Origin of the sequence: Rhodococcus sp. NPDC127593 (assembly GCF_042671975.1) — a bacterium.
Taxonomy (GTDB): domain Bacteria; phylum Actinomycetota; class Actinomycetes; order Mycobacteriales; family Mycobacteriaceae; genus Rhodococcus_F.
Genome location: NZ_JBHXWI010000039.1, coordinates 1 through 110,280, shown reverse-complemented (window position 1 = coordinate 110,280; position 110,280 = coordinate 1). Strand labels below are relative to the sequence as shown.

General features: G+C 63.8%; 104 protein-coding genes and 10 pseudogenes. 56 read left to right on the top strand and 58 right to left on the bottom strand.

All coding sequences use genetic code 11. The features are described from left to right. Positions 1-373 precede the first annotated feature (373 nt). From ACFVJ3_RS31915 to ACFVJ3_RS31900, 4 genes are all read left to right on the top strand, one after another. A complete protein-coding gene (locus tag ACFVJ3_RS31915) occupies positions 374-661 on the top strand; it encodes a MerR family transcriptional regulator (protein WP_378455872.1) in 288 nt (95 codons plus the stop codon). A 132-nt stretch (positions 662-793) separates the two neighbouring features. Then, positions 794-997, top strand: a complete 204-nt coding sequence (locus ACFVJ3_RS31910; protein ID WP_317823628.1) for a cold-shock protein — start codon at positions 794-796, stop codon at positions 995-997. A gap of 638 nt (positions 998-1,635) precedes the next feature. After that, positions 1,636-2,106, top strand: a complete 471-nt coding sequence (locus ACFVJ3_RS31905) for a hypothetical protein (protein WP_378455871.1) — start codon at positions 1,636-1,638, stop codon at positions 2,104-2,106. Then, positions 2,103-2,552: a DUF6308 family protein gene (locus ACFVJ3_RS31900; RefSeq protein ID WP_378455870.1), complete on the top strand. Its 450-nt coding sequence runs from the start codon at positions 2,103-2,105 to the stop codon at positions 2,550-2,552. The genes ACFVJ3_RS31905 and ACFVJ3_RS31900 overlap by 4 nt, the downstream gene beginning before the upstream one ends. Before the next feature lie 129 nt (positions 2,553-2,681). Here ACFVJ3_RS31900 and ACFVJ3_RS31895 read toward each other — a convergent pair. The 3 genes and pseudogenes from ACFVJ3_RS31895 to ACFVJ3_RS31885 all read right to left on the bottom strand — a co-directional run. Continuing rightward, positions 2,682-3,302 (bottom strand): annotated as a pseudogene (locus ACFVJ3_RS31895) (DUF998 domain-containing protein); the annotation flags it as partial. Positions 3,303-3,803: 501 nt separating this feature from the next. Then, positions 3,804-4,379: a hypothetical protein gene (locus ACFVJ3_RS31890; protein WP_378455869.1), complete on the bottom strand. Its 576-nt coding sequence runs from the start codon at positions 4,377-4,379 to the stop codon at positions 3,804-3,806. After that, positions 4,376-4,948 carry a hypothetical protein gene (locus ACFVJ3_RS31885; protein ID WP_378455868.1) on the bottom strand — a complete coding sequence of 191 codons (573 nt, stop codon included), beginning with the start codon at positions 4,946-4,948 and terminating at the stop codon, positions 4,376-4,378. The genes ACFVJ3_RS31890 and ACFVJ3_RS31885 overlap by 4 nt, the downstream gene beginning before the upstream one ends. A 329-nt stretch (positions 4,949-5,277) precedes the next feature. Here ACFVJ3_RS31885 and ACFVJ3_RS31880 point away from each other — a divergent pair, with 329 nt between their 5' ends. Then, positions 5,278-5,691, top strand: a complete 414-nt coding sequence (locus ACFVJ3_RS31880) for a PAS domain-containing protein (protein WP_378455867.1) — start codon at positions 5,278-5,280, stop codon at positions 5,689-5,691. A 5-nt stretch (positions 5,692-5,696) separates the two neighbouring features. Here ACFVJ3_RS31880 and ACFVJ3_RS31875 read toward each other — a convergent pair whose 3' ends face one another. After that, complete coding sequence (locus ACFVJ3_RS31875; RefSeq protein WP_378455866.1) at positions 5,697-6,440, bottom strand: hypothetical protein; 744 nt, start codon at positions 6,438-6,440, stop codon at positions 5,697-5,699. A 37-nt stretch (positions 6,441-6,477) separates the two neighbouring features. On the opposite strand from ACFVJ3_RS31875, the gene ACFVJ3_RS31870 reads away from it, so the two are divergent. From ACFVJ3_RS31870 to ACFVJ3_RS31820, 11 genes and pseudogenes are all read left to right on the top strand, one after another. Continuing rightward, a complete protein-coding gene (locus ACFVJ3_RS31870; protein ID WP_378455865.1) occupies positions 6,478-6,801 on the top strand; it encodes a hypothetical protein in 324 nt (107 codons plus the stop codon). A gap of 399 nt (positions 6,802-7,200) precedes the next feature. Then, positions 7,201-7,884, top strand: a complete 684-nt coding sequence (locus tag ACFVJ3_RS31865) for a hypothetical protein (RefSeq protein WP_378455864.1) — start codon at positions 7,201-7,203, stop codon at positions 7,882-7,884. A gap of 5 nt (positions 7,885-7,889) precedes the next feature. Next, positions 7,890-9,320 (top strand): SRPBCC family protein, encoded by a 1,431-nt coding sequence (locus ACFVJ3_RS31860; RefSeq protein WP_378455863.1) that lies wholly within the window; start codon positions 7,890-7,892, stop codon positions 9,318-9,320. Further along, positions 9,317-9,694, top strand: a complete 378-nt coding sequence (gene gvpJ / locus ACFVJ3_RS31855) for a gas vesicle protein GvpJ (protein WP_378455862.1) — start codon at positions 9,317-9,319, stop codon at positions 9,692-9,694. The genes ACFVJ3_RS31860 and gvpJ overlap by 4 nt, the downstream gene beginning before the upstream one ends. Then, positions 9,694-10,482 (top strand): GvpL/GvpF family gas vesicle protein, encoded by a 789-nt coding sequence (locus ACFVJ3_RS31850; RefSeq protein WP_378455861.1) that lies wholly within the window; start codon positions 9,694-9,696, stop codon positions 10,480-10,482. The genes gvpJ and ACFVJ3_RS31850 overlap by 1 nt, the downstream gene beginning before the upstream one ends. A 70-nt stretch (positions 10,483-10,552) precedes the next feature. Beyond that, positions 10,553-10,842 (top strand): annotated as a pseudogene (gene gvpO / locus ACFVJ3_RS31845) (gas vesicle protein GvpO). Further along, on the top strand, positions 10,839-11,249 hold the full coding sequence (locus ACFVJ3_RS31840; RefSeq protein WP_378455860.1) for a gas vesicle protein: 411 nt from the start codon (positions 10,839-10,841) through the stop codon (positions 11,247-11,249). The pseudogene gvpO and the gene ACFVJ3_RS31840 overlap by 4 nt, the downstream one beginning before the upstream one ends. Further along, positions 11,239-11,379 carry a hypothetical protein gene (locus ACFVJ3_RS31835; protein ID WP_378455859.1) on the top strand — a complete coding sequence of 47 codons (141 nt, stop codon included), beginning with the start codon at positions 11,239-11,241 and terminating at the stop codon, positions 11,377-11,379. Before ACFVJ3_RS31840 ends, ACFVJ3_RS31835 begins: the two co-directional genes overlap by 11 nt. Before the next feature lie 5 nt (positions 11,380-11,384). Beyond that, positions 11,385-11,594 (top strand): gas vesicle protein, encoded by a 210-nt coding sequence (locus ACFVJ3_RS31830; protein WP_378455875.1) that lies wholly within the window; start codon positions 11,385-11,387, stop codon positions 11,592-11,594. After that, positions 11,587-11,871 (top strand): annotated as a pseudogene (locus tag ACFVJ3_RS31825) (gas vesicle protein K). The gene ACFVJ3_RS31830 and the pseudogene ACFVJ3_RS31825 overlap by 8 nt, the downstream one beginning before the upstream one ends. Positions 11,872-12,373: 502 nt before the next feature. After that, positions 12,374-13,045, top strand: a complete 672-nt coding sequence (locus ACFVJ3_RS31820; protein ID WP_378455858.1) for a PAS and ANTAR domain-containing protein — start codon at positions 12,374-12,376, stop codon at positions 13,043-13,045. Positions 13,046-13,122: 77 nt separating this feature from the next. Here the strand turns inward: ACFVJ3_RS31820 and ACFVJ3_RS31815 are convergent, their stop codons facing one another. Beyond that, positions 13,123-13,665 carry a hypothetical protein gene (locus ACFVJ3_RS31815; protein WP_378455857.1) on the bottom strand — a complete coding sequence of 181 codons (543 nt, stop codon included), beginning with the start codon at positions 13,663-13,665 and terminating at the stop codon, positions 13,123-13,125. 112 nt (positions 13,666-13,777) lie between these two features. Further along, entirely contained in the window at positions 13,778-14,512 is a 735-nt protein-coding gene (locus ACFVJ3_RS31810; RefSeq protein ID WP_378455856.1) for a TetR/AcrR family transcriptional regulator C-terminal domain-containing protein, read from the bottom strand. A gap of 230 nt (positions 14,513-14,742) precedes the next feature. On the opposite strand from ACFVJ3_RS31810, the gene ACFVJ3_RS31805 reads away from it, so the two are divergent. The 7 genes from ACFVJ3_RS31805 (at position 14,743) to ACFVJ3_RS31775 (ending at position 18,372) form a co-directional block, all read left to right on the top strand. Next, positions 14,743-15,066, top strand: coding sequence for a hypothetical protein (locus ACFVJ3_RS31805; protein ID WP_378455855.1), 324 nt, complete (start codon positions 14,743-14,745; stop codon positions 15,064-15,066). Between the two features lie 134 nt (positions 15,067-15,200). Further along, on the top strand, positions 15,201-15,461 hold the full coding sequence (locus ACFVJ3_RS31800; protein ID WP_378455854.1) for a hypothetical protein: 261 nt from the start codon (positions 15,201-15,203) through the stop codon (positions 15,459-15,461). Between the two features lie 130 nt (positions 15,462-15,591). Next, positions 15,592-16,149 (top strand): CsbD family protein, encoded by a 558-nt coding sequence (locus ACFVJ3_RS31795; RefSeq protein ID WP_378455853.1) that lies wholly within the window; start codon positions 15,592-15,594, stop codon positions 16,147-16,149. A 29-nt stretch (positions 16,150-16,178) separates the two neighbouring features. Next, on the top strand, positions 16,179-16,862 hold the full coding sequence (locus tag ACFVJ3_RS31790) for an IF2 family translation initiation factor (protein ID WP_378455852.1): 684 nt from the start codon (positions 16,179-16,181) through the stop codon (positions 16,860-16,862). 300 nt (positions 16,863-17,162) lie between these two features. Further along, complete coding sequence (locus ACFVJ3_RS31785; RefSeq protein WP_378455851.1) at positions 17,163-17,468, top strand: ANTAR domain-containing protein; 306 nt, start codon at positions 17,163-17,165, stop codon at positions 17,466-17,468. After that, positions 17,465-17,644: a hypothetical protein gene (locus tag ACFVJ3_RS31780; RefSeq protein WP_378455850.1), complete on the top strand. Its 180-nt coding sequence runs from the start codon at positions 17,465-17,467 to the stop codon at positions 17,642-17,644. Before ACFVJ3_RS31785 ends, ACFVJ3_RS31780 begins: the two co-directional genes overlap by 4 nt. An 80-nt stretch (positions 17,645-17,724) precedes the next feature. Next, positions 17,725-18,372, top strand: coding sequence for a PAS and ANTAR domain-containing protein (locus ACFVJ3_RS31775; RefSeq protein ID WP_378455849.1), 648 nt, complete (start codon positions 17,725-17,727; stop codon positions 18,370-18,372). Between the two features lie 227 nt (positions 18,373-18,599). On the opposite strand, the gene ACFVJ3_RS31770 is transcribed toward ACFVJ3_RS31775, so the two are convergent. From ACFVJ3_RS31770 to ACFVJ3_RS31720, 11 genes and pseudogenes are all read right to left on the bottom strand, one after another. Further along, positions 18,600-18,860 carry a hypothetical protein gene (locus ACFVJ3_RS31770; protein WP_378455848.1) on the bottom strand — a complete coding sequence of 87 codons (261 nt, stop codon included), beginning with the start codon at positions 18,858-18,860 and terminating at the stop codon, positions 18,600-18,602. Between the two features lie 172 nt (positions 18,861-19,032). Then, entirely contained in the window at positions 19,033-19,173 is a 141-nt protein-coding gene (locus tag ACFVJ3_RS31765; RefSeq protein WP_378455877.1) for a hypothetical protein, read from the bottom strand. A 67-nt stretch (positions 19,174-19,240) separates the two neighbouring features. Beyond that, a pseudogene (locus tag ACFVJ3_RS31760) lies at positions 19,241-19,606 on the bottom strand (transposase); the annotation flags it as partial. After that, positions 19,585-20,112: a winged helix-turn-helix domain-containing protein gene (locus tag ACFVJ3_RS31755; RefSeq protein ID WP_378455847.1), complete on the bottom strand. Its 528-nt coding sequence runs from the start codon at positions 20,110-20,112 to the stop codon at positions 19,585-19,587. The pseudogene ACFVJ3_RS31760 and the gene ACFVJ3_RS31755, both read right to left, overlap by 22 nt. 249 nt (positions 20,113-20,361) lie before the next feature. Continuing rightward, entirely contained in the window at positions 20,362-20,715 is a 354-nt protein-coding gene (locus tag ACFVJ3_RS31750) for a YybH family protein (protein ID WP_378455846.1), read from the bottom strand. 189 nt (positions 20,716-20,904) lie between these two features. After that, entirely contained in the window at positions 20,905-22,395 is a 1,491-nt protein-coding gene (locus tag ACFVJ3_RS31745; RefSeq protein ID WP_378455845.1) for an MFS transporter, read from the bottom strand. Between the two features lie 612 nt (positions 22,396-23,007). Then, the gene (locus tag ACFVJ3_RS31740; protein ID WP_378455844.1) at positions 23,008-24,561 is read right to left on the bottom strand and encodes an AMP-binding protein; all 1,554 of its coding nucleotides are present in this window, start codon (positions 24,559-24,561) and stop codon (positions 23,008-23,010) included. Between the two features lies 1 nt (position 24,562). Further along, on the bottom strand, positions 24,563-24,949 hold the full coding sequence (locus tag ACFVJ3_RS31735; RefSeq protein WP_378455874.1) for a Zn-ribbon domain-containing OB-fold protein: 387 nt from the start codon (positions 24,947-24,949) through the stop codon (positions 24,563-24,565). Between the two features lie 14 nt (positions 24,950-24,963). Beyond that, on the bottom strand, positions 24,964-26,124 hold the full coding sequence (locus ACFVJ3_RS31730; protein ID WP_378455843.1) for a thiolase family protein: 1,161 nt from the start codon (positions 26,122-26,124) through the stop codon (positions 24,964-24,966). A 509-nt stretch (positions 26,125-26,633) separates the two neighbouring features. Beyond that, positions 26,634-27,296, bottom strand: a complete 663-nt coding sequence (locus ACFVJ3_RS31725) for a TetR/AcrR family transcriptional regulator C-terminal domain-containing protein (protein ID WP_378455842.1) — start codon at positions 27,294-27,296, stop codon at positions 26,634-26,636. Between the two features lie 76 nt (positions 27,297-27,372). Then, positions 27,373-28,719, bottom strand: coding sequence for an acyl-CoA dehydrogenase family protein (locus tag ACFVJ3_RS31720; protein WP_378455841.1), 1,347 nt, complete (start codon positions 28,717-28,719; stop codon positions 27,373-27,375). A gap of 239 nt (positions 28,720-28,958) precedes the next feature. On the opposite strand from ACFVJ3_RS31720, the gene ACFVJ3_RS31715 reads away from it, so the two are divergent. The 3 genes from ACFVJ3_RS31715 to ACFVJ3_RS31705 all read left to right on the top strand — a co-directional run bounded on the left by ACFVJ3_RS31715 (position 28,959) and on the right by ACFVJ3_RS31705 (position 31,776). Then, the gene (locus ACFVJ3_RS31715; RefSeq protein WP_378455840.1) at positions 28,959-29,876 is read left to right on the top strand and encodes an NmrA family NAD(P)-binding protein; all 918 of its coding nucleotides are present in this window, start codon (positions 28,959-28,961) and stop codon (positions 29,874-29,876) included. Positions 29,877-30,003: 127 nt separating this feature from the next. Next, entirely contained in the window at positions 30,004-30,903 is a 900-nt protein-coding gene (locus ACFVJ3_RS31710; RefSeq protein ID WP_378455839.1) for an SDR family NAD(P)-dependent oxidoreductase, read from the top strand. A gap of 132 nt (positions 30,904-31,035) precedes the next feature. After that, positions 31,036-31,776, top strand: coding sequence for an SDR family NAD(P)-dependent oxidoreductase (locus tag ACFVJ3_RS31705; protein WP_378455838.1), 741 nt, complete (start codon positions 31,036-31,038; stop codon positions 31,774-31,776). 148 nt (positions 31,777-31,924) lie between these two features. Here the strand turns inward: ACFVJ3_RS31705 and ACFVJ3_RS31700 are convergent, their stop codons facing one another. After that, positions 31,925-32,896, bottom strand: coding sequence for an IS481 family transposase (locus ACFVJ3_RS31700; protein WP_378455837.1), 972 nt, complete (start codon positions 32,894-32,896; stop codon positions 31,925-31,927). Positions 32,897-34,029: 1,133 nt separating this feature from the next. Between ACFVJ3_RS31700 and ACFVJ3_RS31695 the strand changes: the two genes are divergently transcribed. Both ACFVJ3_RS31695 and ACFVJ3_RS31690 read left to right on the top strand, forming a co-directional pair. Next, on the top strand, positions 34,030-35,382 hold the full coding sequence (locus ACFVJ3_RS31695) for a phenylacetate--CoA ligase family protein (RefSeq protein WP_378455836.1): 1,353 nt from the start codon (positions 34,030-34,032) through the stop codon (positions 35,380-35,382). Between the two features lie 11 nt (positions 35,383-35,393). Next, positions 35,394-36,071 carry a hypothetical protein gene (locus ACFVJ3_RS31690; protein ID WP_378455876.1) on the top strand — a complete coding sequence of 226 codons (678 nt, stop codon included), beginning with the start codon at positions 35,394-35,396 and terminating at the stop codon, positions 36,069-36,071. A gap of 417 nt (positions 36,072-36,488) precedes the next feature. Here the strand turns inward: ACFVJ3_RS31690 and ACFVJ3_RS31685 are convergent. Next, positions 36,489-36,611: pseudogene (locus tag ACFVJ3_RS31685) on the bottom strand (hypothetical protein); the annotation flags it as partial. A 222-nt stretch (positions 36,612-36,833) separates the two neighbouring features. On the opposite strand from ACFVJ3_RS31685, the gene ACFVJ3_RS31680 reads away from it, so the two are divergent. The 3 genes and pseudogenes from ACFVJ3_RS31680 to ACFVJ3_RS31670 all read left to right on the top strand — a co-directional run bounded on the left by ACFVJ3_RS31680 (position 36,834) and on the right by ACFVJ3_RS31670 (position 40,041). Then, positions 36,834-37,148, top strand: coding sequence for a hypothetical protein (locus tag ACFVJ3_RS31680; RefSeq protein ID WP_378455835.1), 315 nt, complete (start codon positions 36,834-36,836; stop codon positions 37,146-37,148). A gap of 319 nt (positions 37,149-37,467) precedes the next feature. Further along, the gene (locus ACFVJ3_RS31675; RefSeq protein WP_378455834.1) at positions 37,468-38,136 is read left to right on the top strand and encodes a transposase; all 669 of its coding nucleotides are present in this window, start codon (positions 37,468-37,470) and stop codon (positions 38,134-38,136) included. A 473-nt stretch (positions 38,137-38,609) separates the two neighbouring features. Then, positions 38,610-40,041: pseudogene (locus tag ACFVJ3_RS31670) on the top strand (IS1380 family transposase). 301 nt (positions 40,042-40,342) lie between these two features. Here ACFVJ3_RS31670 and ACFVJ3_RS31665 read toward each other — a convergent pair. The 5 genes from ACFVJ3_RS31665 to ACFVJ3_RS31645 form a co-directional block, all read right to left on the bottom strand. After that, positions 40,343-42,724, bottom strand: a complete 2,382-nt coding sequence (locus ACFVJ3_RS31665) for an AMP-binding protein (RefSeq protein WP_378455833.1) — start codon at positions 42,722-42,724, stop codon at positions 40,343-40,345. A gap of 480 nt (positions 42,725-43,204) precedes the next feature. Continuing rightward, entirely contained in the window at positions 43,205-43,540 is a 336-nt protein-coding gene (locus ACFVJ3_RS31660; RefSeq protein ID WP_378455832.1) for a hypothetical protein, read from the bottom strand. A gap of 456 nt (positions 43,541-43,996) precedes the next feature. Beyond that, positions 43,997-45,313 (bottom strand): acyl-CoA dehydrogenase family protein, encoded by a 1,317-nt coding sequence (locus ACFVJ3_RS31655; RefSeq protein WP_378455831.1) that lies wholly within the window; start codon positions 45,311-45,313, stop codon positions 43,997-43,999. 17 nt (positions 45,314-45,330) lie between these two features. Beyond that, the gene (locus ACFVJ3_RS31650) at positions 45,331-46,086 is read right to left on the bottom strand and encodes an SDR family NAD(P)-dependent oxidoreductase (protein WP_378455830.1); all 756 of its coding nucleotides are present in this window, start codon (positions 46,084-46,086) and stop codon (positions 45,331-45,333) included. 1 nt (position 46,087) lies between these two features. Next, entirely contained in the window at positions 46,088-47,116 is a 1,029-nt protein-coding gene (locus tag ACFVJ3_RS31645) for a phosphotransferase family protein (RefSeq protein WP_378455829.1), read from the bottom strand. A 228-nt stretch (positions 47,117-47,344) separates the two neighbouring features. On the opposite strand from ACFVJ3_RS31645, the gene ACFVJ3_RS31640 reads away from it, so the two are divergent. Further along, entirely contained in the window at positions 47,345-48,001 is a 657-nt protein-coding gene (locus ACFVJ3_RS31640; RefSeq protein ID WP_378455828.1) for a TetR family transcriptional regulator, read from the top strand. A 78-nt stretch (positions 48,002-48,079) separates the two neighbouring features. On the opposite strand, the gene ACFVJ3_RS31635 is transcribed toward ACFVJ3_RS31640, so the two are convergent. Further along, entirely contained in the window at positions 48,080-48,688 is a 609-nt protein-coding gene (locus ACFVJ3_RS31635; protein WP_378455827.1) for a TetR/AcrR family transcriptional regulator, read from the bottom strand. A 33-nt stretch (positions 48,689-48,721) separates the two neighbouring features. Further along, positions 48,722-49,750, bottom strand: coding sequence for a 2Fe-2S iron-sulfur cluster-binding protein (locus tag ACFVJ3_RS31630; RefSeq protein WP_378455826.1), 1,029 nt, complete (start codon positions 49,748-49,750; stop codon positions 48,722-48,724). 418 nt (positions 49,751-50,168) lie between these two features. On the opposite strand from ACFVJ3_RS31630, the gene ACFVJ3_RS31625 reads away from it, so the two are divergent. Next, positions 50,169-51,104, top strand: a complete 936-nt coding sequence (locus ACFVJ3_RS31625) for an alpha/beta fold hydrolase (protein ID WP_378455825.1) — start codon at positions 50,169-50,171, stop codon at positions 51,102-51,104. Positions 51,105-51,130: 26 nt separating this feature from the next. Here the strand turns inward: ACFVJ3_RS31625 and ACFVJ3_RS31620 are convergent, their stop codons facing one another. Next, positions 51,131-51,802, bottom strand: a complete 672-nt coding sequence (locus ACFVJ3_RS31620) for a TetR/AcrR family transcriptional regulator (protein ID WP_378455824.1) — start codon at positions 51,800-51,802, stop codon at positions 51,131-51,133. 49 nt (positions 51,803-51,851) lie between these two features. Continuing rightward, positions 51,852-52,997 (bottom strand): CaiB/BaiF CoA transferase family protein, encoded by a 1,146-nt coding sequence (locus tag ACFVJ3_RS31615; RefSeq protein WP_378455823.1) that lies wholly within the window; start codon positions 52,995-52,997, stop codon positions 51,852-51,854. A gap of 229 nt (positions 52,998-53,226) precedes the next feature. On the opposite strand from ACFVJ3_RS31615, the gene ACFVJ3_RS31610 reads away from it, so the two are divergent. From ACFVJ3_RS31610 to ACFVJ3_RS31550, 13 genes are all read left to right on the top strand, one after another. Then, the gene (locus tag ACFVJ3_RS31610) at positions 53,227-54,624 is read left to right on the top strand and encodes an MFS transporter (RefSeq protein ID WP_378455822.1); all 1,398 of its coding nucleotides are present in this window, start codon (positions 53,227-53,229) and stop codon (positions 54,622-54,624) included. A gap of 42 nt (positions 54,625-54,666) precedes the next feature. Continuing rightward, a complete protein-coding gene (locus ACFVJ3_RS31605) occupies positions 54,667-56,313 on the top strand; it encodes a class I adenylate-forming enzyme family protein (protein WP_378455821.1) in 1,647 nt (548 codons plus the stop codon). Between the two features lie 121 nt (positions 56,314-56,434). Further along, on the top strand, positions 56,435-57,538 hold the full coding sequence (locus ACFVJ3_RS31600; protein WP_378455820.1) for a Rieske 2Fe-2S domain-containing protein: 1,104 nt from the start codon (positions 56,435-56,437) through the stop codon (positions 57,536-57,538). 120 nt (positions 57,539-57,658) lie between these two features. Next, positions 57,659-58,552: an SDR family oxidoreductase gene (locus tag ACFVJ3_RS31595; protein ID WP_378455819.1), complete on the top strand. Its 894-nt coding sequence runs from the start codon at positions 57,659-57,661 to the stop codon at positions 58,550-58,552. 396 nt (positions 58,553-58,948) lie between these two features. Next, positions 58,949-59,167, top strand: coding sequence for a hypothetical protein (locus ACFVJ3_RS31590; protein WP_378455818.1), 219 nt, complete (start codon positions 58,949-58,951; stop codon positions 59,165-59,167). 98 nt (positions 59,168-59,265) lie between these two features. Continuing rightward, on the top strand, positions 59,266-60,021 hold the full coding sequence (locus tag ACFVJ3_RS31585) for an SDR family NAD(P)-dependent oxidoreductase (RefSeq protein ID WP_378455817.1): 756 nt from the start codon (positions 59,266-59,268) through the stop codon (positions 60,019-60,021). A 265-nt stretch (positions 60,022-60,286) separates the two neighbouring features. Further along, positions 60,287-61,057 carry an SDR family NAD(P)-dependent oxidoreductase gene (locus tag ACFVJ3_RS31580; RefSeq protein ID WP_378455873.1) on the top strand — a complete coding sequence of 257 codons (771 nt, stop codon included), beginning with the start codon at positions 60,287-60,289 and terminating at the stop codon, positions 61,055-61,057. Positions 61,058-61,132: 75 nt separating this feature from the next. After that, a complete protein-coding gene (locus ACFVJ3_RS31575; RefSeq protein ID WP_378455816.1) occupies positions 61,133-61,936 on the top strand; it encodes an SDR family NAD(P)-dependent oxidoreductase in 804 nt (267 codons plus the stop codon). Continuing rightward, positions 61,936-62,658, top strand: a complete 723-nt coding sequence (locus ACFVJ3_RS31570; RefSeq protein ID WP_378455815.1) for an enoyl-CoA hydratase-related protein — start codon at positions 61,936-61,938, stop codon at positions 62,656-62,658. Before ACFVJ3_RS31575 ends, ACFVJ3_RS31570 begins: the two co-directional genes overlap by 1 nt. Beyond that, positions 62,655-63,935 carry a cytochrome P450 gene (locus ACFVJ3_RS31565; RefSeq protein ID WP_378455814.1) on the top strand — a complete coding sequence of 427 codons (1,281 nt, stop codon included), beginning with the start codon at positions 62,655-62,657 and terminating at the stop codon, positions 63,933-63,935. The genes ACFVJ3_RS31570 and ACFVJ3_RS31565 overlap by 4 nt, the downstream gene beginning before the upstream one ends. 3 nt (positions 63,936-63,938) lie before the next feature. After that, complete coding sequence (locus ACFVJ3_RS31560; protein ID WP_378455813.1) at positions 63,939-64,697, top strand: enoyl-CoA hydratase/isomerase family protein; 759 nt, start codon at positions 63,939-63,941, stop codon at positions 64,695-64,697. Between the two features lie 37 nt (positions 64,698-64,734). After that, entirely contained in the window at positions 64,735-65,727 is a 993-nt protein-coding gene (locus ACFVJ3_RS31555; RefSeq protein ID WP_378455812.1) for an NAD(P)H-dependent flavin oxidoreductase, read from the top strand. 580 nt (positions 65,728-66,307) lie between these two features. Then, a complete protein-coding gene (locus ACFVJ3_RS31550; RefSeq protein WP_378455811.1) occupies positions 66,308-67,273 on the top strand; it encodes a PDR/VanB family oxidoreductase in 966 nt (321 codons plus the stop codon). A gap of 124 nt (positions 67,274-67,397) precedes the next feature. Here the strand turns inward: ACFVJ3_RS31550 and ACFVJ3_RS31545 are convergent, their stop codons facing one another. The 11 genes from ACFVJ3_RS31545 to ACFVJ3_RS31495 all read right to left on the bottom strand — a co-directional run bounded on the left by ACFVJ3_RS31545 (position 67,398) and on the right by ACFVJ3_RS31495 (position 78,452). Further along, positions 67,398-68,243: an enoyl-CoA hydratase-related protein gene (locus ACFVJ3_RS31545; protein WP_378455810.1), complete on the bottom strand. Its 846-nt coding sequence runs from the start codon at positions 68,241-68,243 to the stop codon at positions 67,398-67,400. Between the two features lie 2 nt (positions 68,244-68,245). Beyond that, positions 68,246-69,145 (bottom strand): SDR family oxidoreductase, encoded by a 900-nt coding sequence (locus ACFVJ3_RS31540; RefSeq protein ID WP_378455809.1) that lies wholly within the window; start codon positions 69,143-69,145, stop codon positions 68,246-68,248. A gap of 303 nt (positions 69,146-69,448) precedes the next feature. Then, positions 69,449-70,198: a FadR/GntR family transcriptional regulator gene (locus tag ACFVJ3_RS31535; RefSeq protein WP_378455808.1), complete on the bottom strand. Its 750-nt coding sequence runs from the start codon at positions 70,196-70,198 to the stop codon at positions 69,449-69,451. Positions 70,199-70,458: 260 nt separating this feature from the next. Next, positions 70,459-71,718, bottom strand: a complete 1,260-nt coding sequence (locus tag ACFVJ3_RS31530; RefSeq protein ID WP_378455807.1) for an acetyl-CoA C-acetyltransferase — start codon at positions 71,716-71,718, stop codon at positions 70,459-70,461. Positions 71,719-71,757: 39 nt separating this feature from the next. Further along, positions 71,758-72,522: an SDR family NAD(P)-dependent oxidoreductase gene (locus ACFVJ3_RS31525; protein ID WP_378455806.1), complete on the bottom strand. Its 765-nt coding sequence runs from the start codon at positions 72,520-72,522 to the stop codon at positions 71,758-71,760. A 167-nt stretch (positions 72,523-72,689) separates the two neighbouring features. Further along, positions 72,690-74,297 (bottom strand): class I adenylate-forming enzyme family protein, encoded by a 1,608-nt coding sequence (locus ACFVJ3_RS31520; protein ID WP_378455805.1) that lies wholly within the window; start codon positions 74,295-74,297, stop codon positions 72,690-72,692. 60 nt (positions 74,298-74,357) lie between these two features. Continuing rightward, the gene (locus tag ACFVJ3_RS31515) at positions 74,358-74,534 is read right to left on the bottom strand and encodes a hypothetical protein (RefSeq protein WP_378455804.1); all 177 of its coding nucleotides are present in this window, start codon (positions 74,532-74,534) and stop codon (positions 74,358-74,360) included. Beyond that, positions 74,531-75,331 (bottom strand): enoyl-CoA hydratase/isomerase family protein, encoded by an 801-nt coding sequence (locus ACFVJ3_RS31510; protein WP_378455803.1) that lies wholly within the window; start codon positions 75,329-75,331, stop codon positions 74,531-74,533. The genes ACFVJ3_RS31515 and ACFVJ3_RS31510 overlap by 4 nt, the downstream gene beginning before the upstream one ends. 129 nt (positions 75,332-75,460) lie before the next feature. After that, complete coding sequence (locus tag ACFVJ3_RS31505; protein WP_378455802.1) at positions 75,461-76,648, bottom strand: acyl-CoA dehydrogenase family protein; 1,188 nt, start codon at positions 76,646-76,648, stop codon at positions 75,461-75,463. Between the two features lie 37 nt (positions 76,649-76,685). Next, positions 76,686-77,573 carry an amidohydrolase family protein gene (locus ACFVJ3_RS31500; RefSeq protein ID WP_271213560.1) on the bottom strand — a complete coding sequence of 296 codons (888 nt, stop codon included), beginning with the start codon at positions 77,571-77,573 and terminating at the stop codon, positions 76,686-76,688. 87 nt (positions 77,574-77,660) lie between these two features. After that, positions 77,661-78,452, bottom strand: coding sequence for an enoyl-CoA hydratase/isomerase family protein (locus tag ACFVJ3_RS31495; protein WP_378455801.1), 792 nt, complete (start codon positions 78,450-78,452; stop codon positions 77,661-77,663). Between the two features lie 105 nt (positions 78,453-78,557). Here ACFVJ3_RS31495 and ACFVJ3_RS31490 point away from each other — a divergent pair, with 105 nt between their 5' ends. The 5 genes from ACFVJ3_RS31490 (at position 78,558) to ACFVJ3_RS31470 (ending at position 84,229) form a co-directional block, all read left to right on the top strand. Next, on the top strand, positions 78,558-79,799 hold the full coding sequence (locus ACFVJ3_RS31490) for an acyl-CoA dehydrogenase family protein (protein ID WP_378455800.1): 1,242 nt from the start codon (positions 78,558-78,560) through the stop codon (positions 79,797-79,799). Further along, positions 79,796-81,028 carry a CaiB/BaiF CoA transferase family protein gene (locus ACFVJ3_RS31485; RefSeq protein WP_378455799.1) on the top strand — a complete coding sequence of 411 codons (1,233 nt, stop codon included), beginning with the start codon at positions 79,796-79,798 and terminating at the stop codon, positions 81,026-81,028. The genes ACFVJ3_RS31490 and ACFVJ3_RS31485 overlap by 4 nt, the downstream gene beginning before the upstream one ends. Positions 81,029-81,178: 150 nt before the next feature. Next, a complete protein-coding gene (locus tag ACFVJ3_RS31480) occupies positions 81,179-82,075 on the top strand; it encodes an enoyl-CoA hydratase (RefSeq protein ID WP_159923481.1) in 897 nt (298 codons plus the stop codon). Beyond that, entirely contained in the window at positions 82,072-83,538 is a 1,467-nt protein-coding gene (locus ACFVJ3_RS31475) for a class I adenylate-forming enzyme family protein (RefSeq protein ID WP_378455798.1), read from the top strand. The genes ACFVJ3_RS31480 and ACFVJ3_RS31475 overlap by 4 nt, the downstream gene beginning before the upstream one ends. A gap of 94 nt (positions 83,539-83,632) precedes the next feature. After that, positions 83,633-84,229: a TetR family transcriptional regulator gene (locus tag ACFVJ3_RS31470; protein ID WP_378455797.1), complete on the top strand. Its 597-nt coding sequence runs from the start codon at positions 83,633-83,635 to the stop codon at positions 84,227-84,229. A 27-nt stretch (positions 84,230-84,256) separates the two neighbouring features. On the opposite strand, the gene ACFVJ3_RS31465 is transcribed toward ACFVJ3_RS31470, so the two are convergent. Then, complete coding sequence (locus tag ACFVJ3_RS31465) at positions 84,257-84,478, bottom strand: hypothetical protein (protein ID WP_378455796.1); 222 nt, start codon at positions 84,476-84,478, stop codon at positions 84,257-84,259. A 292-nt stretch (positions 84,479-84,770) separates the two neighbouring features. On the opposite strand from ACFVJ3_RS31465, the gene ACFVJ3_RS31460 reads away from it, so the two are divergent. From ACFVJ3_RS31460 to ACFVJ3_RS31440, 5 genes are all read left to right on the top strand, one after another. Continuing rightward, a complete protein-coding gene (locus ACFVJ3_RS31460; protein ID WP_378455795.1) occupies positions 84,771-85,979 on the top strand; it encodes an amidohydrolase family protein in 1,209 nt (402 codons plus the stop codon). A gap of 86 nt (positions 85,980-86,065) precedes the next feature. Next, positions 86,066-87,220, top strand: a complete 1,155-nt coding sequence (locus ACFVJ3_RS31455; protein ID WP_378455794.1) for an acyl-CoA dehydrogenase family protein — start codon at positions 86,066-86,068, stop codon at positions 87,218-87,220. Beyond that, positions 87,217-88,275, top strand: a complete 1,059-nt coding sequence (locus ACFVJ3_RS31450; RefSeq protein WP_378455793.1) for an acyl-CoA dehydrogenase family protein — start codon at positions 87,217-87,219, stop codon at positions 88,273-88,275. Before ACFVJ3_RS31455 ends, ACFVJ3_RS31450 begins: the two co-directional genes overlap by 4 nt. 105 nt (positions 88,276-88,380) lie before the next feature. Continuing rightward, positions 88,381-89,529: an acyl-CoA dehydrogenase family protein gene (locus tag ACFVJ3_RS31445; protein ID WP_378455792.1), complete on the top strand. Its 1,149-nt coding sequence runs from the start codon at positions 88,381-88,383 to the stop codon at positions 89,527-89,529. Positions 89,530-89,610: 81 nt separating this feature from the next. Continuing rightward, entirely contained in the window at positions 89,611-90,474 is an 864-nt protein-coding gene (locus ACFVJ3_RS31440; RefSeq protein WP_378455791.1) for an acyl-CoA thioesterase, read from the top strand. 259 nt (positions 90,475-90,733) lie between these two features. Here ACFVJ3_RS31440 and ACFVJ3_RS31435 read toward each other — a convergent pair. The 18 genes and pseudogenes from ACFVJ3_RS31435 to ACFVJ3_RS31350 form a co-directional block, all read right to left on the bottom strand. Then, a pseudogene (locus ACFVJ3_RS31435) lies at positions 90,734-91,225 on the bottom strand (transposase); the annotation flags it as partial. Between the two features lie 84 nt (positions 91,226-91,309). After that, a complete protein-coding gene (locus tag ACFVJ3_RS31430) occupies positions 91,310-91,717 on the bottom strand; it encodes a nuclear transport factor 2 family protein (protein WP_378455790.1) in 408 nt (135 codons plus the stop codon). Positions 91,718-91,821: 104 nt separating this feature from the next. Then, complete coding sequence (locus tag ACFVJ3_RS31425; protein WP_378455789.1) at positions 91,822-92,727, bottom strand: SDR family NAD(P)-dependent oxidoreductase; 906 nt, start codon at positions 92,725-92,727, stop codon at positions 91,822-91,824. 387 nt (positions 92,728-93,114) lie between these two features. Continuing rightward, positions 93,115-93,804, bottom strand: coding sequence for an SDR family NAD(P)-dependent oxidoreductase (locus ACFVJ3_RS31420; RefSeq protein WP_378455788.1), 690 nt, complete (start codon positions 93,802-93,804; stop codon positions 93,115-93,117). 34 nt (positions 93,805-93,838) lie between these two features. Then, complete coding sequence (locus ACFVJ3_RS31415; RefSeq protein ID WP_271209818.1) at positions 93,839-94,297, bottom strand: MaoC family dehydratase; 459 nt, start codon at positions 94,295-94,297, stop codon at positions 93,839-93,841. Positions 94,298-94,302: 5 nt separating this feature from the next. Then, the gene (locus ACFVJ3_RS31410; protein ID WP_378455787.1) at positions 94,303-95,427 is read right to left on the bottom strand and encodes an acyl-CoA dehydrogenase family protein; all 1,125 of its coding nucleotides are present in this window, start codon (positions 95,425-95,427) and stop codon (positions 94,303-94,305) included. A gap of 253 nt (positions 95,428-95,680) precedes the next feature. Beyond that, positions 95,681-96,826, bottom strand: coding sequence for a thiolase family protein (locus ACFVJ3_RS31405; protein ID WP_378455786.1), 1,146 nt, complete (start codon positions 96,824-96,826; stop codon positions 95,681-95,683). Next, positions 96,826-97,221, bottom strand: a complete 396-nt coding sequence (locus ACFVJ3_RS31400; RefSeq protein ID WP_378455785.1) for a Zn-ribbon domain-containing OB-fold protein — start codon at positions 97,219-97,221, stop codon at positions 96,826-96,828. Before ACFVJ3_RS31400 ends, ACFVJ3_RS31405 begins: the two co-directional genes overlap by 1 nt. A gap of 28 nt (positions 97,222-97,249) precedes the next feature. Next, complete coding sequence (locus ACFVJ3_RS31395; protein WP_378455784.1) at positions 97,250-97,867, bottom strand: PaaI family thioesterase; 618 nt, start codon at positions 97,865-97,867, stop codon at positions 97,250-97,252. A 337-nt stretch (positions 97,868-98,204) separates the two neighbouring features. Next, positions 98,205-99,377, bottom strand: coding sequence for a thiolase family protein (locus ACFVJ3_RS31390; RefSeq protein WP_378455783.1), 1,173 nt, complete (start codon positions 99,375-99,377; stop codon positions 98,205-98,207). A 329-nt stretch (positions 99,378-99,706) separates the two neighbouring features. Next, positions 99,707-100,771: pseudogene (locus ACFVJ3_RS31385) on the bottom strand (ATP-binding protein); the annotation flags it as partial. A gap of 877 nt (positions 100,772-101,648) precedes the next feature. Next, positions 101,649-101,843: a hypothetical protein gene (locus tag ACFVJ3_RS31380; RefSeq protein ID WP_378455782.1), complete on the bottom strand. Its 195-nt coding sequence runs from the start codon at positions 101,841-101,843 to the stop codon at positions 101,649-101,651. 14 nt (positions 101,844-101,857) lie between these two features. After that, positions 101,858-102,985, bottom strand: coding sequence for an amidohydrolase family protein (locus ACFVJ3_RS31375; RefSeq protein WP_378455781.1), 1,128 nt, complete (start codon positions 102,983-102,985; stop codon positions 101,858-101,860). 983 nt (positions 102,986-103,968) lie between these two features. Beyond that, a complete protein-coding gene (locus ACFVJ3_RS31370) occupies positions 103,969-107,256 on the bottom strand; it encodes a protein kinase (protein WP_378455780.1) in 3,288 nt (1,095 codons plus the stop codon). 1,041 nt (positions 107,257-108,297) lie between these two features. Continuing rightward, positions 108,298-108,519, bottom strand: a complete 222-nt coding sequence (locus ACFVJ3_RS31365; RefSeq protein WP_378455779.1) for a hypothetical protein — start codon at positions 108,517-108,519, stop codon at positions 108,298-108,300. Beyond that, a complete protein-coding gene (locus ACFVJ3_RS31360) occupies positions 108,500-109,738 on the bottom strand; it encodes an MFS transporter (RefSeq protein ID WP_378455778.1) in 1,239 nt (412 codons plus the stop codon). The genes ACFVJ3_RS31365 and ACFVJ3_RS31360 overlap by 20 nt, the downstream gene beginning before the upstream one ends. Positions 109,739-109,940: 202 nt before the next feature. After that, a pseudogene (locus ACFVJ3_RS31355) lies at positions 109,941-110,069 on the bottom strand (GTP cyclohydrolase I); the annotation flags it as partial. Then, positions 110,024-110,280 (bottom strand): annotated as a pseudogene (locus ACFVJ3_RS31350) (hypothetical protein); the annotation flags it as partial. The pseudogenes ACFVJ3_RS31355 and ACFVJ3_RS31350, both read right to left, overlap by 46 nt.

Sequence of the window (110,280 nt, the reverse complement as noted above, 5' to 3'; positions counted from 1 at the left end):
AACGAGCTCAGGCTCAAGGGAAAGTCGGCGTCGGCAGGCGACCCGACCCCATTTTCGCGCCTGCGAGGCGTCCCCGGGAGGGATAGGTGGCTAATAGGCGGCTGCCGGACGTCACCACGAGTCCGGAAGCTCGCAAGAGTGCAGTTATGTAAGGCAAGAGTGCAGTTGTGTAAGTGAGTTCAACATCCGGTCCCCGGCGCAGCCACCGCCCGTTGCGCCGGGGGCCCGCCCCTTCCCGTTCCTTGCCGTCTTTCACGCCTCGGGGGCCAGTCCAGTAACCGAAAGAGGACACCCCATTCAGGCAGAAACACCCGACAGCGCGATCAATGCTCTGTCCGGCAAATTCGACGACGAAGACTACCCGGCGTACAGCATGGGCCAGGCCGCCGACATTCTCGGTGTGCGGCAAGCTTTCCTGCGCAGTCTCGACGCCGCGAAACTCCTCACCCCGCAGCGATCCGAGGGCGGACATCGCCGCTACTCCCGCTACCAACTGCGCATCGCTGCCCGCACCCACGAACTCGTCGCGGGCGGCACCCCCCTCGACTCCGCGTGCCGCATCATCATCCTCGAGGACCAACTCACCGAAGCCCGACGCATCAACGCCGAACTTCGACACACCCAGCAGCGGGACAGCGAACCCGCCGCGGCGCCCGAATAACCCCGATCCCGAGCGCCGGACCCCGCCGTATTCGTACTCCGCAGGGAGGGTGATTCCCACGGCGTGGGAGGATAGAGGCATCGAGATCGGGACTTCGATGTGAAACCCGGATCGAGTTTGTAGGGAGTTTGTATGGCGCAGGGCATCGTGAAGTGGTTCAACGGCGAAAAGGGCTTTGGTTTCATCGCTCCCGACGACGGAACACCGGATGTGTTCGTTCACTTCTCTGAGATCTCGGGCAGCGGCTACAAGTCGCTCGACGAGAACCAGCGTGTGGAGTTCGAGGTTGGCCAGGGCCAGAAGGGCCCTCAGGCCACCGATGTGCGCACTGTCTAGTTAAAGACCACACGAAGAGGGTCGCACCCGCAAGGGGTGCGGCCCTCTTCTGCATCGCGGCGCTCCTTCGGGCCATCAACCAGCGCTTCGACAGCGCGGAGATGAGTTGACGATCCGGGGCTGTCCTTGTCTGTGCGGTCAGGTTCACCTGGCCGCACTCGTGAACCGGCTCATTGACCAGTGAGTCAACGAGCGGTCTCTCAACGTCCCGGCGTCGCGTACCGGTGCCGCTCGAGGGTCTCGCTGTCGGCGATCGGTGTGGCGTTTTTCAGCACGTCGTCTGCGTCGTCGGTGACGCCAAAGGCAACAGGTTCGCCGTCCCCGGCGGCAGGCCCGTGACGGCTGCACCAGCTAGTGATTTTGAACTGGTGCAGCTAAACCGCTCTGGTGCTCCGGAACATCGAAGCGTCTGCTGTGCGGGTACCCCGCGCCGCGCGTGGAAAACGAGGGACCGGGTGACTCGACCCGGCGGGCACCAGGGTCGATGTGCGTAGGTGTTGAGTTTTGGCGATCACCAGGAACGTTGCCCGTCGCCAGCGGCATCTCGCCGGAATTTAAGGTTATCCGGCGACGACTGCCGGATGCGGCGGACAATCGTGGTACCGAACGATTCGGATCTGCGCGAGAAGGGGACAGCCGTGTCGGAGTATCCCTCGGCAAAACAAGGCTTCGCGGGCGGCACCTCGATGGCGGCCGCGATCATCATGGTCACCGTCGGCATCATCCAGTTCTGCCAGGGCATCGCCGCCGTCGCCAAGAACGAAGTGTTCGTGGTCGGGGTGGAATATGTCTACAAGTTCGACCTCACCACCTGGGGCTGGATCCACATCGTGCTGGGCGCGCTCGTCGCGATCGTGGGCCTGGCCCTGTTCACCGGCGCCGGATGGGCCCGGGTGTCGGCGATCATCGTTGCCGCGGTCTCGATTCTGGCGAACTTCCTGTGGCTGCCGTATTACCCGGTGTGGTCGCTGGTGATCATCGCACTCGACGTCGTCGTCATCTGGGCCGTCTCGACCTGGAACCCGGCCGTGTACGACGGTCCGGTGCGTCGCACCTATGGGGGCACTGATCCGGGTCAGGTACCGACAGGTGACACGCGAGGTCGGTGACGACTACCCACGTCAGCCGGCCGCCCGATCCCGCCGACCGCGCCTCGATTTTGCTGATCACCGGTCCGGCCAGGCATGCGGCGGCGGGAAAGGCATGCAGCGGCGGGAAACTCGCGTTCGCAACCCGCTCCGGCGGGTGGGTTACCGGGCCAGACGCGCGGCGTCCGCCCGGGCCTGTGGGGCGGCCTGTTGTTTCGAGGCGTTGCGGGGTCCGTGCGAGGTGCAGGCGCAGGGCGTTGCAGGCGCCGGTCGCCCACCGAGCGCGCGCACTTGAACCCGGTCCGGAGGCGCTACTGGCCGACGACGCAGCGTTGCATCACCGGTTGCTATTCCTCCGGGAGGCCGACGTCCCGGAGGAGATTTCGGCACTACGCGTGTTCGATGTGATCGGGTGGATGGACGGCAAGAACCGCGGCCTGAGTGAACGCTCCGACCTGAAAAGATGACACGTCCTGGGGTTGACCCGAGGTCGACACCGCCGATGATGAATGGTGTGGGCGAGGTGACCTTCGGCGTGGCACCGCTGATGCTGTCAAGCCAGCGACCTGCGTGATCGCCGAGGGTGCGTCTGTGGTCGGGGCCGTCCAGACCCGCGGCCATACCCCCGGGTGGAATGCGCGCAGCGAGAACTCGACATTGCGGAACACCGTGCGGCGTGCCAGCGCCATCAGTACCGCCATCCCGGTCACGGCCATCCACATCGGTAACGGGTAGAGAGCGAGGCGCTCCCCCAGGCCGAAATGCAGCGCCCGTCCCAGCATGAGGCCGGCGCCGACCAGGCCCACGAGTGCGCACAGTGCGGACCACAGGGCGACCAGCCGCTTCTCGTGCCACAGATGCCAGGCGATGAGCACGAGCACCGCGTGGCGCGCCACGAAGCCCGGCAACACGGCCGACCAGTGGATGATCGTTCCATGATTCGCCGGAAACAGTCCGGTGGCGGCGGTGCTGACCGCGATGATCACGGCAAGCGAGAGTATCCACTTCTTCTCCCGGCCACTTCGTATGTGCCGATGAAGAAACAGTGCACCGAGGAGGGTGAGCACCCCGAGCGCGACAAACGTCGAATTCATGACGTCATGCATCGGTGAGCAGGATCCGGCCTCGCAGGTCGTCACGCCCAGGGAGCTGATCGAGTCCTGCGCGAAACTGTAAGGCGTGCTCCACGCCGCCGCGGTGAACACCTCCGCCAACAAGTAGGCGAACGAAAGTACCCAGGCCGTACCAGCAGCTGCGTGGCGCAGATTATGGGCTCTCGGGGATGTTCCCGCGCGGTGTGGATAACTGATAGTGCATTCTCTCTGTCGAACGAGATGGGTCGAGCGAGCCCGGAAAGAGCCGGCCCCGATGATCTGCGTGACCCTACGACCCGAACCTGAGAATGCTGTCCGAAATGTCTGCATGGTCAGCCTCCACTGTGTATCAGGTCGTACTTGCCGGGGATCGTGCTCTGAGTCCGGCGTCGTCGGTACATTGGTGGTGATTCAAACACACTGGCGCGCAATCACTTCAACGCTATAGTTGACATAATCTCCTTATCGGCGGTTTCTTCGGACGAGGCGGCCGGGGTCCTTCGGCGTCCCCGCCCCCGCACGCCGGCGGACACGACCAGCCCAAGCAAACGCAGTTGAACAGACCGCGGCAGGTGCAGTGGTCGCGAGGTAACTCCGCAGCTCGTTGTTCCGGCTCTGTGCTCCTCAGAGCGCGAGCAGCCGCTGGAAGAATTCGCGGTAGCGCTTGAGTGCGAGACGAAGATCCTCCGTAGAGCCCTCTTCGCCCCGAGCCCACTGCTCCTCGAGCCGCGAACGCGCCTCCGAGAAGCCGGTCGTGAGCCGGTCGACGACGTCCGACACGAGACCATCGGCTTTCTGAACGCACTCTCTGGGATCATCGACGAAGCCCGCCTGAACCTCGTCCCAACGCGAGCGGAGGACCGACAGCTCGTCGTCAGCGAAAAGTGATTGCCGGGAAGATGATTCGGTTGCCTCGGTCGATGAGTGGGTCCCCTCAACCGGCGGGGCAGTCCCCGTCGACGAGCCAGTTGCCTCAGCCGACGGGACGGTCCCCGCAGTCGACGAGCCGGTTCCCTCAGCCGACGGGACGGTCCCCGCAGTCGACGAGCCGGTTCCCTCAGCCGACGGGCCGGTCCCCGCAGTCGACGAGCCGGTTGTCCCGGTCGAGGACACGGTCTCGCCCGAGCCGGCGGTCTCGGTCGACGATTCGACCCCCCGGGTCGAGCCGATGCCCTCGGGTTGCTGATCCTGGGTGGTCATGCGCGCGCCTCCTTTGGCTTGTCTTTGTTCTCATCCGTCTCGAGCAATTTCTCGAAGAGCGCCCGGTAGTGCACAAAAGCCTCGCGCTGGTCCTCGGTACCGACGTCGCCCTGCTCCTGCGCGAGGTAGATGCCGTGCGCAGTTCGGTAGTTTTCGACGACCTTCGGATGGTCGACCGAAATGTCGGCCGCCCGCTGATCGAAGTCGTCGATCGGGTAGCCGCGCTCGCGCATGACCTGGATCACGAGCCGGTCCGCAGCGCCCACCGCGCTCGACGGATTGTCGACGAACTCGATCTGCACCGTCCGCCACGAGTCGGCGTACTTCGCACGCGCCTCGGGCGTCAACGGGACGATATCGAGCTTCTCCCGCTTTCGTTCGCGCGCGGCGAGCTCGTCCTCCGCGGCGTCTAGGTTGCCGACCTCTCCCACAGTTCGCTCGTACTCGGGACCAAACCGTCCCCTCAGCCGTTCCGTCCGCTGACGACTGCTCACCGAGCGTGCAACGACGACCGCCACCACGGCGATCACGACGATGACCGCGATCAGGATCCATCCCCACACAGGCATCTTGTTCAGACCTCCTCATCCTTCGGAACGGAATACCCGAACGGCTCTTTCGGAAACGGCGATTGCGCTGTGCACCCCGCCGGTCGGCGAGAATCAGTGCGGCGATCACCGGCAAGCCCGATGTTCGAATCTTGGCGTCCTGAGACGCGAAGGGTCGCTACGAAGGGCCAGCGCTGCCGACCCTCCTGATGTGCGCGAAATGAATCGCTCCGCCCACCGGATGGATGGTCGACCCCCTTCGAAAACGCAGGCCGGCCTTGCGGTGGCCCGGCGTCGGTGGCGGTACGTCGGTCGTTGTCAGGCACACCACGGAGGTCGATGATCGAGGGATGGACGAGAGACGACGCCCGGACCCGGACACCGCGCTGGGTTACCTCGGGCGGCTACCCGCTCTCGTGCTGCTCGAGCGGTTGCCGGTGCCCGTCCTCGCGGTGCAACACGACGGTGTCGTCGTGTACGCGAACCGGGCGTTCGAGCGGATGCTCGACTATCCGCCGAACCAGGTCGATAGCCTCTTGATCGGTGATCTGATGCAGACGGCGTCCCCGGGCCCGTCGGCCGTGGCCGAGCTACGGGAGAGCGCCGGGAAACTCGTCGCGTTGACGCACCGAGACGGTTCCACCGTTCGCGCCTTCGTCAGCGAGTCGGTGCTCGAGCGTCACGACGACCCGGTCACGCTCGTCTGCTTCCACGACGTCACCGAACTGCTGTGGGATGGCGCTCCCACAACGGATTTCGGCTGACGCTCCTAGAGGAGCCTGTTCCGTAGGACTTCCGCACGGGGACACACACCTGTCGGGTTCGGGAACCCTCCCTGAGCTGAGAAGCCGAACAGCGTGTGGGCGAGGGAGGCACCCCACTGCGGGAGCCCGTGGAACCGGGCACCGCCGGTATACAGGTGGTCGAATAGCGACGGCGAGGCCGCCGTGCAGTTCAGGCGCTGAATCCGGTTTCCGAGATCGACCCGGGGGTACTTGCGGTGTATGGGTGCACGAGCGAGAACGGACGGCCGGACACCGGTCACATCGCACCGTGGCGGCACGGTCAGCAATAGCAAGACCACCGGCGGTGACAGCCCGGCTGTGACCGCCACCACCAAGCCGGCGGCCCGGACATCGGCGAAAAGGTTCGCGGCGATCGCCACAACCGAGGCGGGGCGGCTGCCGCGCAGGCGGCCGGCCGCGACATCGACCGGAGCCACCTCGCGGCGGGCGGAGCCGACGCCGCGGCCGAGGCGAACGGACGCCACCGCCGAATCATCCTCGGGCGCAAGTCGGCGCACCGACAGCGCCGCGTCCTCCGGGCGTGCTACCACCGCGAAGCCGGCGGCACGCACACATCCCCGAGATGAGGAATCCCGCACGGCCGCGCACCCGCGGTCCACCGCACCGAATCGCACCCCCCGACCGGACTCGTCAGCGAACGACACCGACCGCGGCGGGCCTGCCGACACCGCCCGGGGCCGGGTGTCGCGGTCGGTCGAGGCCGCCATCGAATGGTTGAAAACCCACCTTCACCGACTCCAGGAGATGGTGCGCGACCGCGGCGCCGCGGTGACGGAAAAGGTTAAGCAGAAAATCGAGGAGTGGATGGATCCCCTCGTCGGCGAGGTCGCGCACGGCGGGGTGGGCATGACAGCCGGACTCGAGGGTGTTCGGGCCGCCCTGACGGGTAAGAATCCGGTGTGGGCCGCGATCAAAGGTCTGGTGTCCGGGTTGAGCGGCCAGGCCAAGGTTGCCCTGATTCTCCTCCTGGTCCTCGGGCTCCTCCTCGGACCGGTACTGCTCGTGGTCCTGTTGCTGGCCCTTCTTGTCATGGCGATCGTCGCGGCGGTGCGGGCCGCCGCAGGCTGATCTGATCGACGGGCGGGCAGGGCCGATTTGCGTGAGCGGTCGGCGCACGACGCTCCACAAGAAAAGAATTCATCGCGACATTGCGCGTAATATCCTGCACGGCAACATCTCCGAGAGGTTCCTCCGCGCGAGGCCGTCTCGGCTCTTCACGGTCGTGCGCGGGAAACGCCGGATCATCGACGGCCGGACTTTTTGCCCGACCAGACGGAGGAAAGGGCGTCCGTGAGGTCGGCCGAAATGGTGTTTGTGCTGGTGATTGAGCGTCGCCGGGTTGGGGTAGTCGACAATGCGCACCCCTACCACGCACGGTCTTGCGACCCATCTCCGACAACGGTCCTGCGACACATCGCCGAGGTTGGCGAGAGGTGCGTGTGACTACTCGGCAAAAGGGGTTCGACGATGAAAACCAAAGGTCAAATGGCTGTGGCCGTCGGCGCGGGATACATGCTCGGCCGTACACACAGAATGAAGATGGCACTGATGCTCGCGGCCGCGGGCGCAACCGGAAAATTCCCCGGCGGACCGCGCGACTTATTACAACGCGGCACAAAAATGCTGGCGAGCTCCCCGGAGTTCGCGAAAATCGGCGACACGGTCCGGGGAGAATTGGTCAACGCAGCGAAGGCAGCAGCGGTCACCGCTGCCAGCCAGCGGATCAATTCGCTCAACAACCGACTCCAGTCAGGCGGTGAAGAAGTCGCCGGCGAGGTGGGCGACACCGTGGGCGGTGTCGGCAACTCGGTAAGCAAACTCAGCCGGCTCGGTCGCAAGCGACCCGGCCGGTCCACGGACGATGACAACGAAGACGAAGATCCCGAAGGCCAGTCCGCCGACGAGGAAGACGCGTCCGAGGAGCCGGACGACGACGAGGCCGATGAGGAGCCGGCCCCACGTAAACGCCCCACGCCGCGCCGCCGGGTCTCGAGCACCGGCAGCACCCGGCCCACCAGCAGGTCGCGGACCGCGAAGTCCGACAAAGACAACGATAACGATAACGATAACGAAGAGACTCCTGTCCGCACACGCAGGACACGGGCCAAGGCCACGACGGACTCTGCGCCCGTCCGACGGGCACGGAGGTGATGGCGATGACGAACGCCGCAAAGAAACTACAAGAGGCCGTACCGGGCGACGGGCACGGTGCGTCGAGTGTGCTGCAGGACGCGGTCCAGCAGCTGATCGGGACGGTCGCCGATAAGGCACTGTCGTCGGTCTCGGACAAGGTGTCGAACGCCTCCGGGCGGCTCACCGAGTACGCCGAGGGCGGCGGCGAAGGGGGGCTGCTCGCCGCGCTCACCGGTTCCGAGAAATCGGATGACGATGAGTCGCCGCGCAAGTCCGACAAGTCCGACAGCGGTGGCGGCTGGTGGGAGGGCGCCAAGCAGACGGTCAAGGACAAGGCGTCCGACGTCAAGGAGGCGGTCACCGGTGGCGGTGGCGGTGGCGGAAAAGGCAAGAAACTGAAGCTCACCAACATCGTCGAAACGATCGATGTCGGGGTCCCGGTTGAGCTGGCCTACAACCAATGGACCCAATTCGCCGACTTTCCGTCGTTCATGAAGAAGGTCGAACGGGTCGAGCAGGAATCGGACGAGAAGCTCGAGTGGAAGGCGCAGATCTTCTTGTCGCACCGAACCTGGGAAGCGACGATCCTCGAGCAGGTTCCCGATGAGCGGATCGTGTGGCGCTCGAAGGGCGCCAAAGGTTTCATCGACGGTGCGGTGACGTTTCACGAGGTGACCCCCAATCTCACCCGCATCGTTCTGATCCTCGAGTATCACTCGAAGGGGTTGTTCGAGAAGACGGGAAACCTCTGGCGCGCACAGGGACGACGAGCTCGGCTGGAGTTGAAGCACTTTGGACGCCACGTCATGACGCAGACAATCCTGCATCCTGACGAGTTGGAGGGCTGGCGCGGAGAAATCCGGGACGGCAAGGTAGTCGAGCCCGACGAAGCGGAACCGGAAGACGAGCAGGACGAAGCGCAGCAGGACGAGGGCGACGAGGAGGAGGCCGAGGAGCCCGCCGAGACAGACGAGGACGAGTACGAGGAGCCGGAGGAAACGGACGAGGACGAGGAGCCCGCCGAAACAGACGAGGACGAGCCCGAGGAGCCGGAGGAAACGGACGAGGACGAGGAGCCCGCCGAAACAGACGAGGACGAGTACGAGGAGCCGGAGGAAACGGACAAGGACGAGGAGCCCGCCGAAACAGACGAGGACGAGCCCGAGGAGGAGGCTGAGGAGCCCGAGGAGGAGGCTGAAGAGGAGGCATCGCCGCCGCCGGCACGCCGTGGCCGTCCACGCAAGACCGCGGCCGCGAGTGAGGACAAGCCGCCGGCACGCCGTGGCCGTCCGCGCAAGACCGCGGCCGCGAGTGAGGACAAGCCGCCGGCACGCCGTGGCCGTCCACGCAAGACCGCGGCCGCGAGTGAAGACACGGCACCGGCACGCCGTGGCCGTCCGCGCAAGACCGCGGCCACAAAGTCCGCCGGCTCGAAGCGAGGAGCCCGCCGATGACCACCGGCGGGCCCAGCTCGAGCAGCCTCGCCGACGTCATCGACACCATCCTCGACAAGGGCCTGGTCATCGACGCCTACGTGCGTGTCTCGCTGGTCGGCATCGAACTGCTGACGATCGACGCGCGCGTCGTCGTCGCCAGTGTCGACACCTACCTGCGGTTCGCGGAGGCCGTGAACCGGCTCGAGATCGGCAGTGGCGAGCCGAAGGGCCTGACGGATCTGGTGGGTGACGTCACCGAGGGCGGTGCCAAATCGAAGACCAAGGGCGCGCTCGAGTCCGCGGGTGAGAAACTCGGCGACATCCTCGGCGGCGGGCAGGAAGAACCTGAGCGCGAACGTGTTTCGCGCAAGTCCACACGAGGTGACAAGTGATGTCTACGTCGAAGAAGAGCACCGACTCAGCCGACGAGCCGCGCACCAGCGGTGTCTATGTGTACGGCATCGTGCCTGCGGACGTGCAAGCCGAAGAGGACGCGGTCGGCGTGTGTGACGGACCGGTCAGCATCGTCAAGCACGGCGACATCGCAGCGCTCGTGAGCGAGATCTCGGTGGACAGGCCGCTCGGCAAGCCCGAGGACCTTCGAACCCACGCGCACGTGCTGGACGGCACGTCGCGGGTGGCACCGGTGCTCCCGCTTCGTTTCGGGGCGGTCATGACCGATGAAGAAGCCGTCGAGGAGGAGTTGCTCGCAGCACACGCCGACGAGTTCGCCGCTGCGTTGGAGGAACTCGAAGGTCGAGCACAGTACGTCGTGAAGGGGCGATACGTCGAGCAGGCGATCCTCAAAGAAATCATCGAAGAGAATGAACGGGCGGGCAAGCTGCTCGCCACTATCCGCGATCAGCCCGAGGAGACCACCCGCGACGCCCGGATGGCCCTTGGCGAGATCGTGAGTAACGCCATCGAGGCCAAGCGGGACGAAGACACCCGGAAGGTGGTCGAGGCACTCGACTCGCTGTCCGATTCGGTCAACGTCCGGGAACCCACGCATGAGGAGGAGGCCGCGCAAGTAGCCGCCCTCGTCGAGGTCGCCCGGCAGGAAGAACTCGAGAAGGCAGTGGGAGAACTGGCCGAGCAGTGGGACGGCCGGGTCGACATGCGCCTGCTCGGACCGCTCGCCGCTTACGACTTCGTGGTGACGCAGAAGCCGGAGGGCTGAGGCAATGGGTCTGCCGTCGTTTCTCGCCACGCTGGCACTGGTCCCCGGTCCGGAGCAGGAGTGACCGGGTATGGCGAAGGAGCAGCCACCTCCGTTGCCGGCACCGGAGATCGCCGAGATCGCAACGCGTGACATTGCGCAGTTGACCGGCAAGAAGCCGCAGGGTGCGACATCGGTCATGCCGACCGACGACGGCTGGGCGGTGGAGGTGGAGGTAGTCGAGGATCGGCGCACCCGTCGTCGACGGACATGCTCGCGTTGTACGAGGTGGTGTTGGATCTGGACGGAGAGCTGTTGTCCTACCGCAGAACCCGCCGCTACAGCCGCGGCGCCGGTGACGGCGCGGGCGGGCGGTCATGACCATCGCCGGCGGCGGTACGAGCAACCTTCCGCAGAGCTTGGGTGGCGGAATGGGCGGTGGGCATCAGTCGACGAATCTCGGGGAAATCCTCGAGCGGGTGCTCGACAAGGGGCTGGTGATTGCCGGGGACATCCAGGTCAACCTCGTCGACATCGAGCTGCTGACGATCAAGGTGCGCCTGGTGATCGCCTCGCTGGAGACGGCGAGGGAGGTGGGGATCAACTGGTGGGAGAACGATCCCTGGCTGACCGGCAAGAGCAGCGACCTCGAGCTCGAGAATCGAAAGCTCAAGAAGCGGATTGCCGCACTCGAGTCCGACCGGTCGGTGCGTCCCCAGGTGGAGGCGGGTACGCCGATCGAGGTGGAGGGCAGGCGGCGACGCGACAACGATGACGATGACGAATAACGACCGGGGTGTAGCTGTACGGGATCACCTCCGGGAGGGCAACGACACCGAACATCAGGGTGTGACACTGGAGATGACCGGACTGTGGCCCCCGTACTCCTTCGCGGGGATCGATCAGGCGACCCCGTGAGCGACATGGTCCCCGCGGTCCCCGCGGACGACACTCGCCGCATCGCCCTCGTCGACCTGCTCGACCGGGTGCTCGGCGGCGGCGTCGTCATCACCGGCGAGATCACGCTGTCGCTAGCCGACGTGGACATGGTGCGGATCTCGCTGCGCACCCTCATCGCCTCGGTCAGCGCCCTGGAGCCGGCCCCGGATCCGACGGACACACCCGATGACTGATCTGGGCAGTCGGCGCGACCCGGCCGAGCTGGCCGGTGAGGACCGCCGTGTTCTGCCGCAACGCATCGACGCCGACCCGAATCGGTCGAAACGCGGCCTGGTCACCCTGGTCCTCACCCTCGTCCGGAGATCTCAGCGACGAGCAAGTCGAGCGGATCGGGACGACACTGATGCTCCTCGAGGACCGCACGGCAGAACTGCGGATCATTTCGGGTTGACCCCCGAGGACCTCAACATCGACCTCGGACCGCTGGGGCCGCTGCTGTCCAACGAATAACCGAGATGACCGCAGTATGGGCATCCCGGAAATTCCTACGGCAACCTGCACCCTCGTCAGGTGGGCACAAGCAGACCGCCGACCACACCGCTACCGTTGATGGTGTTGCCGCGCCATCGCGCGGTGGCCCGGTACCCCGCCGGAAACGAACCCCCCGGCGGGGTCAAGGAAGCCCCGGCAACCCACCAACACACGTGCGAGCCCGGCGTCGCTGTCACCCCCAGGACAATGGCACCAACCATATTGCGTTGCACATAGCAACAAATTTGAAAAGTGGCGGACGGGAGGGTGTTTCCCCGTCGGGGTTCGGGTACCCGTCCTGCCGGGGAGTGCGCGCGGCGACCGTGGCCGTCACCGAGGGAAACCCTGCTCTTCCGGCGTACTGACATCGTCGGATGCAGCGGTGTGGACAATTTCTGCGCACTCCGATCGAGTGCTCGGCATACTGTGGCGGTGGGATCCGAGGCGAGGTGGGTGAGCCGCGAGGGCGGCGGGTGCAGCTGTGGACAGTGATGAGCTCCTCGGTTCGAATGCGCCCCCACAGGGCGGAAGTTTCCGGTTCTACCTCGACGGCCAGCGCTGGGAATGGTCCGACCCCGTCGCCCGCATGCACGGCTACCAACCAGGCGAGGTCACCCCCACCACCGAACTTCTGCTGTCCCACAAACATCCAGACGACCAAGCACCGGTCGCTGCACTCTTCGACAAGATGATCCACGCCGGTGAGCCGTTCAGCAGCAAGCACCGCATCATCGACACCGACCGCCGCATCCACCACGTCATCGTGGTCGGCGATCGCATGCTCGACGAGAACGACAAGGTCATCGGCACATCCGGGTATTACATCGACGTCACCGAAGCGTTGGAGACCGACCTCCGCGAATTCAACGCGGCGCTCACCGAGGCGGTCGCCGGACTCGAACAATCGCGGGCGGTGATCGAGCAGGCCAAGGGTGCACTCATGCTCGTCTACGGCATCTCCTCGGAACGGGCCTTCGGCATCCTCACCTGGCGCTCACAGGAGACCAACATCAAACTTCACACCCTCGCCGAACGCTTCATTAGCGCCCTTACCGCCGCGGCGACTCTCCCCGAGTCGTTTCGCGCCCGGTTCGACCACCTGCTCCTGACCGCACACGAGCACCCCGACACCCAGCCCGGGGCGCAGGACTGACCGGCGGCCCCACGCAATAAAGACTCAACCTGGACCGAGACCCCCGCAGGAACCGCTTCCCGACCAGGAAACCCTCCTTATGCGGTGCTGACGTCGGGTGGGTCGGGAAGGTCGACATCGAGAACGAAGTCGAGCCAGATGATCGCGTCGGCCAGGGTTTCCGCCCGCATGGTGAGGTCGAATTGCTGTTCGGCGGCGGTGAGCGACCACTCCACCTCGGCGTGATCCTCGGCGAAAAAGGCCGACACCGTCCGCAGCACCCACCGCGCCGATGCCGGCAAGTTGTCGACGTCGACGTACCGCCCGTCCGTGAAGCGGAGGTCGAGGATGAACCTCTCCCCCGGACCCGCGGCGCCCAGGCGCGCGATGATCACGCCGACAATCGCATCGACGACCCACGCGAGCACATCGCCGAATTCCGGCCGGCCTCCGACGGGGTGCCGTTCGGTGCACAGCTGGGATACCTCGCACGAGAACCGGGCGGCGTCGCGGTCATCAACCAATTGCACCAGCCGACCGCCGAGAGCTGCGGCCGACGAGCTGGTGGGGCCGACGAGCTGGTGGGGCGGCCTGCGTTCGATCCCATACTCCGAGAGTGCCCGGCCCCCGGGCACCACCACACAGCCCAGACGACGCCGCGCAGCGACACGGTGAGGATGGCCCGGCTTGTCCGCGCTCGCTCCGATCGTTACCTGGGATGCGGGCGAGCATGGACGGACCGCAAGCGCGCGTTCATGTGCCGGTTGCGGAGGCAGCGGTCTGGTAGAGGGTCTCGAGGCCGCCGATGGTGATGTCGAGGCCCTCGTCGAGAAGTTGCGCACCGTCGTAGTCGGCGAGTTCGGAAGCGAGGGAGCGTAACCGGGGGAACTTGCTGCGCGGCAGGCGGTGCAGTCCGAGGCGGAGAACATCCTCCGACTCGTCGGGGTCCTCGATCAGTTCCTGGAGCTCGTCGAGAATGTGCCCCTGCAGGAACCCGAAGAACAGCCGGTAGGAGCGCAACGCATTCGGCGCGGAGAAGCCGGCCCGAATGAGCAGTTCGAGGAAGTCCTCGAGCGGGCGCAGCGTGCCCGGGGGTCGTAGGCCCAGCGGTGTCGCGCGGGGGCGGGTCACCAGCAGCGGAACGACATTGGGGTGCGCGAGTGCGAGGCCTCGGTAGCGGTGCGCCAGTAGCCGCAGTTCCTGTGTCCAGTCCTGCGCGTCCGGGTCGATGACGAGTTCCCGGAGCACCAGGTCGACGACACCGTCGAGGAGCGCCGCCTTGTTCGCCGCGTACCGGTACAGGCTCATCGCGTCCCGCTCGAGTGCCTGCGCCAATTTGCGCATCGACAGGGCGTCGACGCCCTCGCGGTCGACGATCTCGAGGGCGGTGACCAGCACCTGCTCGGTGGTCAAACGGGTCAGGCGGGTCCTCGTCCGGGTACGGCCCGTGGTGGTGGTCGACTCGGCGGGGTCCGTGCGCGCACTCATCGCTGCCTCCTTGAGGTGGGACGGACCATAGGAGCCGCGTCCACGCCGGGTCGCGGCTTATGCAGCCCTAACTACACCGTACACTTGCACTGTAGTTACTAATGGGTATACTTGCGGGGTATGGGTTCGCTCCAGCAGAGGGTCGCGCTCACCAACGTTCACCTCATTCGAGGAGACGTACCTGGTGACCCGAATCTGCAAGGTCGGGCACCCCATTGAAGGAGTCATCCATGACCTCCACTAATCCTGCCGCCCACACCACCACCGGAGCCGTCACTCCCGGCCCGCGCGCGCAGCTCGATCCGCGCCGCAGCACCGAGACGAAGGCCGCGTTCAAGACCACCGAGTTCTTCGTCTACATCGCCGCCGTCATCGGAGTCCTCATCGCCTCGTATCTGGTGCAGACGACCGACGGGCACGAGGACTATTTCCGGGCGGACCGCGCCTGGTTCTACATCGTCATTCTGACGATCGCCTACATCGTCAGCCGGGGCATTGCGAAGTCCGGCAGCCGCGAGCACTACACGGACACCGATCGGCATACCGGCGTCTAACTCTTCTCGCCAGCGCGGGGGGTTCCGGCGGCGTGTTTGCCGGATCCCCGCGTCACGTTCGTTGTCGATCGAATCTGTGACACGTCTCCGCACCCGATCCGCGGGATCGGTGTCGCCGATAGTTGGGCCAAATCTTGTCAGACACATTCTCCCTCAACCATATTGACCACTCAGGTCCACCGCCGAGCAGCGTCGATACCCGTCCACCCGTCCCGGCCGGGGCGCACCCGCCCCTGGTCGAGCTACCCGGCGTCCGGCGTGTCCTCGACCTCGCGGCGCTCACCGTGTTGTCGGGTGCCGTGGCCGCCACTACCTCGCTCACGGTTGCGACCGTCGGGCTGCTCACCGCGATCGGCGCCCGGGTTGCGCTGCGCCGCAGCCTGACTGCCCGATAAGAAGGGTTCTTCCTATCGGCAGCGCAGACCCGCCTCGCCGCCTTCGCGCAAGAAGTCGTCGGCATCAACTAGTCACCGCACATGCGGGTGGCGGTACCGTCGCCCGCCCGAATACCAGGAGAACATTCTCATGAATGAGCAGGACACGTCCGGACAAGCACGCAAGGGCCTCCTCGACTCGGTCAAGGGGAAGGTGAAGGAAGTGGCCGGGGCCGTGACCGGCAACGACTCACTGGCCACCGAAGGACAGCTGCAACAGGCGCAGGCGCAACAACGTAAAGAGGCGAACAGTGCCGAGGCGGTGGCCAGGGCGGAAACCTCGCAGGCCGCAGAGGAACTCAGCCAGGTGCGCCGCGCCAGTGCCGAGGAACGCGCCGCGATCGGCGCCGAGACCGCGGCCGCCGAAGAAGCAGCCCGCAACCGGCAGCACGCCGAGCACCAGGCAGCGGAGCAGCACCAGCACCGCCAGGTCGCGCAGGAGCAGTCCCGCGCGGCGGCCGACGCCCGCGACGAAGCGGCCCGAGCGGAGACCGCCGAACGAGCGAAGACGGCCGCCGCCGCCGACGAAGCCGTCGACGCCACCGACGAACACCGGCGGGCTGTCCGGGACGCGAACGCCGCCCGCGACGAGGCGGAACGAGCCCGGCGCGCCGCCGAGGGTCTCACCGGCGACGCCGGCCTGTCCTGATCCACTCCCCACGAATCATCGGAGAATCCATGAACATCCTCACCGTCCCCGTCACCATCTTGCGGTTGCAGTACACGATCCTGCGTATTCCTCTGCAACTCGTCGAAGACCAGGTGATGTCCCGGCTGGCCGCCGAATCACCGGCCCGGCTGATGTACGAACGCACCCTCGGGGTGCTCGACGGCGCCGTCGGCAGTGCACTCGGCGACCGTGACACCGAGCGGCGCGGCGACGCACTCACCGAGCGCAGCGACGCACTGGCCCGGGCGGCGGAACTCGAGCAGGAGGCGGCACGCACCGAGGCCGCGGCGGACACCGAGCTGGAAACCAAGCGCAAACAGGTCCACCAGGAGCAGGTAGCAGCGCGGGAGACGAAGCAACGCGACGTCGAACAGGCCCGCCGGCGTGAGGACGAGCGCAAACACGCCGCCGAACGGGACGCCGAGCAACGCACACAGGTCGCGAAGAAGAACGCCGATCAAGTTGCCGCGCAACGCACCCAGGCCGCGGAGGCCGAGCACCGTGCCGAGCAGACCAAACTCCGGGAAGCGGAGAAGGCGGCGGCAGCACCGGCCAAGGCCCAACTGAAGGACGCCGCGGACAAGCAGGACGAGGCGGCGGGCAAACGCGCCCGCGCCGACCGCGTGGAGAAACTCGCCGACACGGAAAAGGCCAAGCGCCGCACCGACCTGACAGCCAACGGGAAACGCTGACCGACAGCCGGTTCGGTCCTGCTGCAGTTGCGCAGGACTGTTCCGGTCGCGGCCGGGTACCTCGGATACACACATCGTCAGGGGCGCCGGGACGCGGTGCCGGCCAGGCTCCCCCGTTCAGCCAGACACCTCGACCGACCGTTGCATCGGAATGGCAGTACTTGTGAATGTGAACATCGTCCCGCTCATCCTTCTGCCGCGGCGTGGGGGCGGGATCAGTGCACGACTTACCCCGAAAGGCTTCGTCAGCAGGTTTTCTGCCGGTCACCACACGTCGTGGTCTCGGTTCTGATGACGGCCATGCCGGCCGGCTCATCGCGGCCCGGGTCGGGTTTCCGCGCCCGGCTCGAGGCGGCGCAACACCTCGTGATGCAGGCCCGCCACTGCACCGAGGATCAGGCGTTCGACGAACTCCTCGACGTCGCGACCCGGCACCATCTCGATCTCCTCCACTTCGTCGAAGCGTTCAGCGAAATCCCCGACCACGGGACCTGGTTATCGCCGACCGACGACCTCGTCGGTGCGCGGGCCGTCGCCATCGAGCACTGGCATCGCCTGGCCTCCCTACGCCCCGACCCGGAACACAAAGGACGGACCACCTCATGATCGATTCCGGCAATGGAATCACCACACCCGAGACGATGCGGCCCCCGGTGAACACCACCGAATGGATCAAGGCACATCTCGAGCGGATGGACCATTCCGAAACGCGGCAGGTGGACCGCGCGCGGGCGGAATCCGCTGAGTCCCTTGTGGTCACCGGACCCGAAACGGGCCTGTAGGGGCGCGCCGTCGCCGGTCGGTGCGCCACGGCCGCACCACCCCTGCAACTCTCCGGTTACCGATGCGCTAGAAATGGGGCGTGAATTCAGAGCAGGTGTTCGGTGGCGGCGAGCCGCAGCGGGTGGGCAGCTTCCGGTTCCTCCTGGACGGGCAGCGGTGGGAGTGGTCCGACGCCGTCGCCCGGATGCACGGGTATTCGCCCGGCGAGGTGACGCCGACCACCGAAATGTTGCTCTCCCATAAACATCCCGAGGACCACCCGCGCGTGGCCGGGGTCTTCGATCGGATGATCAACGCTGCCGAACCGTTCAGCAGCAAGCACCGCATCATCGACACCGCCGGCAAGGTCCACCAGGTGGTGGTCGCCGGCGACCGTCTGCACGATGACACCGGTGCCGTGATCGGGACGACCGGGTTCTACATCGACATCACCGACTCGTACCGCAGTGATGTGAAGGAGTCGGTCGACGAGGCGGTCGCCGCACTCGCGCAGTCCCCGGCGGTGATCGAGCAGGCCAAGGGTGCGCTGATGCTGGTCTACGGCATTCCCGCCGACCGCGCGTTCGACGTCCTGACCTGGCGCTCGCAGGAGACCAACACCCGGCTCCGCACGCTCGCCGAACAGCTCGTCATCGGCCTCTCCGAGTGCGAACCCGACACCGGGCTGCGCGCCTGGTTCGATCATCTGCTGCTCACCGCCCATCAACAAGTCCAACGACCGGAGTAGGGGACGGTTCCGCGGGCTGGGTTCTCAACCCGCAGAACCTGGATCGGATGTCCCGACCGGTCGAGCACCGACCCTGGCCCTCCGCTTTCCCCGAATTCCCAACAGCGAATCCATCACTGGCCCGGCAGGGAGGAATCGACGACTGTGCACAGTTCCGATCACCTGTGCTCGGCGACCCCCGAAATCCCAGTCGCAGTGCACATCGAAGCGCCGAGGACGACTGGGGATCAGGCGTTGTGCCGTGCCAACCGCCATCCGCGGTGCGCGACGACGAAACCCGAGGCTGCCCCGAGGACCGCGCTGAGAATCAGGCCGGCCGCGAGAAACGGGATGGGGTTCACCGATCCCATGCGCCCGGCGCCGAACGGTTCACCCACGTACCCCACGGAGAAGCGCACCGGGTACGACAACCACCAGGCGAACAGGCCGGTACACACCAGGCCCGCACCGAGTCCGAGGGCCGTTCCGATCAGTATCAGTATCCGCACAAGATCAACTTCGTGATCAACGGTTGCACTGTTACCGCGACCCGCCCAGAACGTCGCCGGCGTCACCTCGTCACTGCCGTTTCCCTCCCGCCCGCACGCAAGCGCAGAGTCGAGGCACGTCGACAGCACTCGCCCGGCATTAAGGATGTTTCGGTAATTGAGTGAGAACTGGTCATAAGGAAAGTCCGGTGTGGTCGAGGAAGCTGTGACACAGGTCGTAGCTCGAGCCTATCCGAGTCAGGTCGGACTCGGTCGCGATGCGGACCTCGTCGAGGGTATCGGGGCAGAGGTTGGCGAGTTCGGTGGATTTCATGTTGCCCCAGACTTGTTCGATGGGATTGAGCTGGGGGGCATACGCAGGGGCGTTCGACGTGGAGCCAGTCGCGTTGGGTGGCCAGCCACGCGGTCATCGCCTTGGATCGGTGGGCCATGAGCCCGTCCCAGATCACGATGACCTTCGCGCCGGCGAAATGGGCGCGTAGTTCGGTGAGGAACTCGATGAGCTTGTCGGTGTTGTAGGCGCCATCGGTCATGGAGAACACGAATGCGCTGCGACTGCGGTCGTGTCGATAGGCCAGGACTCCGGCCATGGACATGCGTTTCCAGGAGAATCGGTGATGCAGCACAGGTGTCACGCCTTTCGGCGCCCAGGTTGCTCGGACCACCGGGAGCAGCGACACACCGCTTTCGTCCTGGAAGCAGATCCATGCACCTTGGCGCCGCGCTATTTTTTTATCCGCGGCCACTCGTTCTCGCGCCAGGCGACGATGGCGTCCTCGTCGCGTTCGACTGCCCGCCGTGCGGGACGTTGCCGGCTCCAGCCCAGCCTGGTCCGCAGGATCGTCCAGGTCTGGGTGGGTCCGTAGGTCACGTTGGTGAGCCGCTCGATCACGATCGCGACCCTGCCCAGGGTCCACACTCCGGTCGCGAAGCCGTGAGCCTGGGGTCCTTTGAGTAATTCCTCTCGGATCGCGGCGATCTGGGCGTCATCGAGCCGGGGCCGGCGTCCCGCGCGACCGGCACCTTCCAATGCCTCGTTGCCTCCTTCGATCCACTGTCGATGCCAGCGTGAGGCGGTCTGCTGGGAGACTTCCAACTCGACCGCGACATCGATCTGTCGTTGTCCTGCGGCGAACATCTCCGCGGCCTGCATCCGCCGGTCACGCAACGCGTCGAGATCACGGCGACCGCCGCGCTGCTTGACTTTCCGGGCGTCGGACTCCTCGCCGGAACCGGTTTCCTTCCCTGCCATTCATCAATGATCAAGCAGCACGGTGCGAATCATGCGCAACGACACACCCTATTACCGAAACATCTGTAAAAGTTCAGCAACCGCTGTATCGCTCCGGTCAGTCCGTCCCTTCGGCCGGTGTTTCTCGGTTCAGCGCTCGTCCGTACTCAACAGTCCGCGCTCACCAACCGCCACCACTCCATCGCAAAGCCGGTTCGCAGACCGCGCACGGGACACAGCACGCCCGACCACTCCGGTGGAAGGCGCCGGCTATCGCCCTGTCTCCCGCGTGTACACGACGAAACGTTTGACCAAACCGTCGCCGTCGAGCGTCGCGTGGTCGATGGCACTCAAAAAGTACTCGGTCTCGTCGTTGATCTGCGCATCCAACTCGTAGACGCACATGTCGCCCTGCTCGACGAAGCTGGCGAGTCGGAGTCTGGACTTGATGGAGGGCAGGAAATCCTCGTAAAACGAGCTAATCTGTTCCCGTCCTCGCAGCTCGCGCCCCTTCGGAGCGAGAAAGACTGCATCTTCTGCGAACAAGGATGCGAGCCGGTTGTATTGGCCAGCATTGGTGAACTCCACATATCGCTCGGCGAACGCGCGGGTAGGGGTCGTCATGTTCAGTAAATCCTTCCAGTGTGATCTATATCGGCTGGTTCATCTTTGAATTGGGCCATCTTCCAAGCATCGGGCTCCATGGCTCGTGCCGGTGCGTAAGTATCCGCCGGGATATGACCAGCACCTTCAAGATAGAGATCCTCACCGATTCGGTCAGCAGGTGTTGCGTCCAGAGAATATGGTGCGGCCCTAGTTGAGCGGCTTGCCGCTCCCAGCGACAGTTGAAAGCGTATCGATATCTTGCTGTTTCGACGCGCGCCGTTGCGCTGCGATGTGGCGAGCCCTCAGCGCGGACACCACGGCCAGAATTCCGACCCACAGGCCGACAAGGAACGACCCGAGCACAAACAGTCCCGAATTGAGGACCATAGCAAGCCAGAAAGGAGCGACAGCATTTGATACTCGGGTCGTCGAGTGAGCGAAGCCCATTCCACTCGCTCGCACAGGGGTCGGGAACTCCTCGCCGGCTGTCACGTTGGTCAGTGGCGAATAACCACCACTCACCGCCATAACAACGAATGCAGAAACGATTACGACAGACGTCGCATCTGACGCAAAGAAGACTACGATACTGATGCAGGCCAGCGCGGCCATTGCAAACATCATCGTCCACCGCGAAACAAAACGACTGGACAGGTACACAATTGCGCAGCCCAGTGGCGCTCCGTACAACGACGCGGCGGTTACTGTGAGCGCCAAAGAAGAGTCGAATCCCCGAGCATCAAGAATCGTGGGAAGCCACATGGAGAACGACTGCCCCGCGGTCGAATAGAACATCAGCATCATCGACACCAGAACAAGAGAGACCAGTAGGGGTCCGCGTGTCAGTCGAACCGGTTCCCCACCAGTTATATCTACGGTGTCAGGTTCTGCATTCACCGATTCCGTGGCAGTCGAACCCGCAGCGTCCGAGGTGCGAACCTCTTCACAGGTAGCGATTGCAGGCGATTGGGTTGAGGAAACACCCGAGTTTCGTTCCAGCGAAGTCATTGCCGCTTCCGCATCGTCCAGGCGCCCCCGCGTAACTAACCACAGTGGGGACTCTGGGAGCAGTCGCAATGGAATGTACAAGAAGATCGCCAGGGCGCTGATACAAAACACGAGACGCCAGCCCTCGGGCCCCACTGGAATGATGAGTCGAGCCAATGTTGCGAAAACCGCCGAGCCTCCCACACCAATGCCTGCCACAATCGCTGTGCGCGCAGTCCTTCGAGAGGGTGGGCTCATCTCAACTAGATAGATCAACGCGACAACGAATAGCGATCCGATTCCGATGCCCGCAAGGAAGCGAAGAACGACCAGTTCAACCGGCGTTTGGATGACAGATTGCGCCAGAGTGAAGAGCGTCGTGATCGCCAATGCCAGACGGAAGAAACGAATTCGACCAAATCTGTCCGACAAATAGCCACCGATAGAAGCGCCAAGGAAGGACCCGATAAAGGTTGCCGACATCGTGAGAGCGAACATGGTGGTGGTCAGCCCAATAGCATGCCGCAACGTCGGAGCGACAAGCCCAAGCGAGGCACCGTCACCAATATCAAAGAATACGGCTAGGGCAGCGACCACAATCACCATCCTCGATCTACCGCGGGCCGGCAGATTTTCGAGACGCTCGGCGATGTTATCGTGAACCCGGGTACGCTGCGATGAGTGCACCGGCCCTCCGTCTGATTGCTTCATTCGTTCGCTCCTGTCCTGGACATCAGCAGTCGTCTGAGACGATCCGCAACGGAGGTGAAAAGAATTTTCGCCACGCGCATGCGGGCCTGTGATGTGAATCTCAAATTATTCAACTATATGAACACGGGTACGTCAAGCAATTCATTGGGCACGTGACACTTTGGCATACGGTGTTGAATTTTTTGCGGCCAGCTCGAGACACACGCAACGGGGTACATCGCGAATCGCGGAATCCGCGCCGAACAAGTCAATCGGTTTGATCGGCCGACGCGAACCGCCTACGCAAGAGATGGTCGGGGAGTATACGAATTGCGTTGCATCGCATGAACATATGATTCCTGACGCAGCACAGCACAGCACAGCACAAAGTTTCCTATGCCGCTGGGAATCCCGTGGATTCTCCGACAGGGTGTTCCCGCCCACGAACTAGCCAAGTTTGGCATAAGTGCTATACGGAGCTCATCCACAACCGAATTCGGAGACACCCTTCATCCCCATTCTTGACCTCGCTAAATAGTAGTTAGCTAACCGCAATACTTCGGTACCAGATAGGCAGAATTTGAAGCACGCCAACAAATATCCGAAAAATGGATCCAATACGAGCGCCGCAGATCAGACCTTGACCTTCGTAATGTCGGACTCGCCCGGGTAACCGCCGCCCCCAAATGCGGTATCGAGCGCGTCGTAGTCGATGGCACCGCCGACCGTCGGGATCGACTCGACAAACTCCACAAACTTGGGTTTCTTGTAGGAGGCTATGCGTGTCCTGCAGTACTCCCGCAGCTCGCCTTCAGATACCGACTCACCGTTTTCCAAGACGACGATTGCCTTGACGGACTGAACGAAAACGGGGTCAGGTACGCCAATGATTGCGGCTGTCTTCACGGCGGGATGGGTTTTCAGACAACCCTCGACCTCCGGTGGGTAGATGTTCTCGGCCGCGGACTTGATTACCCGGACCATCGTGCCCAGAAAGGACACGGATCCGTCGGATTCCCGCCGGCCGGCATCTGTCGTTCGCCACCATCCGCCGTCGAGGAACCGTGCAGCATTCGTCTCCGGGCGGTCCCAGTACCCACTGTGGACGGTGTCCCCACGAATCGCGATCTCCCCAATCTCGCCGTCCGGTACCACCGCCCCTGCAGGGTCCACAATTTTCACTTGTGTCCCCGGGAAGGGTCTACCCGCGTTGCCGATGCAATCCGGTCCGATTGCTTTCAGGAGGGCCAAACCGGTCAGCTCTGTCTGGCCGTAGCCGCCAGGGCGCTGTCCCCATCGTGAGGTGTCGGCAGGCAGGTCGTCGCCCCACATCGCTCCGAACGCACCGGCTCTCAGATTGGAGATGTCGCGTTGCGCCTCTTTGTTGAGTTGTTTTATCTCCGCGATGGTGGGGGGCATGAGGAAGGCGGAGGTCACGTTTTCGTCGGCGAGAATTCGCAGGATACTGTCGGCGTCGACCCGGGGGGTGTAGACGTTGGTCCCCCCCCGTATGTATACCGGCAGCGATTCGAGTTGGAAGTTGGCGGTGTGGAACAGCGGACCCGAGTTCAGAAATATCGAATCGTGTTCGGCACCCGTGACCTCACCGGTCAGCAGTGCCATTGTAATGAGGTTGCGGTGACTGAGTATTGAACCGCGCGGGCGCTCAGTGGTTGCGGCGGTGTAGATCACCAGCAGTGCATCGTCGGGGGTAACATTTGCACGCGGAGCTGGAATAGACGGCGCTGCAGCGACTCTCGCCTCATAGCCATCCGGTCCGGTGCCGTCGTGTTGAATCCAGGTCGCGTCGAACTGCGCAGTCTGCCAAGCGGCCTTTACTGCCTCGCCGATCTCTTCCTCTTGCCAAACGACAACCGACGGCTTGAGGTCGTTGATGACGAACGCCATCTCTTCAGCCGGCTGACGCCAGTTGACGGGGCAGATCATTGCTCCTAGCCGCCCCGCAGCGGTCAACAACTCGAGGAAACGGAACGACCCCTGCGCCAACCAGAGAATGCGGTCGCCGTGCGAGACACCCGACTGCGCCAGCACGTGTGCCACACGATCGACCCGTAGATCGAACTGCTGCCAGGTGAATCTGGTGGCCCCGTCGACAACAGCCTCGGTCGCGGGGTAGCTGCGACCGTTCTCCCGGCAGATGTCGGAGATCGTCGGTTGATAGACCATGTCACTCTCCTATGGGCTCGACGGGCGTGAACATCGGAAGCGACGCGCCCTCGACGTCGTGGAAGACAACTCGCACCTGCGTGCCAATACTGATGGCTTCTGGTGGGCACCCGACGATATTGGTGAGGTACGTCCAGCCTTCGGCGCCTGTGACGACGCCAAGGACATATGGCGTCTCAAAGTCGGCGGAAAGGGGTCTGTGCACCACGGTGAACGTGGTGACCGTCCCAGTACCACGGCATTCGGCGTAGGACCAGTCCGTCGAGTCTGTTCCAGGTACACATCGTTCGGGCGGGAAGAAGTACCGACCGGTCCGGTTGCATCGTGGAGTCACGAAGCGGTGGTCCCGCGCGGCTTCCCAGAACTCCGCCGACCAAGCGGTAGGCACTGCAGCAAGGCTTCTCAACGCGGTCCCTTTCCGAGGATGGCGAGCTCGTAGTGACCGGCAGCTGAACCAGCGTTCGCTGCCAGTGCGGTCTCGACGCCCTGAACTTGATGCACCGCGGTACCCCTGATCTGCCGCACACACTCGATCACTTTGAGTGTCATCTGTTGAGTGCCATTCCAAGCGTACGAGAGGCATCCCCCGTCGGGATTTACCGGACGAGGTCCGACGATTCCGATCGACTCGGAGGTTACGTAGCGGCCGCCCTCGCCCTCAGGGCAGTACCCCAGCACCTCGAGCTGCCGAATGATCTCAAACGAATTTGGGTCGTAGAGACTCAGGACGTCGACGTCATCACGGCTCCGGTCGGCGATGGCGAAGGCACGCTCGGCGGCGGCGGCGCCCAGCCTGCCTACCGCACCGTAGGAGGGAGGCGTGAAATACGGTCCCCCGATGGCTTCCATGGACCCACCAAGTACAGACACCGGTATGTGTGGAAGATCCCGCGCACGTGCCATCGATGTCAGCACGACTGCGGCACCTCCTTCGCCGGAGAGGCACACGTCGAGCCGGTGCAAGGGCGAAGCCACCATGGGCGAGGCCAGAACATCGTCAACGGTGTACGGTCCCCGTCCGAACATGATCGCCTCCGGGTTCGTGTGACCATTGTTCCGGATTGTCGCGGACACACTAGCGAGCTGCTCGGGCGTGGTTCCGAAACGATGCATGTGCTCGGCCGCAACCAGGGCGAAGAGAGGGACGACGTAGGCCCCCCAGACGTCGGTGAACTCCCCCGGCTCGACTCCTGCGCTGACGGTTGCGCCCGGCCCGAACATCCCCGCCATGCCTCCGCCGACCACCGCGACGTCACACAGGCCGGCGTTGATCGCTGCGGCCGCCTTGAGGACACCCCGCACGCCGGACGTGTCGAGCAGCGAATCGGCAATCCACCGAACGGAGCCACCGAGGGCGCGAGCCCACGAAGAGCCCTCCCCCGGGCGCCCCCCCGCACCCGGCCATTCCGCGGCGACTCCGTCGACGTCTGATGGCTTCAGGCCCGCGTCCGCGATCGCACCAAAGACAGCTTCTTGTGCAAGTTCCAGCGACGTGCGGTGCGGGAGTGCCCGAGACTGCTCAGTGGCATAGATCCCCACCACGGCGACGTCTTGTAGCGGCATCAGCGTTCCTCCAGATCTCGGCGAAGGTGATGACTGACCTTCACCAACTGGGCCAACCGGCATTCCAAGCCGGTCGGACCGCATATAGATAGATACTTTATCTGATAGTAGTGTGCACCACGTCACGTTACAGTGTAAAGTAGAAACCGAGTTTTCGCAGCTCACAAAGCCGGAGACCCAAGATGACTTCCCCGCGGGCCGGACCCACCGGTAGCCGACAGCCGATGTCGATCAAGCTGCCGGGAGCCAGGCGTGACCGCAGCGGTACCTCCCACCAGCCGCGCCGAGTACCGTATCCGGCAAGGGGCACGGTGGGCACGGCAAACCTTTTAGGACATCGCGCTCGGCTTCGTCTCCCTGCGTCAAGGTCATCGCAGTCCTGGGATCAGGAAGGCCTCGGTTCACACATGCCAGCCCATCAGGTGCTGGTGGCATTCACTCGATTGCCGCCTCGCATCGGAAAGGGCGAGGCGTTTGGGAGGATCCTTCTGCGCAGCCGGTCTCCGCTTTCAGCTGGGCTTAGCAGCGCGGGCTCGGATTCCGTCAATCAAGGTATCGATACCGAAACTGAAGTAGTCGGCGCCCCGCAACTCGTCGAGGTACGGCATGATCTGCGCCACCGTCGGCGGTACCCCCACCTGGTCTTCGGGTTGTGGCACGACGTCCAACGCCACCTGGTAACGCCCGAACAGATAGGTGTGGATCATCGCGTACGTCAGAACGACCTGCCTCTTTTCCAGCCCCGCCTCCAGCAGGATCGCCATCAGCGCGTCGACCAACCTCCAATCGGAGTACAACATGCGCTGGAGTAAAAGGCTGGCGATCCCAGGATGTCGGCGCAGCTGCGCATCGCTCCTCTCGATCAGCAGCCGGAGCCGAGTGTCCCACGGCCCATCGTCCGCAGTGGGGATGCGAACCTCCTCGAGGGTTCGCCGAGCGACGAGGTCAAGAAGCTCCTGCTTGTCGGTAACATGAGAGTAAGCAGCCATTTGGGAGCGTCCGAGCTCGCGAGACAGGCGCCGCATCGAGAGCGCATCGAGCCCGTCCGCTCGAATAATCGTCAGGGCTGCATCGACGATCTGATCCTCGGTCAATGACGGCGGGCGTCCTTTGCCGCGCCGAACCGCGTCCTTCGTAGCGCGCGAGGAAGATGAACGCTCGTTCGAATTCACAGCGATAGTGTACTCACCGCCCCGCCCGCACCCCGGAGACGACGAGTACAGGCCCGTGCCGCCATCACCACACGCATTAGCTTCCGAGGCGTTCAAGGAGCCTCTCGTGCGCCGCGGTCGGGCCCCCGAGAAGCAGGTCTGTCGTCTGAACGCGCAGGCCGATTGCTTGGGCGACCGCCGGGTCGAACTCGCTGGAGCCGGCCGTCTGAAGCCGCCGGAACATACTACGAGCCGCCGAAGAACATCCGATGTGCGCCATCGCGGAAGCAACCGAGCTCTCGGCGATCCTGTTGTCTCCCTGGAGCTTAATCGCTCGGAGCAACAGAGCAGTTGCACTCCATCGCAGAACTTCCATCGCAGCAATCTCGCGGGTGTACCGGCGCCACGCTTCGCTGTCACCACACGACGGAGGCAACTGCGACAACGTCATCAGGCCACGATCCACCAGTCCCACCTGCTCGGCAGCCAGGGCGGTTGTCGCCCGGTCCACAATGCTGTTCATGACCTGTCCGACGGCACCTTCCCTGCCGATCATCACCGCGGGCGTTTCGTCGAAGCCGACCCGGGCCAAAGGCCGACCAGCATCAAGTGTTGCGAGCGAATTGATGCTCACTCCCGGGGCTGAGGCTTCGACGAGGTACAGAGACGGGCCACCAACCGTGCGTGCGATCGTGAGAATCGTGTCTGCCCCCAGGGCGCTGGGGACAAACCACTTCTCGCCGGAGATCCTCCAGGAGTCGCCATCTGAAGACGCGCGGGCGCGAACGAGCGCCGGATCCCACGACCCGGACTCCTCGGCAACAGCCAGAGTTGCCTTTCTGAGGTCGGCACAATCGCCGTTGGATGCGGACACCAAGGAGTACGCCTGGGCGGCAAGCCCTGCCGAAGCGAAGTAGTCGGTCGACGACAGTGTGAAGCCAGCCGAGTATGCGACCTGCGCGAGCCCCCTTGCCGACGAAGAATTCTCAGCCCAGGCGGTTTCGGGCAGGATGGTCGACAGAGACTCGTTGCGCTCGATCACATGACCTGTGACTTCAACAGAGATCGCGTTCAGCGCCTGCTCTGCCTGATAGACCAGTCCACCCGTCGCCGACACCAGCGGCAAGAACGGACCACGAAAGGGGTTCCCGGTATCTGCAAGCAGGCGAGGACCGAGGACCTCGGCGATGAACTCGCCAGCGGTTGCCAGTACACCGCACTCTGCGGCTTCGATCACGGAGGCCGGGCCGTCGACGATTCCAGTGCGTAGTTCGCGTACCGCAGCGAGACCGACCAGGATCTTGCTGAGCTGTCGCCGCAGAGCGCGATCGTCCCAGGTCCACGTGGAGCGCATCAGCGCTGGCAATGTCTCGCCGTCGAGTCGATCGAGGTAGTCGGCGCGCTGTTCAGATGTCATCTCCGCGGTGGCGGTCGTGTGCGTCATCAGTTCTCCATGAGGGGTCTCGAACGGTACCTTCACAGGATGAACCCTTTACGTTACGCTGTAAAGTATCTAGGTTCACGTCAAACCTGCGGCCGTCACCCGCGCGAGGAAACATCTGCCCCAGGAGGACTCACCTGTCCCGCGCGACGAACTACTGTTGGGGCACACGGGTCGAGTCAGAAATCATGGCTCACTCAGACGCCAAGATTGCGGCACAGCCAAATTACGAAGGAGTCATTGTGACAGTAGATCTTAGTGAACTTAAGAATCGGTCGGTCCTTGTGACCGGCGCAACCGGGATGCAGGGCGGGTCCGTTGCTCGTAATCTCAGCCGCGAGGGCGCGTCCGTGTCAGCTCTTGTCCGCGACCCTGGTTTTGAAGCTGCCGTGGAACTCGAGAAGTCCGGAGTACGTCTGATTAAGGGCGACCTCGAGGACAGCTCCTCGCTTCGGGCAGCATGTGCGGGACACGACGCCGTCTTCTCAGTGCAGCTCGCCCCGAGTCCAGCCAACCCCACCTCCGAGCGAGACCAAGCGAACAACTTGATCATGGCTGCGAGAGACACGAGGGTCGCGCACTTCGTGCACAGTTCAGTATCCGGAACGGGCTGGCGAAGGTCTCATCCGGAAGCAAATTCTGGCGGGACAGATGCCTATTGGGACAGTAAGGAGGCGGTCGAGGACGCCGTGCGCAGCGCCGGGTTCCCAGTCTGGACCATTCTGAAGCCAGCATTCTTCATGGAGAACTTCGTGGCGCCCAAGGTCGCTCACATGTTTCCCTTCCTGAGCAATGGCGAGATCGTCGTAGCCTGTGGAATTACCACGACCCTGGCGATGGTCTCGGGTGACGACTTCGGCAAAGCAGCTGCCACTGTTGTCGCCGACCCCGCCCGCTTTGCGAAGGCGGAAATCGAGCTTTCCTCCACCGCACTGAGCTTTGCTGAGATTGCCAACACCTGCGGCGACGTCACAGGGGTTCGGACTAAGTCCTATTCGGCGTCACCAGAAAAAATCGAGGAGCGGTTGGGCCACAGGTACTGGTCCGGCATGCAAATTTGGCTCGACGCTGTCGGCTACCCAGCTCGACCTGAACACGCCGCCGCATTCGGGATCGATATCGGCACAAGCTTCCGAGATTGGCTTTCTTCACACCAGTGACCGCCCTCGAAAGTCTGTAAACCGCGGGGAACCAAAAATATTCCGTTATTGCACGCCGGCGAGTCGAATGGTTCACTCCCGGGCGATTCTATCTTGACTACCTGCAGAACCTCCTAGGGAGAGACCGTTGCGAAACATCAATTTCAGCGGCCGCGTCGCGATCGTTACCGGCGCCGGCCGAGGACTGGGACGATCCTATGCGGAAATCCTGGCCGCACGCGGTGCGATTGTGGTCGTCAATGACGTGACGAACTCCGGCGAAGCTGCAGACTCCATTCGAGACGCCGGCGGATTATCTATCGCGAGCGACCACGATATCTCGACACCAACCGGAGCCAAAGGCCTGGTCGATTTCACCGAAGAGCAATGCGGAGGCGTCGACATCCTTGTCAACAATGCCGCTATTGGTCGGTATTCCAGCTTTCTGGATGTAGAAATCGAAGAGTACGAGTTGGTACGCAAAGTCGGACTGGACGGCACATTCTACGTGACACGAGCGGCGTGGCCAATAATGGCCGCCCAGGAGTATGGGCGAATCGTAATGACCACTTCAGGCCACGGTTTGCTAGGCGGGAACAACTCCATCAGCTACTCGGCCACTAAAGGCGGGATATTCGGCATGATGCGTTCGGCCGCACTCGACGGCAAGCCCTTCGGGATCATGGTTAATTCCATTAGTCCAGCCGCGTTTACGCCAATGGCCGAGTCTTACGTGAGCGAAGAATGGGCGGAAAAGATGCGAATGGAGTCACCCACCAGTCTGGTGTCCCCTCTCGTTGCCCTACTGTGCAGCGAGCAGTGCCCCACAACGGGCGCCAATTTTGATGTCGGGTCGGGTCGGGTTGGCATGGTGACTCCTTTCACAAACGCGGGATATTACGACCGCAACCAGACACCCGAGTCGATTCTTGAACATTGGCCTGAGGTAACTGACACGGCGGCACAGAGCGCGTATTCCAGTTCGCGAGAATCTACCGAAGCAGTAGGAATAGCTCGAAGGAGAACGGAGGCAGACGCGACTCGCTGATCTGTGAGTCGACGAATCCTGCTCCGGCATCAACTCCAGTCGACAGACTGTCGAACCGCTTCGGCAGGTCATCGCCGTTAGGCGTCCACAACTATCAATCCAGACGCCACCTGAAAATGAAGGGAGCTCAACATGGGAGGCCGACTCGCAGGAAAGTCTGCGATCGTTACCGGTGCCGGTTCTGGTATCGGACGCGCCATCGCGTTGCGATTCGCGGCAGAAGGCGCTGAAGTTCTCGCGGCTGACATTAGCGATGGTGTCAAAGAAACCGCATCTCAGTCGGACGCGATCAGTCCCATCTTCTGCGATGTAAGCGACCAGGAACAGGTTCAGCGCCTGGAGGAGGCGGCCCGAGAGCGATTCGGGGGCCTCGACATCTTGGCGAACAACGCCGGCATCGGTGGCTTGAGCGGAGTGCCGCTTCACGAGTACCCGATCGAGGCATTCGATAGAGCACACGCTGTAAACGTCCGCGGTGCTTTCATGGTGCTTCAGTCCGGAATCCGCCTCATGCTCGATAGCGGCGGTGGAACGGTCGTAAACACCGCATCAACCGCCGGATTTCGAGCCACCCCGGGGTCCTCCGGATACGTCATCGCGAAGGGCGGTGTGGTGATGATGACGAGGCAAGCCGGGTACGAGTACGCAGACAAGGGAATCCGCGTGAACGCGATCGCCCCTGGGACCATCCAGACCCCCATACTCGACGGCATCTCAGACGAGCTTATGGAGGAGCTTCAATCCCGTTCACCGGAGAAGCGACTGGGTCGGCCGGAGGAAGTCGCCTCGCTGGCACTCTTTCTCGCATCGGATGAATCGACCCACATCATTGGGCAGTGCTATTTGATCGACGGCGGTCGTACCGCCGGCTAGATGCCCAACGTTTCGGAACGGTGTTTGTGCGGTGGAAGTGGGCTCACTAGACCGCTCGGGCCGCTGTTGTCAGCTGCATGCCTTCGACCGCCGCAGCATTCTGCTTCGGATCAGTCCGACACAGTTGAATACTCGCTTCGGGAGCGCCCTAGGTGTAATTCCTAGGGACGTTGTGAACGCGGACGCGGTCGATGGGTGACTGTCCGCCGATCCCGGCGTGGGGTCGGTGATGATTGTAGTGATGCAACCAGGCTTGGTAGGTCGCCGAGCGGGCCGCATCGCTGAGATAGGTGTCCGCGTACGCCCACTCGGCGGCGAGGGTCCGATTGAAGCGTTCGACCTTGCCGTTGGTCTGTGGCCGGTATGGCCTGGTTCGTTTGTGGGTGACCGCCGGCCCGAGTGCATCCGCGAAAACCCTTGAGCGGTAGCAGGAGCCATTGTCCGTCAACACCCGCGTCACCGTGATGTGGTGGGCTGCGAAGAACTCCCTCGCCCGTTCCCAGAACGCGGCGGCGGTCTCCTTCTTCTCGTCGCCGAGGATCTCCGAATACGCGAGCCGGGAATGATCGTCGACCGCGTGGTGTAGGTACGAGTAGCCCACTCCGGAGCGGTTGCGGCGCCCGGCGGCGCGGCCCAGTGTGCGGTGCCCGCCCCCGTCGGGGATCCGACCGAGTTTCTTGATGTCGACGTGGACGAGGTCACCAGGCCTTGTGTGCTCATATCGCACTGCCGGTGGGCGGCGGACCGGTAGTCCGGTGGCCCGGTCGAGGTGGGCGAGCCGAGGCATCCGGTAGCGGTGCAGGACCGCCTCGACGGTGGACCTGGCCAGGTGCAGGTGGTAGGCGATGCGGTGGGGTCCCCATCGGCGAGTGAACCGCAGGCCGATGATCCGTCGTTCGGTCCGCGGCGGGGTGCGGTGTGGGCAGGTGTGTGGGCGGGACGAATGATCCGCCATCGCGGCCTCACCGCCGGCCCGGTAGCGATCGGCCCACTTCTTCGCCGTCGCCGGGGAGCAGTGGAATCGTTCGGCGGCTCTGCGTAGTGGCCATCCGTCGTCGACGACGGTGCGGGCGAGGGCCGATCGACCTCGTCGGGACAGGTAAGCATTAGCGTGTGTCATGAGGACCTCTGGTGGTCGGTGCGTGTGTGGTAACCACACCGATACCGGAGGTCCTCGCCTACTTCACGCTGCCACGCCGTTCACAACCTCCCTGGGAACTACACCTAGGGCTCGCCAATGACCGGCAGCTGTGCCGCAAGCACAGTGAGGTCGGGTGGTGCGTTCCCATAACTAGCAGATCTATTCGTCTTATGGGTTGTCGCCAGCTCGGCGCATATACATGGTGGCGAATGCCAAGCCACGCTTCACGACAACTCGCCGCACACCAACAGCACCATCGCGGCGTTGCAGGACTTAGTACTACTTCTCCGGTGCGGATGTCCCCGGGCGAGCGCCGGTTGAGTCGGCAACGAACAACATCGTGCACGGTCGAGGACGGCATCGACACCATAACGCCGCCGAGAACCCCGGTCGCGACGAAAGCCCGTGCACGTCCGGTCCCACGCCCATACGCTGAGTGCACACCGGGCCTGCAACCTATGCCGGAAGGACCGAGCAGGGGACGTTCCCGGTCGGCAACTACAAACATGACATGGGTGAGTAGGGACCTGCCCGCTCCCCCGCTCAACGCGCTAACCCATACCGTCTGGCTAGTCATGAACTAGATCTGTTCTCAACGTCCTGCTGCCAGACACTCGACAGACGCTCACGCGACTCGCCGAAGCACATACCCCGGAGTTGGCTCACGTCACGGACGCGGAGGCTGTACCCAGATCCTCCAGTTGGGGATTATGGGCGCGCGATCGCTCCTCCGAGGCCGGCACCCGAGGGATCTGAACAGATTCTGATCGCCGTAGATGTTCAGAGTTCCGATAGGTCACCACGGACCGGCGGCCCGATTCGCAGTGGCCTGGCAACTGACTCTCACTGATCAGTTATGAAACTGACTCTGCCTGCCCAACAGTAGCTCTCGGGTCCACTACACGAGATCTCATTGGGGGCTACAAGACCCATGGGACCGGTTTCTAGCCCTTCGAACAACCTTCGACGGGGGGCCGCCCGAACGCGTTATCCGATAGATACTTAAGCTTATTGAATCGTTGCTTGCGTCACACTACGCTACGTTTGGGTCGCCGCTCCGCGTGCGTTGGACGAAGCGCGCGACCTTTAAGCACCCACGGACGGAGTTAATCTTGACAGCACAACCTAGCCCACTCATCGAAGGCAGGGTGAGCGCTCGGCGGCATGAAGGCGGCGCACTGCTGGAGCCAGCGGTAGAGCTGGCGTCGCGTGCTGCGATTGAATCGAACCAGGAACAGAAGATCCTGGAGTTGGTCCAGTATGCCTGGGATCGTTCAGCCTTCTACCGCGAGTTTTGGGGAGCTAGCGGCATCACGCCGGATGACATCAAATCCGTTCGCGACTTCGTCGAGAAGCTGCCCCTGATGACGAAAGACGACATTCGCGCGTTTCGCGCACGAACTGGTGATCCGTTCGGCGGGCTCCTGTGCGTCGATCCGTCTGAACTTACCTCTGTCATCACAACTTCGGGTACTACGGGCGAGCCTGAGCCGGTGGCGGAGATCTGGGACGAGATTCCACCCATCCCGGCTGCGTGCCTTCGTGACCAGTGGGAGTGGGGTTTGCGACCCAGCGATCGCATTATCGTCCCGGCCGGGACATTCAAGAACTACTGGGACACGCTCTACAACGCCATGGGTCTGGTTCCGATCTTTGTGGACACGTGGATCGGGAACGGTGAACGGGTCCTGAACGTGATCAAGCGTCACAACGTGGCGTACATGCTGCTGCCGATGCCTCTGATTCTCGAGTTCGAGGCTCTTGAGGATCGCTACGACCTACGGGAGATGCTCTCGTCGCTCAAGTACGTGTCCTTCTCCGGTCAGCCACTCGGCGCAGTACTCCGGCGGAAGATCACTGAGGACTGGGGTGTCGAGATCGCCACGTTCACGAGCGCCGGCGACTGCGGTCTGGCGTGGGAAGGCACGGATCAGGACGGGTTCTACCTCTGGGAGGACACGATTCTTCCTGAGGTGATCGACCCTGTGACTCATCATGAAGTCGGGGACGACGAAATTGGTGAACTGGTGACGACTGATTTCGACAATCGAGTCGCGCCATACATCAGATTTCGGTCAGGTGATCTCGTCCGCAGAACCAAGAAGGAATCGTCGCTCGGCCGGCACCAGGCTCGGATGTGGGTAATCGGGCGAATGGGCGACCAGACTATGATTGACGGACGAGCCGTTGTTGTCAGCGACATCTGGGCAGTCATCGAGACCCTGAGCGAAACCAGCGACGGGATGTTCCAGATCGTGCAGTATGCATCGAAGATGGATCGACTCAAGCTGCGCGTCGGTTATGCGCCGGAGCGAACCGCCGATATTGACGACCTGGGTGCGCGGGTTATATCCCTTCTCGAGCAGAGACTCCGGGTTGGAGTGGACGTCACTTTGATGACCGTCGACGAGATTCTCAAGTTCAGTTCAAGTGTGGCCAAGTTCCCGAGAGTGGTGAAGCAATGAGTCGGCGTTCAATGGTTGAGGCGATCCGCAAAATCCCCGCAGCCCCCATTTACGGCATAGTCGTTACTGACTTCAGCGGTGAGGCATACGAGTACGAGGTGGGCTGGGATGACGCTGAACGAGACTTCCAGTGGGCTCTGCGACTTCTAAGGCGCGCGGGCGTCACCTCCGATGACTACATCCTGTGCACAACGCCCAACCACGAACTCCCTTGGACCAGCCCGTTCATCCGCGCCTTTCGCGAGATCGGCGCGACGTACGTTCCAGCGGAGCAGCATAGTTGGGACTCCCGCCGTTTCCTTGCGATGCTCGACAGGCTTCCCATCACGGTCGTGTTCGGACTGTGGCCAGAGACCCTGACTGCGATCGCGGACAGTAGGCCCAACCTTCACGAGGTCTTCTCCGACACCCGGCTGATTTGGGCTAGACCCGAGGCCAATCGGCAGCTGTTAGCCGCGGGAGTTCAGTCTTTGCCGTTCGCACTGCTGGGTCCTGCTGTGGGGATCGGGTTACCCAACAACGATGGCTTGCAGGTCAACGGGAACGAGTGGGAGTTTTGCTCCCAGGACGGAGATCTGATCGTCTCCGCCACGACGCAGCGGAGGGCCAGCCTGGTGGATGTGCCGACAGGGGTCCGCGCTACGGTCACCGCGACCAAGGAAGGCGAAACCCTGGTTCAGCTGTCCTGACCTCGACTCCGGAACCGTGAGTGGGCGCGGCAGCACCCACGTCGGGTTCTCCGCCCACCGGCGCGGTGGATTGACGGACAGATCGATGACCGTTCGAGGCCGTTGCGACCGACGGTTCGACCTCGCTCGATGTCGTGGTGGAGGTCCCAGCGGTGGTTCCGGTGGTGGTGCGGCGCAATGCGTCCGCGGCGGCGATCGCCTCGGGTCCGGGTGGGATCCGTTCCTTCCGGCGGTGTGGGCGCCCGGCGTTGCCGACGGCCGCCATTGGCTACCTGCTCGAGCGCGTAGACATGACCGTGATCGCGGACGATCACCCCGGCGCCGTCCGGGGCCAGGCGGGGCGGTCGATGATGACGATGAACTGCGCCGTTGCCAGCTCCGTGGCACCGAGTACCGATTGCCGCGGTAGGACACCAGCGTCTGCCGCCATGCCGTCCGAGGTTCGGTTTGAATCGCCGGATACGGAGTGGCCGGCAGCGCGGTCAGTATTTCGGTGGCCGCCCAGGTCGCCACGAGGCCTTGCCCTCGGTGGCCCCGCATCCGGGTGTCGCCCGGCGCCGACAGAATTCGTCCACTCGTTGCTGGGCCTGTTCGATGGTGACGTCGTCGGACAGGGTGCGCCACCACCGCCCAGGCAGAAATATGGATTGGTCTTCTCGACCACCCCATTGCGGTTCCCAGCTTTGGGTGGGCAGATCGCCACCGAAACGCCGTAGTGCTTTCACGTTGCCGACGAAGCTCGCGGTTACCCGCCCGACTCGGATGGCAGACGGTGGCCATCCGGAGTCGGGCCGCCACATCCTCCTTACACCGCCGAGTGGCCGGCTGACCCGGCCGGGGCCGTCGACCAGATACGGCTGGGGCATCACCGGTGCCAGGGAGCCGACCAGACAGCCGGTACCCGAGCTCCTCGAGCTCGTCGACCAGGGTGCGGGCGCACAGGCGCGGATCCTCGGCCAGCCCGGTGACGTAGTCGACGAACGGTTCGAATGGGTCTTCACGGGGGGGTGTCCAGCCCTACTTGTGCAGTGCGTGCACTTCCACGCCTTCCTAATCGGATACCAGGGAACGCAGTGAACGTCGCGATGCACCCCGTTCCTCGAGTGCCCACACCGCAAGGTGACGCCCGACATCTCTTGACGTTCGACATCTGAGGGGAGACCGACGCGCCTGGCGGCTGGGCACGCCAACCAGTGATGGGATGCGGTTGCTCGAGTCCCCCCGCAGGATGCACCTCCCACCGACGTTCCCGAGCTTTGAGCTCTACGGCAGCATGAGGTCCTGCGACGCGGTGGAGTCACCGGCTAGTGAGATGACGGACCTTGAGTCCCGCGATTAGGGACTGCGTGACCCCACACCAGGCTCGTGCGCACATCACCGACAGAAGGGAGTACAAGTGCGACAGTACTGCGGAATCGACTGGGCCACCAATCATCACAACATCGCGATTGTCGACGCAGACGGACGCGTCACAGCGCGACGCCGTGTCGACAACGACGCGGCCGGCTTCACCCAACTGCTGGCCCTGCTCGCCGAGGCCGGAGACACCGCCACCGACACGATCCCAGTCGCCAGCGAAACCGATCGCGGGGTGTGGGTCGCGGCGCTGCACGCGACCGGCCGGAAGGTCTACCCGATCAACCCGCTGGCCGCCTCCCGGTACCGCACCCGGCACGCGGTGTCCGGCGCGAAAGCCGACGCAACCGATGCAGCCCTGCTCGCCAACATTCTGCGCACCGACATCGAGGCGCACCGACCACTACCCCGACGACAGCGAACTCGCCCAAGCAAATCGCCTACTCGCTCGCGCGCAACAAGACGCCGTCTGGCCGCGCCGTACAACTCGGCAATCAGATCCGCGACCTGCTCAATGATTACTACCCCGCCGCACTCGTTACGTTCGCCGACCTGCCCAGCGGCGGTTTGGCCCGGTGCGACGCGGCCGAACGGTCCTGTCCGCCGTACCCACCCCGACGCTCGCAGCGCGGCTCACGCGCGCCCAATGCGCCGCCTGCTCATCAAGGCCGGACGCAACGCTGCATCGACCGTGACGTCGACCGGCTGATCGACGTCTTTCGCAACGCCAGCCTGCACCAACCGCAGCCGGTCGAAACGGCGACGGGCACCCAGCTCACCGCCCTACTGATCCAGTTCGACGCCGCCTGCACCACGTCCGCCGACCTGGCCGAAGCCACCACCACACAGTTCGAACGGCATCCCGAAGCCGCGACCATCACCAGCTTTCCCGGACTCGGACAACTGACCGGTGCCCGCATACTCTCCGAAATCGGCGACGACCGCGCGATTCACCGATGCGCGTGACCGACAGGTCAGTCTCTGGTCTCGGATGCTAGAACCATCGCGTCGGCGACAGTTTGGCAGACAAATAGTTGATACACGCATCTGCCGGGGCTTTAACCTGGAAACACCGATTCGGATGAGCGCCTGAGAGTGTCATAAGGGCGAAATGCCCTGCCGTAGTGGAAGAATAAGACTTCTCTAGGGTCAGATTCAGCCACACAGAAGGACATCTCGCGGATGCAACTATCTCACACCCTGCCCGTCGCTGCCGCCAGGTTCGACGACCCGAATCTCGTGGCGACCGCCGGCCTGGTCCCGATGATGGCATTGGCCCAGGCCAGCGGCCTGCTCACCCTCGCCGATCAGCACCTGAGCGTGCCGACCGACAAAGGCGCCAACGCCGGCCGCAAGATCGGGTCCCTCGTCGGCGGGATGGTCGCCGGCGCCGACAGCATCGCCGACCTGGCGTTGCTTCGGCACGGGGCGATGGGCACGATCTTCGACCGCCCCTACGCCCCGTCGACGCTGGGATCGTTCCTCCGCGAGTTCACCTTCGGGCACGTCCGCCAGCTCGACGCCGTCGCCTCCCGATTCCTGCTCGGGCTCGCTGCTCGCACCCCGGTGGTGGCGGGGATCGACACCGGACGGGTGCTGGTCGATATCGACTTTTGCGGTCATCGAGGTCCACGGTCACGGCAAGCAGGGCTCCGGATACGGGTACTCCGGGGTCCGCGGGCTGAACGCGCTGCTCGCGACGGTCACCACCGACACCGCGGCGCCGGTGATCGTGGGGCAGCGGCTGCGCCGGGGTGCGTGCGGCTCCCCGCGGGGTGCCGCCCGGATCGTCGCCGACGCCCTGGCCACCGTCGACCGACTCCGCACGCACAGCACCGAATCAGCTGCCGAGTCCACACCGAAAGTGCTGGTGCGACTCGATTCTGCCTTCTACGGTCATCCCACCCTCGGTGCCGCGATCGCAGCCGGAGCCGATGTCTCGGTGACCGTGCGCCTGACCTCGACCATCAAGCGAGCGATCGAATCGATCGACGACGACGATGCCTGGACGCCGATCGAGTACACCGACGCGACCTACGACGAGGACACCGATACCTGGATCTCGCGTGCGGAGGTCGCCGAAATCGACTTCACCGCGTTCGCCTCCCAGCGCAAGGCGCACCGGATTCCGGGGCGGTTGGTGGTGCGGCGTATCCCCGACCTGCGGCCGAAGAAGGACCAGGACCAAGGCACGTTGTTCGATATCTGGCGGTTCCACGCGTTCTTCACCACCACCGACACCACGGATCTCGATACCGTCACCGCCGACAAGCTGCACCGTCAGCACGCGATCGTCGAGCAGGTGAACGCGGACCTGAAGAACTCCGCCCTGGCGCACCTGCCCTCGGGTCGGTTCACCGCGAACGCCGCCTGGCTCGTCTGCGCGGTGATGGCGTTCAACCTCACCCGCGCCGCCGGCACCTTCACCGACGACCCGAAGCTTGCCAGAGCGACCACCGGCACCATCCGGCGGACCGTGGTCTCGGTGCCCGCACGGATCGCCTCCTCCGCACGCCGGTTGACGCTGCACCTACCACAACGCTGGCCGTGGGAAACCGCGTGGAACACCCTGTTCGACTGCATGTTCGGCCGAAACCAGCCGATCATCGCCTAACGCCCGCGACAACTGCCCACCCTCGACGCGAAAGAGCCAGTGGAACAACCCGGCACGAGCGGTCGGACGATCAACCATGCCCGCACCCCACCCGCTGCCGCACAACCACATTCACACCGACCTCATCAGTTGATCGGTGCATCTGGGTTTAAGCAGGGAACGGCGCCACTACGGCGGTGTCGAATTCACGCCGCCTACCCGGGCGGGTTACTGACGTCTGGGCCGCGCACCACCACGGGTGGCCTACGCGGCGCCACGCTTTCACCTCGCGGCAGATAGTGTCCAAACCAGATTTCTCGAACTACTCCGAAGAGTCCGACGGGCCCACCTGCGGCAACGGGCGGTTGAGGCTCCCAGTCCAGCGCGGCGCACGCTTCTCGAGGAACGCGTCCACCCCTTCCGTCGCATCTGGTTCGAGCGCGAGGGCGACGAACAGGTCGGACTCTCGTGCGAACGACGGCCCATACGAGGTCTCCAGACTATCGAGCATGAGTCGCTTGGTGAGCCCGACGGCACGAGGTGCTGTGTGGTTCGCTATGTCCCTGGCCGTTTCCAGAGCCCTCTTGAGCACCTCGCCCCTGGGTACCGCGTGACTGCATACTCCCAGGCGTTCGGCCTCCGCGCCGGAAAAGCGTCTGCCCGTCAGGAGTAGATCTGAGGCGACTGCTAGGCCCGCGATCCGTGGAAGAGTCCAGTGGGAGCCCAGTTCCGGAATGACCCCGAGACGGGTCATCGGGATTGCCAGGCGCGCATCGATGGCGACGATGCGGATGTCGCACAGGAGGCTGAGCGTGACTCCCATACCGATCGCATCGCCGTTGATCGCTGCAATGACGGGCTTGTCGAGATCACGTGGTGTGAAAAGGTTCTGGAGTACATCTGACGGGTTCGTCGCCGTTTCAGAAGGGGGTCCTAATCCTGCCGCAAGGTCAGCGCCTACGGAGAACGAGTCGCCAGCCCCGGTGAGAACCACGACTCGAATTTCATCGTCGTGAGCACAGCGGCGGAGGGCATCACTGAAAGCTCGGACCATGGGAATGGTCCAGGCGTTGCGGTGCTTTTCGCGGTCCAGTGTCAGTGTGGCGACACGGTCGGTGACGTCTACTCGGATTCCGTCGAAGGTCCTGGGCCACTGGGTCAGCACGGTGCCGTCAGCGAGTTCAGGGGCGATGACTTGGTCCCTCAACTCATGCTTGCGTAGCTTCCCAGTTGGTGTCCGTGGCAGTTCGTCGACGATCCGAAACTCGCGGGGGACCTTGAACCCGGCCAACCGTTCCTTGGCGTAGGCACGAAGATCCTCGGCTAACCCCTCGACATCGTCCTTCGAGACCGGTTGAACGACCGCGACCAAACGTTCACCCATCTCCTGGTCGGGAAGGCCGATGACGCCGACATCGAGAATCCGCGGATGCAGGACGAGTGCGTCCTCGATCTCTTGTGGATAGATGTTCACACCACCGGAGATGATCAGATGCGGGCGACGATCGCTGAGAAACAGATAACCATCCTCATCCAGATATCCGAGGTCGCCTACCGTGACACCACCACTCGAGTCGCGACTGGCCGCAGTCTTCAACGGGTCTCCGTGGTACTCGAACTGCTCACAACCGGTGAACCAGATCGTGCCGACTTCACCCGCTGGGAGCGTATTGCCGTCCTCGTCCTTGATGTAGGGCGTTCCCATCACTGGGAGCCCGACGGACCCGGGCTTAAGCAGCCACTGTTCAGAAGTGATCGCGGTTGCACCCATGCCCTCCGTGCTGGAGTAGAACTCGTAGAGGATCGGGCCGAGCCACTCGATCATTCGGTGTTTCACCTCGACCGGGCACGGCGCTGCTCCGTGGATCACATGGCGCAGGCTGGAGTGGTCATAACCTGAGCGCACCGTTTCGGGCAGCTTGAGCATGCGGACAAACATGGTCGGCACCCATTGGCCATGGGTCACCTGGTGCTTCTCTAAGGTCCGGAGCGAGAGCTCTGGATCGAACTTGCGCAAAATTACTGCCGTGCCTCCGCTGCGATGGGTCGACATCGACCATGCCAGCGGCGCAGCGTGATAGAGCGGTGCGGGAGAAAGGTAGACGTCGCCAGGATTGAATCCGAGCGTTTCCCGCAGCCACCGGCCGGGCAGATCGGGATAGGTGCCCATCGGTCCACCTGGTAGCGGGCGTTTGATCCCCTTGGGTTGTCCGGTCGTGCCCGAGGAGTACAGCAGGAAGTCACCCTCGCACTCGTCATCGATCGGTGTCGTCGGGTAGCTAGTCAGTATGTCCGCATAGCACTCCCAGTCCTCGCAGCGGTCACCGATAACGATCCGGCGTGGCTGCAGGCTTGGGGCGGTGAGGACATTCTCAGCCAGGTCCACGAAGCGATCAGACACAAAAAGCACGTGCACACCGCTGTCGCCGACCAGGTAGGACACCTCTGGGGCGGTCAGATGGGTGTTGATCCCGACGTAGTAGAGCCCCGCACGCTGGGCTCCCCACGCGATCTCAAGGTACTCAGCCGAGTTCTCGGACATGATGCCAATGCGATCGCCCGGACGTAGACCTGCTTCGCGGAGGTAGTGCGCAATCTGGTTCGACCGTGCCTCCAGCTCGGCGAACGTCACCACGTGCAAGTCCGGTTCGACGATGATCGCTGCCCGGTTGCCGTCGAAACGGGTCAGGACTTCGGTGTCCACCAAGATTCCGCTCCTTCCTTGATATGGGTGCGGGGATCCGTGGCAGCCTGGTCTCGAAGCGGGCCGGCACCCGGGCCAGCCACTGCAGCAAGGGGTGCCGGAGCCCGCTGTGCTCCTAGTGCGGAGTGGGGTAAGGCATTTAACGGTCGAGTTGTCACCGACGAGCCGGTCACCTCTTGTGGTGCGTTGCGGAATCTTGTGCGCGCACTGTATGTGCCGACGGCCCATAGATGTGCTGCGGAGAAGCGGTCCATTTTCGAAGGTGGGCTAACTGGAGCCTCGCAGCACCTCGGAGTCGCTGGTTGCACTCGCTCATCTCTATGGAGAACGTAATTGCATTGTCGTCCGGGGCTGGCCCGCCAAGCGGATCCCAGAGGAGCGCAAAGTCGAGAATGTCATTGTCGATACGGTTGTGCCACACGTCTTCCTACCTGATTTTTCTTATTCTGATGCAAGTTCGCGGGACCTGTCGGATGTCAGCTATTTTGTTAGCCCATGAAAGAGATCGCCGACTGCTGAGGGAACGGAGGAGGAACCTTGCTTGTCGGTAGGGTACGCGCGCGCCAAACGGCTCATTTCGTCTTCGACACAGTTCGACTCAGGGATAGCCTGCCACAATCGCTCAATAAATCGGCGCCGCGTCATTCCGAACTGCACAAGAATTTCCTCCTCGGTCGCGCCCCCGTACGGCGCCCACCTGATGGCGAACTCGATGAGGCGCTCCGCTTCGATGTCACGGTGATTGCGTTTGCGGTTGGCCGCGAGCAAAGCGGCTCGACGCCTCTGACGCAATTGGCGATACTCACGAGAGTTCATGGGATTTCACCCCTCTGATCGTGACTGAAGAAGCCTGCTGACTCGTGGAGGTCCTGCCCTGGCGAGGGCTATGCCGGGGGACGCCTGTCGTTCTCACCGTGGCAGCCTAGGTACTCATCCCACGACGCACTAGATGCTCGGCAATCACGGCGAGGATCCCCAGTCTCGGCTCGCGCTAGTTGATGCGGAGAGTTTCCGGCACGGCCTTCTCGACGATGGACCGCCGCTTAGTTCGGCGCCTGGCATCCGATGCTACTCGCAAATCGTCATCTGCCGAACCCACGCCCACGCACATTGGGCGACATTGTCTGCGCGCGTCAATGCTGACATCGGAGGAGCCCTCGTAACTGAAAACACTCCAATGTTGTCGGGCCAACAGGCTTTCGGGCGGTGGCCCGACAACACTTACCCTTACTGGGTCCGGTGTCGACATGGGTGAATTGCTCTTCGAGAGCCTTACGCGTGTGCCTTGGCCTCGGTGGCAGCTTGCGCCGCGAGTGCTGTGGCGTGCTTGGCACGCGCGGCCTCGACCCGTGCAGGCAACCACTCGGTCGGGTAGTCGCCCGGCGCCGGCTCATGGTCCTGAAGAATCAGGCGAGCCGCTGTGATCGTGTGCACCTCGGTGGGGCCGTCCCAGATTCCGTACGCAGCTGCCAGAGCCCACAACTCACCGAACGGCATTTCGTTGGAGACCCCCAACGCACCGTGCAGGTGCATCGCACGCTCGACTACATCGCGCACCACACGGGCAGACAGCACCTTTGCGACGGCGATGTCGCGTCGGATGTCCTTGCTGTAGCCATGCCCCTGGTCGATCATCCATGCGGTCCGAAGGACGAACAGCCGGAACTGTTCGATTTGGGCGTAGCTTTCCATGATCGCCTGCTGCACCAGTTGGAAGTCCCCCAGTTGGGAGCCACGGCTGATCCGGCTCAGCACTCGCTCGCAGCCCATGTCGAAGGCGTAGCGTGCCTGGCCGACACCACGCATGGCGTGGTGGATGCGACCACCTGAGAGCCGGGTCTGTGCAATCTCGAAGCCCTGGCCGGGCTCACCGAGTAGACCCTCAGCGGGAACCCGGACGTTCGTGTAGCGAACCAGTGCGTGATCCATCGCGTCTTCGGCTTCACCCATGAACTGTGTGCGGCGAACCGTCTCGATTCCCGGGGTATCCCGCGGGACGAGGAACATCGACATGCGCTTGTAGGTCGATGCCTCGGGATCCGTCACGGCCAGCAGCACGAGGAAGGCGGCTTCCTCGGAGTTCGAGGTGAAGAACTTCTCGCCGTTGATTACCCAGCCGTCGCCATCTCGCTCTGCCCGGCAGCGGAATCCTGTGGGATCCGAACCGCCCTGGGGCTCGGTCATCGAGAAGGCGGAGAACAGCTCACCATCGAGGAGCGGCTGGAGGTACTGGTCCTTCTGCTCCTGGGTGCCGTAGTGCGCGATGACTTCAGCATTGCCGGTGTCCGGCCCCTGCACCCCGAAAATGGTCGGTGCCCACTGGTAGGGGGCGAGGATCTCGTTCATCAGGCTGAGCTTCACCTGACCAAAGCCCTGGCCGCCGAGCTCCGGGCCCAGGTGACAGGCCCACAGCCCACGCTTGCGGACCTCGTCCTTGAGCGGGTCGATGACCTCCTTGAGCCACTTTGGAGGCGTCCGATGGTGATCGTGCGGCCACAGCAGGTCGAGAGGGGCGACCTCCTCAACCACGAAACGCCGCATCCACTCCAGCTGCTCTTCGAACTCAGGTTCCGTGCTGAAATTCCACATACTTGCACTACTCCTTGTCAGGGGTTCTGTCGGTAGAGGCCGCCGTCGACCCGAATCAGGGTCCCGGTAACGAAGGCCGATGCCGGTGTGGCCAGCCAGAGGGCCGGTCCTACGAAGTCCTCCGGGGTGCCCATCCGAGCCAGGGGCATCCCCTCTACCGCGCGGGCGCGAAGCTCCTCGCTCCACCCGGCCGAAATGTCGGTGGCGACCGGCCCCGGTAGCAGGGCATTGACTCGGACTGTGGGCCCGTATGCACCCGAGAGACCGACGGTCAGCGCGTTGAGTCCGGCCTTCGCACAGGCATAGACCAGCTCGTCGGTTCCGGGCCGGAGCGTTCCAATAGTGCTGATATTGATGATCGAGCCACCGCCGCCTGCCTTCATTTGCTCGGCCAGCAGAACCGACAGCCGGAACGGACCCTTGAGGTTCACCCCGGCGACCTTGTCGTAGTAGGACTCGTCGATGGACAGAAGATCCGGATAGCGCGGGGTCATGCCCGCGTTGTTGACGAGCACGTCACATCGGCCGAACTCGCGGTCGATCGTCTCGGCGAGGTGGTCGGATTCCTCCCAATTCGCGGCTTGATAAGCGACCGGAAGTGTGCGGACCCCGAATTTGTCGGCGATCTGCTCAGCCGCGATTGCGCATGCGTCGAGCTTGCGACTGGCGATCACGACATCCGCGCCTGCGGCGGCGAACCCCTCGACGATCGCACGGCCGATCCCCCGGCTGCCGCCGGTGACAATCGCAACCTTTCCCGCCAACTCATTCATCTCAGATCCTTTCTTCGCGGGCGAACTCCGCAGCGGCAACCATGAGGCGCTCCACCAGCGGCGCCATGGTGTTGTCCTTGTCGGGAACCCCGTTCGCCGCCGCCCGGGCGACGCGACCCTCGAGGATGACCGCGAGCTTGAACAGCGCCAGGCACTGGTAGTACGGCAGAGCCGACAGATCTCGGCCGGAGCGCTCCGCGTACCGGGCCGCCAACTCGGCGCGAGTGGGGTAGTGATCGACACCGCCGGCCTGCAAAGTGAGGACCGGCTCCTCGCCGGGGTTTGTCCAGCGAGCCAGAAGGTGACCGATGTCGAGCAACGGGTCGCCGATGGTGCCCGTGTCCCAGTCGATGATCGCCGCCAGCCGGGCAGGCGGTTCCGGCGCGACCATGACGTTGAACGGACTGTAGTCGCCGTGCAGGATCGCGGCGGGACTCATCGTCGGCCGATTGTGCTCGAGCCAGTCCGTGACGAAGTCCAGTTCAGGCAGGTCTCGGGTCCGGTACCGATCCAGCTGCGCGAGCCAGCGTGACACCTGCCGCTCCAGAAATCCTTCCGGCTTTCCGAGCCCGTCGAGCCCGCGGGCTTGCCAGTCGACCGCGGCCAGCTCGACCAGACCGTCGACGTATCCCTCGGCGAGACCACGCCGCAAGCTCGGATCCGAATGGAACGGCTCGGCCAGCTCGTAGCCGGGCGTGAAGCCGTCGACCTTGTCCATGACCAGGAACGGGGCTCCGATGACTCCAGCATCCTCGCAGAGCAGCCGCGGCGTGGGGTGCGGCACCGGCGTGCCCTCCAGCGCCTGGAGGATTCGCCACTCCCGGACCATGTCGCCCGCGCTCTTGTCATTCAGCACCGCGGGCGGACGACGGAGAACAAAGACATCGCCGCCGCGCCGCAACTCGTACAGCGCATTGGCGATACCGGTCGCCGCGCCAATCCGCGTCGCACTGATGGGCTCGGACGCAACGCCCAGCGCATCGCCCGCCCAGGCGGACAGGGCCGCCAGATCGAGTTGGGGATCATCCATCACGACCGCGTCCTCAGTGGTTCCACTCGAAGCCGACACCGGACCTCCAGAAAGATTTCATTTGACAGTGACTGCCAGCCGCTGACAGTGACTGACACAAGTTGACAGAGGCTGACATTATTGTGTGTATGACATCGAGTCAAGTGATTCGCCGGTCCTCCCCACCGACGATCAATGACAGACTTGCGACTTGCCGCCAAGCAACCGCGAAGGGAAGTGACGAGGACAATGCAGCGCGATGACCTGACGTCCGATCTGCAGTCCGCCGCCGGCGATCGACCCGACGGCTCGCAGACCGATCAGTCAATGCCGCAAAACTTGCGCGCGCTCCGCCGACAGTGGGTACAGGATGACCTGGCCCGGATCGCCCTGCACCTCTTCCTCGACCGCGGTTACGACGCGGTGTCCGTCGAAGAGGTGGCCGCCGCCGCTGGGATGTCAGAGCGGTCGTTCTTTCGATACTTCCCGTCCAAAGAGGCAGTACTACGTCGATATCGCCACTCGCTCTCAGCGAGGTTTATGCGGTTGTTCGAGGCGCGGCCGAGCGACGAATCCCCACTCGTTGCCCTGCGCGGCGCCTACCTTGAGAGCTCGCACGTTCCCGAGAGCGAACGGCCCAAGGTTCACGCACTCGAACGGCTCCTGGCGACCACGACCGCCGTCTGGGCCAAGGACCTCGGCGAGACGATCACCGATACCTCGGTGGTCGCTGAGCTGGCCCGACGAATGGATGTCGCTGCCTCAGACCTGCGGCCAACCGTTCTGGCTGCGGCCGTGTCCGCCGCGGCCGCAACTGGGTGGAATTGCTGGGCGCGCTCCACCGGCGAGGATGACCCCAGCGCGATCGTGGCTGCCGCCATCGATCTGCTCGGTTTGACCGATTGAGCGCGCCCCGCGCGTGATGGCCCCGCCTCGGGCGGATCTGACCGCTGGACGCCTAACTCGCCCGGCGCGTAATCCGGCTCAGCGCTGCACCATCCGAAGCATCCGGTCGATCAGCGTTCGTCGCGCCTGCGGACCCGGCGGCCTGCGTTTCGGCGAGGCCATTGTCCGTATGTACACAATCCCGACCAGGCTGTCCGCTAAGAGTGCCTGATCGACGTCGGCCGCGAGTTCACCACGGTCGACCGCCGCCTGAAGGACCTCCGCGAACCGCCGCGCAGTGGGGTGCAGCAACCGCTCCTGGAAACGAGCCAGCAATCCGGGGTTCGAGCTCGCATCAGCCATCACCCGCATCTGCAGGTCCATTGTCTCGGTCCCCATCTGATCGGCGATAACGCCTAGCAGCACCAGCAGGTCCCCCCGGAGGGTGCCGGGCAAGTCCGGAATCTCCGGCAGGACGATCGCGTCGATCGCGTCGACGATCAGCGCCTCCGCCTCGGTCCAGCGCAACAGCAGACTCGATCGCGCCACGCCGGCCCGTTTTGCCACGCTGCGCATGCTGAAGCCGTCGACACCTCGGTCCGTCAACTCCGCGCGAGCCGCCCGCAGCAGTCGCTCCTCCAGCGAGGAATCACGCGGCCGTCCCACCCGAGGGTGCGCGGCGTCCCGCAGCCCCGCTTCGCCCGTCATTGCACCTCCGACTCGAGTCCCTCCAGCGCCGCGTCAGAATACAACCTTGACGGGTCTATCCCCGGCGCATACCAACTGGCAGGCCAGCACATCACCGTTCGCAACGTCCTCCGGCTCCAGCAGATTGTTACCGACCATCGTCACCTGCCCCGACGAACAGGTTGCCAGACAGGTTCCGCACTCGCCGTCGCGGCAGAGGTAGGGAACGTCGATACCCCGTGCCAGCAGGAAGTCGACCAGCGTGACGCCCTTCGGCCACTGCAGGTCGTGGGTCTCGCCGTCGACGCTCACTTCGAGCGGCACCGTCTCGCCACCCTCGATCTCCTCGACGACCGCCAGCTCCTCGAAGGGGTCGCCGCTGAGGGAGGTGAACACCTCCAAATGCAGAGCGGACCGGTCGCGTCCCGCCGCAGTCCAGGCCGCACGGACTGCCTCCATGAAGGGGCCCGGGCCACAGGTGTACGCCTCCCGATCCGGGAACGACTGGGCGATCCGGGCCAGCGCGTGCGACCGAGGAAGCCCCTGAACGGACTCCAGCCAGTGGTGCACCACGAGGCGTTCGGGAAACTCGGCCTCGAGCGCTCGTAACTCGGCGGCCGCAATAACCGACGACTCGTCCCTGTTCGCATAGAAGAGTTCGACGGCGCCGCCGCCCTCGCTGAGCACGGACTTCGCGATCGACAGGATCGGAGTGATGCCGCTGCCCGCCGCGAACAACAGCAGGTTTGCATCCAGCGAACTCGGGGTGAACACACCAGACGGAAGAAGCACGTCCAACTCGTCTCCGCTGGCTATGTTGTCGCACAACCAGTTCGACGCATAGCCGTCGGGCGTGCGCTTGACGATCACCCGGGCGGGCTCGCCACGGTGGGGCGAGCTGGCGAGCGAGTAGCACCTGGCAACCGAGCCCGTCCGCGCACTCGGCACCCGCAGCACCAGGAACTGACCGGGAAGATAGTCGAGGGCCTGACGACCTTCCTCGAACAGGATCGACACGGCCTCCGGCGTCTCGTGCACGACGTCTGCGACCCGCAACCGCTGGGACCTTGCTGTCACGCTCATGGCCATCTCCTAGTGGTTCTCCGTACCAGTCTCGGTCTCGGGGTAAAATGTACCAGAGTGGTCTAGTAATTCGAAGAGATATCGGCGACGAGTCACCGTTGCCACACAAGAGAATTGGCGAATCCGTGTCCGTAGACCCGGCGGCTCCGAACTCCACCCTTGCGCGCAGCATGCTCGGGCGAGCCGCCGGCCTGATGCCACTGGCCGCGCCGGTGACGACCGCGACGTCGTTGGCGCGCAGATGTTTCCCAACGCTCCTCCCGTCGAGCGCGGACAGCCGACCAGCCGGTCCGGTTCGCCGAGCACCACATCACGGAAGCGATTGGACCCAAATAGCTTTGATGTCCTATTATATATAGGTCCACAGTGGTACGGTAACTAGCGTGTCGTCCTTTACCGACCCTGCAGTGGGCGCCCCGTGACCATTAACCTCACCCCCTCGGGCCGCGTCGGCGACCCTCCACAACCGATTCGCATCGACACCGAGTACGGCACACTGTCCGGCATCTCCGCCGAGCCGGCGGGCTCATCCAACGGGCTGCTCGTCGCCCTGCACGGCGGCGGATCCGGTGCGGCGTACTTCGACTCGCCGGTGTGCCCGGAGTCCTCTCTCCTCGCGCTCGCCGCCGCTACCGGTTGGCGCGCGGTCTCGCTGGATCGCCCCGGGTATGGGGCATCGACCAGCCTCCAGACGCGCCGACTGGACCTTGCTGCGCAGGCCGGGCTGCTGCGAGACGTGGTAGCTCGGCTCGCCGCCGGCGCCCCCATGCTCCTCGTCGGTCACTCGTTGGGAGCCATCACCGCACTTCAACTCGCCCGTCAGATCGAGCGGGAACCCGGGGACATCCGACTGCTCGGCGTCGCCGTCGGCGGCGCGCCACTGGTGTACACCGCGGAGCAGCGCGCCCTGCATGCCACCGTCGACGCCAGCGGAATGACCATCCGGCGGCCACCGGGCGCCCTGCGCGACCCGGGTGACTGGCTCGGACCGGAGGGGAGTTATCCGCCGCAGCTGCGCGAGCAGCTCCATGAGGTCGTCTCCCGGGTGCCGTCCGGCGAGATGGCGGATGCGGCGAACGCGCCCGAATTGCTGGCGGAGCTACTCTCGGAAGCGCATGTTCCGGTGCAGTTCGCGGTGGCCGAACTGGAATCTACAATGGCATCCGCCGCAGCGGTTTTCACGCGGGCCGCAGAGATCCTACGGCGTCCCGGATCGGAGCTGTTCATGGTTCCGGGCTCGGGACACAATCTTTCCCTGGGGTTCCGCGCGCGCTCGTACCATTTGCGCGTGCTGTCCTTCGCGGAACAGCTGCTTGCCGGATCCACGAATGAGCGGTCGGTGCGAAAACGATGATTCTCGTGCCGACCGCTCGCCCTTCGTTACGCGTCGTCGACGGGCCTCGTCCGCCCGAGAATCCGCTCAAGTCGGTCCAGTTCGGATCGGACCGCCGTCGCTGCCCGTTGCGCCGAACCGAGCACCGCCGACGTCGCGGCCGACGGAGCGAGCAACCCGGCCACCGCGATCGAAGCGATCTGTTCGGCGACCTGCTCCGCGCTGAGTCGGCCGTCGGCGTCGAACCAGATTGCCAGCGAACGTGTCACCGAGGCCATCGTCTGCGCCGCCACGCCGGGATCGACGTCTCGGAAGACCCCGGTCTCGATTCCGACTACGATGACGCCGCGCAGCGAGGCGAAGAACGACCGGTTGAAGTCTCGCACGATCGTCTGGGCGGCCTCCGGAAGCACTGGCCAGATGGTGTCGACCATCCGCGTCGTCTGTGGGTGCTCTATCGCGAAGGATGCGAGGCTCCGGACCAGGTCGTGCAGCCGCACCTCGGGCGAGCTGTCAGGAATGGTCTCGGCCATGATCTTCGCCGCCCGCTCGGCGTGCTCGGCGACAATCTCACTTACCAAGGCGTCGCGGCTCGGAAAGTAGCGGTACAGGGCGGATCTGCTGATCCCCATCCTGTCCGCGACGTCCTGCAGCCCGGTCGCGTCGGACCCGCGGGTGGCGAACACCTCCGCGGCGACCCGCCGGACCTCGGCCCTCATCAGCTCCGTGCGCGCTGACGAACGGCCGAGGTCTCGGGGCTCGGCGGGCTCAGCCGAGCCAGTCACGGCGGACCGCATCTGCGTGCACATTGAAGTCCGGCGGGGGGGTCAGGCTGTCGCCGGCCCGTGTTCCGGTGTGATGCCATCGGATCGCGGTGGCCACGGTGGGCCACTCCCCCTCCGGACCGGACATGATCTCGCGGGCGGCGAAGTGGTCGCTTGCCATGAAGCCCTGGACATCGAGCACTGGTCCGCCCGGCACGTCCCAGGTTCGGAAGCGCTCCATCCAGGTCGCCGCGTCCTCCTTTGCGAACACGGTCTCGAGCTCTGCTTCGAGGGCCGTATCCGCGTCGCCGTATTCGAGTTCGCCGCCCTCGTGGTGGGACACCAGGTCTTCCCGGTCGATGCCCGCACAGAAACGCTTCCAGAACTTATGCTCGAGCGCGCCGATGAGGATCGGCACTCCGTCCGAGGACAGGTAGGTGGTGTAGAGCGCTTGCCGCGGAGTGTCCCGATAGGAGAATGCCTTGCCGGTGCGGTGCGTCATCGCGATCTCGGTGCGATGGGTCTCGACCAGGGCATCCCAGCAGGATACGTCGACCCAGGCACCCTCGCCACCGGCCCGGACGGACGCGATCGCCGCACACGTACCGGCCACCGCCGACAGTGCACCGAGCTCGTTGCCCCAAGAGGTGAAGGCCCAGCCGCGGTGCGGCCTGCCGTCCTCCCAGACGAGGTTGATCCCGTCCGCGAGGGCGTCGACATTGAGGCCGTGTGCGGGCAGGCCCGCCCAGGGGCCGGTTTGCCCGAACCCGGAGATCGAGCAGATCACCAACTCCGGTCGCTCCTTCCGGAGCTCGGCGAAGTCGACTCCCGCCTCCAGCCAGAAACCGGCGAGCTGGTTCTCGACGACGACATCCGCTGCCCGCACCAGGGCGATGAGGGTCTCCCGGTCCGTCTGGTCCCGGACGTCCAGCGCGATCGACCGCTTACCCCAGTTCTGGCTCATGTGCTGGGGGCTGCCGCCGTCGGGAGCGAACGGGGGGATTTTGCGGATGCGGTCGCCGGCGGGCGGCTGCTCAACCTTCACCACATCGGCGCCGAGGGCAGCGAGCTTTCCGGAGGTCAATGCCGCAGGAATGAGAATCCCCAGATCGAGGACCTTGATGCCTGCCAGTGGTTGGTATTCAGTCATGGTGACAACCATGTTGCACTTGCGACATAGCTGTCAAGTCAGTAGCGTAGATCACATCGCTTGGAGTGATGTGACTAGATCCGGTTCGTGGATTCGACCGAATCCACCCGGCCTCCGCCACTTCGAGTCGATGCAGACACCGCTCGAGGACGCGCGTTTTGTCACGAGAACGTGCGCCCTTTTTGGCAACCCCTGCACTCTTCGGTTACCTCACCCACTGGAGCGATCAATGTCGAGTACCCCCACCAGCGAGACCGTTCCAGCCTCGCTGGATGCAGCCTCCATTGCCGCACGCCTGTCCCGGCTCCCCGCCAAGGGCATTGCGCTGCGCATCATGGTCGCTACCGCGGCCGCCTACTTCTTCGACCTCTATGACCAGTCGGCCTTCGGAATCGTGGCCCCAGCGATGCGAGCCGCGGAGGGCTTCTCGCTCAACAACATCGCGACCCTGGTCTCCGTGACCTTCACCGGCATGCTGATCGGCGCGCTGATCGGTGGCCGAGTGGCCGACCGGCACGGCCGGCTGCCCATCCTGCGAGTGGGCCTCGTCCTGGCGTCTCTGGGCTCGCTCGCCCACGTCTTCGCCAGCGGCCTGATCGCCTTCGGCGTCCTCCGCCTGGTGACCGCGATCGGTATGGGCATCATCTTCGTCGTGGCGATGACCTACCTGGTTGAGGTCTCGCCCGTCCACCGCCGCGGCTCACGTGTCGCCCTGACCGCCTTCTTCGGCGGTATCGGCGGCGCCGCGGTGGCGATCCTGGGCCGGACCATCATTCCGCTGGACCCCCACGCCTGGCGTTGGCTGTTCGCCATCGGTGGCCTTGGCCTGCTCGCCCTCGGCCTGCTGTTCCGCCTCCCCGAGTCGCCGCTGTGGTTGCTCTCCCGAGGCCGTCCTGAGGATGCCGAGCGAGAGCTTCAACGGCTCGAGCGCGGTGTCGAGCAGGCCGTCGGCACCGCCCTCCCCCCAGCGGTGGTCAAGCACAGTTTGGCCGAGGTCGCCGCGGAGGAGGAATCGGTCCAGGGCAGTGGCTGGCGCGCAGCCTTCCGTGGAAAGTTGCTCCGGCCAACCATCATCCTGATGGCGATCTGGATCGTGTATTCGACTGTTACCCAAGTGTTCTCGGTCTGGCTGGCGACCATCCTGCAAATGCGGGGATTCGACAGCGAGACGCTACTCACCATCACCATGGTCGCCATCGTCGGTGCCCCGGTGGGCATGCTCCTCGCCTTCGCGTTCGCCGACCGGCTGCCTCGTAAGGCCCAGTTCTTCGGCGTCGCAGTGGTCGCGGGCATCGTTGGCCTGCTCTTCGGCATCGTGCCGGCGGCCGGAGTCATCGCGGTGATGGCCTTCGTCCACTTCGTGTTGATCGCCTGGTTCTCGCCAGTGTTGAATGCTGCAATGATGGACGAGTACCCCTCGGCACTACGCTCGACCGGTGCCGGCGTGGCGTATTCCTCCGGCCGACTGTGGAGCATCGTCTTCCCCTTCACCGTCGCGGCCGCGCTCCACGCATACGGCGCTGGCATCATCGGCTGGGTCCTGTTGGCCGCGTGGGTAATCATCGCGTTCCTCGGCCTCGGACTGCGCGGCAGCATCAGCTCCCGATCGGCTGAGCCACGTTCCTAACCTCCCACCTTCAAGATCCTTCCCTGCGAGAGGCTCGCCCCCATGCACCTTGTCAACCTCACCGACCCAGACGAGCGGGTAGTCACCACCGTCCTGCGCCGACAAGCGGAGGCCGTACCGGACCAGATCTTCCTGGCCGGAGAACACGGCACCCACAGTTACAGCGAGGTGTGGGAACGATCCCGGCGTTACGCAGGAGCGCTGTCCGACCTCGGGGTCGGTCGGGGTGACACAGTCGCCATGTTCATGGACAACTCGCCCGAGATGGCGATCACCGCCTTCGGAGCCAACCAGGCCGGCGCGATCTGGTCGCCGGTCAGCACCGAATACCGCGGCGAGTGGCTGCAAGAGCTGTTGCAGGACATCCGATCCCGCGTTCTGGTCGTCGACGCCCACCTGCTGCCCACGATCACGAGCCTGGCCGCGACGAATTTCGATCATCTGGTCGTGAACGGCGATCTTCCGGCCGACCTCGACACCCGACTCTCGGGTGTCACCGTGCACCGGCTGGTCGATTTCGCTGAGCATGCCGGGATCGCGACCACCCCGGACTGGTCCTACGGTGACACCAACTCGATCCTGTGGACCTCCGGGACCACGGGCCGCTCCAAGGGCGTCGAGCAGCCGCACAACGCCTGGATCGCCCATGCCCTGCACCACAATGACATTCGTGGCGGCGTGCGCGAAGGCGAGAATTTCTACGGTTGCGTCCCGATGTACAACTCCAGCGGCTGGTCGATGAACGTCTACGCGGCGCTGGTCACCGGAGCGAAGGCGGGCATCGACAAGCGCTTCTCGGTGCGCGACTACTGGAATCGCATCAAGTTCTACGACGCGCACCACACCATGATGCTGGGCACGATGCATGTGTTCCTGTCCCAGCAGGAGCCGAGTGCGATGGAACGCGATAACACCCTCCGCAGCCTGGTGATGAATCCGCCGGTGCCGGATCTGATCGAGGTGGCGAAGAAACGCTGGGGTATCGAGACCGTCTTCTCCGGCTACGGGCAGAGCGAGGTCCTGGGCGCGGTCATGTACCGGGACGACTGGGGCCTGAAGTCCGGTGCCTGCGGCGCCCCGAAGCCGGACGATCTGGTCGAGACGGCGCTCCTCGATGCACACGATCGGGAGGTCGATATCGACGAGGTCGGTGAGTTCTGCATCCGGCCGCGCCAGCCTTTCACCATCTTCAACGGCTACTTCCGCGCACCCGACAAGACCGCCGAGGCCTTTCGCAATCTGTGGTACCACACCGGCGACCTGGGGCGAAAGGACGCGGACGGCGAGATGTTCTTCGTCGACCGCAAGAAGGACTCGCTACGGTTCAAGGGCCGGAACCTGTCCTCCTTCGAGGTCGAGCACATTGCGCGAGGCTTCCCCGGTGTCCTGGACACCGCCGCGGTGGGTGTCCGGCCCACCGACATCGAGTACGCATCCCAACTGCACGAGTACGAGTTGCTGCTCTACGTGCTCCCGGAGCCCGGGACGACGATCGACCCGCTCGCACTGTGCCGCTACATCGACGAACACGCTCCGTACTTCTTCGTCCCACGCTACGTCCACCAGGTCGAGGAGTTGCCGATGACGCCGACCAGCAAGGTGCAGAAATACAAGCTCCGGGAAAAGGGACTTCCCGAGAACGCGTGGGACAGGCTCGTCGAAGCACCGGACTGGCGCCCGACGCGATAGATCCGTGATCGCGGTGGTGGCCGCCCTTCGACGCCACCGTCCTATCCCCGATCAGCGAGTCGTTGTCTCGCAGGGCCGTGAAAGGCCTATTTCTCACAAGTTTCGAGAGGAGAACATTTACATGGTAAAGCCTGCATTGTCGATGAAACCGACCGGATGGTTCCAGGTCGCCTGGTCTGCCGAGATCGAGCCCGGCCAGGTCCATCGGATGAAATACTTCGGTCAGGAGATGGTCGCCTGGCGGTCTACCACCGGGGCTCTGACGGTGATGGACGCGTACTGCGAGCATCTGGGCGCTCACCTCGGCCACGGCGGCCGGGTCGAGGAAGACCGGATCGTCTGCCCGTTCCACGGCTGGGAGTGGAACGGGCAGGGCCGTAACGTCTGCATCCCATACCAAGATCGCCCGAACCCGACCCGGCGAATGCGGACGTGGCCGGTGGTCGAGAAGAACGAGAGTGTCTACATATGGCACGACCTCGAGGGCCGAGACCCGCACTTCGACGTTCCGGATGTGTTCGAGGCTTACGAGGACGGCCGAACCGCCGCGGACTACTACCTCACCTACCCTGAGGGCACCGTGGCCTACTCCGGTCTGGAACTTCACCCGCAGTACGTGATGGAGAACAGCGTCGACCTCGCGCACTTCAAGTTCGTGCATCGCGCCGCCAACCTTCCGGTCTCCCTCCGCCAGGAGTTCGAGGGCCCGATCGCCTACGTGGACTTCAAGATGGTGTTCGGCGAGACCAAGGACAAGACGGTGCTGACGCCGAACGGGGCCGTCCACGGCTTCGGGCACGTGATCAACGTCGGCATCGGCATCGGCATGGCCGCATTCGAGGGCCCGGATAACCAGCGGGTCATCGTTACGGTGACTCCGGTCGACGAGGAGACCTCGGACATCCGCTCGTCGGTCTGGCTGGATCGGATCCCCGGCGATGACTCGCCCCATCAGCCCGCATCGCTGGAGCGGCGGCAACGGTACGCCAACAACCAGTTCGAGGCCGATATCGTCATCTGGAAGCACCAGAAGTACTCCGACCCGCCGGCGCTGGCCACGGCCGAGGGCAAGGGCTTCCGTGCAATTCGCAAGTGGGCCATGCAGTTCTACCCGGACGGGGAGCTCGGCAGTGCGTCGACTCCGCACCTGCAGACCGCAGGTACCGACGCGGGCCCGGATGTGCCCGAGCGTGCGGCCTTCGAAGCGCAGGGCGCCGCACGCTGATCATGTGGTGGGCACCCAGGCTTTCGAGGGCGCCCACCGCTGTTTCGGCACCCACAGTGGTCACAGTGAGCCTCGGATCACGGAATCAGTCCAAACGTCCCCACCAGTGAAGGAATCGAAATGAAGTTGACCGGTCGCATAGTCGCGATCACCGGCGGCGGAGCAGGACTGGGCGCGCAGGCCTGCCGCATCGCCCGTGAACGAGGCGCCGCGCGCATCGGGGTGATCGATCTCAACGCCGAGGCGGCGGAGAAAATCGCTGCCGAGGTCGGCGGGATGCCGATCACCGCCGATGTCACCGACGAGGCTCAGATCCGCGCCGCCGTCGATCAACTCGGTGGCGTCGACATCTGGGTGCACAACGCCGGGATCGGCGCGCAGACCACCCCCTTCAGCGATGACGGCATCTGGCAGCGGATGTGGGATGTGCACGTCATGGGAGTCGTGTACGCCACCCGCGCCCTGCTTCCCGCCTGGATCGAGCGCGGTGAAGGACACTTCGCCATGGTCGCCTCGGCCAACGCGCTGACAACCAACCCCATGTCTGCCGCCTACGCGGCCTCCAAGCACGCCGAACTCGCCCTCGCCGAGTGGATGGCCATGACCTACGGTCCGCGAGGGGTGATCACCAGTTGCTTCTGCCCGAAGGGCATGCTCACCCCGATGCTCATTGCTCATGCGGACGACAACGAATACGTGCGGGAGTCCGTCCGCACCGCGGTGACATCGGAGGCCGCCGCGACGATGCTGATCGATCTCATCGAGAGTGACCGCTTCCTCTCGACCACCTACCCCCCCCGTAATGGAGGAGTATGCCCTGCGGGCGACCGATCCCGACGCCTACATCGCCGGACTGCAGGACACGCACCGCAGGCTGGTGCCCGGCTTCGGACTGCCCCCGACCTCCTGACCGAACCGATCGGATCATGCGAGAGGAGGACGAATGGACAATTCGAACAATTTTGGTCACCGGGGCCACCGGGGCTCAAGGTCGGTCCTCGCTGCGCTGCTTGATGCGGGAGGAACCGTGCGAGCACTTGTCAGAAATCCTGCTGTTGCGCCCGCGCGCTGTCGGACAGGGGCCTCCAGTTGCGCGAAGGAAGCTTCGACGACATCCGGGCCATCCGGGCTGCGGGGGACGGTGTGCACAGCGTCTTCGCGATGCAGGTGCCAGTACATCGTGAGGATCCCGACAGCGAGAACGTGCCGCCGCGAACCAGGTACAGGCGGCCGCCCCCCGAAGGTGGAGACGTTTATCCATACCTCGGTGGCATGAGCAGGTGACCACGCAGCGTTCACCAATGGAATGAGGGCCGAGGGTGGCCAGCCTACTGGACCATCAAGGCCGCCGCCAACGATCTGGTCAGGTCTGGCTCGCTGACTCACCGGGCTATCCTCGAACCCGCCTTCATGATGGACAACTTCCTACCACCGAAGTCCTATGTATCCCCCTTGTCCACGGGAACGATCGTCACCGCAATGGCACTCGAAAGCCGCCTGGACCTGATTGCTGCCGGGGACATCGGCCGGATGGCCGCAGCTGCCTTCGCCGACTGGGTCATGGCATACAAGAGCGACTTTGACCTTGCCAATGCCGGAAACGCCCGACCGAACGCAGCGGGTAGCTGACGCATCTGGGATAACGGAACCTCGACGTACCGATACGCGCCGCCCTGCGGCTCAGGCATCCATGACCACGTCACAACGACGAATCTAGAGGAATCACAATGGGTTTACTGGATAACAAGGTCGCCTTGATCACGGGTGCGGGGCAGGGCCTGGGTGAAGGAACCGCTCACGCACTGGCCGCGGACGGCGCAGCCGTGGTGATCGCCGACATCTCGCCCGCCAACGCACGGAAGGTGGCCGACGACCTCACCGCGGCCGGCCGCTCCGCCCTGGCCGTCGCCTGCGATGTCCGAGACCGCACTGCGGTCGACGCCGCCGTGGCCACCACTGTGTCCGAGTTCGGCAGGCTCGACATACTCGTCAACAACGCGATGACCCTCCGATTCGTGCCCTTCGAAGACGCCACCTCCGACGACCTCCTCGATGCCTATCGGTCCTCGGTTCTCGGAACGTTCAACTGCATGCAGGCATGTTTCCCGCACCTCCGCGAAAGAGGCGGAAAAGTAGTCAATTTCGGCTCGAACGCGGGCACCGAGGGTGGCGCTACCATGGCCACCTATGCGGCTGCGAAGGAAGCGGTTCGTGGCCTGACGAAGGCGGTCGCAACAGAGTGGGGGCGGTACGGCATCACCGTGAACGTCGTCGTCCCGACGGGTTCCTCACCCGCGTGGGAACGCGTCAAGGCCGGTCTCAGCGACGAGCAGCTCGACGGGATGCTAGAGCGTCCGATCAAGCGCATGGGGCACCCCGTCGACGACATCGGCCGTATCGTCGTGTTCCTCAGCAGTCCGTACTCGGACTACATGACGGGACGCACGCTGTTCGCCGACGGGGGCCGGTCGAAGTTCCGGTAGTCACCGGAAGACATCGACACCGGAACCGCGTCGCCGTCGGTCACCCACACGTCCGCCCCTTCCGCGCCCGACCCTGTCACGCACCGTGCGCCTCCCACGCCCGGTGCGTGACCTCGTCGTGGACGATGCCCGGGTTCCGGAAGGTCTCTGCCGCTTGCCTTGACCGAAGTTAATCCGGTAGATAGTTTGTCTTATTGAGGGCGTCGTGGCTCGACCGCGATCCTCACCCGGTCGAATCGAGACGAAGGGAGGGACCATGACCTCGATGAATCTGTCCGGCACCGCTGCCATCGTCACCGGTGGCGCCGGGGGCCTGGGCGAGGCGGTGGTCCGTCGACTGCACGAGCGCGGCGCAGCAGTGGTCATCGCCGACCTCGCCGACGACCGGTCCCGTGAATTGGCAGACGAGCTCGGCGGTTCCGTGGTGTACGCACGCACCGACGTCACCGATTCCGACAGCGTCTCGGCGGCGATCGAGGCCGCGTCCCGTCTCGGCCACCTGCGTTCCGCCGTCCTTGCCCACGGCGGATGGGGCGTTGCCGAGCGCATCGTCCAGCGGGACGGTTCCCCGGCCTCTCTCGACGGATTCACCAAGACGCTGGACCTGTATCTCACCGGAACCTACAACGTTCTGCGACTGGTCAGCGCGCACATGGCCACCAATGATCCGGACGACGACGGCGAGCGCGGTGCCATAGTTCAAACGGCGTCGATCGCTGGGTACGAGGGTCAGATCGGTCAGAGCGCCTATGCGGCGGCGAAGGCCGGCGTCATCGGACTGACGCTGGCCGGTGCCCGCGACCTCGGCACCTTCGGCATTCGACTCAACACGATCGCCCCTGGCACCATGCAGACAGCGATGATGGAAACCGTCGGCGAGCAGGCACTGCAGAAGTTCCGCTCCAACGTTCCCTTTCCGAAGCGGCTTGGTAGAACATCGGAGTTCGCGGATCTCGCGCTCGGCATGTTGACAAACCGCTACCTCAACGGGGAGGTCGTTCGCCTCGACGGCGCGCAGCGCTTCACCCCCCGTTGACCGGTGTCCACCGAGTTCCTGTCGACCATAACCCGACACCGACGCAAAACTCCCTACGAACAGGACGTCGCCGCGATGGCAATCGCCTCTACCGACTCAGACATCTTCTCCATGACAGGGCGCGTCGCCCTCGTCACCGGATCTACCCGCGGCATGGGTCTCGCCGCGGCTCACGAACTCGCCCGGCACGGTGCCGACGTCGTGATCGTCGGGCGTGACACCGAGAGCACCGGCGCTGCGGCCGCGCAGGTCAACGAGGCTGTTGGCGCCGACCGCGCCCACCCGATCGTGGCCAACATCGGCCACCGTGACTCGGTCACCGATCTGATGGCCCGGACACATGCCGAGGTGGGACCGATCGATGCGCTGCTGTTGCACGCGGGAATGAACATCTGGGTCGGCGAAACGACCGACCTCGAGGATCGCACTCTGACCAAGTTCATCGACAGCAGCATCATGTCGGCCCACTGGTTTTGTCGCGAGGTGCTGCCGCATATGGTGGATCAGGGGTGGGGCAGGATCGTCTTCACGTCGTCCGTCATCGGATCGACCCTCGGAAGTTCGGACAACGGCCCCTACGGCATCTCCAAGGCAGCCTTGGCCCAGATGGCCCGCAATCTGGCGTGCGAGTACGGAAAACACGGGATTCGCGCGAATGCAATCGCGCCCGCGCTGTTCGAGACGCGGCAGGCTGAGGCGGTGTTGTCCGACGAGGGTCGGTTGCGCCGGTATCTGGATCGCTGCCCAGCGGGACGAGTAGGTGAGGCGCGCGAGTTCGCAGGTCTCGCCCTGCTCCTGGCTTCCGACGCCGGCGGCTACATCAACGGGCAGACGGTTAATGTCGACGGTGGGTACTCCGTTCTATGGGATTCGTACTGATGAGTGAGCTACTTGTCCAGGGACAGCCCGGCGGCGTCGAAGTCTGGACCCTCAATCGACCCGATGCACGCAACGCACTCACCAGCACGCTCGCGCGTCGGCTGGTCACCGAGATGGACAGAGCTGCAACGGATAACGCAGTCCACTCCGTCGTCCTGATTGGCTCAGGCAAGGGCTTCTGTGCCGGCCTCGACCTCGCCGAATTCAGCAAGCCGGATGCGCCCCGCGGAGTTGTCGGCGACGCCATTCGGCGCGCGCACTCCTTTCCGAAGCCCTTGGTGGGCGCGATCAACGGTCCTGCGGTCACCGGTGGACTGGAACTCGCCCTCGCATGCGACATACTGATCGCAACTCCTGACGCAGTGTTCCGCGATACGCATCTGAAGATCGGTGCGATGAGCGGAAGCGGGCTGACCGTTCACCTGCCCCGGGCCGTCGGGCAGAGCTGGGCCAGAAGAATGATCCTTGCAAATGATCCGCTGCCGGCGGACGTCGCTCTGCGGCTCGGGTTGGTGACCGAAGTAGTTCCGGCAGAACACCTCCGCCAGCACGCGGTCGCGTTGGCGAGCCGGATCGCCGCGATGGACCCCGACTTGGCGTCGACGGTCAAACAACTGTGCGTCGACATCGACCGGGTATCGCCGGCGGAAGGTCTACGGCTGGAAGCAGCAGCACTTCAGGAGCACAAAAAGAAGGGCCGAGCATGGAAGACAGCCACATGAGTAATCACGACTTCGCAGGTTCGATGGTGGACGAAGATTTCAATCCGATGTCGGCGGAGTTCGCGGACGATCCGTTCGCCGCGTTCGGCAAGGCGCGAGAAGAGTGTCCCGTTCGCCACACTGCCGAGTTCACGCCCGAGTTTTACAGCCTCACCCGGTTCTCGGACATCTTTGCCGCCCTGAACGACGCCGAGGCCGCGCGATGGTCTGCCCGGTACGGGAGCAGCCCCCAGTTCCACCGCGCCATCGGATTCAATCAGGACGCCGAGGACAGTCGTGACTTCCGCGCGCTGTTCCGAACCTGGTTGCCGGCCAATGCCGGTGTCGTCTACGCCGATCTAATCGACTCGACGATCAACGATCTCATCGACGAGATGACAGCCGACGACCGGGTACAGGGTGACTTCGCATCCGAGTTCGCGGTGTTGCTCCCGATCAGGATCATCGCGCAGCTCATCGGCGTCCCCCCCGAGGACGCACTCGAGATCAAGGAAATGACCGACGAGTTCCTCGGAGCCTTCTGCATTCCGGAACAGAACGGTGTAGCCCCCGCGGCCCGCCGGCTTCACGCGTACTTCGAGCCACACCTGGAGCGCCGGCGGGAACTGCTTCGAGGCGCCTCGATCGAGGTACCCGACGAGACGCACCTCGGAACCGTCCTTCCGAACGACCTGCTGAGCTTCATGCTCGTCAAAAAGTACGGCGACCGTACCCTGACGCCCTCCGAGATCGACTACGTGCTGGCCACCGCCCTCACCGGGGGTAACGACACGACCACCTCGATGCTCACGAATGTCACCTATCGCCTACTCTCGACGCCGTCGCTGTGGGACCGGATCGTGGAGGACGGCAAACTGATTCAACCGGCCATCGAGGAGAGTCTCCGGATGGATCCGCCCGTCCTGGGACTGTTTCGTACCACCGCCGACGACGTCACTGTCTCCGGCTGCCCGATTCCCGAGAAGTCGAAGGTCATGCTGCTGTTCGGATCTGCGAATCGGGATCCGCAACAGTGGGAGGATCCGGACGAGTTCCGCCTCGACCGCCCGATGAAGTTTCTTCGTCGGCATCTGGCCTTCGGTGGGGGTGCACACTTCTGTCTCGGTGCGCCGCTGGCCCGCGCCGAAGGGAACCGAGCTCTCGAGCTCCTCCGTACCCGACTCCCCCATCTTCGACTGGACGGGGAGTCGGAGCGGATCCCTCAGTTCCACCTCTGGGGCCGTCAGACCCTCCCGGTGCGGTGGGACGCTCCACACCTCGATTCGGAAGGCGCCTGACTCATGACCGAGGAACCCGAGATCCTCATCGAATCCGACGGACCCGTCCGAATCGTCACCCTGAATCGGCCCGAGAGCCGTAACGCCACCAGCGTTACGATGCACCACGCATTTCTCTCACTGTGGCGACAACTCGCCGACGACAGCGAGGCACGATCCGTGGTCGTCACCGGAGCCGGCAAGGCGTTCAGCGCCGGTGGGGACTACGAGATGATGCAGCTATCGCTGGATCCGGTGGGTCGCTGGCGCAATGTCGACGAAGCCCGCCGCCTCCTCATCGAGCTAGTCCACTTCCCGCTTCCAATTGTCGCCGCGGTCAACGGTCCCGCCGTCGGCCTGGGCGCGAGCTTCCTCGCCTTCAGCGACTTCGTGGTGATGTCGGAATCCGCATTCATCGCCGATCCGCACATCGCCGTCGGATTGGTCTGCGGAGACGGCGGGGTGGCCTGGCCACTGCATGTCGGACTACTCCGGGCAAAAGAGATGCTGCTCTTGGGAGGACGCATCGGCGCCGACGAGGCGAAGTCGATGGGCATCGCCAATCGGGTCGTACCGACGAGCGATGTTCTCACCGAGGCCACCGCGATCGCGCACCGACTGGCGGCGCAGCCGCCGGGTGCTCTCCAAGACACGAAGCGTGCCCTCAACATGTACCTGGAATCGAGTTTGGCCGGCCCCGTCGGCCACTCACTGATGACCGAGCGATACAGCATGGCGTCCGATGAGCATCGCATCTTCGTGGAAGGACAGACGAAGTCGTGACTGTCACGATGCACTCTCGAATCGAACTGGAGCTCCTATGATCAGAACCAGCCTGACCGATCTCGTCGGCACCCGGCACCCAGTGGTCCAGGGCGGCATGCAGTGGGTGGCAACCGCTCCGCTGGTGGCCGCCGTGGCGAATTCCGGCGCACTGGGGTTCCTGTCCGCGCTGACTCAACCCACACCGTCGGAGCTGCGCGAGGAGATCGAGAGGTGCCGGTCCCTCACCTCCGAGCCGTTCGGCGTAAACCTGACGATCTTGCCGTCCATCTCGCCCCCGCCGTACGCCGAGTACCGGCGCGCGATCATCGAGTCCGGAATCAAGATCGTCGAGACCGCCGGCTCAAACCCCGTCGAACACCTCGACGACTTCAAGGCAGCCGGAGTCACGGTGGTGCACAAGTGCACCACCGTGCGCCATGCGGTCTCCGCTCAGAAACTCGGCGTCGATGCCGTCAGTATCGACGGATTCGAATGCGCGGGACACGCCGGCGAGGACGACACCCCCGGCCTGGTGCTGATCCCGGCAGCAGCGGACGAACTGGAGATCCCGATCATCGCCTCCGGCGGATTCGCGGACGGACGTGGTCTCGTCGCCGCCTTGGCACTGGGCGCGGACGGCATCAACATGGGCACTCGATTCATGTGCACCGCCGAAGCCGAGATACACCCCAACGTCAAGAACCGCATTCTCGAGGCCGATATCCGTCAGACCGATCTCATCTTCCGCGAGCTGAAGAACACCTCGAGGGTGGCCCGCAATGCCATCAGCGAACGCGTGGTCGAGATGCTGCGCGGCGGAGCGACGTTCGACGACGTCCGCGATCTGGTGGCGGGCAAACGGGGACGACAAGTGTACGCCACCGGAGACCTGGATTACGGCATCTGGACCGCGGGAATGGCACAGGGCCTGGTCCACGACATACCCACGGTCGCGGACCTGGTGAACGGAATAGTCGGTGACGCCGAGTCTCTGATCCGGTCCCGTCTATTCGACCTGGTCGCCACCGATTCCCCCGTCTCGGTCTGACACCCTGAGATCGTCGACACTTCACCAGGCGCGGTGACGGAGTCCCGCGGACCCGCAAAGGAGAAGCGATAACCGTGCCGAAGAACGTACTGGTGATAGGCAGGCCGAAGCACAGGGCGTAGTCGACAGTGCCCCGGCGGTGTAACCACTAGCTGTCCGACGGCGTCATCGGGTCGACCATGGGTCCGGCAGCCGAAAGATCTGAGCCGCGACGGTCATCGACGGTCACGAAATCGATCTCGCGTCGGAGTCGTCGGCAGCGGTAGCAGCGACGCTCCCCGCGTCGTTCGAAGACTCATTCAAGTGAAACATATCGATATGGAAGAGGTGACGGCCGAGGGCCCGCCGCGACGCACTGCCGAGAATCAGGTGTTGACGTCCACCAAAATGCCGGGTCGATCTGGATTTTTCACGTCGATGAAGAGCCGACTGTAATCCTTCGCCACTGGTTGATCATGCCCAGAAACGACTTCGATCTGGGCGGTTCCCGGGTCCAATAGGCGAAGGATCATGTCAATGACGTTGAGCCGCGCGGGTGTCGCGCACACTTTCAAATACCGCAACAGTCCAAGGAGCCCCCATGGCAGTATCCGGCCGAGACGAGGCCCATCTTCACCTTCGAGTTCGCCGACGTGACGCGGTCGCCGAGGGCGTGGTGGTGCTCGAACTCGAGAATTCCACATCAGCCCCTCTGCCCTCCTGGGATCCGGGCGCCCACATCGACCTCTGTCTCCCGAATGGTTTGACACGCCAGTACTCCCTGTGTGGCACTCCCTCCGACAACCGCACTTATCGTGTCGGAATCCTGCGGGATCCGGCCAGCCGGGGTGGCTCGTCCTACATAGTGGACGAGATCGGCGCCGGGGCCGCGATTGAGGTTAAGGGGCCGCGGAACCACTTCCATATGCTCCCCTCCCCCCGTTACGTGTTCATCGCCGGCGGTATCGGTATTACGCCGTTGCTTCCCATGATCTCCGCCGCCGAGGCCTCCGGTGCGGAATGGGAACTGCATTACGGCGGTCGCTCGCGGCAGTCGATGGGTTTCCTGGACGAGATCACCACGCTGACCGGCAATCGAGTCCGGCTTTATCCGGAGGACGAGGTCGGACTTATCGACCTAGCCACTGTGCTGGACGGGCATCGCGCAGAGACACTGGTCTACACCTGCGGACCCAGCGGCCTGCTGCAGGCGATCGAGGAGCGCACCGCCGGCTGGCCGGTCGGCTCGGTGCACATGGAGCGCTTCGAGCCCAAAGAGTTCGACCAGGAGACATCCACGGACTCTTTCGAAATCGAACTGTCCGACAGCGGAACGGTTCTCGTCGTTCCGCCGGACCGCTCGGTTCTCCAGGTCCTACAGGACGCCGACGTCGACGTGTACTCATCGTGCCAGGACGGAACCTGTGGAACCTGCGAGACCACGGTCCTGGCCGGCGAAGTGGAGCACCGCGATTCGATTCTCAGCGCGGACGAGCAGGCAGCGAACGACCGCATGTACATCTGCGTCTCGCGTGCGGCCTGTTCCCGGCTCGTCCTCGAACTCTGATTTCGGGCGGCCTCAGTCGGCATCGTCGGGGGCATATACGAAAGTACCCGGCTCCGCATTCGCGGAGCCGGGTACTTCTTCTGTCGGGCGACCCGAAAGGTATCGGTACCGGGCACCGACTGCATCAGATCTCGGAGCGCTCCCAGGCTCTGGAGCCGTCGCCAGTGACCTCGTAGTGCTTGCCGGACGTGAAGTTCGGATCTCGCTTTCCGATGAACGAGGCCACCCCTTCCGCCGAGTCGGGCTGACTTCCCAGATCGCGAAAGATTTCCCATTCCTGATGGAAGGCCACCTCTCGGTCGGCTTCCGAGAGAAACGAGTAGAGCAACTGCTTCGTCACACCAACCGCAGCGGGACTGGTACAACGGGCGATCTCAGAGGCCAGCCCAAGGGCGGTGTCCAGCACCTGATCAGCCGGTACCGCGTGGGTGGCAATTCCCATCTGCCGGGCTTCGGCACCGCTGAAGAGGCGACCGGTGAGGAGCAGTTCCGTCGCGGTCGCCAGACCTACCAGTTTCGGTAGGAGCCACAGCGAATTCTGTTCCGGTATAAGACCGCGCCGGGTAAATACGAACCCGTACTTGGCTTCCTCGTTGACCACCCGGATGTCCCACTGCAGAGGGAAGGTCAGACCGAGACCGACTGCTGATCCGTTCATTGCGGCAATAATCGGAGTGCGCATCTTCCACGGGCGTGGTCGATCGCGCATCATGAGGCGGGCTTGCCGGGTCCGGTCCTCATCGAAAGCGAAGTTGGTGCCCTCGGGGTCCATGTCAGCGCCAGTGGAGAAGAACCGCCCTCGGCCGGTGACGACGATCGCTCGAACGTCATCTTCGCAGTCGAGTGTAGCGAGCTGATCATGCAACTCGACCTGCATCGCGGAGGTGAACCCGTTGCCACGGTCGGGGCGATCGAGCCACACGACCGCGACCGCCCCGTCCCGCTCGATGCTGATCCCGTGGGTCGGCACTGTCAGCCGCCCACGCGCGGGTTGCCGGAGCCGTCGGAATTGGGACGAGCCGAGGCCACCAGGCGGGGAATGACCTCGCCGAGCTGAGCCGAATCCCACTTTTCGAACCGCTCTTCTTCCGGTCCGGCAACCCAGGTCTCCGCCACACCAATCTTGCCGCCCTTGACGTTGAAGACGCGACCAGTGATGGACGCAGCCTCCGGCGAGGACAGCCACACCACCGGCGGGGCGATGTTGGCCGGTGAACCGTAGTCGAAGCCCGTCTTCTCCTTGATCTGCTCCAGATGCGCGACGTAGGCGTCGAGTCCGGCAGTCATCTGTGTGAGTGCGCTGGGGGCAATCGCATTAACCGTCACTCCCAGCCGCGCGAGTTCATCGGCAAGGATTACCGTGAGCCCGGCGATTGCCGCTTTCGCCGTTCCATAGTTGGACTGGCCGATATTGCCGTACAGACCTGAGGGTGAGGACGTGTTGACGATGCTCGGGTTCTGCACGGGATCACCCTCTTTGTGCTTGGCCCGCCAGTAGTTCGCGGCATGTCGGGTGGGGCAGAAGGTTCCACGAAGGTGGACCCGCATGACATCATCCCACATGTCGACGTCCATGTTCACAAACATCTTGTCCCGCAGAATTCCGGCGTTGTTCACCAGAACGTGCAGATCGCCGAAGGCGTCCAGTGCGGACTGGATGAGGCGGCCGGCACCGTCCCAGTCGGAGACATCGTCGTTGTTTCCGATTGCCTCGCCCCCGGCGTCCCGGATCTCGGCGACGGTCTCGTCCACCGACCCGAGGTCGTTGACGACCACCTTGGCCCCCTGCCGGGCGAACTCGAGGGCATGCTCACGGCCGATACCGCGGCCCGCACCTGTCACGACGACGACACGATTATCATGCAGACCCATACAACTTCTCCTTGTGTATATCGAACTCGTGGGTTCTTCCGAATCTGGAATTGACTGAGCTCGCCCTCGGTCAACCGGGTGTCCAGGGAGGCGGCGAACTGTCCAACCGCATACGGCCGGAGATCCGCGGCCCGCACAACCAAGAACTTAATCAGTTAGTTATTTATACCTTAATCGCGAGCTGGAGCCAACCGTTTGCGGCCTTAGGCAGGCCTCGACGGTTGTGGTTCCGGATGTCGCTACGGGACAAAGAAAAAGGGCGCGTGATGACATCACGCGCCCTTAGCGAATCGCCGGGTGGTTCTACGACAGTACTTCGACGAGTGTCGTCCCGGAATCGTCGAGCATGACGTTGGCCACCTTGCGAAGGTGGCGAAGCCAGTGGGTTACTGCACCGTCGACGTCGCCCTCACTCAACAGTTTCAACAGCCGCCGGTAGGACCGGTACGCCAATTGGTCGACGACGAGCTCGTGCTCGGGGCCGTGAGTGATGATGTAAAGCCGGTTGTGCGCATCCATGATGTGCAGGAGCATCCCCATCATGATCGACATGGTCCGAGATCCGGCCAGGTCGACGATCGCCTGATGGATCCGAGTGTCGAGTTTCGCGAACTCGACCGGATCCCCCAGCAAACTACGCCCCTCCTCGACGAGCTCGGTCAGCCTTCCCAGGTCCGACTTGAGGCCGGGCCACGCGCGCAGAGCGGCAATCTCGACCTCTGTGCGAGCGCGATAGACATCGGCCAGCGCCACTCCTTGGTACTGCAGGAGCAAGCCCATGTGACGCGCCGCAACCGACTCGTCAGGCGCCAGAACCCGCGCGCCGCCGTGGGCGCCTCGCAGCACGACGATGATGGACTCCGACTCGAGGATGCGAAATGCCTCACGCATGGTCGGCCGGGACACACCGTACCGTTCCATGAGAGCGGACTCGCCGGGAAGCGGGTCCCCGGGCTTCAGCTCGCCGGTCACGATCTGTCGCCTCAACTTGGCCGCTACCAGTTCACCGGCTTTCGGAACCCGCACCAACGACGACTCTGTACCAACCGACATATGCCCTCCATTCGGCGGTCAATCGTGCAATCATTAAATCATATCAACCCAAAGGATCGCCGGGTTGCGGACACGTACTTGTTCCCCCGCTGCGCCGTCGGCGGCGTGACCGGAGGCCCTTCCCACCCCCTCGACCAGGGCAATCTCCCACGCCAACCCCGAGACGCGCACGGTACCAACCCCCGCTCTGCAGGGATGACGAGGGCGCACTCGGTCACCGATGCTCGACTGGGCCGGCTACTACGCGGACGCAGCGGGTCTCAACTTAGGCGCTCCAAGATCATTGCCATACCCTGGCCGCCGCCCACACACATCGTCTCGAGTCCGAACTGCTTGTCATGCCACCGCATGGAGTTCATCAGCGTCGTCGCGATGCGAGCACCGGTCATTCCGAAGGGGTGGCCTGCAGCGATGCCGCCGCCATTGATGTTCAGCCGGTCCAGCGGGATCCCCAGTTCCTTGTAGGAGGGGATTACCTGAGCAGCGAACGCCTCGTTGATCTCAATAAGGTCGATGTCCCCGACCGACATCCCGGCGTTGGCGAGTGCGTTGCGGGTGGCGGCGATCGGCCCGAGTCCCATGATCTCGGGCGACAGGGCGGACACCCCGGTCGCAACGATACGTGCCAGAGGGGTGATTCCCAGCTCTGCAGCCTTCCGATCGGACATGATGATCAGCGCCGCAGCGCCGTCATTGAGTGGGCACGCGTTGCCTGCGGTGACGGTTCCGTCCGGCCGGAATGCCGGAGACAGCGCCGCCAGCTTTTCGAGCGTGGTTCCGGCACGGGGACTTTCGTCACGATCCAGCACCTGGCCATCGGGCAGCGTGATCGGAGTGATCTCCCGTTTCCAGAAGCCGGCCTCGGCGGCCTGCTGATAGAGCGTCTGGGAACGCAGCGCGAACTCGTCCTGTTCCTGCCGCGAAACGTTGTACGCCTGAGCGACATTCTCCGCGGTCTGTCCCATTGCGATGTACACATCCGGCAGACCACCGGACGTCCGGGGATCCTGCCAAACGGGGGCATCACCCTGCGTACGCTCGCGGGTCAGTGCTTGGGCAGACGAAAAGAGTGGATTCGTCCACGGATTCGCGGAGCGATCCCGGGGATCTGCATTCTCGTCGACGGGTGGGGTGTCCGCGTGGCCACGCCGTCCCCTGCTGATTGCCTCGACGCCCGCTGCGACGAAGACGTCGCCCTCGCCCGCACGGATTGCGTGCATTGCCATCCGCGTCGTCTGCACGCTGGATGCGCAGTACCTGGTGATGGTCGTTCCGGGTACGGTGTCCCACCCCAGCAGCGTGGCGACCACCCGTCCCATATTGAAGCCCTGTTCACCTCCCGGCGCACCGCACCCGAGCATGAGGTCCTTGATCTCACTCGGGTCAAGCGCAGGGAGCTGCGTCGCAGCGGCCCGCACCGCTGTCGCAGCCAGGTCGTCGGGGCGCATGTCACGTAAGGCGCCCTTGTACGCGCGCCCGATCGGTGTACGCGCGGCGGCGACGATCACTGCCTCTGCCATTGGTCTCCTCCAGTTGAGTTTCTCGTCGATGAAATCGAGTCAGTACCGCATGTGCGATCCCGCAGAAATGTTCACGATCTCGCCGGTGATGGATGCGGAGCGGTCCGACACCAGGAACGCCGCGGCCTCGACGATGTCCTCGACGCGCGGCAGCCGTCCCAGGGCCGTCTTGACCCGCTCGCCCTCCTGCATCTCCGGATGCAGCGTGTCGGTGAAGCGGGTCCCGGTCACCATGCCCATCGACAGGGTATTCACCCGGATCCCGTGGGGCCCTCCCTCATGGGCGCAGCAACGGGTCAACACGCTGAGGCCGCCCTTGCTGACCGCGTAGGGCGTCTCGATCCCTTCACCACCGACATCCGGAGCGTAGGTCGACACGTTAAGGATCACTCCAGGCGCTCCAGCATCACGCATGTGGTTCATGGCTTGCCGGGAAAGCATCCACGGACCAGTCAGATTGACCGCGAGCACCTGGTCCCACGAGGCCGGCTCGTAATCGAAGATCGACCCGATCACGTTCACCGCCGCGTTGTTCACCAGGATCGAGATCGGTCCCAACTCCGCGCGAACGGCGTCGGTCACGGCCACGATCTGCTCGCGGTCACCGACGTCGAGCACGTGCCCGACCGCGTTACCTCCGGTCGCATGGCGGATGTCGGTCACTGCCTCCGCCAGCCGACGCTCGTGCGAATCCGTGACGACGACCGTCGCACCTTCCGCTGCCAGCCTGGTGGCGATCGCCTTGCCTATCCCAGCCCCCGCGGCACCCGTGACCAGGGCGACGCGCCCGGACAACGACGACATCTGCACTCCTCGCTTGTTGATTGAATTCGACTCTTCCGAATCGCACCGGTATCCGGCGATTCGGCACAGACTGTGTCTCGGAGCGAGACGCTCGCGGCATCTCACCGCCAAGCCGGCACGATCTGGTCGACCATGCCCCCGGTCGGGAATACCGATTAATTATTGCACTAGTCCCGGACTACCGGTTGCCCATCCCGTCGTCCGAGCTGCCCGGCAAGGGCAAGCCTGCGCACCTTGCCGGTGGAGGTACGGGGAAAGTCCTCGACGAGGAACCACCGCGTCGGCTGCTTCTGCCGGGGTAACCACGCGGTCACGTACTCCGCGAGGTCGGTGTCGGTGATCGTCGATCCCGGCACGAGTCGCACCGCTGCGACCGGCTGCTCCCCGAGCCTGGGATCTGCCATGCCGAACACCACCACCTCCTCCACACCCGCCATGCGGGCGATCACGGACTCGATCTCCGCGGGATAAAGGTTCTCGCCACCCCGGATCACGACCTCTCGAATGCGTGAGTGAAAGGTGACAACCCCCTGGCTCATCGAGCACAGATCCCCGGTGCGCATCCATCCATGCTCGTCGCACACCGAGACCGTTCGCCCACTGGAGTCGAGATAGCCCGACATGATCAGCTGCCCACGAACACACAACTCACCGACCGTTCCCTCCTCGACGAGACGTCCATCCGCGCTTACGCAGTAATCCCGTTCCGGTAGCGGCCGACCGAGCGTACGAGTTCGTTCGTAGGGCGGATCATCGGGCGAACTCATCGTCATGCACGGAGCCTCGCTCTGGCCGTACGCCACGAGGAACCTGGTATTCAGTCGCTCCTCGAGCGAATCGATGAGCACCGGATCGACACTGGTCGCACCGCCAACCACGGCCGCGACCGAGGAAAAGTCCTCCGCCACGACACCGTCCAGGGACAGGATGTCGATGACCATCGTCGGCACGATCCCGACAATGCCAGGCCGGAGTCTCCGGATGGCCTCGACCGTCGAACGGGGGTCGATCCGTGCCACTGCGACATAGGTTCCCGCAATCACCAGCGCGCTCATCACCCCTCCGACGACGCCGCCGACATGCTCGAGGGGCAGCGGGTTGAGTAGAACGGCCCCGTCGGTGGCGCCGGCAGCGACCGCATAGTGCCGAGCCGACCCCAGCACAGCTCGATGGGATAGCACGGCTACCTTGGGTTGTCCGGTCGTACCCGATGTGAACTGCAAAAGGAATGGGTCGTCAGCGTGCGCGCCATCCGAATAATCTCGGAAACCGACTCCGACATTTTCGAGTTCGCCCACGCTCACCACTTCCGGTACCAGCAGCGTGGAGTCGACGATGGGTACCTCCCCGACCGTAACGAGCAGATCAATGCCGACTTGCGCACAACGGGCAGCGAGACCCTCCGCCGTCTCACCGGACGGCATGGGCACGATCGCGCACCCGGCGCGAGCGGCACCATACATCGCCACCATCCACGGAACCCGCTCACGCCCCAACAACCCCACCCTCCGATGCCGGAGGGGACGATCGCGGAGAGCCGCACCCACCGAGGTGGCCCGAGCGAAGAGCTCACCCCAGGTCAACTTGCACACCGTCGTCCCGTCGAGCCAGGAGATCGCAACCCGAGCCGGATGCCGATTCGCGACATCGGAGAACCAGTCGTCGACGGTCCTGGCTGTGCCGGTCGGGTTGTGGTCGACCGCACCATGAGGTAGGTACGACCAACCGGGACGGGCGCTCTCGCCCAGCTCGGGTAGCCTGAATACTTCGGTCACGATTACTCACATCTCACTCGCTTGCCGATCGCGGGTGTCCGGGCTCCGAGATCGTGTACATCACTTGCCCGGCTCGCCGTCCGGCGTGCGGGCCCCTCCCGGTCGACCGCCGGTGGATTCCAGGATCACCGAAACATCGATCGTCACCGTCCACCAACAGACCGCTTTGTAGTCAAAATTGCGAGCTGCTGAGGAATTCGACCACGCGGCCAACTGCCGCACGATCCGAATCGTCACCGGCCCTCGAACACTGGCTTTCGGTGCTCGAGGAAGGCCGACATCGCTTCCCTTGAATCGGCGGTGTTCACCGCGAGTATCTGGGTACGGTTCTCCCGGTCAACCGCCTCGCCGAAGCCACAATTCTGGTTCGCCCAGAATGCTTCCTTCGTCGCTTCGAGCCCGAACGGTGAGAAGCCCGCGATCTGCGCGGCCAGGTCAATGGCTGCAGGAAGCAACTCGTCGTCGGGGTGGACAGCCGAGACGATCCCGCGCCGCTCCGCCTCCCCCGCCGAAACCAACCGATTGGTCAGCATCAACTCGAGTGCGTTGGACGTCCCCACCAGACGCGGGAGACTCCAGCTGATCCCGCCCTCGCACGCGCTCAGCCCCATTCGGATCGCACCATCACGGAACGAACCCGATTCGCCAGCGATCCGCACATCGGCAGCAAGTGCGAGTCCGAGGCCCGCGCCGACGGCCGGACCGTTGATCGCCGCGATTACCGGCTGCCGAAGCTCACGCACGGCGAGTGCCAGACCGGACGTGCGGCGCTGCGCCTCGAAACGGGTCGGGATATCCACTTCACTGCGCCCTCGGGCACCCCCCACATCGGATCCGGCACAGAACGCGCGACCCGCACCGGTAAGGACAACTACGCGCACATCGTGCTGCCGGTGCACCTCCGACAGGACCCTGCGTAGCTCGTCGATCAGTGGCCAAGTGAGGGCATTGAGACTCTCGGGACGATTTAGGGTGATCATTGCAACACCCGTTGCGGGCTCCGACACCAGGAGCAGCGACTCGTCGACATCCATGGTCAGTCCTTTCAATCGCGCTGTGTAGCGCAGAGTTTGCGGTCCGGATCCCAGTGGCAGTCCGGATCGGTTTATCGCAGTCGCCACAGCCCATCAGTGTTCGATCGCCGTCCGGGTGGGAGGGGACGATCAGCGCGGAAGTCCCAGCAGGCGCTCGGAGGCAATATTGCGCTGGATCTCGGCGGTGCCACCGTAGATGGTCTCCGCGCGTGACGACAGGAACAGCTTTCGCATTCCTGCGGCAGGCTCGGTTCCCTCGAACAATGATTCCGCTCCCACGATGTCCATGGCGAGCTCGCCCATGCGCTGATGGTGCGTCGAGGCGAAGAGTTTCGTCGTAACGGAAGCGGCGGCCGTCGCTGCGCCCGGCTCCGGGGCTTCGTCGTCGAGGAGGTCCGCGACCACCCGTAGGTTCGTCGCGCGCATGAGCTTGACGCCGATGTACACGTCCACGAGGCGTCGGCGGATCGCGGGATCGTCAATCGCACCACCGCGTCGGGCCAGGTCGAGCATGGCGTCGTACTCCCGTTCCATACCGAGCTGTAGCGGCATCAGGGCGCTCCCTCGCTCGAACCCGAGGGTCGTAATCACGACCGGCCATCCACCGTTGATCTCACCCACGGTGAGATCGAGCGGAGTCTGTGCATCGTTGAAGAAGCACTCGCTGAACTCGGTCGACCGGACGATGTTCTCGATTGGCCGGATCTCGACTCCGTCCTGGGCGACGTCGATCAGGAGCAGCGACAATCCCCGGTGGCGCAACGACAGATCGGGATCGGTACGGCAGAGCACGTAGAGCCAGTCCGCGTTATGCCCAAAGGTGGTCCAGATCTTCTGGCCGTTGACGTGCCATACATTCTCGGCATCCAGAGTGGCGCGTGTGCGCACGTCGGCCAGGTCCGAACCCGCACCGGGTTCGCTCCACCCCTGCCCCCACATCTCCTCGACCGCGAGGATCTTCGGCAGGAAGCGTTGGCGTTGTTCTTCGGTGCCACAGGCGATCAGCGTCGGACCGAGCAGATCGAGCGCCTGGGTGCTGACCCTCGCCGGTGCAGCAGCACGCGCGTACTCGTACTCGAATACGATCTCCTCGGCGAGACCGAGCCCTCTACCGCCGTAGCGAGTGGGCCACGTCAAACCCAGCCAGCCGTCTCGGGAGAGTTCGCGCTCCCATTCGACCCGGAGATCCCATGCGGTGTCGTCGGTGGGACTGCCGACACCGCGGTGCGCGGCAAAGTCTCCGACCAGATGCTCGGAGAACCACGTTCGGATCTCCTCACGGAAGTCGGCGACGTTCGGGGCGAAATCGTTGTCCATGTCGTGGAATCCTGATCCTAAACGGTCGGTAAAATGATCAACTCGGCTTCCCGAAGACCTCGACTGCGTTGGCACCGAGGTAGCCGTCCCGGGCGGCCCCCGCAAGAGGCAGGGCGCGGCCCTCCTCGATCGTGCGTTCCATCGGCAGGATCGGATAGTCCGAGGCCCACATGAGCTTGCGGGGATTGCGGCGTTGCGCAAATGTGAGAATTTCCTCGGGGACGTACTTCGGAGCCCATCCCGCCGTCATGGCGAAAACGTTGGGGTGCTTGATCAGCATGGCGATCGTCTCGCTGATCCACGGGTCACCCAAATGGCTCATCACGAGCTTCAGGTCCGGGAAGGTGAGGGCGACCTCATCAATCAGAATCGTGCGCTGAAGCTTCGCGGGCTTCATCGGCCCCGGTACGCCGACATTGATCGAGACGACCGCACCCTCGTCGCAGGCGGCGGTATAGGCCGGGTAGGCCAGCTTGTCGTCGATGGCGATGCCGGTGAACATCGGAATGATACGGATACACTTGATCCCGTACTCCCGCACTGCGATACGAACATGCCGTGCGGCGTCGTAACCTAGTCGTGGGTCGATGCCGACCGAGGTGACGAAGCGACCCGGGTAGTCACGCTGAATCTCGGCCAGCCGCGCACACGTCTCGCGTAGTACCTGCTCGCCGGACTTCGTGCCGTGCACGAACGGGGGCGTGATGTCGCGTGGCACCTTGGTCAGCACGCCGGACGCGATACCTAGTCGGTCCATCTCGGCTACTACATCGGCGATCGTCTCACCGCCCTCGTAGGCGCTGTTTCCCCGTTTGAACCTCGCCACAACGGAGGGGTCGGGCGTGACCTCTCCCGGCTGGTACGGCAGGTTGATCCAGGCATCGAACACTTCCGGCTCCGCGGACGCCGCCGTTTGATCTGTCATGTCCATCTCCTCGCTATCGTCGGGGTCGGCACATCGCCGCACGATCCCCTTTGGCCTGACCGACTTTGCGGCGGTCTCATCAGAGGGCTACCGGCCTCGATAGACCGGTACCCGCTTCTCCTTCATCGCCGATAACGCCTCGGCCGAGTCCTCGGTCGCCGCGATGACGGCGAAGTGTGAGGACGCAAGATCGAGTGCGGTATTCAGATCTGCGTCGGCCGACTGGTAAGTAATCCGCTTGATCATCCGGCTCGTCAGCGGCGCGTGCCGTGCGATGGACTGCGCGAACGCACGGGTCTCATCTGCGAAGTCTTCCGCTGGCGCTACTCGGTTGACCAATCCGATGCGAAGGGCCTCGTCCGCCGAGACGAAGTCGCCAGTCAGCAGCATCTCCAGCGCCTTGGACGTGCCGACGATTCTCGGCAGATAATAGGCTCCACCGTCGCCGGGCGTCAGCCCGACACGGATATATCCCTCGGACAGTGATGCGGTCGACGACATGATCCGCATGTCACACATGAGGGCCATGTCGAGGCCTGCTCCGACCGCCACGCCGTTGATCGCGGCGATCACCGGTTTGTCGAGAGTTGCCATTGCCCGGGCCACTCTATGTATCTCATCGTGTAGCTGTGCTTTTCGCTCGATCGGAGTCAGTCCGGAATCGGCATTGGAGATCTGTCCCAGATCCACACCCGAGCAGAACGCCTTGTCGCCTGCCCCCGTCAGGACGACGACACGGACGTCGTCATCGTCGCCTGCGTGACGGATCAGACGCTCCCACTCGCGAATCATCGCGAAAGTGAAAGCGTTACGGGCATCCGGCCGGTTGAGCGTGATCGTGCCGACGCCCTCGTCGAACGTCCAGTAGATTTCCTGCATTGATCACTCCTCCACACCACTCCGCTTGGGTCCGGGCCTTGAGGTTTTCCGACCTTTTCACCCACGCATCTCGTCTAATTCGATAACTAATTGTACTATACGACCATGGATGCCTCAGTAGACAGTTTCGGCGGGCTCACCCTTTCCGACGCCGACCGTGACTTCCGAGAGGAGGTACGGACCTGGTTCGCCGACCACCTGATCGGGGAGTTCGCCGGCCAGGCCGACCGTGGCGGTCCCGACGACGATGACAACTGGGAGTTGCGTCGCGCCTGGGAGCACGAACTCGGCCGCGGCAACTGGCTCGGCCTCTCGTGGCCACCCGAATATGGTGGCCGCGGCGCCACCATGACCCAAGAAATCATCTTCGCGATGGAGTATGCGCGTTCCGGCGCCCCCCCACGCGCCGCCTTTCACGGAGAGACATTGATGGCGCCGACGGCCTTGAGCTACGGCACCGAGGAACAGAAGAAGCGACTCTTGCTACCCATGTCCCGCGGCGAGGTGGTCTGGTGCCAGGGGTACTCCGAGCCCGGTGCAGGCTCCGACCTCGCCAATGTGGGAACTCGGGCGCAGCTCGACGGAACGGAGTGGGTGATCAACGGTCAGAAGATCTGGACCACCTTCGCCCACCACGCGAACTGGATGTTTGCCATCGTGCGGACGGACCCTCACTCCTCTAAGCACGCCGGTCTGTCCTATCTGCTCATTCCAATGGACCAACCGGGTGTCACCGTCGGGCCCATTCGAACAATGCTCGGGGACAGCGGCTTCAACGAGGTCTTCTTCGACGATGCCCGCACCTCTCAGGACAACGTCCTCGGTCCGGTGGGTGTCGGTTGGGGCGCCGCGATGACCACCCTCGGGCATGAGCGGGCCACGTCGGTACTCAACTACCAGTTCTCGTTCGTCCGCGAGATGAAGCATCTGGACACGCTCGCCCGGCATCGCGGTGCACTCGACGATCCGGCGCTGCGGAGCCGGATTGTCGACTCGTATATCGGCCTGCAGATCATGGCATACAACAATCTGCGGACATTGACCACCGCGCTGCGCGAGGGCAAGTTCGGCCCGGAGGCCTCGATCGGCAAGTACTACTGGTCGAAATGGCACCAGAAGTTCACCGACGTAGCAATGGACGTGCTCGGTCCGGAGGCTCTGCTCGGAACGGACTGGCGAACGGACGGTGATCCGAACGCCCAGGAAGTGACCATCGACGAGGCGACGGCGATGCGTCGCGCATTCATCCGAAGTCGCGCAGAAACGATCTATGCGGGCGCCAGTGAAATCCAAAAAAACATCATTAGCGAGCGTGTGCTGAATCTTCCGAAGGAGCCCCGCCGATGACCCGCTCTGCCAATCCAGCCGCAGGCGCGCTGAGCGGGATACGCATTCTGGATCTCAGCCGCATCCTGGCCGCTCCGTTCGCCACACAGATCCTCGGCGATCTCGGCGCCGACATCATCAAGGTGGAGCGCCCAGGCTCCGGTGACGACGCCCGACAGTACGGCCCCCCGTTCCTGGGCGATCCCGAGGATCGCACGTCCGGCTTCTACTTGAGCACGAACCGGAACAAGAGATCCATCACGGTCGATCACTCACGGACGGAGGGTGCCGATCTGATTCGCGCACTCGCCGCCGAGTCCGACGTACTTATCGAGAACTTTCGAACCGGGGTGCTGTCGAAGTACGGGCTCGGCTACGAGGAACTGCGTGAGGTCAATCCCGGCCTGATCTACTGCTCCGTGACGGGCTTCGGTCAGGACGGCCCTTATGCATCGCGTGCCGGATACGACGGGGTCTTCCAGGCAATGTGCGGCATGATGAGCGTGTCCGGCCTTCCTGACGGCGAGCCCGGAGCGGGCCCGATGAAGGTCGGTGTCTCGATGGTCGACGTCATCACCGGCCTCTACACGACCTCCGCCATCCTGGCTGCTCTTCGGCACCGCGATGTCGCGGACGGCGCCGGTCAGTACATCGACATATCGCTGCTCGACTGCGGGCTGGCCTCCCTCTCGCACTACGTGCAGAACTACCTCGTCTCCGGCGTTCCCGCCCCTCGCCGCGGCAACGGTGGCTTCGGCGGCATCCCGTCCCAGGCCTTCGAGTGCGCGGATGGTGAGGACATCTTCGTCGTCGCGAGCACAGCACCTCAATTCGCGGCACTCGCACGGGCTCTCGGACGGGACGAACTCGTCGACGAACCGCGGTTCGCGACCGTCTCGGCCCGCATCGAGAATCGCGATCTCGTTCTCGACGAGCTGTCAGCGATCTTCCGACAGCACCCGGCTGCGCATTGGGTGGAACGGTTGGAGGAGGCGGGCGTTCCATGCAGTCCGGTGAACTCGATCCCCGAGGTGTTCGCGAATCCTCAGGTTGTCCACCGTGGGATGCTCCAGCGCGACGAGGACGACGAGCTCGACCTGCTCCGGAACCCGATTCGGCTCTCGCAGACGCCGATCGCGGAGTACCGTCGGCCGCCGAATCTCGGTGAGCACACCGACGAAATTCTGTCCGGAGTCCTCGGCAAGGGTACGGAAGATGTTGCCCGTCTGCGCAAATTGGGCGTCGTCTGATGAAACCCCGGATAGTCGACTCCCGCTGCATCGCTCGCCACCACACGACCTGCGCGGTGTGAGTTGACGACCACCGGTACAGGTCCCCGACCGGGTATCCAACGGCGCCCGCTGCAATTGTGATGTCAGAAACAGAATGAAGGACTCGAGATGACCTACACATTCATCCGGTACGAGAGGGTAGGTGCGGGCAACATCGCTCGCATCGTCCTCGATCGTCCCGAGACGAGGAACGCACAGAACCGAGGTCTTCTGACCGAGCTTGACGATGCGTTCCGGCGAGCCGAGCAGGACGATTCGATCGATGTGATCATTCTGTCCGGCAGCGGAGCCGGATTCTCGTCCGGTCACGATATGGGCTCCGAGATCGCGGCACTCGAGGAGTTGCCCGGGCCCCGCCAGCATCCGACGTTCCGCATCGACGGTGGTACGGCGGAGTCTCACGTCGAGCGCCGTATGAGGCAGGAGTGGCACTACTACTTCGAGTGCACCCGGCGGTGGCGGGAGTTGCGAAAGATCACCATCGCGCAGGTCCACGGCAAGGTGATTTCGGCCGGGCTCATGCTGATGTGGGCATGCGACCTCATTGTGGCTGCGGAGGACACGTTGTTCGCCGATGTCGTGGCGGTTCGGCTGGGGATGCCCGGGGTGGAGTACATGGCGCACCCGTTCGAGTTCGGTCCGCGCAGGGCGAAGGAGCTCCTCCTGACCGGAGATGCCATCGATGCGGAGGAGGCGCACCGGATCGGCATGGTGTCCAAGGTGTTCCCCGGGGAGGAACTCGGCGAGCGTACCGTCGAGTTCGCGAGTCGCATCGCCCGCCGGCCGGCGATGGCCCGCCTCCTGATCAAGGACTCGGTCAATGGCGCAGTGGATGCGATGGGATTTCAGGAGTCGCTCCGCCACAGTTTCGGTCTGCACCAGCTGGGTCATGCACACTGGACGGCGCTGCACGAGGACAAGTTCCCGGCGGCGAAACCGGGCCCTGACATCGAGGACTGGAAAGCTGCCGGACCGCTGCAGACCGCGAATCCACACCGCGCATGATCAAACGATTAACCGACTACGCATCGCTTCCGGCACGAGCCGCCGAGCGGTGGCCTGAGCGGGTCGCTCTCGAATTCGAAGGAGAGCGATGGACATTCCGTGAGTTCGACCGCGCCGTCCATCGAACCGAACTTCTACTTTTTGACGCCGGTATACGTGCCGGAATGCGTACCGTGCTTCTGTTGGAGAACAGCCCTGAGTATGTCTTTGCGCAGTTCGCACTCGCCCGGATCGGCGCGGCGTTCGTGACACCGAACCCCTACTGGACCGACGGGGAGCTCCGGCGTACGCTCGCGCCGGTCGGTGCGCAAGCAGCGATCGTCGCGGCACGGCACGAGCGGATGGCAGGCGGTTTTCCTGTCTGCATTCGCGCCGAGGAAATCCGCACGAGTCCGTGCGGCACCGAGATTCCGGTGATCTCGACGGACCAGGAGTCCGGCTCCGGGAATTCGCGCCGTGAACTGTGCATTCCATTCTCCTCTGGCACGACAGGCCTCCCTAAAGGTGTGGTACACACCCACGCAAGCCTGGCGGGCGGCATCGGCCAGCTCGTACGGCATCTGAACCTGACGGAAAAGGATCGACTCCAGATCTCCCTGCCGCTGTGCCATATCTTCGGTACGTCCATGATGGGCGCCGCAGTATCCGCGGGGGCGAAGGTCACCCTGTTCGAGCGGTTCGACTTCGACCAGTGCATCCGGCAACTCAGGGAGGACGCCGTCACAGTGTGGCCTCTTGCCGGCAGTGTGGCCAACCGCTTGGCGGAACTCCCCACCCTGGGCCGGCGAGACTTCCCCGGTCTTCGGTTCTTCATGTGGGGAGGAAGCGCCGTTCCGGAGCACCTTGCGTCGGTGATCACGTCCCGAACCGGAATCGGATTTCTCTGCTCGTATGGCATGACCGAAGCATTTGCGACTGCTTTCAACCCGGTCGATTCGCCTGCCCTGTGGCGCCTGGACTCACCCGGATTCGCAACCGCAGGCACCGAGATTCGGCTCGGTGTGGACAACGAAATCGAGGTGCGCAGCCCGTGTGTGGCGAGCGGCTACACGACGCAACCCGCGGATTCCGCCGACGAGACGTTTCTCCCCGGTGGGTGGTTCCGCACAGGGGACGTGGGCCGGATCGATCCCGATGGCCGTCTGTGGATTGTCGACCGCCGAAAGGACATGATCAAGGTGTCGGGATTCCAGGTAGCGCCGGCCGAGGTCGAGATCGAGCTCCTCCGCCATCCCGCAGTGACGGACGCCGCAGTTATCGGGCGCCCCGACGAACGGCGCGGCGAACAGGTTGTCGCATTCGTGGTCGCTTCCGAGCCGGTCTCGCCGGACGATTTGCTGGCCGACCTCGCGGATCGCTTAGCAAGCTACAAACTTCCTCGCAAGGTCGTCTTCGTCGATCGGCTCCCCCGCACCTCGGCAGGCAAGCTGCAACGGGCGCTTCTTCGCAGCGGTAGCAGCTAGCCACCCGACGACCACATCCTCGACAGCTCGACATTGCTATCGTCGCTCTATCCCATCGTGCATGGCACAGCACCCGAACAGGAGAGTAGACATCATGACGTCGCTTCGCGAACGGAACCGAACCCGGACGCGCCGCGACATCGAGAATGCCGCTTTGGAGCTCTTCGAGAAGCAAGGCTACGACGCCACTGGTGTCGACGAGATCACGGAGCTGGCAGAGGTGTCACGCGCGACCTTCTTTCGCTACTACGGGTCCAAGGAGGAAGTGCTGTTCACCAACGAGACCGACGCGGTCGCCGAGATGGTGGCACACATCGCCGAACGGGAAGACCCGCGCCAGAACCTCGCCGCCCTGGCATCACCGGTGGCCCGCTTCGGTCGCGGTCTGCTCGACGACGATTCCTCGGAGGGACAGCGCCTGACACGTCTGGTCATGACCACCCGTGAACTCGAGGCACGCAGCATGCGAATGCGACTGCGGTGGGAACGTGGCATCGCCCGGCAGCTCGCGCGGGAACGCGATGAGCAGTCCCCCGCCACAACGGATATTCTTCTCGCCAACCTCGCCGTGGCCTGCCTCGCGGCCGCCCTTTGGGCATGGCAGGCCAGCCCGGAGGACACCACCATCGAACGGATTCTCGGGGATCAGTTCGCTGACGCGCTTCGTCTGTGCGGCCCAGAGGGCCGGTGAGCCGGACGCGCGAGGTCCGACCCGCGCCTACACGCGCGGATAGACGGCGGCGAGGGCTATCTGGTCGCTCAAATCCGCACCGGTAGCACGGACACTTGCCCAGAGCGCTTCACGGAAGCGGCGCGTCGACATGCCGAATTGCTCGAAGATCTCCTCGGCGGGAGCCCCACCGTAGGGCAACCACATCCGAGCGAACGCCACTATCTCGTCCGCAGACCTGCCCGGCAGGACGCCGGCACGCGGCATCACCAGCCTTCGGCCGCCTTCCATTGGGCGAAAATCCCTGCTCGCGTGGCGAAGAACGGAGTCGCTTCCGACCCGGTTAGGTTCCATGTACCTACCTCCAAAAGTGCGTCCCTGGTCATGGTGTTCGGGCAGAACACCCTCGCTGATAAGCTTAATTATATACCGGTATAGCCATTGCGCGACAGCATCTCAGACTGATACTCTGTCTCACAACGGTGGAACTCTTCCACCAAATCAACGGTGGGGATCTCCACCAAACATCGCCCTGCCGAGACGACACACCCGGAGGTGAGCAATGGCGCTGATCCAGAACTCTGTGGGAAAGCTCCCCTACCTACTGACAGACTTCGACCAGCACTCCTACGAGGCACCGGACGCATTCACACGCTTCATGCCGAAGAACAAGCTGCACACGGCGGTACGGCCGATCGAAGCACCCGGGTTCGACCGTAAGGTCCTGCTTGCGAACGACCGCATCGTCACCGCCCTCGAAGCAGACCTCGAACAGGCCTACGTACCGGGATCTCTGGTCGAGATGCTCAAGCAACGGGCTTCAGGTAACGCTACCGACGCCGAGCGGTTCTACGAACCCATCCAGCCGGAGTACCGCGACCGGGACAAGCGTCTCATCCAACTCGCCGAGCAGCAGATCGAGAAGACCGTGATGTACCCGGGCGGCTGGGGACTGCTCGCGGAGGCCTACCTCGACGACGTGGAGGTTCTCTACGACAACCTCGAGTCGTTCAACCGTTGGATCGACGAGGACTGGGGCTTTTGCTACAAGGACACAATCCACGCTCCTGCGTTGCTGTCGTTGCGCGACCTTGATCGGGCCTGTGCCGAGTTGGACCGAGTTCTGAACGCGGGCGCGCGGTTCATCATGCTCCCTGCCGGCCCTGCTTACGGCCGATCCCCCGGTGATCCCTACTTCGACCCGTTCTGGGCCCGCGTCAACGAGGCGAAGGTTGTCGTCTCGTACCACATCTCGGAGTTCTACTATCAGGCCAATGTCGCCGCAGACTGGGGCTGGAAGTTGGTTCCGCCCTTCCAGTTCTCCGCATGGCAGTGGCAGAACACCTACGGCGAGCGGCCAATCACCGACACCCTGTCGGCCCTGATCTTCGACAACCTGTTCGGCCGCTTCCCGAATATCAAGGTCCTTGTCAGCGAGTTCGGAGCCGAGTGGGTTCCGCACTTCATCCGGCACATGGACAAGAGTCGCGGCATGGCACGGAACGGCCGCTGGCTCGGAGGCCAGCTGTCCGAGCGGCCGAGCACGATCTTCAAGAACCACATCCGCGTAGTCCCGTACCCGGAGGACGACACGGTCAACATGGCCGACAAGCTCGGCACGGTGGACTGCCTGGTCATGGGTTCGGACTGGCCGCACGCCGAGGGTCTGCGTGAACCGGCCGACTTCTTCCAGAAGGCCGAAGGGCTCGGAGAAGAACGACGAAAACTGTTCTTGCGCGACAACGGAATAGGACTGTTCACCGGCGCCTGACCGTCGGCTGATCGAGCACGGCGCCGTGGTCCCTCCCGAATCCACGGCGCCGCGCAACACCTATCGAGCAAGAGGTGGTTCCGACCATGATTGGATTAGTCCCGGATGTTGTCCCGCTCCCTGCGGAGACAATTGACCTCCGCAGAGCGGTCAGGGAATTCCTCGCTGCGGATCGCGAGCAATACCGGTGGGAGTCCCGTGTGGACTCCTGGATCTCCTCGTGGGATCCCGGCTTCAGCCAACGTCTCGCCCGTCAGGGTTGGGTCGGTATGACAATCCCTACCGACTTCGGGGGTCCGGGACGTACCCACCTGGAACGTTTTGTCGTCACCGAGGAACTCCTTGCCCACGGTGCCCCCGTCGCCGCCCACTGGGTCGCTGACCGGCAGGTCGCCCCGGCACTGGTCCGGCACGGGAACACCGTCCAACGTGAGCGCTATCTGACCCGGATCGCGAACGGCACTTGTCACTTCGCGATCGGAATGAGCGAACCTGAGGCCGGTTCCGACCTGGCCGCAGTGCGCACCCGGGGCGTTCGCGCTGACGGCGGATGGCACGTCACCGGGACCAAGGTCTGGACTTCCGGAGCCCACCACAGCGAAGCCTTCTTCGTCCTCGCCCGTACGTCGGAACTCGATCCGACCCACCGCCACGACGGCCTGAGCCAATTCCTCGTCCCCCTCGACTCGCCGGGCATCGAGATCAGACCGATCAAATTACTGACCGGACAGCACCACTTCAACGAGGTCGTCCTCGACCGCGTCTTCGTACCCGATGACATGGTCGTGGGCGCCATAGGTTCGGGCTGGGGCCAGGTCGGGTCGGAACTCGGTTTCGAACGGAGTGGGCCGGAGCGGTTCCTCTCACCGCAACCGCTACTCGACAGTGTCGCGACCCGACTGAACCCCGAGAACAGCGGTGCGATGACGACCCTCGGCGGCCTTGTCGCCGACCTGATGACGTTGCGCCACCTCTCCGGTTCCGTCGCGCGTGCGCTATCCGGTAACGAGTCGGCCGATCTGAGCGCGGCCGTGGTCAAGGAGATCGGGACGTCCTACGAGCAACGCCTAGTGAGCGAGTGCGCCGAGCTGATTCCCGAGGTCCGTCCTGATTTGGAGTCGGACGACGAGATCTCCCGGCTCCTTGCCGAAGCTCTGCTGCACTCCCCCGGTTTTACACTTCGCGGTGGCACCAGCGAGATTCTCCGCGGGGTCATCGCCCGAGGATTGGGACTTCGATGACATCGACCTTGCACGTACCGACCGCGGACGAAATCAACGCGTTGCGCGAACTGGCCGACGACATGTTCGCATCGATCGTCGAGCCTCACCTCCACAGTCCGACTGTGTCCCTCCCATTTTCGGTCGACGCATGGAACCTTCTCGGCGAGGCCGGTCTCACACTGTTGACCACACCCGAGTCTTCGGGCGGTAGCGGCGCCGGACTCATGGAAGCATCCATCCTACTCGATCGCGCCGGATTCCATGCACTTCCTGCCCCCCTCGCCGAAACCGATCTGCTGGGCGCCTGGCTACTCACCGAGCTCGGCGAAACCCCATCGGGATCTCCGAGCACCGCCGTCTGCCTCGATCTGGCACGTTCGCATATCTCCGTCGACGACACCCGCTTGCCTGCAGTTCCGTGGGCAGCGGTGGCCGCGGACATCCTGATCGTCGGGAGGGACTTCATCGGGTACCTTCCGCTGGATCGTGCGACGATCACGCCCGTCGGCGACCTAGCCGGCGAGAACTGCGCCGCCGTCCGCTTCGCCGGCCGGGACCTCGATGTCACCTCGGTGTCGTCCGACCTTCGCATGCAGCTGCGGACACGGGGAGCATGGGCTCGATCGATCCAAATCTGCGGTGCACTGGAGCGCTCCCTCGATCTCGCGATCACTCATGTCTCGGAACGGCACCAGTTCGGTCGGCCGATCGGCAGGTTCCAGGCGGTGCAGGATCTGATCGCTCGCTCCGTCGGCCTGTTGACGACCGCGAAGGCCGCGACCGCACACGCCGTCACCGTCGCCGCTGAGGACGGGTTCGTGTCCGATACGACCTCGACTGCCACAGCCGTGGCAAAGATTCAGGCCGGGCGAGCCGCGGTGGGAGTCAGTCGCAACGTGCACCAAGCGTTCGGTGCCATCGGATTCACCCTCGACCACCAGCTGCGGCACTTCACCACTCGTGCCCTGTCCTGGAACCGTGATTACGGGACACCGACCGAGTGGTCGACCGACCTCGGACGTCGCGCCATGCGCTCAGACGGGTCGGTGTGGGAGTTCGCGGTTTCCCACTGACTCCCTGCAGGACGTTTCCACAACAGTTTTAACAGAAACTCAACTTAGCTGATTACCGAGACCGCACAGCGGTCATCGTTCCAGTTCCAGACGGAGGGATAACCGATGCGACGTAAAATCTTCGAACCCGAACACGACGAGTTCCGGGCCACCGCACGCGCGTTCTTCGAGACCCACTGCGCACCTCACTCCGTGGAATGGGAGGAACGTGGCTACGCCGATCGCGACGCCTGGCTCGAGGCCGGGAAGCTGGGCCTCATCGGGTGGGACATGCCGGAGAAGTTCGGGGGTTCCGACATCGACGATTTTCGCTTCAACGCGATCCTCAACGAGGAGTACCACGCGACAGGCTCTGTCGGAATCGGCCTTGGTGTGCAGAACGACATTCTCGCCGGATATTTCCGCGATTTGACAACGGATGAGCAGAAGCAGCGCTGGCTGCCCAAGTACATGTCCGGTGAGTACATCACGGCGATCGCGATGTCGGAACCGGGCGCCGGATCGGATCTGGCGAACGTCAAGACGTCCGCCCGACGCGAAGGTGACCATTTCGTCGTCAACGGCGCGAAGACGTTCATCTCGAACGGAATGCTGGCCGACCTAGTCGTCGTCGTCTGCCGCACCGATCCCAATGCCGAGAAGCCCCACAAGGGCATCAGTCTGATCGTCCTGGAAACCGGAATGGAGGGCTTCACCCGCGGCCGCAATCTCGACAAGATCGGCCAGAAGGCCGCGGACACCGCCGAACTATTCTTCGACAATGTGCGAGTTCCGGTGGAGAACCTCCTTGGCGAAGAGAACCGGGGCTTCTACCACCTGATGCGTAACCTGCCGGCCGAACGACTGGCGATCGGAATCCACGCCGTCGCGCAAGCACGCCGTGCCGTCGCTCTCACCAGCGAATACGCACACGAACGCAAGGCCTTCGGCCAAGAGATCGGCAGGTTCCAGATCAATCGTCACGCGCTCGCACAGATGAAGATCGAGATCGATGTTATGCAGATCTATGTCGACGAGTGCATCATGCGAGTGAACTCGGGCGAGTTGACGGCCGAGGAGGCCGCCGGTGCGAAGTGGTGGACGACCGAAACCCAGTGGAAGATCGTCGACCGCTGCCTCCAATTGCATGGTGGCTACGGCTACATGAACGAATACGAGATCGCCAGGTTGTGGCGCGACGCGCGTGTCCAGAGGATCTACGGTGGCACGAACGAAATCATGCTCGATCTGGTCGGCCGCAAACTGGGCTATTGACGCCTCGGCACTCCCAGGCCGCGATCCGACGCCAACCACCCGTAACCGCCGCCGTGGACAAACACGCCCCGAGGAGCACTCATGTCCGTGAAGCACAGTGATCTGCTGGAGCTAATCGATCTCGAACAGATCGCGCCGACGGTCTTCGAAGGCCAACCGACCCGTTACCGGCTTCCCCGAGTGTTCGGTGGCCAGGTGGCCGGTATGGCGATGGAGGCCGCCTCACAGACTCTGCCCGAACCCTGGCCGGCACACTCCGTCCAGTGCCAGTTCCTGCGTCCGGGTAACGCGGACCGGCCGATCCGATTCGCCGTCGAACGCGTACGAGACGGCGGTTCATTCGCGAGCCGGAATGTCGACGCGTACCAGGGCGATGTTCGACTGTTCTCGGCACGCATGTCCTATCATCGCGAGGAAGTGGACGGATTCGACCACCAGCTTCCGGTCCCGAGCACCACGCCGCCCGACGACCTGCACAGCGCAGCCGAACTGGCCCATGATCGACCCGACGAGTGGCCCCAGTTCTACCGCGAGTGGGAGCAACTCGACATCCGGATCGTGCCCACGGGACCAGCGAGCGCCCCGGCGAGCACTACCGGTCTCACTGCACACTCTCAGGTTTGGATGCGTGCGGTCGAGCCACTCCCCACCTCCAGACAGAACACACACAATGCCCTACTGGCCTGCATCGCAGACTTAACATTCCTCTCTACATCGCTCCTCCCTCACGGCCTTCCTCCAACCCATCCAGGCGTGATGATCGCCTCCCTGGATCACTGCGTGTGGTTTCATCGGCCATTCAGGGTCGACGAATGGCTCCTCTACGACCAGGTGTCGCCCACGGCCTACGGCGGGCTGGGGTTGTGCCGGGGCGCGTTCTACACCGCGGACGGGGTCCACGTGGCCTCGGTAATTCAGGAGGGCCTCATTCGCCCTGTGTCCTGAGACTCAGTGGGGCGGCAGGCGACGATGTCGAGCACAGGCACATTGAAGTGGCTCCTCCGAAAAGCTGTGTCAGACCGAGATTCTGCTGCGCCCAAAAGTCTATACGCCCCGTCCGGTCAGTCAGTTTCCGATGCCCACGACAACCCCGTCGCGAAACCCCACAGCCTGCATCCGACTCCACCACCGCACTTCCTGCGGTGGAAGCAGCGTGCCAATTCCAGACCGTGTTTTCAAAAGTGGCTCGCTTGTGGTTGATAGGCGTGTCGAGGTTGCGTTGGTGACCAGCTCGCTCAGGGCGCGCGGATCACCGACAAGGTCAGGTGCGCGGCCGTCGGTGCGCTCGGATATGGCCAGCGCGTCGCGGTCGTGCAGGCGTCGATAACTTCGGCGCGGCCGGCTAATGCACGCGCAGCGCCGAGCGCAATGCATTGGTACCGAGTCCGCGCCCAGATCAAATCCTGGCGTCCGCGGGCAAGGACCCTGATCGCGTCGGCGGACGGGCTGTCGCCGGCGTGGCGCCGGTGGTTGTGTCGGTTCGTGTCCACCAGATGGCGAGCTACCTGGCGTCACCGGCGATCGAACTTTGCGCCCGAGACGTGGTGACGGTCTCGGCAGCGTGCGGCCGTGAGGGGGTTAACCGCGTACACCTGCCACCTGGCGGCCGTCAGCGCCTGCGCCCAAGGTCGCGGTCGGTTTCGATGCCTAACAGGACCTGACCCGACTCCTCGGGGTGCTTGGCTACCAGTTCGTGCAGGGCCCACCCCGGTTTCGGCCATCGATCGACAGTGAATCTGCAGCAGCAACAGTCGGTACGTCCAAGTATCAAGGCTCGCAGTCACGAGAGGTGGGGAACAACCGATGCCACGTCGTACTGCCAAAGTGTTCGATGCTCTCTCCGACTGATCCGCCAACCACCTTCAACCTGGACAAGGGCATCGTCGTACCTGAGTCCGCGCACGAAGATCGAACCTGAGGCGGCGAGCAAATGTGCCACCGCAAAGCTGATGGCTGAGGCGGTTCCTGCGCGGCCGAGCGTAATCGACTGACTCGCCAAACTATGAGAGGAGTGAGTGAAGCCTCCGTCGAGCCCTTGTCGCACCAGGTCGGTTACCTTGACTGCCCGGCCAAGGAGTGAAATCTCTGCGTCGGCGGTGAAGGCGGAGGCGAACAGCGCGGGATCGCGCTGGTCCACACCAGCCCAGTAACGCATGCAGGCATCGCGAATTCCTTGCTCGGTCAACATGCGCTCCGTGGCAGTTCGGCTCGAGTCGGTATCCGATAAATCCATTGGTTGCCATCACTTTCCCTCTACGCACGGAGGGGTGCTCGGGCCCCGGAGGAGTCCGGCTACGGCCACGGCACAACCCGGCGATCCTTGATCAACTCTCCATGTGGTGCCGTCGTCCCCGTGGGCAGCAGTGCTGCCCACGTAGCGATCGCTGCCGACTCGTCCACGTTGCGAGCGGACCTAGTGTCGAGACCGAACCCGCGAGCGCCAGGGGTGTCGGTGAAGCCGGGATCCACGGCGTTGACCAGAACACCGTCCGCATCGCCCGGGTTGAAGAGACGCGCGAACGCACGGGTTGCTGCAATCTGACCGGCCTTGGAGGGAACGTTGATCCAGTCCGGCCAGCCCTTCTGGGCAGCGACACCAGTACGAACGTCGTCTACATAGTCTGTCATGATGTCATCGATGTCGTCGAGTGTGAGTGCGGCATCGGACAGACGTGCTTCCTGATCTTCGGAGAAGGACCAGTTTTGTCCGAACACGTCAGCGAATACCTTGAGACGCGGGTGCCCAATTGCCGCTTCACGACGTAGACGACCGAAACTGCTCGCCATCGTGATGAAGCGGCCACCGGGCCTCAGCAAGTCCCTCGTCTCACGCATCAGACGAGTGAGCGCCAGGTTGTTGGTCCCGATGAATTGGGCAACATCTTGCGCCTGTGGTCTATCGCGACTGAAATGCGCTGTCGCATTGCTGATGAAGATGTTGATGCCGCCGTGATCTTTTCCGATATCGGACACGAACTGCGCTACGTCGTTTCCATCGCAGACGTCAAGACGCGAGAATCTCGCACCGCGATGCCCAGCCCGTCGCAGGCGGTGTGCCGCGGCCTCACCGCGTTCTACGTTCCGGCCGGTGACGTAAACTGCTGAATCCGGTCCAAGGGAGGTCGCGAGATGTCTGACCAGAGCGAACCCAAGCCCGTCTGAAGATCCCGTCACCACTGCAACTCGCGTTTCGCGCATTCGGCACCTCATCTGAACTGTTGGCCTTCGCGAGGTCCGGAAGAACCAATCACAATCAAGCGTATGTCGTACGTCTGCGACACAATTCACGACTGACCACGTCGATGACAGCACGCAATCCGCTCCGAGCAGGACTTCGATGCCTGAACCATTCCGGTTTCGGTCTGATTCCTCGCGATTCGGCCTCGTGGCGGATTCCTTCGGGGCACGGATGCGATCAGCGAGTGCTGATCGAATTCAGTTTATTCGCATTGGCCTGGCATACTCTCGAGCGGACTGACGCGGTGTGTTCCTTCGCGGCGTTCACACCGTGTACTCCGTCCGTGCTGACATCGGAACGTATCGGCGAGCGGCTACGTCGGCCGTCCACCATTTTGTTGCCGAGCTCTATCCGGAGACCGGCACTCGAGCACCGTTCACCGAACTCGCTGCGTCGGATACCAGGAACGCGATCGTCTCGGCAACCCGCTCGGGTGACACCCATCCATGTCGCGAGGCCTCTGGTTGCGATGCACGGTTACCGGGGGTGTCGATCACCGACGGCACGATGACATTGGCCCTGACTCCGGAGTCGCGATACTCCACAGAAAGCGCGTTCACGAACGCCCACACGGCCGCTTTGGCCGTGATATAGCCGGCGGCTCCCGCGAACGGAGTGAAGGCAGAGCGCGCCGAGACTCCCACGATCGAGCCACCGCCCGCTTCGATCAGCGACGGAAGTGCGGCTTGCGTGAGCAGGTAGAGTGGCCGAAGATTTAGCTGCATCATGCGGTCGAAATCATCGATCGGAGTATCAGCAACCAAGTCGCCGATGGCAAATCCTCCGACCAGGTTCACGACGGCCTTCAACGGTGCCTCTGAGTTGCGTTGCGCTGCAACGATGACGGCCCGAACCTGCTCTTCAACGAACAGATCTGCTCTGCACAGAGTAATTAGTTCCGACTGCGGCAACCGTTCGAGTTCCGCCTCAGCGATCCATGGCACAACAACATGCCATCCGGTGTCGATAAGTTTCCTGACAGCAGCGACACCCAGTCCCCCGCTGCCTCCCGACACGATTACCGTGTGCTCCGCCACCGGTCTTCCCTTCGAGTCCGTAGATATTCGCCGTTCAGAAAGCGACCCTGCTCACCGTCTCTGCTACGAGTGCAGGCTTGTCCTGCCCCTCGATTTCCATCGTCTGACCGACGATCATCTGGAGTGATCCATCCTGCAATGCTTCTGCCGATAGCAGCTTCGCACGAAGGCGCAAGCGCGAGCCGACTGTCACAGGGTTGATGAACCGCACCTTGTTCGAACCGTAATTGATGCCCATCTTCGAACCCTTGATCTCGAAGATTTGCCACCCGAGCATCGGTACCAGCGACAGCGTCAGATAGCCGTGTGCGATCGGTCCTCCGAACGGGCTCTCCGCTGTCGCGCGTTCGACGTCGACATGGATCCACTGGTGGTCACCGGTCGCATCGGCGAATCGGTCGACGCGGTCCTGGGTGATCTGGATCCACTCGCTGGTGCCGAGTTCGTCGCCTACTGCGGCGCAAATGTCGTCAATGGAGGTGAATGTGCGCATGTGAACTACCCTTTCGCGGTCGTGTGCGGAACAAGGCCGATCAGTGTTTCCAGTCGTGCTCGATGGTGTGCTGGAGACCCGAAGAGCAACTCCGAGGCCTTCGCTCGCTTGAAGTAGAGGTGGGCGTGATGTTCCCAGGTGAACCCAATGCCGCCGTGCATCTGAATACTCTCGGCGGCGATGTGGTAGAAGGCCTCCGAACAGTAGGTCTTCGCAATGGCCGCTGCCTGTGGAAGGTCGGGAGAGTTCTCCTCGACGGCTGTACTTGCATAGGTGGCTGCGGATTTCGCCGACTCGAGTTCGACGAGCATGTCCGCGCACCGATGCTTGAGTGCTTGGAAGGAGCCGATCGGGCGCCCGAACTGGTTCCGCACCTTCAGGTACTCGACTGTTCGCTCCAATACCTCCGCGGCTGCACCTACCTGCTCGCACGCCAGCGCGACCGAGGCGACGTCGGCAACCCGCTCCAGGATCTCTCCCGCGGCGCCCGCGCGCCCTAACGGACGCGCGGGCGCCTCGCCGAGCTCCACCCGTGCGAAGCTCCTCGTCTGGTCCATCACCGTCAGTGGAGTGATGTCGACCTCCGTCTGTGGAAGATCGACGACAAAGAGTGAATGTCCGGATTCGGTATTGGCCGCTACGATCACGAAGTCCGCGCACATCGCATCGAGTACGTACGCCTTCGCGCCGGTCACGCGCCACCCGTCGTCGCTGTGCCGAGCGGTGGTCCGTCCGTTCGGGGCGATCACCAAGTCGTCATCGCCCGCGGCCAGGGTGCCCAGTCGCGCACCCTCTGCCAACCCGGGCAGCAGCTCGGCGCACAGCACGTCGTCCTCCGACAGCAGCAGTGTGTACGTCGCCAGCACGCTCGACGAGAGCAGCGGCGCGGCCAGCAGGGACCGCCCGCTCTCCTCCAGAACGATACCCAATTCGCCGAATCCAAATCCGGCGCCACCGAACTTCTCGGGTATCACCAGTGCCGGAGCACCAATCTGTTCGGACAGAGCCGACCATGCAACCGGGTCGAAAGGCTCCGTCGTGGCCATCAGTTCTCGCACCTTCACCTCGGACGAGTGCTTGGTCGTGAACGACTGCATGACTTCGCGCAGTGCCTGTTGTTCTGCGGTCACCGTGAATCCCATGAATACCCTTTCGGCTCTCGTCCACGTGTGCTCACGTGCGTTTGCACCGCGTGTCGGCGACTCCGTCTCGGAACCGTTCGAGCGTGCGGCGAGGGCAACCCGAGGGACGTGTCACCCGTTGACTCTTCGAAACTTAATCGGCACTTTGATCCCACCAGCGTCTCGTGGGGTGCCGACACGACTTGATCTCTGTGCAAGCCAGCGACATCCCGGTTCCAACAGAGCGGAACCGGCGATGCCCTCATCGGACCAGGATGCTGACCGCGCCGGTTCCTGGCGAACCGTACAGGTGGGTGTACCCCACCGAGGGAACCTTCTCGATTTGACGGGCGCCGGCCTGGCCACGCATCTGCAAGACGACTTCGCGGATCTGACGGAGGCCCGAGGCACCAATCGGTTCACCGTTCGCGATCAGCCCGCCATCGGTGTTGACCGGCAGTACGCCGGTGATCTCGGTGTGTCCCTCAGCGATGAGCTTCTCCTGGTCGCCGTCGGCGCAGAATCCGTTCTCCGCCAGATGCATGATCTCGGAGCCGGCGTCCGTGTCTTGCAGTTGCGCGACCCCGACATCACTCGGCTCCACTCCGGCGATCTCGAAGGCTGCACGCGAGGCATCGACAGTGGGGCTCGGCGCTCCGGTCAGCGGAAGCGAGGTGCTCTGCATCTCGAACGCTCCCTCTCGCCGACTCCTCAGAACCGACGCACTCAGGGTAATCGGCGTCGAGGCGTACTTACGCGCCAGATCGGATCTGCACAGCACGATCGCGGCTGCACCCTCGTCCGGGGCACAGTACATATACTGTGTGAGTGGGTAATTCAGGTACCGCGCCGCCAGGATCTCCTCCTCGGACATCGGTTTCCGGCGCCATGCCATCTCGTTGTGTTCACCGTTACGCATGTTCTTCGCGGCGACCCGAGCGAGGGTCCGGGGAGAGATGCCGTAATCGCTCATGTAACGATTGATCTTCATCCCGAAAAAGTGCGTGGTGAGGAAGAGCCCGGTCTGCGCATACCAGTCCGGCAGTCCAAGCACGGAGGGATCCGCCGAGAAGGCACCCTTCGGATGCTTGTCGAATCCGACGGCAACCGCGATATCGGCCTCACCGTGTTCGATTGCTTTGGCTGCCATCGAGAGTGAGGTGTTGGCCGTCGCGCAGCCGTTGAATACGCCGTAGACGGGAATCCCAGTGAGTCCCATCTTCCCGACGATCGAGTCTGGATTGGAAACCTCCAGACTGCCCGCAAATCCCATCTGCACGTCAGACCAGGAGATCCCGGCATCACGGAGCGCCGAATGCAGGGCCTCCGCGCCCATGTCGAGAGCGGACTTACCCGGGAACCGCCCGAAGGGGTGCATTCCCACCCCGATGATCGATACCCCCGCCATCACTGTTCTCCTTCTGCGCTGTCCGCCACCGGAGCGAAAGCAAAGGTGTCACCGCCCGCAAAGGGCACGACGACAACCCGCATACGGCCGTCGATCGTCAACTCGTCGGGATTGCACGTCGTTAGCCTGCCCTCCACGAGGAGCCCCTCCGGGAACTCCACATAACCCACACCGAATGGTCGAAATTCTCCGTCGGGCAGCGCCGGGGGAGACGGAGGCGGGAACTCCTGGCTTGTCCACGTGTAGAGCAGGCCTTCCGGTGCCAGCTCCACGACTTCCTGATCGGACTCAGCAGGAAAGACCAGGTGATCCGACGTGGAGGACCTCGAGGCGATTAAATACACACGGTCACCGTCGACCCTGAACAAGTCGGTCGGCGCTACGAACGTCGTCATGCCTTAAACAGTATCATCAGCTAAACTATTAATCTATACGCTGTTGCGCTTCCAACCACTTGTAATGCGACTCGAAGTGGGTGGCTGGACGTTTAATCATGATGGCGTCGGCCTCCGCCACGATCGCCCCTGAACTCTCGAGCTCCAAGGTCGCCTTGATGAACACCCTTCTGCCCTCGCGTTCGGTGATCCACGCCCGACCAATCAGCTGCCAACCAATTGGCACCGGACGAACAAACCTGACGGTCAGCGTCCCCGTGACTGCAAATTCTGCGTTCATCGTCAGCGTGTGCCCGGCGAGTTCGTCCATGACCGCAGCCGTCCACCCGCCATGCGCGACCTTCGGACCTCCTTCTTCTGTCGGGGGACACACCACACGGCTGATCACGACACCGGTCTCGTTAAGTTTTTCGCTCTCGATCCCGAGCCTGCAGCGATTCAACCGACGGCACCCGTGGCACAGGCTCATTCCGCCAGGCGAAGTTGGCGCATAGAACGGTGAGGATGGATCGCTCTGGTCCACCGATGCTGGCGGCTGTTCGATATGGTTCCGGCCGGTCGTGGACACAAGGCCCCTTTCGACGCTGAGACGCCGCACCGATACAAGTAAGTGCAGCGTGAAGAGATACGGAGAGTAGGCCTTCACCGAGGGAGCCTCTTAGAGACCGGAAACGGAAAATCTCGGGGCTACAACTGGCCAGTGAAGCACGAAGCAGCTGGATGTGCTCGAGTGCGCTTACGAGCACCGAGGTGAGGGCGGCGCAGGAGCCAAGGCGCACACCTGCCGGTGAGCGCGGCGACAACCGAGACACCCGCCCCGGACGCACGGGATGTCGTGCGTCCGGCTGCTGTGGTCTATCCGGTCCCCGACTCGGTCGCTCATCGCCAAACCTGAGCGGACTCGGAATGCGACATCAGTTCCAACCCGCATTGTGTGCACTGAGATGTCCTCGGGCGGGTTGCGGCGGTCGCCTCACCGCCTGCTATCGGAGGTTCTCGTAAATGGTGGCGTTCGCGGTTCCACCACCCTCACACATCGTCTGGAGTCCGAATCGGCCACCGGTGTGCGCGAGATGATTGATCAGCGTTGCGGCCAGGCGAGCACCTGATCCCCCGAGCGGATGCCCGAGCGCGATAGCGCCTCCCAGCGGGTTCAGCGCGCTGTCCGGCACCCCAGTCTCTGCCTGCCACGCCAGCGGAACCGACGCGAAAGCTTCGTTGACTTCGAAAGCATCGATATCCTCGATGGACAGCCCCGCACGCTTCAACACAAGTCGCGTCGCGGGGATCGGACCGGTCAGCATCTTGACCGGATCGTCACCCGTGACGACGGCAGTGTGGATCCGTGCCAAAGGCCGGATCCCCAGTTGCATAGCCTTTTCCGAAGTGGTGATTAGCAGTGCCGCCGAACCGTCGGAGATCTGCGACGCGTTACCGGCGGTGACCACTCCCCCGTCCAAAAATGGAGCCTTGAGGGTCGCCAGTTTCTCGACCGTCGACCCGCGTCGAATACCCTCATCAGCGCTGACAATATTGTCTTGAACCCTCACAGGCACGATCTCGTCGTCGAAGCATCCACTGTCCTGCGCCTGTGCGGCCCGTTCGTGTGAACGCACGGAGTACTCGTCGAGCTGTGAGCGGGACAACCCCCACTCGCGAGCGATCAGCTCGGCTCCGGCACCCTGGTTGAACCGTCCGCCGAATCCGGGAGCCGAAAGTGCGTCGGCGTATCGATGCACCGCCGGCCCACCCATTTCACCGGTTCCCTCCACAGTGGCCGCGCCCATCGGAACACTCGACATCATCTCGACTCCACCCGCGACGACGACGTCGGCATGACCGGCAATCACTGTTGCCGCCGCGGTCGAGATGGCCTGCTGCGAGGAGCCGCATTGACGATCGACTGTGAACCCGGGGACGCTCTCCGGCCAGCCTGCGGCCAGCACACCCATTCGTGCGACGTTCCCGGACTGCTGGCCCACGCTGATTACATTGCCCCAGTGCACGTCATCGATGATGGAGGGGTCGATTCCCGCCCGTTCGACGAGCGCATTTAACACCTGTGCCGTCGTGTCAACCGCATGAAGGGCCGACAATCCTCCCCCACGCCTTCCAATCGGCGTCCGCGCCAGCGCAACTACAACTGCATCCCTCATAATTTTCCTGTCCTCATCCGGCCGATCCACGCCCGGGTTTCAGCTTAATCAGTTCACTATATAGCGAAAGGAGTGTGCGTCAACCAGGTCGGCCCCCCAGACTGTGCGGGCGTGTCAGGAGCGGTAGCGGCGGGCCACCCGCCGCTCGTCATGCAGACTGTGCGGACTATATCGAGAAACGCCGAACCCAATTTGTAACAGTGCGAGGCAGCACCAACGCGAGTTGAACGGTCTGCCCTGCGCTGAAATCCTCGGCGGCGGTGGCGCGAACCTCGCGTTAGTGGATTCGTCATTCTCGATGCGTTCGATCTCTGTATTCCCGGACGTCACAACGCCGTTCTAAGTTGCGAGGATGCGCACTTCAGATCACCGCTGTAAAGGGCAAGCATTCCGTCGAGGAAACGAACGCGCACACCATCGGTTCGCTGGTCTGCGCTGCCAGCGTGCGCCCCCGCTCTACAAGAGCGGCTGCAGCATCGAGGTCACCGTGCACAGTGACCGTCACGCTGGCACCGTAGAGCGCTTTCGTCCATTCGGCAGTGCGTGGACCACTTTCGTGGGCAAGCAATTCGTTGAGCCCGCGCCGCCCTCATTGAACAAACCCTGGAATCCCCAGAACAAGAACAGCGCGCCGGAGTGCACAGCCCCGCGGGCCGGATCGTCGTCAACGCTGAAGTCGAGAGCTTCCCGCAGGTTCGGTTGTTCCCGCTTCAGGCGGGCGATCCAGTCGAGATGGTGACGCTGATCCACTCCGCCTCCGATTCAAGCGCGAACGCCTCGTACCAGTCCCGTTGCCGGCGACGCGAGCGAGAGCCTCGCCGAGTTGTTCGAGTTTCTCGTAACCGAATTTCGCGGAGGGTCTCGAGCATCCGGAACCGCACCACCATCCCGTGCTCCTCCGGGATCAGGATCGACTTCTTCACCCAGGGAGGACAGAGTGTCCAGTAGCTCGTCCGGGGCCAGGTCCGCACCGCACATCTGCTCGGCGGCAGCCACTGCAGGATCTGCTCGGGCGATATCGCCCGCAACCGAGCGGCGGCCAGCTCGATCGGCAGCGAAAGCCCGTCGAGCCTGCGGCAGATCACTTCCACTGCGAAAGCGTTCGACTCCGTGAGCGTGAACCCCGGAACGGCGGCAACCGCACGATCGGCAAACAACGTCATGGCATCGTATTGGGCAACCCTCGCAACGAGAGGGTTCGCGCGGGATCCGGGACGGCCAGGGGACCCGCAGCTAAACTTTTTCCGCCGATGGCAAGGTTCGCGGCGGGTGGCAAGGATTTTCCTTCGTGAACGGGTATGCAACAGCGTCTCCGCAAGCTCCGCGATGCCGTCGACCATGTGTTCAAAGTTGTCGAGTACAAGCAGTACCTCTCGCGGCTTGATGAACTCGAGATGGCGCAGCTGGCCACCATGCTGTGGAGGGAAGTCGACCATGGCCGCCCGTTCCCGGCATCGAAGCCAGGTGACGCACTACGATGCATCCCGCAGGACCCGGCAGTGGGCTGATCGTCGTCCCTCCACCGGGCTATTCCCCAGACGATGGCCGGGCCCCCGTCACCGAAGAACGACTCCGCGCGCTTGGGTCAAGACCACGCCCGACCTGACACCGCGCGGTTCACGCTCGCCACGAAGTCCCGGCCGCGATTCTGGACGAAACGCTCACCATCCACATAGCAGAAAAATCTTCAGCGGTGACGAGTGCCTACACGGCCGACGCCAGCAAGCGAATCACCGGGCTATCGCCGAGACCTCGACGTCGGCCTAGCAGGATTGACCCTGTCCCACCGTTCAGGCTCGTCGAGGCCACATGGCAACCGTATGGACGCGCCAACCTCGACGTACTTCGCACGTGCGTCCTCCACATCCGATAGTGAAGCGCCGCAATAGGGTCACACAAATAGAGCTAGATTCAGCTTCTGCTCATCAAAATTTCCAAACGCCCCATGCTCGCCGAATTGTGACCATACAGCGAGGTTCCGCCTGCTATCTACACCGTGGTGGGTTGGCGTCGACGCATGGGAGGCGGCGAGCCGCCACCGCAGTGAGTGATGCCGCGCCACCGCTCGTCGGCGACGATGCAGCGACGAGCGGTGGTGACGAGGCAAACGTCTCGGTGGGCCCGACGTGCTCGACGGGGTATGGCTGCAGCCTGGCCCACGTCCGCGCAAACAGTCATATTTCGCGACTCCGACGACGAGCTGAATCTCGCTCCACCGAACAGAACCGACGAATCCGATCCGGTCGGCCGCACGGATTATCTGCGCGACTCTCAGTTGGCGTGCAACTTCGCGAGCCGGAGCCCTTCGTCGCGAGTCGGTGCGACTGTTTGCCACCGCTCGCACGAGCACGCACACCGAAACCCTCCCCCGGTGAGCGGCACGACCGACTGCACGTCGCAACTGCCGTCGGCGATCGCATCCTGCATCATCTCGAGTGGAGAGTCGTACATGACGTTCTCGGACATGTCAGCCTCGCCTGTCATGCCGCGGGAACTGCCGGCAGTCCGGGAAACAGCTCGTTGAACGCCCCGACCGTGATCCTCTCTCTGACCACCGGGTCGGCATCGCGGAAGAGTCCGTGAAGCGTTTCTTGCGTGTGGCCGTAGGTGCCTTCCATATGCGGATAGTCACTACCCCACAACACATTGGTGTAACCCATATGGGTGGCGGCCATTACTGCGGTTGCGTCATGCTGGAAAGACGCATAAACCTGCGAGTAAAGGATTTCGCGCGCCGAGCGCTTCAGCTTGTGCCGGATGGCGGAGTCATGTTGACGATAGCCCTCCTCCATCCTGTCTGCGATGAACGGCACCCACGTGGCACCGCCCTCAGCAACCAAAACCTTCAGGTCTGGGTGACGATCGAGGGCTCCACTGGCGACCATCTTCATCGCAGCCCGCTGCCCGCCGAAAGAAGTTTCGGTGAAGTTGAGGATGAACCCGCCCGGACCACGGTATTTGATCTCACCGTTGGTGTTTCCGGTCGATAGATCGACCGGGTCAGTACCAATATGAAACGCGATCACGATACGCGCCCGCTCTGCGGCAGCCCAGAACGGTTCCCAATCCTCGTGGTGGTAGTCCTTTTGCAGCGGGTGCGGGGTAACCGGTAAGAAGACTGCGCGGTAACCCATCTCAGCAACACGCTCAAGTTCAGCTACCGCGTCGCCCACGTCCAACGTCGACACCTGCGCAGTTGCAACCAGCCGATCGTGAGGCTTCTCGATTGTTTCCCACGCCCAGTCGTTACTCACTCGCAGAGCTTCACGCAGCACCTCCGGGGTCCTGAACGATGAACTCCACATCCCGAGTGAAGGGAACACGAGTTCTGCCCAAACGCCCTCTTGATCGAGGTCGGCCATCCGCTTGTCCACGTCACGAGCACCTGGAGCGCGCATCGACGATTCGATGAACTCCTGAGCCTTCATCGTCGGGAGCTTGCGCCGGAATGACATGCCATCGATGTGCACGGTTTCCCACTGGCCATCGGCATCCTTGACAGTTCGAGGAACCAGGTCGGCAAGCCGCGCCGGGAGATTATCCCGCCAAAGATCCTCAGGCTCAAGGAAATGCGAATCGGCGGAGTTTGCCCATATCTTGTTCGGCATTACGTACCTCCTGAGGTAGTTGTGTCTGCCCTTGGCCTACGAAACACCCGTCCTTCGCACAGCAAACGCGGACGGCGCATGAACGAGCACGGGAGACTCAGATTCGATAGAGTATTACTTTACGCCGTAATGTAATGTACCTGACCGGTCTTGTAAAGGCTTCGCGTTGATTCAACCAAATTCCTGCGTTGATCCTTTTGCTACAGTGCCGCCGTGTGCGACCAACAGCCCCAAAGCACCCACGTCGCGGGCGCGCGTTCGTCGCGGCCCCCGAACCCAGCCACAGCCACAGCCACGGTGACGCTTCGGCCAGGTGCCACCGCACGCACCGCCAGCGCCGCCGTGGACGGCCAAAACGTGATGTACGTGAGCCCGAAATCGACGGCGACCCACTTTCGGTGACATGGACCGCTGAGTAAGGTCGAACCATTCCACGCTCATGCCGCTCCGCCGTCCTCGTCGCTCCCTTACACCGGATTCGCGGCACAGCGCCAACCGGCGCGCAGTGCCACCGGCGCCGCATTGGTCGCCGCTCGTCATCCCCTCCACCCATGCTGGTTCGCATTACCTAGCTATCGCCTGGCTCAGCGGCATGTTTGGCTTTTTGCCAGCTGTTACCGGTACCCTCTGACAAATGAAACGAGCTGAGAGCTCGGTCGTCTTTGTCGCTTCCCGTTGAAGGTCCCCCCGTCGACGCTCCGGGGCACGCAGATACACCGGTCACCGTCACCGCCGAGTAACCGTACGAAGGACGTATCGCACGCCCGTACTTGACAGAAATGCTGCTTCGATGCCCCCAGTACTCTCTCCCCGCACCCGATGCCCCTGCCCTCGACGGGCGAAGGACGAGTCCGGGAGCCCGAGGCCGCCGAAATGCCCTCGGGCTGTGGTAGCTACGGCGTCACGCTACTAGCGCTGGAACGCGGAATGTCTAGATCGCTGATGGCCAGTGATTTCTCCTCTTGTGCGGGTACTACCGGGCTCTAATCGTGCGTCCGCTCCACGACCCAGGCTGCCACTTGTGTCCGGGAGGTGAAACCCAGTTTGGCCAGGATGTGCTCTACATGCCCTTGCGCGGTGCGGGGGGAGATCACCAGGCGGTCGGCGATGGCCTGGTTGGTCAGGCCTTCGGCGATCAGATCGGCGACTTGGCGTTCCCGCTTGGTCAGCCGCGTCGACGCCTCGGAGGTGGGGGCCGGGTTACCGGGCGGTTGCTCGTGGAGGGCGTAGGCGATTGCCGCGTCGAAGCCGAGCTGTTCACCCTTGTGGTGTGCCGCTGAGAATGCTTTTTCACCCAGTTTCTGCCGGGCATTCCGTCTAGATTCCTGCTGGTAGGGAAGTAGGTTGGAATGTACGACCACAGCACTTCCCATCGACTGCGCCAACCCGTCTGCGGCCCCCATCAGCACTGCGGCCCGAGTTGCGTCACGTTGTTCGCAGGTGATCCAAGCGAGGGCTTCGAGGGAAGATACGGCGACGCGTGGACTGTGGATGCGCCGGGTCAGCTCCAATGATTGCCTAAGCAGCCGCACTGCGCGATCGGTGTCGCCCTGCCGCCACACGGCGATGCCCAGGGCCCACAGTGAGAGGGACCGAAACAACAACTCACCGTGGGCTTCCGTGATCGCGAGAGCTCGTTCGTGGGTCTCGATCGCCTGCTCCGTCAAACCGCGCATTCCACGGGCAAGCCCTAACGAGTACAGCAGGCTGATTTCGAGGGTGCGCTCCGGGTGTTCACTGAATGGGGGCAGGGCAGTTTCGAGCAGAGTGCACGCGCGGTCAGGATCGCCACTGATGAGTGCCAGCGTTCCTTCGGCGAAGAGACCTAACGCCTGTATCATCGGGTCACCCGTGTGCGCGGCGAGCGCGCGCCCTTCCTCGACAAATTTCGCTCCAGTCTGAAGGTCGCGCTGCATGATCGCCGTCACGCTGGCGCAATAGAGTCCCTTTGCCCACTCGAGCGTCGGTGGGCCGCTCTGGCGGACGAGCAGATCCCCCAGCCAGCGCCGCCCCTCGTTGTAGAAGCCCTGAGTTCCCCAGAACAGAAACAGTGCGGCAGCGGTACGCAGACCGGCGGCGGGATTGTCGTCGAGGCTGAATTCGAGGGCCTCTCGCAGGTTCGGTTGTTCCCGCTGCAGGCGGGCGATCCAGTCGAGTTGGCGGGCGCTGATCCATTCGGCTTCGGATTCGAGCGCCAATGCCTCGTACCAGTCCCGGTGTCGGCGATGCAATGCGTTGCTCTCGCCGGTCTGCACGAGTTTGTCGTAGCCGTATGCCCGGAGGGTCTCGAGCATCCGGAACCGCACCACCGACCCGGTTTCTTCCCGGATCAGGATGGACTTGTCCACCAGGGAGGTCAGGGTATCGAGGAGCTCGTCCCGGTCGAGGCCCTCGCCGCACACATGCTCGGCGGCGTCGAGTTCGAAGCTACCCGCGAACACCGCTACCCGCCGCCAGACCAGTTGTTCGCCGGGGCTGCACAACTCGAAGCTCCAGTCGATACACCATCGTAGGGTTTGCTGCCGCGTCGGCGCGCCTCGGCTGCCGCGGGTGAGCAAGGCGTAGCGGTCGGTCAGCCGCTGCAGGATCTGTTCGGGCGACATCGCCCGCAGCCGGGCCGCGGCCAGTTCGATCGGCAGCGGAAGCCCGTCGAGGCGGTGGCAGATTCCGGCCACCGGCGCCGCATTGTCCTCGGTGAGCGTGAATCCGGGGACGGCGGCGGCGGCGCGCTCGGTAAACAGCGTCACCGCGTCGTATCTGGGCAACCCTCGCAGCGAGGGTTGCCGCTCGGGATCAGGGACCGACAGTGGGGGGACCCGGAACACCGCCTCCCCGCCGATACCGAGGGGTTCGCGGCTGGTGGCGAGAATCCGCACACCAGGGCAGGTCTGCAGCAGCAGACTGGACAGCTCCGCCACGGCGTCCACCAGGTGTTCGCAGTTGTCGAAGACCAGCAGGGATTCTCGCGGGGTGAGGAACTCGATCACCACCTCCCGCAGCGGCCTCGTCGAGTGGTCCCGCAATCCCACTGCTCCGGCGACGGCGTCGATCAGCGCCGACTCATCGCGCAGTTCCCCCAACTCGACCAGGCGTACACCGTCGGCGTAGTCGCGTTGCACCGCTGCCGCGACCCGAAGTGCGAGCCGCGTCTTGCCTACACCCCCGATCCCAGTCAAGGTGACGAGCCGGGACCCGGTGAGCAGGTTCTTCGTCTCGGTCAGCTCGTGTCGGCGGCCGATGAAACTGCTCAGTTCCAGGGGCAGATGTCCCGTCGCCCCCAGCACGGAGGAAGGTGGCCCATACCCGCTGCGCGTGGACACATGCCGTCCGTTTCCCTGGGCATCGGACTCCTCGCTTCCCTGGGCATCGGACTCCTCGCGCAGGGCCATCTCGTCAACCGGCAGACCGTGTTGCCGTTGTAGGGTGCGCAGTTCCTCCCCGAATTCGGCGGCGCTGGCGGGACGCTGACCAGGAGTCCGGAACATCGCCCAGGCAATCGTGTCGGACACATCGTCGGGGATCCCCTGTTCTCGCAGATCAGGCGCCTCCTGAGTGGTAATCCGCAGGAACTGGGCTATCACCTGCTCCCCGCTGTGACGTTCGTACGCGGCATGACCGGTCAGCGCACTGAACAGGGTCGCGCCCAGGCCGTAGACGTCGGCGGCCCGGCTCGGCGGATCACCACTGAGGACCTCCGGCGCGGTATACGCCGGCGACCCGGTGACCGCACCGGTGGCGGTCTCGAATCCACCGGTGATGTGCGCGATACCGAAATCCGCCAACTCGGGTTCGCCGTAGTCGGTGAGCAGGATGTTCGCTGGTTTGACGTCGCGATGGAGGATGCCGAGTCGGTGCGCCGTCTCGACCGCACCCGCCATCTTCACCCCGAGCCGCAATGCCTCACTCAAAGTTAGCGGACCGTGGAGACGGATCCGCACTTCGAGGGAATCCTGCGGGTGATACGGCATCACGATGTAGGGACGACCGCGGTCGGTGGCGCCGACCTGCAAAATGCCCACGATGTTCGGGTGACCGGTCAGCCGGCCCATCGCCTGTTGCTCCCGGAAGAACCTCGCCCGGTTCTCCTCGTCGAGTTCGACGGTGAGAACCTTCACCGCGACCGTGCGGTCCAGGTCCGCCTGGATGCACCGGTAGACGACGCCGAAACCGCCGCGACCGATCTCCTCGGCATCGTCGAAGCCGATGCGCGCCAGCTCCGCGGCGGGCGACGGCGGATACCGTTGAGTGTCGAGCGGATCACCTGCACCCATCGGACGGTCTACTCACTCCGTCGCTCAACTCACAAGGCACTGGACCCGACGGTACGTCCAGCGCCCATTCACCCGTGGACTCACCTTTCGATGGCGCCCTCTCGAGGATATCGCTGACGGAGATCGGTGTGGGCGATCCTAGTCGCGATCGGTGTGACCGCGCCAGGTTACCGCCACCGGCCCTTGCACGAACCCCGAACATTATGGGTTATCTGATTCACCCGTGGATACGGTGATCCATACCTCAGTGGCCCGGGCGAGTGAGCACGACCAGTTCACCGGATGGAGCGAAGGGCGGTGGCGGTGGCGGCGGGAGCCCTACTGGATCAACAAGGCCGCAGCCCATGACGCCGTGAGAGCATCCGCGATCAAGCATCGCGGATCCTCAAGCCGGCAATGATGATGGAGAACCTCCTCCCCTCAAAGCCAACTCCATGTTCCCGGGACTGTCCCGCCAGGACGAACTGGTGTCAGCAATGCACCCCGACACACGGATCGACTTCATCAGGCCGCCGACGTCGGCCGTTTCGATGCCGCCGCGTTCCTGGACTGCGACCGATTCGCGGGCCATCAGATTGATCCGGCTTCCGACGCCTTGGCCCCGACCGAGGCCGCGGACACGATCGCCGACCTGACCGGCGCGAGCGTGCGTGCCCGCCGAAGAGTCCTCGCGAAAGGTGCATTCCACGGGGCGGTGTCGAGTCAGCGATGGCAGACCGACGATACGGGGTCGACCTCCGCAAGGCCGCGAGCTAGGGCGTCGATCTGTGCCGTTCGGCGAATGGGCGGCTGCACATCGTGTCGACTTCGTGGTCGGAGCGGCATAGTACGTACCGACCTGCTGGACCGGTCAATTCACGGAGCCGGGGACCACGTGCCGGGCATTCTGTGTAAGCACCTGATGTATCGGCCGATGGTGGCGAGGTCGAAGGGACCGCGCCGGGAGGAGCGCCGAGGTAGACCCACCCCCTGGGTCCGCTAGCGAACACATGGGGTGAGGTGTCTAACGAAGTCGGGGCGTCCCGGGACAAGTGTGCGAGTTCACCGCGCGGATTCTCGTCGGGGTGCTCCCTCCAGCTCCACGCATGTCTCCTTTCCGGCCGAGCCCCACACATCGGCGGCGGGTGGTCCTTCGACGAGGAGGTCACCGTCACGGGGGATGAACATGCCGATGCCGACAGCGAGCAACCCGGCAGCCGCGGCGATCCCGAAGACGGCCGCGTACGCGACGGCCGTGGTGTACTCAACTCCCGCAATGTGCATCACCGATGCGGTCGTCAGAGCTGCGACGACCGCGCTGCACGTCGACGTACCGAGGGACCGAGCCAAGGTATTGAGGCTGTCCGCCGCGGCAGTTTCCGTGGTGGGGACCGCGCGCATGATCATCGCAGGAATCGCGCCGTAGGCGAACGCAGCACCGACCGAGGTCACCGTCGCCGCCACGATCACGACGACGAGGTGAGGTGGGGCGACGGCGCGGTACGAGATTGGTGGCCATGAGGATCGTGGTGCCGATCAGGAAGGTCCTTCGGGGACCACAACGGTGGGACAGGTAGGCGGTCACCGGGGAGAACGCGACCATCATCAGACCGGCGGGGAGCAGCGCGAGACCGCTGAGGGTCAACGACATCCCGTAGCCGTAACCGGTCTCGAGGGGGGCCTGGAAGATCTGGGCACTCACCATGAAGGACGTGAACATGGCAAACCCGACGAGGATCGAGGCGATGTTGGTCAGAAGTATCGGACGGCGTGCGGACACGCGTAGGTCCACCAGCGGCTGCCGAACTCCGGCCGCACGCCTTGCCGAGGTGAGCCGCAGTTCGCATCTACGCCGCACAGGGAACAGCGCTGCCGCCCCGGCGAACAGTCCGAGTACCGGTCCGCTCCCCCAGCCCCATCCGTTGCCCTGGGTGATGGCGAGCAGCAGGCACACCAATGCCGCGGTCAACCCGAGGGGCGCCGAGCAGGTCGAACTGCCGCCGGAACGGACCGGTGATTCGGGCACCACCGTCCAGATCGCGCCCATTCCGAGCACTCCGATCACCGCGGCACCACCGAAAAGCCAATGCCAGCTCAGATGTTCGGCGACGACACCGGTCAAGGGCAGCCCGATTGCCCCGCCTGCGCCCAGCGTGGAACTCATCAACGCGATCCCACCGGCCACCCGCCTCGGTGGGAGTTCATCACGCATGATGCTGATGCCGAGTGGTACGGCTCCGACCGCCGCACCATGCAGGGCACGGGCGATCAACACTGCGGCGAAGGTGTTGAAAAGCGCGCCGAGGGCACTACCCGTCGCCATCACCGCCAGCGCGATCAGCAACAGCCGCCGCTTGCCGTACATGTCTCCGAGCCGACCGAGAACCGGTGCACAGACGGCGCCGGCGATGAGGTTGACCGTCACCAGCCACACGGCCCCGCCGGGTGTGGTGTGCAGCAGCCGCGGGAACTCCGGCAGCAGTGGCATCACGATGGTTTGCATCAGCGAGACCGCGATGCCGCACGATGCCAGGGCGAGGACGACCAGTCTGCCTGACCCAGCACGGGCCGCCCGGGCCTTTCTCCGAGATGGACCTGCGAGGAGAGAGGGCCGCCGCCGCACTTCTCGAGAGGCCGGCGGATGCCATCGACTCGGCCGCTCCCCCGCTGCGCCAGCGCGCGAAAATGTACTCATACTACCGCGGTCATTTGCGTAGCATCAGGCTCAGCGCCTCGGACCGCGAGGCGGCACTGGACTGCAGAAGCCCCCGGACCGCCGAGGTCGTCGTCACCGCTCCCGGCTTGCGGATTCCGCGCATCGCCATACACAAGTGTGCTCACGCAGCGCACACAGCTCCTCACGGCGCAGCGCGGCATCGTAGGCCAGCGCCAGCATCAGGCGGTTGCGGACCGGTTCCCCGGCGGCGACGGTCAGGATGTCGACCCACTGCTTCTCTAGTCTCTCCAGAACTGTCGATCTTGAGATTCTGGAGGGACCATTTTGGATGACGAGCCGGGCTGCTGGACGCTGGACTTCTATGACTT

Bases quoted from the DNA above. Each gene is read 5' to 3' on its own strand.
- ACFVJ3_RS31915 (WP_378455872.1), top strand. From the start codon at position 374: ATGGGCCAGGCCGCCGACATTCTCGGTGTGCGGCAAGCTTTCCTGCGC.
- ACFVJ3_RS31655 (WP_378455831.1), bottom strand. From the start codon at position 45,313: ATGTGGAATTTCAGCACGGAACCTGAGTTCGAAGAGCAGCTGGAGTGG.
- gvpJ (WP_378455862.1), top strand. From the start codon at position 9,317: ATGACCACCGGCGGGCCCAGCTCGAGCAGCCTCGCCGACGTCATCGAC.
- ACFVJ3_RS31680 (WP_378455835.1), top strand. From the start codon at position 36,834: ATGGCAGACGGTGGCCATCCGGAGTCGGGCCGCCACATCCTCCTTACA.
- ACFVJ3_RS31555 (WP_378455812.1), top strand. From the start codon at position 64,735: ATGATCAGAACCAGCCTGACCGATCTCGTCGGCACCCGGCACCCAGTG.
- ACFVJ3_RS31805 (WP_378455855.1), top strand. From the start codon at position 14,743: ATGACCTCCACTAATCCTGCCGCCCACACCACCACCGGAGCCGTCACT.
- ACFVJ3_RS31795 (WP_378455853.1), top strand. From the start codon at position 15,592: ATGAATGAGCAGGACACGTCCGGACAAGCACGCAAGGGCCTCCTCGAC.
- ACFVJ3_RS31590 (WP_378455818.1), top strand. From the start codon at position 58,949: ATGATGGACAACTTCCTACCACCGAAGTCCTATGTATCCCCCTTGTCC.
- ACFVJ3_RS31890 (WP_378455869.1), bottom strand. From the start codon at position 4,379: ATGACCACCCAGGATCAGCAACCCGAGGGCATCGGCTCGACCCGGGGG.
- ACFVJ3_RS31650 (WP_378455830.1), bottom strand. From the start codon at position 46,086: ATGAATGAGTTGGCGGGAAAGGTTGCGATTGTCACCGGCGGCAGCCGG.
- ACFVJ3_RS31660 (WP_378455832.1), bottom strand. From the start codon at position 43,540: ATGAACTCTCGTGAGTATCGCCAATTGCGTCAGAGGCGTCGAGCCGCT.
- ACFVJ3_RS31720 (WP_378455841.1), bottom strand. From the start codon at position 28,719: ATGACGCACACGACCGCCACCGCGGAGATGACATCTGAACAGCGCGCC.
- ACFVJ3_RS31365 (WP_378455779.1), bottom strand. From the start codon at position 108,519: ATGCACATTGCGGGAGTTGAGTACACCACGGCCGTCGCGTACGCGGCC.
- ACFVJ3_RS31585 (WP_378455817.1), top strand. From the start codon at position 59,266: ATGGGTTTACTGGATAACAAGGTCGCCTTGATCACGGGTGCGGGGCAG.
- ACFVJ3_RS31910 (WP_317823628.1), top strand. From the start codon at position 794: ATGGCGCAGGGCATCGTGAAGTGGTTCAACGGCGAAAAGGGCTTTGGT.
- ACFVJ3_RS31750 (WP_378455846.1), bottom strand. From the start codon at position 20,715: ATGACGACCCCTACCCGCGCGTTCGCCGAGCGATATGTGGAGTTCACC.
- ACFVJ3_RS31640 (WP_378455828.1), top strand. From the start codon at position 47,345: ATGCAGCGCGATGACCTGACGTCCGATCTGCAGTCCGCCGCCGGCGAT.
- ACFVJ3_RS31600 (WP_378455820.1), top strand. From the start codon at position 56,435: ATGGTAAAGCCTGCATTGTCGATGAAACCGACCGGATGGTTCCAGGTC.
- ACFVJ3_RS31480 (WP_159923481.1), top strand. From the start codon at position 81,179: ATGACCTACACATTCATCCGGTACGAGAGGGTAGGTGCGGGCAACATC.
- ACFVJ3_RS31705 (WP_378455838.1), top strand. From the start codon at position 31,036: ATGGGAGGCCGACTCGCAGGAAAGTCTGCGATCGTTACCGGTGCCGGT.
- ACFVJ3_RS31550 (WP_378455811.1), top strand. From the start codon at position 66,308: ATGGCAGTATCCGGCCGAGACGAGGCCCATCTTCACCTTCGAGTTCGC.
- ACFVJ3_RS31740 (WP_378455844.1), bottom strand. From the start codon at position 24,561: ATGGTCTATCAACCGACGATCTCCGACATCTGCCGGGAGAACGGTCGC.
- ACFVJ3_RS31565 (WP_378455814.1), top strand. From the start codon at position 62,655: ATGAGTAATCACGACTTCGCAGGTTCGATGGTGGACGAAGATTTCAAT.
- ACFVJ3_RS31405 (WP_378455786.1), bottom strand. From the start codon at position 96,826: ATGGCGGGGGTATCGATCATCGGGGTGGGAATGCACCCCTTCGGGCGG.
- ACFVJ3_RS31875 (WP_378455866.1), bottom strand. From the start codon at position 6,440: ATGGCGGCCTCGACCGACCGCGACACCCGGCCCCGGGCGGTGTCGGCA.
- ACFVJ3_RS31415 (WP_271209818.1), bottom strand. From the start codon at position 94,297: ATGCGCACATTCACCTCCATTGACGACATTTGCGCCGCAGTAGGCGAC.
- ACFVJ3_RS31400 (WP_378455785.1), bottom strand. From the start codon at position 97,221: ATGACGACGTTCGTAGCGCCGACCGACTTGTTCAGGGTCGACGGTGAC.
- ACFVJ3_RS31860 (WP_378455863.1), top strand. From the start codon at position 7,890: ATGACGAACGCCGCAAAGAAACTACAAGAGGCCGTACCGGGCGACGGG.
- ACFVJ3_RS31635 (WP_378455827.1), bottom strand. From the start codon at position 48,688: ATGACGGGCGAAGCGGGGCTGCGGGACGCCGCGCACCCTCGGGTGGGA.
- ACFVJ3_RS31450 (WP_378455793.1), top strand. From the start codon at position 87,217: ATGACATCGACCTTGCACGTACCGACCGCGGACGAAATCAACGCGTTG.
- ACFVJ3_RS31870 (WP_378455865.1), top strand. From the start codon at position 6,478: ATGGTGCGCGACCGCGGCGCCGCGGTGACGGAAAAGGTTAAGCAGAAA.
- ACFVJ3_RS31810 (WP_378455856.1), bottom strand. From the start codon at position 14,512: ATGAGTGCGCGCACGGACCCCGCCGAGTCGACCACCACCACGGGCCGT.
- ACFVJ3_RS31880 (WP_378455867.1), top strand. From the start codon at position 5,278: ATGGACGAGAGACGACGCCCGGACCCGGACACCGCGCTGGGTTACCTC.
- ACFVJ3_RS31505 (WP_378455802.1), bottom strand. From the start codon at position 76,648: ATGGACAACGATTTCGCCCCGAACGTCGCCGACTTCCGTGAGGAGATC.
- ACFVJ3_RS31700 (WP_378455837.1), bottom strand. From the start codon at position 32,896: ATGACACACGCTAATGCTTACCTGTCCCGACGAGGTCGATCGGCCCTC.
- ACFVJ3_RS31595 (WP_378455819.1), top strand. From the start codon at position 57,659: ATGAAGTTGACCGGTCGCATAGTCGCGATCACCGGCGGCGGAGCAGGA.
- ACFVJ3_RS31540 (WP_378455809.1), bottom strand. From the start codon at position 69,145: ATGGGTCTGCATGATAATCGTGTCGTCGTCGTGACAGGTGCGGGCCGC.
- ACFVJ3_RS31455 (WP_378455794.1), top strand. From the start codon at position 86,066: ATGATTGGATTAGTCCCGGATGTTGTCCCGCTCCCTGCGGAGACAATT.
- ACFVJ3_RS31430 (WP_378455790.1), bottom strand. From the start codon at position 91,717: ATGTTGACCGAGCAAGGAATTCGCGATGCCTGCATGCGTTACTGGGCT.
- ACFVJ3_RS31840 (WP_378455860.1), top strand. From the start codon at position 10,839: ATGACCATCGCCGGCGGCGGTACGAGCAACCTTCCGCAGAGCTTGGGT.
- ACFVJ3_RS31530 (WP_378455807.1), bottom strand. From the start codon at position 71,718: ATGGCAGAGGCAGTGATCGTCGCCGCCGCGCGTACACCGATCGGGCGC.
- ACFVJ3_RS31850 (WP_378455861.1), top strand. From the start codon at position 9,694: ATGTCTACGTCGAAGAAGAGCACCGACTCAGCCGACGAGCCGCGCACC.
- ACFVJ3_RS31360 (WP_378455778.1), bottom strand. From the start codon at position 109,738: ATGCAAACCATCGTGATGCCACTGCTGCCGGAGTTCCCGCGGCTGCTG.
- ACFVJ3_RS31445 (WP_378455792.1), top strand. From the start codon at position 88,381: ATGCGACGTAAAATCTTCGAACCCGAACACGACGAGTTCCGGGCCACC.
- ACFVJ3_RS31620 (WP_378455824.1), bottom strand. From the start codon at position 51,802: ATGAGGGCCGAGGTCCGGCGGGTCGCCGCGGAGGTGTTCGCCACCCGC.
- ACFVJ3_RS31490 (WP_378455800.1), top strand. From the start codon at position 78,558: ATGGATGCCTCAGTAGACAGTTTCGGCGGGCTCACCCTTTCCGACGCC.
- ACFVJ3_RS31525 (WP_378455806.1), bottom strand. From the start codon at position 72,522: ATGTCGTCGTTGTCCGGGCGCGTCGCCCTGGTCACGGGTGCCGCGGGG.
- ACFVJ3_RS31835 (WP_378455859.1), top strand. From the start codon at position 11,239: ATGACGAATAACGACCGGGGTGTAGCTGTACGGGATCACCTCCGGGAG.
- ACFVJ3_RS31510 (WP_378455803.1), bottom strand. From the start codon at position 75,331: ATGGATGTCGACGAGTCGCTGCTCCTGGTGTCGGAGCCCGCAACGGGT.
- ACFVJ3_RS31885 (WP_378455868.1), bottom strand. From the start codon at position 4,948: ATGCCTGTGTGGGGATGGATCCTGATCGCGGTCATCGTCGTGATCGCC.
- ACFVJ3_RS31560 (WP_378455813.1), top strand. From the start codon at position 63,939: ATGACCGAGGAACCCGAGATCCTCATCGAATCCGACGGACCCGTCCGA.
- ACFVJ3_RS31690 (WP_378455876.1), top strand. From the start codon at position 35,394: ATGGTTGAGGCGATCCGCAAAATCCCCGCAGCCCCCATTTACGGCATA.
- ACFVJ3_RS31865 (WP_378455864.1), top strand. From the start codon at position 7,201: ATGAAAACCAAAGGTCAAATGGCTGTGGCCGTCGGCGCGGGATACATG.
- ACFVJ3_RS31470 (WP_378455797.1), top strand. From the start codon at position 83,633: ATGACGTCGCTTCGCGAACGGAACCGAACCCGGACGCGCCGCGACATC.
- ACFVJ3_RS31575 (WP_378455816.1), top strand. From the start codon at position 61,133: ATGGCAATCGCCTCTACCGACTCAGACATCTTCTCCATGACAGGGCGC.
- ACFVJ3_RS31615 (WP_378455823.1), bottom strand. From the start codon at position 52,997: ATGACTGAATACCAACCACTGGCAGGCATCAAGGTCCTCGATCTGGGG.
- ACFVJ3_RS31570 (WP_378455815.1), top strand. From the start codon at position 61,936: ATGAGTGAGCTACTTGTCCAGGGACAGCCCGGCGGCGTCGAAGTCTGG.
- ACFVJ3_RS31765 (WP_378455877.1), bottom strand. From the start codon at position 19,173: ATGAAATCCACCGAACTCGCCAACCTCTGCCCCGATACCCTCGACGAG.
- ACFVJ3_RS31580 (WP_378455873.1), top strand. From the start codon at position 60,287: ATGAATCTGTCCGGCACCGCTGCCATCGTCACCGGTGGCGCCGGGGGC.
- ACFVJ3_RS31780 (WP_378455850.1), top strand. From the start codon at position 17,465: ATGATCGATTCCGGCAATGGAATCACCACACCCGAGACGATGCGGCCC.
- ACFVJ3_RS31460 (WP_378455795.1), top strand. From the start codon at position 84,771: ATGGCGCTGATCCAGAACTCTGTGGGAAAGCTCCCCTACCTACTGACA.
- ACFVJ3_RS31425 (WP_378455789.1), bottom strand. From the start codon at position 92,727: ATGCGCGAAACGCGAGTTGCAGTGGTGACGGGATCTTCAGACGGGCTT.
- ACFVJ3_RS31785 (WP_378455851.1), top strand. From the start codon at position 17,163: ATGCCGGCCGGCTCATCGCGGCCCGGGTCGGGTTTCCGCGCCCGGCTC.
- ACFVJ3_RS31790 (WP_378455852.1), top strand. From the start codon at position 16,179: ATGAACATCCTCACCGTCCCCGTCACCATCTTGCGGTTGCAGTACACG.
- ACFVJ3_RS31475 (WP_378455798.1), top strand. From the start codon at position 82,072: ATGATCAAACGATTAACCGACTACGCATCGCTTCCGGCACGAGCCGCC.
- ACFVJ3_RS31485 (WP_378455799.1), top strand. From the start codon at position 79,796: ATGACCCGCTCTGCCAATCCAGCCGCAGGCGCGCTGAGCGGGATACGC.
- ACFVJ3_RS31830 (WP_378455875.1), top strand. From the start codon at position 11,385: ATGGTCCCCGCGGTCCCCGCGGACGACACTCGCCGCATCGCCCTCGTC.
- ACFVJ3_RS31645 (WP_378455829.1), bottom strand. From the start codon at position 47,116: ATGGATGATCCCCAACTCGATCTGGCGGCCCTGTCCGCCTGGGCGGGC.
- ACFVJ3_RS31375 (WP_378455781.1), bottom strand. From the start codon at position 102,985: ATGCCGAACAAGATATGGGCAAACTCCGCCGATTCGCATTTCCTTGAG.
- ACFVJ3_RS31390 (WP_378455783.1), bottom strand. From the start codon at position 99,377: ATGAGGGATGCAGTTGTAGTTGCGCTGGCGCGGACGCCGATTGGAAGG.
- ACFVJ3_RS31535 (WP_378455808.1), bottom strand. From the start codon at position 70,198: ATGTCGGTTGGTACAGAGTCGTCGTTGGTGCGGGTTCCGAAAGCCGGT.
- ACFVJ3_RS31605 (WP_378455821.1), top strand. From the start codon at position 54,667: ATGCACCTTGTCAACCTCACCGACCCAGACGAGCGGGTAGTCACCACC.
- ACFVJ3_RS31500 (WP_271213560.1), bottom strand. From the start codon at position 77,573: ATGACAGATCAAACGGCGGCGTCCGCGGAGCCGGAAGTGTTCGATGCC.
- ACFVJ3_RS31745 (WP_378455845.1), bottom strand. From the start codon at position 22,395: ATGAAGCAATCAGACGGAGGGCCGGTGCACTCATCGCAGCGTACCCGG.
- ACFVJ3_RS31610 (WP_378455822.1), top strand. From the start codon at position 53,227: ATGTCGAGTACCCCCACCAGCGAGACCGTTCCAGCCTCGCTGGATGCA.
- ACFVJ3_RS31440 (WP_378455791.1), top strand. From the start codon at position 89,611: ATGTCCGTGAAGCACAGTGATCTGCTGGAGCTAATCGATCTCGAACAG.
- ACFVJ3_RS31370 (WP_378455780.1), bottom strand. From the start codon at position 107,256: ATGGGTGCAGGTGATCCGCTCGACACTCAACGGTATCCGCCGTCGCCC.
- ACFVJ3_RS31755 (WP_378455847.1), bottom strand. From the start codon at position 20,112: ATGGCAGGGAAGGAAACCGGTTCCGGCGAGGAGTCCGACGCCCGGAAA.
- ACFVJ3_RS31495 (WP_378455801.1), bottom strand. From the start codon at position 78,452: ATGCAGGAAATCTACTGGACGTTCGACGAGGGCGTCGGCACGATCACG.
- ACFVJ3_RS31630 (WP_378455826.1), bottom strand. From the start codon at position 49,750: ATGAGCGTGACAGCAAGGTCCCAGCGGTTGCGGGTCGCAGACGTCGTG.
- ACFVJ3_RS31380 (WP_378455782.1), bottom strand. From the start codon at position 101,843: ATGTCCGAGAACGTCATGTACGACTCTCCACTCGAGATGATGCAGGAT.
- ACFVJ3_RS31730 (WP_378455843.1), bottom strand. From the start codon at position 26,124: ATGCCGCTACAAGACGTCGCCGTGGTGGGGATCTATGCCACTGAGCAG.